Raw genomic sequence first — 111757 nt, 5'->3', positions numbered from 1 at the left:
CCTCCGCCGCCGACAGGCCCAGGATCACTGCCAACGCCATCGCTGCCGCGATCCACCGCATCTTCATGAGCCGCACTCCCGATCGAATCCGCCGGGAACGTGGACGTGGCCGCCGCGCCGGTCAAGCGACCGAGAAGCGGCGGAACCGCGCTGCTCGCGACCAAAGTTTCACGGCCCACCCCTTGCAACCCTGCGACAAAACGGCGTCAATGCCGGCGCTGCAAAAACAACAGCCGGCAAAGCCGGCGAAATTTCCCCGGGGGGAATATGACGGACGACAAAACCCGCGCGACAGTCGAGGCCGACGAAACCGTCGTCGTCTCCAACGAGGCGCTGCTCAAGGCGGAAGCCTATATCGAGGCGGACGAAGGCGCGACCAACCGGCTGCTCGGCTGGGCCGGGACGATATCGACCGGCATCGCCGTGGTGATGAGCCTGTTCCACCTCTATGCCGCCTATGCGATCGTACCGACCCAGGAACTGCGCTACGTCCACGTCGCCTTCACGCTGGTGCTGAGCTTCCTGCTATTTCCGCTGGCGACGCGATTCCGCAACCGGGTGCGCTGGTGGGACATCGTGCCCGGCATCGTGGCCGTCGGCACCATCGCCTATGCGCTGTGGGGCGGCGACGATTTCACCGATCGCGCCACCATGCCGGACCATCTCGACGTGCTGGTGGGCATCACCTTCATCGTGCTGCTGCTGGAAGCCACCCGCCGCACCACCGGACTGATCATGCCGGTGGTGTCGCTGTTCTTCATCGCGTACGCGATGCTCGGGCCGCATCTGCCGGCGCCATGGACGCATCGCGGCTACGACCTGCCACGGCTGGTCGGCCATCTGTTCATCACGCTGGAGGGCATCTTCGGCGTTGCGGTCGACGTCTCGGCGACGCTGATCATTCTGTTCACGATCTACGGCTCGCTGCTGGCGCAATCCGGAGCCGGCAAGTTCTTCATCGACTTCTCGCTGGCCATGATGGGCGGCAAGCCGAATGCCGCCGGCCGCACCGTGGTGCTGTCGTCGTTCCTGCTCGGCGGCCCCTCCGGCTCCGGCGTCGCCACCACGGTGATGATCGGCACCGTGGCCTATCCGATGCTGGCGAAAGCCGGCTTCGAGAAGAACGCCGCTGGCGGACTGCTCGCCGCGGGCGGGCTTGGCGCCATCCTGTCGCCGCCTGTGCTGGGCGCCGCGGCCTTCCTGATCGCGGAATTTCTCAAGATCAGCTATCTCGACGTGATCTGGATGGCTACCATTCCGACCTGCCTGTACTATTTGTCGCTGCTCTTGATGGTCGAGATCGACGCCAAGCGCTTCGGCTCGCACGACGTGCACTTCAAGCCGGAGATGAGCATCTGGCAGATGACGAAGCGCTACGGCTTCCATTTCATCTCGCTGATCGCCGTCGTGATCTTCATGGTGATCGGCTATTCGCCGTCGCTGTCGGTGTTCTACGCCACCGCCGTGACCTTCGCGCTCAGCTTCCTGCGCAAGGAAACCGCGCTGGTGCCGCGGAAGCTGGTGCGGGCGCTGGGCGACGGCTCAATCGGCGCGCTGAACGCCGCCACCACCTGCGCCTGCGCCGGCATCGTGGTCGGCGTCGTCACGCTGACCGGGCTGGGACTAAAATTCTCCTCGATCGTGATCGCCTATGCCGGCGGCAGCCTGCTCTTGACCGCGATCTACACCGCGCTGATCGTCTGGGTGATCGGCCTCGCGGTGCCGGTCACCGCCTCCTACATCATCTGCGCGGTGATCGCCGCACCCGCGCTGATCAAGCTCGGCGTTCCCGACTATGCCGCGCACATGTTCATCTTCTACTATGCGGTGCTTTCCGAAGTGTCGCCACCGACGGCGCTGTCGCCGTTCGCGGCTGCGGCTATCACCGGCGGCAGCCCCTACAAGACCACGCTGCAATCCTGGAAATATACGTTGCCGGCGTTCCTGGTGCCGTTCGTGTTCGTGCTCGACCCGCAGGGTGTCGGCCTGCTGCTGGCGATCCCGAAGGGCGGCTCGTGGGTGGATATTATCGAGATCACCTTCAAGACGACGCTGGGCCTGGTGGCGCTGGCCGCCGTTGCGCAAAACTGGGCACTGCGACAAACCACCCCGCTCGAACGCGGCCTGCTTCTGCTATCCGGTCTGTTGCTGGTTTTCCCGAGCCTGATCGAGGCGATCCTCGAATCAATCACCGGGCGTGACATCAGCTACACGTTCGTTCCGGGCCTGCTGATCGGCCTGGGCGTGCTGATGTGGCAGTACAAGACCGCGCCACGGCCGATACCGGCCTAGCTGGCCGGATGCCGATCCGGTCGGCGCGTGACGAGAGAACGATCGGACGCCGCAGATAAGCGGCGCCGGACACTGGGAGTACGCATCGTGAAGTGGACCACCTTCGGCATGGCCTTGCTCGGCATCGCTTGCGCGGCCGGCGGCGCCATGGCGCAAGACAAGACCCCGGAAAAAACCATCGCGATTGCGACCGGCGGCACCGGCGGCATCTTCTATCCGCTCGGCGGCGGCCTCGCCAACATGCTGTCGAAGAAACTGGATCACACCCAGGCCACAGCGGAAGTGACCGGCGGCAGCGTCGACAACATCAAGCTGCTGGAGAGCGGCCAGGCCGATCTCGGTTTCATGACCGGCGACGTCGCGGCCGACGCGGTGAAGGGCGAGGCCAAGTTCAAGAAGCCGGTGCCGCTGCGCACCATCGTCGCGATCTATTCCAGCCCGGTGCATGTCGTCACCATCGCCGGCACCGGCATCGAGAAATTCAGCGACCTCAAGGGCAAGCGCATCTCCAGCGGTGCGCCGGGCAGTGCCACGGAGTCGCAGACCTTTCGGCTGCTGGAAGCCGCCGGCCTCGACAAGGACCGCGACGTCAAGCGCGAGCGACTGTCCGTCGCCGAATCCGGCAGCGCGCTGAAGGACCGCAAGATCGATGCCTTCTTCTGGGGCGGCGGCGTGCCGACCGCCGCGGTCACCGACCTCGCCGCAACGCCCGGCGTCACCATCAAGCTGATCGATATCGATCACTTGCTCGAACCGATCGTAAAGAAATACGGCCAGATCTTCGCGCCGAGCGTCATCAAGGCCGGCAGCTATCCCGGCCAAACCACGGACAGCAAGGGCTTCGCCGCCTGGAACCAGGTGATGGCGACCGACAAGATGTCCGACGAGAGCGCCTATGCCATCACCAGGGCGATCTTCGAGAACAAGGCCGAACTCGTGGGCGTTCACAAGGAGGCCCAGAACATCAACCTGGCCACCCAGACCACGGCGGAGTCGCCGGCGCCCTACCATCCCGGCACGTTGAAATATCTGAAGGAGGCCGGGGCCCGCCCCTAGGCCCGATCCCATTTCCGCTATCCCATTTCATCCGACCACAGGAGACGAGACCGATGCTCAAGAAACTGCACCAGAAGACCGCGATCGCGCTGACGGTCGCCGCCGGCCTGCTCATTGCCGGCGGCGCCACTGCCCAGCAGAAGACCATGGCGATCGGCACCGGCGGCACCGGCGGCGTGTATTACCCGCTCGGCGGCGCGATCGCCAACGTGCTGTCGAAGGCACTGCCCAACACCCAGGCGACCGCCGAAGTCACCGGCGGCTCGGTCGATAACCTCAAGCTGATCGCGTCCGGCCAGAGCGAACTCGGCTTCAGCATGGCGGACGCCGCCCTCGACGCCTTCAACGGCCAGGACAAGTTCAAGGCCAAGGTGCCGCTGCAAACGCTGCTGGTGGTATATCCGAATCGCATGCATGTGGTGACGGTGGAAGGCGCCGGCATCGAGAAGATGTCCGACCTCAAGGGCAAGCGCGTCTCGACGGGATCGCCGGGCAGCGCCACCGAGGTGATGGCGTTTCGTGTGCTGGAGGCGGCCGGCCTCGACAAGGACAAGGACATGAAGCGCGAGCGGCTCGGCGTCGCCGAATCCGTCAACGCCATCAAGGACCGCAAGATCGACGCCTTCATGTGGGTCGGCGGCGTGCCGACCGCGGCGGTGACCGACCTCGCCGCCACGCCCGGCATGAAGATCAAGCTGATCGATCACAGCGATCTCGTCGAGAAAATGAACGCCAAATACGGCAAGCTGTATTCGCCGTCCAACATCGCAAAGAGCATCTATCCCGGCATGGACAAGGACAATGCCAACACCGAAGTCTGGAACATCATCGTCACCGGCGACAAGATGAGCAACGACGACGCCTACAACATCGTCAAGACGCTGGTCGAGAAGAAGGCCGACCTCGTCGCCGTTCACAAAGAGGCCGAGAGCTTCTCATTGACCAACCAGATCCAGGAACGCTCCCCGATCCCGTTCCACCCGGGCGCGCTGAAATACTTCAAGGAAAAGGGCATCGGCGGCTGATGCGAAGCCTTTAGCTGCGACCTCAACATTCGCAGCGTCCTTCTCGCGCTCCACGAGTCGTCCCGCGAACGCGCCGACCCATACGCCGCGGCCTCTCGGTTGAAACCGGGAAGCCGCGGCGTTTCTGTTTTAACGGACGGAGGCTGTGGGTCCGTGCTTTCGCGGGGACGACACAGAGGTTGTTGCGACGCCCAAGTCGAATGATGGCGCGGCGACCGATCAAGCCGCCTTGGCGTTCCGCTGTCTCGCAACGGCAAAATCATAATTCGATTGCAGGTTCATCCAGAATTCTCCGGGCATGCCAAGACGCTTCTCGAACAAGGCGGCCGTGTCTGCCGTCATAGCGCGCTTGCCGTTGATGATGCCGGTAATGCGGTTTGGAGGAACTCCCAGATCCCGCGCGAGGGCGCGTGCCGACATTTCATTGGGAAGCATGAATTCATGAAGCAGCATCTCGCCCGGGGTGCTCGGCAGGCGGTGCATTTGGATTTTTTCCCGTGCGATGCTCATGCTCTCTCCTAGTGATAGTCGGTAATTTCGACATCGTAGGCGTCGCCATTCTGCCCGACGAGGAACCCCCGGCCTCAAGCGTAGTTGGATCGCCGGCACCGACGTGCCGGAAGGATAGCCGGTGCGTACCGAAGCTGACACGATCAAGCGCCCTCTCGATGCGCTGAATTTCTTTCTGGCCGATGTGCGGGGCGGGCTTGGGCCCTATCTGGCGATCTATCTTCTCACCGAGCAGAAATGGGACGAGGCCTCGATCGGCGTGGTGATGTCGGTGGCGGCGGTGGCCGGCATCGTGGCTCAGACGCCGGCCGGAGCCTTTATCGACAGGACCACCGCGAAACGCGCCGCGCTCATCCTTGCCGCCGTCGCCGTCACGCTCGGCTCGATCGTGCTGCCGCTGTATCCCGGCTTCCTGTTCGTCGCCACCGCGCAGGCGCTGACCGGTGTCGCCGCCGCGGTGTACGTGCCGGCACTGTCCGCAATCACGCTGCGGCGTTTCTGGTGCTGGCCGGGATCGCCGGCCTGGGGCTTGTACTTTTCCTTACCATGATGCCAGAGACCAGGACTTTTTAGCCGTTTGGCCACTGGTGCCGGGCGGCAATCCGGGCGACAACCCGCCAGCTTTCGGTCGAATGACCGCTACCCGCGCTGCCTGGCGCCGTCAGTGGAGAATATCATGTCCATTTCCCCGTCCCGCCGCTCGCTGATCCTCGGTGGCGCCGCCGCGCTCGGCCTGCCGCTGCTGTCGCGACACGCCCGCGCCGCCGATGCCTGGCCGACGCGGCCGGTGAAATTCATCGTGCCGTTCGCGGCCGGCGGCACCACCGATATCCTGGCGCGCGTCGTCGCCGCCAAGATTTCCGAGGAATTCGGCCAGCAGTTCATCGTCGAGAACAAGCCCGGCGCCGGCGGCAACATCGCCGCCGACTTCGTCGCCAAGGCGGAGCCCGATGGCTACACCTTCCTGGTCGGCACGCCTGGTACCCATGCGATCAACAAGTTCGTGTTCAAGGCGATGGCCTATGATCCGATCAAGGACCTGGCGCCGGTGATCATCATCGCCAAGGTTCCCAACCTGTTCTCGGTGACCAACTCGCTGCCGGTGAAGAACGTCGCTGAATTCATCGCGCTGGCGAAATCGAAGCCCGGCGAGTTCTTTTATGGCACCCCCGGCCTCGGCTCGACTGCCCATGTCTCCACCGAACTGTTCAAGTCGATGACCGGCGTCAACATCGTGCATGTTCCCTACAAGGGCAGCGCGCCCGCGCTGACCGACCTGATCGCAGGCCGTGTTCACCTGATGATCGACAACCTGCCGGCGGCGCAGCCTTTCGCGGAGTCGAATTCGATTCGCGCCATCGCGGTATCGACCGCGACGCGTTGGCCGCTGATGCCGGAGATCCCGACCATCGCCGAGGCCGGCGTCCCCGGTTACGAGGCGGCGTCATGGTTCACCGTCGCGGCGCCGGCGAAGACCTCGAAGGACATGATCACCAAGCTGAACGCCAGCATCGAAAAGTTCATCAAATCCGAGGACGGCACCGCACGCTTGCGCAAACTCGGCGCCGAGCCCGCAGGCGGTTCGCCGGAAGCGATGCAGGCCTTCGTGGTCTCGGAAATCGAGAAGTGGGGCAAGGTCGCGCAGTTCGCCGGCATCAAGCCGGAGTAGTCTGATCGCTATGGCAGCTTCACATGTCGTCCCCGCCTAGCACGCCGAAGGCGTGCGCGGAGCGGGGACCCATAGCCTCGGTCATTGAGGTTGGATCACCGTAGCCACCACGACCGCGTTCAAGCTATGTCTACAGCGTGTATGGGTCCCCGCGTTCGCGGCGACGACACGGAGTGTTGCGGCAGGCCACCTCACTCGAATTTCATATCCACGCACTTGCTGATATCGGAGCCCAGGCCTGAGGCGATGGTGATGCAGCCGCGCAGTTTCTGCGTGGTGATGTCGCTGGCCCAGATGGCGTAGCCGCCGGTTCCGAAGAAGGAGTTGGTGTTCGGCGGCTCGGTCTCAGTAGCGTCAAATGTGTAGTTGCCGTCGGTGTCGAAGATGCGAGGCTTCTTGACACAATTGCCGTCGCTTTGGGTATTGATGATCTCCTTGGTATCGCGGGTCATCGACAGGCTGACCGAGCAGCGGAAATATTCCGACGTCCTGGCATTGAACAAATAGGCGTAGGAGCGGCAAGTCGAGGTCGACAGCTTCCCGGCGGAGAGGCCGCGGCCGCACGTTATGCGCTGGTTGTTACTGAGCTTGAAATCATCGGCCACCGCGGCGCCCTGCGCCAGCGCCAGCGCCAGAAAACCGAGAACGGCCGCACCTTTGACGATCACTTGCATCGAACTGTCCCCATCGCCGGCCTCATGGGAGACCGACAAACCCGACGCAAAGATAGCCGGACCGCGACGATCGGCAACCCGCAACTTGCGACCGGCCTGTCGCATGCACCGTGCAACTTGACCACCGCGGACCGTTCGTGATTTGTTCAAGCTACCCGCGATACATGGAGATGGCAGCATGGCCAGAGTGATTTCGATGATCTGCGCAGCAGGGCTGACGGTGCTGGCCATGCCAGCCTTTGCCCAGTCGCCGCCGCCGACGCCATGGGTGCTGACGCCGGACATGGGCTATGGCTACGACGCCAACGGCAAAACCTTCGCTTACAAGATGGGCACCAGCAACGCCAAATTCCTGCTGAAGGGCGCACGGAAGGTGCCGAAGAACACGCTGTTCTTCATCGGCGAGAACGGCCAGCTCTACATGCGCAGCGGCTCGTTCCTGGAAGACGACGGCCGCTTCAAGTTCGGCCCTGGCTGAGCATGACGGCCGCATGACAGCGATCGCCCCTCCCGCCGACACCGCAGAGGTGATACAGAGCGCCTGATCTTTTCCAGCAAGCTGAAAGCGCTCATGGCCCTTCCCGTCTCCCCGCTCGCCCCGACCATTGTTCCCGAGATGCCTGCCATTGCCGGCGTGCGCCTGGCCACGGCCGCGGCCGGGATTCGCTACAAAGGCCGCACCGATGTGCTGCTGGCGGTGATGGACAAGGGCACCACGGCCGCCGGCGTATTCACGACGTCGAAATGTCCGTCGGCCCCCGTGGAATGGTGCCGCGCTAAATTGAAGGGCGGTTCTGCCCGAGCTCTGGTCGTCAATTCCGGCAACGCCAACGCGTTCACCGGCAAGAACGGCCGGGCCGCGACCAAACTGACCGGCGACATCGCGGCCAAAGCTGTCGGCTGCAAGGCGGACGATGTGTTCCTGGCCTCGACTGGTGTAATCGGCGAGCCGCTCGACGCCAGCAAGTTCGACGGCGTGCTGGCGACGCTGGCGGACAGCGCCACGCCGGATGGCTGGATGGACGCCGCGCGTGCGATCATGACCACCGACACCTTCCCGAAAGTCGCCACCGCCACGGTCAAGCTCGGCAAGGCCAAGGTGACCATCAACGGCATGGCCAAGGGCTCAGGCATGATCGCGCCGGACATGGCAACCATGCTGGCCTTCGTGTTCACCGATGCGCCGATTTCGGCTTCCGCGTTGCAGGCGCTGCTGAAGGCCGGCGTCACCGATACGTTCAATGCTGTCACCGTCGATGGCGACACCTCGACTTCCGATTCTCTGATGATGTTCGCGACGGGTGCCGCCGCGGCAAACGGCGCGCCGAAGATCACCAAGGCCGCAGACCCGCAGTTGAAGCCGTTCGTCAAGGCGCTGCAGGGGCTGCTCGCCGATCTCGCCGAGCAGGTCGCGCGCGATGGCGAAGGCGCGCGCAAGCTGATCGAGGTGATCGTCGAGGGCGCGACCTCCAAGGCCTCGGCGCGCAAGATCGCCCAGTCGATCGCCAATTCGCCGCTGGTGAAGACCGCGGTGGCCGGCGAGGACGCCAATTGGGGCCGCGTGGTGATGGCGGTCGGCAAGGCCGGCCAGCCCGCCGACCGGGACAAGCTATCGATCTCGTTCAACGGCATCCGCGTGGCGAAATCGGGCGCGCGCGATCCGGCCTATGACGAGAAGGAAGTGTCGGCGACGATGAAGAAGCCGACCATCCAGATCAAGGTTGCGCTGGGCTTGGGCACCGGCCGCGACCGCATGCTGACCTGCGATCTCACCAAGGAATACATCGCGATCAATGGCGACTACCGGTCGTGAAACTCGTTCTGGTCGTCGCCTGCGCCTTGGTCGATGCCGACGGCCGCGTGCTGATCGCGCAGCGGCCGGAAGGCAAGGCGCTGGCCGGGCTGTGGGAATTTCCCGGCGGCAAGCTCGAACCCAATGAGCGGCCGGAGGCGGCGCTGATCCGCGAGTTGCACGAGGAGATCGGCATCAATGTGCAGGAAGCCTGCCTGGCGCCGCTGACCTTCGCCAGCCACGCCTATGATGACTTCCACCTGTTGATGCCGCTGTACATCTGCCGGCGCTGGGAAGGCCTCGCGGTGGCGCGCGAGGGCCAGCAACTGGCCTGGGTGCGCGCCAACAAATTGCGCGACTACCCGATGCCCGCCGCGGACATCCCGCTGATCCCGCATCTGATCGATCTGTTGTAGCGGTTTGTAGCCCGGATGAAATCGACACGCCGCATCGCGGCGTGTCGATGCAATCCGGGAGCGGCGTCGACGGGCCGGCCCCGGATTAGCATCCGGGCTACGGCTTCAAACCCCGCACGGCATCGGCGAGACTGGCCTTCGCCGAGCCCGGCTTGAGCGGCTGCTGCTGGCTTTCATGCGGGGCCCAGCCGGACAGCCAGATCACTTCGAAGGTCGCGCGGATGCGGCCGTCGGGATCGCTGAAATGTTCGGCGTAGAACTGGGCCATCCGTAGCAGCGTGGCGCGGCGCAGCGGGGTGCGGCGGCGCTCCATCAGAACATTGGTGGCGCCCATCCGCCGGAGATCCTGCATCAGCGCGAAGGCGCTGTCGTAGCGCACGACGATGCGCTCGACATCGGTGACCGGCAGCGCAAAGCCAGCGCGCTGCAGCAGCGCGCCGAGGTCGCGCAGGTCGGCGAAGGGTGCCACGCGCGGAGACAGGCCGCCGTCGAGTTCGGCTTCCGCCGCGGCAAAACTCTGTCGCAGTTCGGTCAGCGTATCGCCGCCGAGCATCGCCACCATCAGCAGGCCGTCCGGCTTCAGCGCGCGGCGAAGCTGCGCCATCACGCCGGGCAGGTCGTTGACGAAATGCAGTCCCAGCGCGGAGACGGCGAGATCGAGCGATTCCGGCGCAAGGCCAAGGCCGTCGCCCTCGGCATCGGGCACAGCGACATGCGCGAGTGTGCCGACGCGGTCGGCGATCGCGGCCCGCAGGCCGTCGCCCGGCGTGGCGACGTCGGCGCCGTTGGTGAAGGTGCGCAGCACGGCGTGGAGGCGCTCGTCCATCTCCTCCGCCGCGCGGTCGAGCAGGAAGGTGGCAGCTCCCAGCTTTCTGGCGCGGGCCTGGCGGGCGCGCAGCAGCGCGCGGTCGAACAGGATCGGGGCGGAGGGATTCGGAGCCATGCCAGTTGGTACGCCGAACTCCGGGGCGATGGCAACGCACTTGAGCGCGGCAAAAGCCGGCGCTAGCCTTTGCCGATGGACACCGGACCTGCCCCCTCCCATTCCCTCGCCGCGCCATTCCTCGGCGCGCTGCGGCTCGCCCATCTGGCCTGGACCCACGCCGCCCGCGCGGCCCTCGATATCGCGCTGCCGACGTTGTGCGTGGCGTGCCGCGAACCGGTCGCCGGCGAGGGCGTTTGCGCGGCGTGCTGGGCCAAGCTGTCGTTCATCGCGCCACCCTATTGCGCACGGCTGGGGATTCCGTTCGTCTACGATCCCGGACCGGGCATCCTGTCGATGCAGGCGATTGCCGATCCGCCGGCCTATCAGCGGGCGCGGGCCGCCGTGCGCTATGACGACGTCGCGCGCACGCTGGTGCACCAGCTGAAATACCATGACCGCACCGATCTCGCGCCGTCGATGGGGCGCTGGATGGCCCGCGCCGGTAAGGAACTGCTGGATGAGGCCGACCTCCTGGTGCCGGTGCCGCTGCACTGGCGGCGCGGCTTTTCACGCCGCTTCAACCAGTCCGGCGCGCTGGCCCGCACCATCAGCCGGCACAGCGGCGTGGCGGTATCGCGGGATGCGCTGCGCCGGGTGCGGCCGACCGAGCACCAAGTCGGGCTATCGCGCGCCGAGCGGGCCGCCAATGTGCAGGGCGCCTTCAAGGTCGCCCCCTCCAGCCGCGCCGAGATCCAGGGCCGCCGCGTCGTGCTGATCGACGACGTGCTGACCTCGGGGGCCACCGTGGACGCCTGCGCCCGTGCGCTGCTGCGCGCCAAAGCGGCGCAGGTCGATGTGCTGGTGTTCGCCCGGGTTGTGGACGCCCTGCGCTCCCCCATATAATCGGGGACTTCTCCCGAACTGGAGCGCCCAAGCATGGCCGCCGCGATCGAAATCTATACCCGTCCCGGCTGTGGCTATTGCAGCGCTGCGATCTCGTTGCTGCAGCGCAAGAAGGCGGCGTTTACGCATTTCGACACCGCGAACGACCCCACTCTCCGCCAGCAGATGTTCGATCGCACCGAGCCCGGCGCGACCTTCCCGCAGATCTTCATCGACGGTACGCATGTCGGCGGCTGCGACGACCTCTACGCGCTCGACCGCGAGGGCAAACTGGACGGCATGATCGCCGGCGAAAAGGCCACCTCATGAGCGAAAACCAGATTTTCACCGCCGCGATGGTGCAGATGCGCAGCGGCCTGCTCGCCGGGCCGAACCTGGAACAGGGCCGCCATCTTATCCGCGAGGCGGCGCTGGCCGGCGCGCATTACGTGCAGACGCCCGAAGTCAGCAACATGATGCAGGAAAACCGCAAATCGCTATTCGAGCATTTGCGCACCGAGGCAGACGACGAATCGCTGAAGGCCTATCGCGCGCTCGCCGCCGAGCTGAAGATCCATCTGCACATCGGATCGCTCGCCGTGCTGGCGACGCCGGACCGCGCCGCCAACCGCTCGTTCCTGATCGGGCCGGACGGCATGGTGCTGGCGAGCTACGACAAGATTCACATGTTCGACATCGACCTGCCGAACGGCGAGACCTATCGCGAAAGCGCCAATTACCAGCCCGGCGAGACCGCCGTGATCTCCGACCTGCCGTGGGGCCGCATCGGCCTGACGATCTGCTATGACCTGCGCTTTCCGGCGCTGTACCGCGCCTTGGCCGAGAGCGGCGCGTCGTTCCTCGCGGTGCCCTCAGCGTTTACCCAGAAGACCGGCGAGGCGCACTGGCACACGCTGCTGCGCGCCCGCGCCATCGAGAACGGCGCCTTCGTCTTTGCGGCCGCACAAGGCGGCGTGCATGAGAACAAGCGCGCCACCTATGGCCATTCGATGATCATCGACCCCTGGGGCAAGGTGATCGCCGAGGCCACAGGATCCGACCCGGGCTTCATCCTCGCCGAGATCGACCCGGCCAAGGTCACGGCCGCGCGCGCCAGCGTGCCGTCGCTGCAGCACGGCCGCCGGTTCAGCGTCGCCGATCCCAAGGCCGGCCCGGATTATCTGCACCTCGTTCGTGAAGCGACATGATCCGCTACACACTGCGCTGCGACCGCGGCCACGGCTTCGAGAGCTGGTTCCAGAGCTCGGGCGCCTATGACAGCCAGGTCAAGCGCAAGCTCGTGAGCTGCCCGAACTGCGGTTCCGTGAGGGTCGAGAAGGCGATCATGGCGCCGCAGATCGGCCGGAAGGGCAAGGCCCGCGACGCATCGGAAACCACTGAGCCTGCGGCGTCCAATGAAGGCAGCACCGCCTCGACTCCGCTGATGATGGCGCAAGAGTCTGAACTGCGCGCCAAGATAAAGGAACTGCGCGACCACGTGACTAAGAACGCCGACAATGTCGGCGAGAAATTCCCCGACGAGGCGCGCAAGATGCATTACGGCGATATCGAGCATCGCCCGATCTACGGCGAGGCGAGCCCCGACGAAGCACGATCTCTGATCGATGAAGGTATCGAGGTGTCACCGCTGCCGGTTCTCCCTGGCGATCGGAACTAAAAAGTGGGCGCTGACACCGCGTGGTCGTGGCAGTTCTGGGCGCTGCTGTCCGCAGTGTTCGCGGCGCTGACCGCGATCTTTGCCAAGATCGGCGTCTCCGACATCGACTCCGATCTCGCCACCTTCATCCGCACCATCGTGGTCCTGACCAGCCTTGCGGCGATCCTGTTCGCTACCGGAAAATTTACTGGAGCGGGCCCCATCTCGACCAGGACCTGGATTTTTCTGGTGCTGTCGGGCCTCGGCACCGGCGCGTCCTGGCTGTGCTACTTTCGCGCCCTGAAACTCGGGCCGGCCTCGCTGGTCGCACCGATCGACAAGCTCAGCGTCGTGTTCGTCGCGCTGTTCGCCATAACGTTTCTCGGTGAACGGCCATCGCTGAACGGCTGGCTCGGGATCGCGCTGATCGCGGCAGGCGCCGTGCTGATCGCCTTCAAGGCCTGATCATACCGCCACCAGCAGTGCCACGCCGACCACGATCAGCGCAATGCCTGACAATTCCCGCGCTGAGAGCGGCTGTTTGAACGAATAATACGCCACGGCTTGCGCAAACAGCACCTCGACCAGCGCAAGCGTGCGGACATTGGCGGCGGCGGTCAGCGCGAAGGCGAGGAACCAGAATTGCGAGGCCGCGGCCCCCATGAAGCCGGCCAGCAGCGACGGCTTCCACAGCCGCAAGATATCCTGCAGCACTTTTGGCGCACGCATGACCAGATAGATCGTCAGCACCAAGGTCTGCACGAACAGGCCCCACACCAGCGTATAGGACGCCGCCGTCACGAACGACACGTCGGGCACCGCGAGGATGGCACCGCGAAAGCCGACTGCCGAGAACGCAAACGCCGCGGCCGCGACCAGGCCGAGCACCGTCGGGCGCCAACTGCCGATGTCGCGCACGGCACCGGGCCGCAGCGCCGTGACTACCACGCCGACGGTCGCGATCAGGATCGCGACCACCTTCAGCGCCGTCAGGTGATCGCCAAGAAAGATAAAGCCGAAGATCGCGGTCTGGATCGCTTCGGTCTTCAGATACGCCGTCGTCACCACGAAGGAACGGTCGTTCATCGCCGCCAGCATCAGGCCGGTGGCAAGGATCTGGCTGAGCGCGCCGAGCAGCAGCCACGGCCAGAACGCCGGAGTCGGCCACGGAACCCGGTCGCCGGTGGCGACGATGACCACCCCGAAAAACACGATCGAGAACGGGAAGCCGAACAGGAAGCGGATATTGGTCGCGCCCCAGGTGCCGAGCGGACCGGTCAGCGAGCGCTGCATGGCATTGCGTGCCACCTGCCCTATGGCGGCGAGAATGGTGAAGGGAATCCAGAGCGCGGCCGTGCTGAACATGAAATGGATTTCTGATCGAGGGAACGCGCGGCACCGTGACGGCCAAGGCCGCCCGGGTCAACATCGCGGGCGGCATGGCGGCATGCCCCCCGCGGCGGCGTGCCGCGTTTCTGCGCGGCCTCTGCCCATGATTGTCGCTAGGCCAAGGCCGGCGCTTGGAGCTAGGCTACAGCCTCCATCGATCGGAGGCCGCCCGGATGTTGCGATCCCTGCTTGCTGTCGTTGCGCTGCTAGGAGTGTGGGTCTCGCCGGCCGCAGCCCAACAGGCCGGACGCGGAAGCGAGTGTCTGGCGATGGCCAGCGCGCCGCCACGCGCGATTCCCGTCAGCCTGCGGCGCACCGCCGCACGGGCCGAGGAAGTCTCGATCACCTATGCCGGTCACTCGACCTACTACATCGACACACCGGGTGGCGTGACCATCGCCACCGACTACAACGGCGTCTACCGGCTCGACCGGGTGCCCGACGCCGTGACCATGAACCGCGCCCACAGCACGCATTACACGCTGTATCCCGATCCGGCGATCAAGCACGTTCTGCACGGCTGGACCGACAGCGGCCAGCCAGCCCAGATCCACCAGCGCGTCGGCGACGTGCTGATCCGCAACGTCACCACCGACACAAGGCGCTATTACAGCGACGACGGCAATGCCGGCATGGTCAAGGACGGCAATTCGATCTTCATCTTCGAGGTCGCCGGCCTGTGCATCGGCCATCTCGGCCATTTGCACCACAAACTCGACGAGAGCCATTTCGCGCAGATCGGCCGGCTCGACATCGTGATGGTGCCGATCGACGGCAGCTACACGATGTCGCTCGACGGCATCTCCGAGATTACCAAACGGCTGCGCGCCTCGGTGGTGCTGCCGATGCACCGCTTCGCCACGCCGCTCAGCGATTTCATGAAGCGGATCGGCCGGGACTTTGCGATCGACCAGCGTAACGCGCGAACGCTGCGGATGTCGCTCGGCGCGCTACCCAACGCGCCGACGGTGATTATTCTGGACGGCGTCTAAAGCCGTTGATCTAGTGCCCCTTCGGCGGCGCTGCGAGGTTGATCGGCTTGATCGTCAACGCGATGGGAATTATCACCGCGCCGACGATGGCGAGCGAGAAGACCACGCCGATATAGGCCAGCAAGTCGATCTGGCGCTGGATGGTCCAGCCGATCCAGCCGATCGCGCGACTGGCGGCATCTGCCGGGCTTGAGCCGTGATTGATGAAGTACTGCGTCACATGGTCCAGCATATGCTGGTAGGGCGTGATGTTTGTTCCCATACCGCCTTCCCGGCCTGATCCCTAAGCTGCGGGCAGAGGATAAGTCCTTTCCCACAACCTTAGTAAATGTTTCGGGCGTCGAGCTCAAAGCCACAGAAATTCTGCAGCATTCCGAACAGCTCCTGACAGTCGAGCGATTTTTGCATGATGGCGGCCGCGCCGGCCCGACCACAGATTTCGCGGCGTAGACCCTGCTTGATCACTTCCCCCAGATGCCGCCCGCTGACCACGATCACCGGGACGTTGCAGGTGGCGGGTGTTGTGCGCAACCGGATCAGGAGATGCTGCGCATCGCCATTTGGCATGAAGTAGTCGGAAACAATGACCGTCGGATCCTCGCGGCAGGCCATGCGATACCCCTGCGTCGCATCGCTGGCGCAAACCGTCTCGACGCCGTATTTCTTGAGGCGGCTGGCCAGGAATGCCCTGACATCCTGATCGTCATCGATCAGCAGCACGCGCGGGCGCGTCCTGATCTTGGCAGCCGCGGGGTGCGACCCGCAATGCTGGATCTTCGACGCCAGAGCCGGGTAGATCTCCGCGAGCGCGCCTTCGAGTTCACGCCAGAACGTGGGACCCTTATGGGCATAGAACGCGCCAAAGCCTTCGCAGCGCTCGATTACCTCGAAGTCGCGACTTCCCGTCACCACCACCACATGGAGCGGTTTGCGAGTCGGGTCCAGCAGATGGGCGCATACCGAGAACCCGTCGACCTCCGGCATGCTGACGTCGACCAGGAGAATATCCGGCTTCGACCGGGACGCCTTGAGCATCGCCTGCATGCCATTGGTCGCGGTCTCGACGTCGAAACCCATCCGGGTACAGCGATCCGCCAGCGCCCTCACGACGGTCGGGTCATCATCGGCGATCAGCATTTTCGGCGCGGTACTGGGCAAATCGAGTTCGTCCAGCTCCACGGAGTTTCCAACCACGTCATCGCCTTCGGTGCTCAAAACCAATTGCGCCATAGTGCCCTCCTGTCGACCGCAGATTTTCGTTCGTGCCTTGTTTGGCAGTAGCGAGCGAACCGCAATCCCGTCATCTATGAAAACAAGGACTAACTAACGTCCCGCTAAGGAACGCTTCGGTAGCAATACCTAGATGGTTCTGCTTTCGGCATGCGCTAACTGCCCACGTAGCTCGGCTTGATGTTCGGTAATGTCCAGCAGGGCGTCGATGGCACGTACGATCGCATCGCCCGTGCCGGCCTGATCGGCGATGATCGCATCCTCGAGGGCGGCCGCTGCGTTGCTGATCGGTATATATCCGTAGATTCCGCTGGCGCCCGCCAGATTGTGCGCTAGATACCGCAGGCTTACCATCATATCGCTGGATGTATCCCCCGAGCGCAAATCGTCGCGCAGCTCCACCAAACGCCGGGCGTCACGATCGAGCCGCAGCAAGAACCCGTCCCGCAACTCCTTGAGCGGATCATCTGGTGGCGCGATGTAGTCACGCACCGTAACTGCCAAGGTCATTGGATCGAATGGCTTGGGCACCACGCCGATGGCACCAAGCGCCCGGAATTGATCGAGCTCGCGGGTCTGGGCGCGCGCCGTCATGAAGATCACCGGGATTCTGTTCGTCGCCGGATTTTCCCGCAGTCGCTCCAGCGTAGCGGGCCCGTCCATCGCCGGCATCATCACATCCATCAGGATGACGTCCGGCAGCCACTCCGTCGCCAACACCAGGGCCTCCGCCCCAGAGCCACAACTGCGAATAACGAAGTCAGGATCTATTCCAAGCGAGATTTCCACCACCTCGCGAATGTCGGGTTCGTCGTCGACATGGAGGATGCGAATCTGTGTCATACGGGCACCAGCGGAAAGCCTGCGGGCAGCAATGTGAGGCGATCGCTAACCGAGATCAGCAGATCCGACAGCGTCGTCCCCGGCATCTGAATCGCGACATCAACCTGATCGCCGCAAACCATTTCGCCGCTCAACGCCGAGAATAGAATGACGGGAATCCAATGGCCGAGGTCGTCGGTGAGCTCCGGCAGCAGATCGAGGCCGCTACTCCCGCGCAGTTCGGTATCGAGGATGGCGAGATCGATCCGGTCGGTGGCGATGATGTGCCGCGCACTTTCGATCGTGTCCGCCGATATTACATCGGCGATCGGGTGCAGCGTATGCATGACCATGGAAAGGATGTCATGATCGTCATCCAAGTGGAGGATGCGCGGCCGTTCACGGGTTTGCGGTGCAGTGAGGACCCGCAGCAACTGGATCAGCCGCGAAAAATCGATCGGCTTGCCTAACCAGTAGAGCACGTTGAGCCGGGACGACCTGACATCGCCGCGGCCGTGCTCGGTATCCTCCGACAGAACCAGGATAGGCGTGTTGCGATGGCTCGGAATCTCACGCATCCGGAGAATGAGATCAATGCCGTCGCCTCCGCGCAGACGCAGATCGACAAGCACCACCGCATACTTCGTCGCAGCGGAACGCGTCATCGCCATGTCCACCGTGTGGGCGAAATCCACGGCAAAGCCAGCGGCACCGAGACGCAATCGCACAGTGCGCGCCACCGCCCGGTCGTCGTCGCACAGCAGAATTCGCGGCGCCGCGGCGTCGTAGAGCAAATCGATTTCACCACCGGCGCTGTCGTCCCAGATCGGCAGGTCGACCCAGAACTCGGTGCCTCCGCCCGCGGCGTCAATGAATCCGACCTCGCCGCCGAGGCGCAACACGATCTGCTTGACGATGCTGAGACCGAGGCCGGTACCGCCCTTGTCCTTCGAAATAGTTCCGTCAGCCTGCGCAAATTTGCCAAAAATATGAGGGCTGAAGCTTTCCGGAACGCCGCTACCGTAATCGCGAACCGCGATCCGAACCATCGCAGCATAGCTGCGGACGCTGACAATGACATCGCCGGAGGACGGCGAGAATTTGGCGGCATTCGACAGCAGATTGGTGATGACCTGGCAAAGCCGGTCCGGATCGACGTTGAGTTCGCAATCGATCGAGGCCGGATCGAGTTGAATGCCTACTCCATATCCGAGCGCGAAGCCGCGATTATCCTCGATCGCCTGCTCAACGATGGATTTCGCCGATACCCTGACGCTGTTGAACACCACCCGGCCCGACTCGATTTTCTCGATATCGAGGATATCGTTAATCAGCCGCACCAGGCGCTGACTGTTCTTGTGGGCGATAGACAACAGTCGCGCGGCTGATTCCGGCAGCTTGCCAGACCATTGCCCTGCCAGCAGGCCAAGCGAACCGGCGATTGAGGTCAGCGGCGTGCGCAGTTCGTGGCTCACCGTCGAGACGAACTCCTCCTTCAGGCGCTCAATCTGCTTGCGCTGGCTGATATCGACGATCACGCCCAGCACCAGCAGATGCTCGCCAGCACGGATGGGATTCAGCCCGACTTCGACGGGGAACTCGGTACCATCTTTTCGCAGTCCGAACAGGTCGCGTCCCGCGCCCATTCTCCGCGTCTCCGGCTCGCCGGCGCCGGGCCGGTGCGTGAACGAGGCCCTGTGCAGCGCATGCTGCGCCTGCAACCGCCTCGGCACCAGTATATCCACGCGTTGCCCGATCAGCTCCTCGCGCTTGTAGCCAAACTGTTGTTCGATCTCGGAATTGGCCATGACAATCTCGCCATCGCTGTCCACCATGATCATGCCATTGGGGCAGGCCTCGACCGCCAGTCGGAACATCTCTTCGGCAAGGCTGCGCTCGCCGATGTAGCCCCGCAGACTATTCATCACAGAGCTTTCCGGCCAGGAGGGGCGGCAGTGCCGGGATTTCCAGCGGGGCGGCCCGGACGAGTTGCACGGTATTCCTGACGCTGAGCTTGCGCATAATTTTGGCACGGTGGGATTCGAACGTGCGCGGACTCATCTTAAGGGTGATGGCGCCCGCCTTGTTCGACGACCCACCGGCGATCAGCGCCAGCACCTCCCGCTCACGCGCGGTCAGACGTTTTCTTGGCAATACCGTGGCGTCAGTAGCGACACTTTCGCTTATGGTACGCTTTAACCAGTTGATGACGTCACAACCTCGCGCCACTGTCATTTCTAGGTCGTCAGCCCCCTCGAAGCGATCGCGGATCCGATCCATGATGGTGAAAACGCGAGTGATTTCGCGCAAGGCGCTCTCCAGCATCTCGTTCGCATGGGCTGGGATATCGCGAGGTTCACTCTCGAAGCTGCGCTTCAATTCCTGCACATATAGCATCAGCGCCGTGAGAGGCTCGGTGATCTCGTGAGAAATGGCAGCGCCAATTTCGTTGGCAGCAATGCGCCGCGCATCATCGGTTCTGGCGGAGGGTGCGCTCAGTTCTTGAGCGGTCTTCTCGCTGCCCAGTTGCAAATCTGGCTCCAATTCGATCTGGCACTCCGTCATGTCCGGTATTCCGCTTCAGGGGCAGGAGTCGGCTGAACCGGCGAATGTCCGGCAAGGCTCTCGCGGATAGCATGGCTCAACTGGTTGGGGCTGAAGGGCTTGAGGATTCCATATGTCGCGCCGCGTTGTATCGAGAGTTGAAGAAAGTCCATGCTTGGATTGCGGCTCGGGCGCAGCCGGAATCCGGTCATCGCGACGATCGGAATGCTAGGTAGCAATTGCCTGATCATCTGAATCGCATCGAGGCCACCCATGCCCGGGATGAAGATATCAACGATGGCGATATCGAAACTGGACTGCTTGAGAGCGTGAAGGCCCGCATGCGCGCGTGACGCTGTCACCACCTCGATTCCCTGCGTCGCCAGGATTGCCTGCAACGCAGCGCAGACACTTGCGTCGTCGTCCAGCAACAAAGCGCGCATTCCGACAGGGCGTTCGACCACATCACGGACGCATGGCGTCAACAGCTCACACGACCTTCTCATTTTTCAGTCCTTCGAGGCCCCGTTCGGGCGCATCATTCGAGGAAATTATCCATCAAGCAGATACGCTACTGACTGAGCGGCACCGCGCTCGTGGGCGCCGCAAAACCTACGCACTAAAGATGCTTCTTTGTTTTCTTGCTTGGATTACCGCGACTCTGGAAAGCTCCAGTGGACTCTCAAGGTACGAACAGTTTGTACGCTTGTCGCTACCCGCGAGTTAACCTGCAGGAGTGTAGAAATACGGGCGCGAAATGGTATCATCGGCCGCGAAGGCCGGCGTACGGATCTGCCGCGGATTCATGTACCTTTTGCGGGCGATCGGCCGATTCGCTCAGAACCTTCGGCTACCTCCGATGGTCGGCAGACCGAAATGGGCACGTTTCACCGTTCGGGCGGAAAGCCTTTGCGCGATGCGCTTGGCTCAAGGCTTGGCAGACGCACACGAAGACAGAAAAACTACCCACGCGACTCCCGTCTGATCCGCGCCTTCGGCGCAAACAAACCTGACGAATGATGCGCCGACTCAAATGCCTTCCGCGACCACCATGTAGTTGACGTCCATGTCGGGCGACAGGCCCCAGCGATCGGCGAGCGGATTGTAGGTCACGCCGCTCTGTTCGGTGATCGCCAGCTTGTTGCGCGCCAGGTACTGCGTGAGCTCCGCGGGGGTGACGAACTTGTCCCACTGGTGCGTGCCGCGCGGCAGCCAGCGCAGCACGTATTCGGCGGCGAGGATGCCGAGCGCAAAGCTCTTCCAGTTGCGGTTCAGGGTGGAGACCACCATCAGCCCGCCGGGCTTCAGCAGCAGCGCGCAACGATTCAGGAAGGCGCCGACATCGACGACATGCTCGACGACTTCCATCGCCAGCACGATGTCGAAGCGCTCAAGCGGATCCAGTTCCTCCACGGTGGTGCAGCGATAGTCGATAGAGAGCTGCGCGCGCTCGGCATGCAGTTTCGCGACCGCAATGTTGGTAGCGGAGGGATCGACCCCGATCACCTCGGCGCCGAGCCGGGCAAACGGTTCGCACAAAAGGCCGGCGCCGCAGCCGATATCCAGCATGCGCAGCCCGGCCAGGCTGTTCAGGCTTTTGACGTTACGCTCGAACTTGCGGCAGGCGGCATCGCGGATGTAGCTCAGCCGCAACGGGTTGATCTTGTGCAAGGGCGCCATCTTGCCCTTGGGGTCCCACCATTCGTCCGACAGCCTTGAAAACTTCGCGATTTCAGCGGCATCGACGGAGGAGGCGGAAGCGTCCTGGGGATTGGTTGTGGTGGTCATGGTCGGACCGTGTCCTATCGGGCGGTAATATTGCTGCGAAATGCGAGAGGTGACGCGATGGTCTCGATCTTCTGCTCGTCGTCGCCCATGTTTTCGATGATGACGTCGCCGTAGTTCAGAATACGTCCCATGATGCTCTGATCGACGCTGACGCTGGCGACCTTGTCGACGCTGATTTCGAAGGTCTTTCGGGTAATAAAGCCGGTCTTGTGCACGACCCGCAGATTGGTCACGTCGGTCTCGGTCGTCCAGCGCAGGAACCAGGCCCTCGCCGACCAGTATAATGCCGCAAGGGCCAGCACAGCGGCGCTGGCGAGGTAAAACAGGATCAGGTTTTCCTCCAGCGTGGTGCGCGACAGCACCAGCAGGGTGCAGGCGACGATCCAGGCCAGAATCGCTTTCCAATACACGACCCAGTGCAAATTGCTGGAATACAGCAGCTTTTCGCCGGGCTGCAGGATATCGTCGATATAGCGCCCCATGGCCGTCCTGAATGTCTGATCTCGGTACGTATCGCCGCTTTTGGGAACCGGGATGACTTGCCCCGGCCCGCGCCGCTCGGTATACGCGCCTTCTCGCTTGCGCGCACTCGTGCGCGGTATCTTTACCCACTGTCGCCAGGGAATGCACCACTCGTCATGGGCCGTCTCGTTATGAAATTCGGCGGTACGTCCGTCGCCAACATCGACCGCATCCGTAACGTCGCGCTGCACGTCAAACGCGAGGTCGACGCCGGCCATGACGTCGCCGTGGTGGTCTCCGCCATGTCCGGCAAGACCAACGAGCTGGTCGCCTGGGCGACCGACGCCTCGCCGCTGCACGACGCCCGCGAATACGACGCCATCGTCGCCTCCGGCGAGCAGGTGACCTCCGGCCTACTGGCGATCGCGCTGCAGGCGGTCGGCATCCAGGCGCGCTCCTGGCAGGGCTGGCAAATCCCGATCAAGACCTCGGACGCCCACGCCTCGGCGCGCATCCTGGAGATCGACGGCAGCGAGCTCATCTCGCGCTTCCAAGACCGCAAGGAAGTCGCCGTGATCGCCGGCTTCCAGGGCATCAACGCCGAGACCGGCCGCATCACCACGCTAGGCCGCGGCGGTTCCGACACCTCGGCGGTGGCAATCGCGGTGGCGATCAAGGCCGACCGCTGCGACATCTACACCGACGTCGACGGCGTCTACACCACCGATCCGCGCGTGGTGCCGAAGGCGCAGCGGCTCAACAAGGTGGCGTTCGAGGAAATGCTGGAACTGGCGTCGCAGGGCGCCAAGGTGCTGCAGGTCCGCTCCGTCGAGGTCGGCATGGTGCACAACATGCCGATATTCGTCCGTTCAAGTTTCGACAAACCCGAAGACATCGACCCGCACGGCACGCCGCCGGGCACGCTGATCTGCAGCGAGGAGGAAATCATGGAAAGCCACGTCGTCACAGGCATCGCGTTCTCGAAGGACGAGGCCCAGATTTCGGTCCGACAGATCGACGACAAGCCGGGAGTCGCCGCCTCGATCTTCGTGCCGCTGGCCGAGGCCAACATCAACGTCGACATGATCGTGCAGAACGTCTCCGAGGACGGCAAGACCACCGACCTCACCTTCACGGTGCCGGCCTCCGACTATGCCCGCGCCAAGGAGACCATCACCTCGGCCCAGGCCACAATCGGCTACAAGCGGCTCGACACCGCCACCGACGTTGCCAAGGTCTCGGTGATCGGTTCCGGCATGCGCAGCCACGCCGGCGTCGCCGCGGAGGCCTTTGCGGCGTTGTCCGAGCGCAAGATCAACATCCGGGCGATCACCACGTCCGAAATCAAGTTCTCGGTGCTGATCGACGCCGCCTACACCGAACTGGCGGTCCGCACGCTGCACACGCTGTACGGGCTGGACAAGGCGTAAAGACCGGCACGTCTCCAGAAGGTCGTTATGCCCGGCCTTGTGCCGGGCATCCGGGCCAAAAAGCCTAGCAAAACGTGACTTTTAGCGAACTTTCGCATGGGGCTACCACTGGGGGCGTGCCCTGTGATTCCACGTCAGGTGCTGCAAGAGGGCCCCGCAAGAGCGGGGCTTTCAAGCGCCTAGATGCCGGCCGCGCCGAGGGGAGTTGATCGGCCGCCGGCTCTCGGGAGTTATTTGTGGCGACCACCCGAGTGCGCCAATAAGTGCGAGCCGCGCCGGGGCAACAAAACCCGACCGCCCGCGCTCGCGGGTGAAAGGAGAATAACACCCACGAGGTGGAGCCCATGGCGCGAAGACCAACCCGCGCCCTGGGAAGCTATGCCGCCGACAGCTTCCTTTCGGCGCGGACAACCTCGACACCGAGTATCGCGCCAGGAGGAGCGTTCCGTCGGCGCGGAATGTCAGTGTTTTCCATCGATAGCGCTTCGCAGATGAGTTGCTCCTCCTCGCGCTCCTGTGCCAGCGCGCGAGCCTCGATGTCGAGCAGCGCCAGCTCGCGCTCTGCCAGAGACATATACAACCTGTCGGCCTCGGCGGGCTGACTGAGCCGCTCTTCGATGTCGAGGTGCAGCCTCGCCTTCATGGTGTCTGGATCGAGCCACGCTAGAAGGGCCACCGCATCGGCGGCGTAGCCCTCCAAGCGGAACTTGATCGACAGTGCTCCCGGGTCGAGCCTGACTTCCGGTCGTCCCTTCGCGCGCAACGCTTCCACGTAGGCATCCGCAGCCTCGAACAAGTCCGCGTCTGGCAGGCGCGCGTGCTGAACGCTTGCCTTTGAGGACCTGAAGTCGGCCACGTTGCGGCGTATGCGGTCGACTGCCTCGATGTAGGTTTCGCCGTCGTATCGCTCGTAGCTTCTTGGCGGCACGTCGCGGAGATCGTAACCGGAACCGAGCTGCATCAACCACGTGCTGATCGCTGTGGTGACGTGTGTCAGGTCGATTTGCCGAGACTGTAGTTGCCCAAGGCGAGCGCGCTGGCGGGCCAGCTCGGGCTCCATGTCGGACGCAGAAGCGGGGTTATTGCGGACCTGATCTTCCATTCCCTTGATGCGACGCTGCACGCTTACGGCGCTGGTCTGCGCTGTCTCGACCTCGTCCAGCATCGCAGCGAATTTGGCATTGGCTATTGGGGGTAGCGTTGTTCTGGTCATGTCTCTCTCCTTTGGTTGTTGGGATTAGATCTGACGCCACGCCTCAGACGTGCGTCGGTCGTAGTTGTCGTAGACATCCAGCGCGTCGGGAACGCTCGCTTGCGGGGGTACTGATGGATCACGCCAAGCGTCGGACAGTTTCGCATTGAACGCGTCGATGCGAGCGGAGCGCGCGTCCAGCTCGGCGTCAGACAACTGGTCCGACGACAGCGTTGCGCCGGCATTGTCCATCAACTGCGTCTTGGTTCGCATCGTGAAGCCGGGGCGTAACACCCCCGCATCGAAAGCCTTGGTCTCGTCGACCAAACGACCATCTGTAGTCCGGTGATAACTGTGAGCTGACATGGCGTGGTCCTTTCTTGCATCTTGCCGGCCACGGCAGCCTACCGCGCCGGACAAGCTAAAGCTAGGAATATAAGCCGTCTTTGGCCTCTGGGGGTAGCACCCGTCCGGGGTTGTGGGCTCTGAGCAGGTAGCGACTCAATCCGCTGGTCGGCCGGAACGAGGCACTCGGTGCTGTACGGGTTGCCCGCGCTATCGCGATGCTTTGCTTGGTCGCCGGCCGTGCCGACAGCGACAGCCGAGCAAGCTATAGCTGGCCTTAAAGGACAGCAAAAATGCCGATGTATTTCTTTGACCTAACTGACGACGCTAAGGACAACCATGCCAACGACATGGGCGTCGAGCTTGCTGCGGACGAAGTGCCGGACGAGGCTGTTGCCTTCCTCGCGACTGTCGCTCGCGATCGCTTGCCCGGCGGGTGCGACCGAGCGTTTCACGTCAGCGTCCGCGATGCAAGCGGTGGCGTTGTATTCGAAGCACAACTAACGCTGAAATCCGGCTGGTTGTAGTTCAGTCCGTTGTCGGCAAAGGCGGGTAGCTCGGACCATCGTTTTCGCCAAGTTCTTCGTTGTCCCAATTCTCGTCCAACTTTGTCGCAATGGCTTCGGCCCTTAGCTCCAGCAGCGATGGAGGCACCGGCAGACCGCGATCGCGCAGTTGCTGGGCCGCTTCCTCGGGCGTCATGATCTTGTCGGTAGTGTCCTTCACGTTCAATTGCATCGGCAACACGCGTTCGAGCAACCGCGTAAACAGAGCGCGTTCCTTAACGGCAAGCATTTTCAGATAGCCGACCATGCCGTCCTTGCCCCTGCCGTCTGCGCCGCAAAGCTCCGCCGCAGTGAGGATAGCTTCCTTGAGCATCAACGTCGTCTTGTTGCGCTTGCCGCGAGGGCGACCTGCGTTCGGCGGCTTCGGTGCACCCTTGATGAACTTCCCGTTTTTGCGCGGCGTTGTCGCGGTCGAGGCGAATGGGACGACTGTCGATTTCGATTTGGTCATGGCACGCTCCGATTTTTGGGTTGGCCACGAAGTGTAGTTGTCGGGATTCGCGCCGACAAAGATGTGACGTCGCGCTTGGCCAATAAATTGGCACCCCGCGTCGCGCGAATGCCCCGATTTGCCGTCATTTGCACGCTATTATACTGGTCGTCAGCGATCCTTTTTTGGGTCCAGCGTGCCGCGCGTGCCGGCCCTGCTGCGCCTGCTAAGCCTGCGGCGCGTGTATTGGGCATATAGGCTGCTAAACCTGCCACTACAGGATGGTGTGAGGCCGCAAGGCAGCACAGGTGTCCACTACCACTCCGTTGCAAACACACACACTCTATTCACCTGCTAGGGCAGCTATCGCCGCTGGTAGCAGGCGTAGCAGGTTTGCAGAGCCCTCGTGTAGGGCGCTCACACTTCGATGACCGAAGCAATGGGCTGCCAAGCCAATTATTTATTAGCCCCCGATTGCAACCCCAAGCGGCCCAGCGTACATTACTGGCAATGTCAACTAGCAGGGTCTACTGGCAGCGCGGATCACGCACGGCGCATCAGCTTTGCACCTTGGTCCTGTTCGGAACAACGTGAGCGACAGCTCGCGACATCTGTTCGTGCAGGAGGTTCAAGTGCCGCAGTCGAATCAGCAGTTATTGCCAGCCATCCCGCCCTCGCCGCTGCTCAGCGCTGAAGAGGTCGCGGTCATGCTTCGCTGTCACAAGGTCACTTTGTGGCGATGGCTGAAGACGATCCCGGATTTTCCCCAGCCAATTCGCAAAAGCCCAGGGCGCATAGCGTTCTACCAGCAAGAGGTCATCGACTATATCGCGTCGCGACCCCGCGTCTCGTGCTGAGCAGAAAATCTGCCCGACCGCGGTGTGCAGCCGCAGGTCGGGCCGTTGCTGACAAGAAGGGCACTACGAATGCCAACCCGCTGCAACCCCCACATAATAAGCTCACCGCTCTGCTCAAGCAATGATGCTGAGAGCGCGGAACTGCGCCTATCTACTAGCGACGCTGCGCAGCTCTATGCCGCAACGCAAAGATTTTATTGCTTCCCGCTCAGGACCGGTACACGTCGCGGACACTTGTCCAAGAAGAATAGGCACGTGCAGCTGAACTGGGGAGCGTCGAACGATCCGCGAGTTCTGAAATATTACTTTGAGGATCGCTTCAAGGACGCCGAGCTAGGAATTGCGACAGGCGAACTATCCGGCATTTTCGTCTTGGACGTCGACGTGCCCAAAGCCGGCAAGCCCGGTAAAGATGGTCCAACCTCTTTGGCCGTCTTGGTTAGTGAGTACGGGCCGCTGTCACTCACGTTGACAGCGCGGACACCGAGCGGTGGCTTGCACTATTTCTTCCAACATCCCGGCTTTTTAGTGAAGAATAGCGTCGGCATGCTTGGCGCGATAAACCGCCTATCGTCTGGACTCGACATACGCGGCGACGGCGGCATGGTCGTAGCAGCGCCAAGCAAAGGCCGAGTTTGGATCGACTATTCGTGCCCCATTGCACGAGCGCCAGACTATCTGCTTGACTGGTTGCGGAAACGTCCTAGCACATCGAGCCCTCGCATTGGTCGAGTGCCCCACAATTCGTCGATACCACCTCCAATCGTTATTGCAACGAACCCGGAGCTCCGCGAGGCTCTGCTCGGATGCCGGTCGAGGCGTCAGCTCGGAAGAAACAGATACCAACAAGCTCGGTATTCGAATAGCTCTCCTAGTCATTCCGCCCGACATGGTTTCGTACGATGCGTGGTGGAAGATCGGATGTGCCATATTTAATGAAATTGGAAACAACGGCTTTGGCCTGTTTGATAATTGGAGCGCTCGAGACAAAACCACTTGTCGTAGTGAGCGCGGCGGAGCTGATGAGCCAAGATACAGCCGAGACAAGTGTAGAGATAAGTGGGAGCAAATTGCATCGTCTCGTCCCACGTCGGGAAAACGAGCGATGGCCGGCACTATCTTCGACATTGCAGATCAATTTAGCGACGACCGAAGCTATCCTAGCTGGCGTATTACTTATGAGCGAGAAACATGAGCGTATCGAGATCAAAGTCACCCCCTAAAACTGACGAAGAGCTTTCCGTCTCTATCAATCAGGATCGGCGCGAACGACATGAAAGTAAGCCATCGTTCAGCAACCTGACTTGGTCCGTCTCCACCATTCAGCATAAAGTGTTTGACCCGCTTCGATGGATTGCGCCGGATATCCTTCCGGAGGGGCTAACGATGCTGGTTGGGAAGCCTAAGGCCGGTAAAAGTTTTATGGCGCTTGATCTGGCGGTGGCGGTATCGAGCGGCGGGCAGTTTCTTGGCAGAATATGTGAGCAAGGAGATGTACTTGGGCTTTTCCTGGAGGACAACGAGCGCCGGATTCAGCGGCGCTTGACAAGCATGATCGGCGCCCGGATGTCCGACTGGCCTCCGCGCCTAATATGCGCAACCGAATGGCCTAAGCTCGCAGAAGGTGGCCTCGACGAAATTCGCAAGTGGTGCCAGTCTGTCGAGAAACCGAGACTTGTTATTGTCGATATCTTGGAGATGGTCCGATCGCATGCAGGCAAGACGAGCACGCAATATACGTCTGACTATGAGGCTTTAAAGGAGCTTCAAAAGCTCGCTGGCGACATGAAAATCTCAATTCTTGTCCTTCACCATCAAAGGAAGGCGGCGGCCGATAACTTGTTAGACACAATCAGTGGGACCGGCGGCTTAGGCGGCGGCTCGGATGCAGTCATTATCCTAGGTGAAGATGGGGCCGGTCATTTCCTTTGGGGCAAGGGCAGAGAAATCGATAGCTTTCGGATTATTGTAAAGATGGAAAACTTCCGTTGGCGCGACCTCGGAGAGAAGCCTGAGAGCAAGGGGTCGGGTCAGCGCCTTCGCATCATCGCGCTCCTCGCATCGTCGGTTCGTCCTATGAAGGTGTCGGAAATCACCGCAGCGTTGCCGGACCAACAGGCCGTGAACATCAAGAATTTGCTGCCTGACATGTACAGGGACGGCGAAATCGCATCGCCAGCACGCGGCGTCTATGCCAGTTTACAATGGAAGCCAGAGCCACTAGGGACGAACCGGGCTATGCTCTGAGCGATCGTGTCAAAGGTCGAAATGCAAACAGTTTAGACCGTGGATGCACCACAACTCCGCGTTGGCAGATTGCGGCGAATGTCGCATTTCGCCGTCAAAGGCGGGACCCGACCCGTCTGACCGGGTCCCTAACAAAACCGGAACAGTCTGAGAAAGCCACTCGGTTATGCTACGATAATGTAGTTACGATTTTCGAGCTGTCTGCTCTTTTGCGGACACAACTCGCTGATCCATGTCAATTGTATAGTAGCAGCATTATTGCGACGTCGTTCCCTTCGCCAACTCTGCAGTAAGTAAACGGACTAGCATGGCACGTCGTACCGGGTCTCTCTCAATATCAGGATCGTTGAGGAGAAGGCGATAATTCCTGATATTTTCCGAGTTGATGAACCGTTCCATTGAACCTCCGACAGGGGTAATGGGCTGATGCAGCGCGCTACTTGGCACGAAGCTTTCGACAGTCCGATTGGCTTCCGCTCATAGCGGCAAGCTGAGCTACGAACTGATGCCGCTCGGTTACGTTCCGAACTGAGCATCCAACGGTGTTGCCTTTTTGCATCGGTTTAGCGACCCAGCAGGCCGCGCCGGGCCGTTTTGGCCACACGGGTACGGGCAAACCCGGCTAGGCTCTCTGGCGGGTCGCGCAGCCGCCTCCCTGCGACCGTTTTGCGGCCCCGTGGGATCAGCAAACCGCCTGGCGGCCGCTGCCGGCAATTAGGCCGGTGCCAAATGCCAGCTGCCGCCTAGCGCTCCCCAGCCCGTGCGCATTCCTTAACCTCCGCTCACACTGTCAATTTTCGGCTCCTGCTACGGACTATAAACCTACGTCGCGCCAAGACCGGCGCTGCACAGGAGTTGCCGCAGTGGAAAAATTTGGGGATGCCCAATGGGCTCGCGAACTCGCTAAGCTGTTTGCCGCTTATCAGCGCGCCTGCGATGCGCGAAACACTCGGTTGATGGCAAGGATCAAGCGGGCAATCGATTCCGCAAGGCGGAGAAAGCGCCTATAACTGTTGCTGGAGCAAAAATGCCCCCCCGGCCACGCACCAAAAAGGCCGCCCTTGGGGGCGGCCTTTCGTTTTGGGCATAAAGCAGAAGATGTGTCCTCGTTACCAGCCGCGACCGCCGCCGAAGCTGAAGCCGATGCTTGGGCCGTCGCCGCCATAGCCGCGGCGCTCGTAACCCCGGTCATAGTCGCGACCCATGTAACCCCGATCATAGCCGCCGCCATATCCGTAACCGCGCTGCACGTAGCGCGGGCCACGGGTGCGATAACAGCGGCCGTATTCGTCGCACACCAGCCGTACCTGTTCGGTGCTGATGCCAGTGTCGTTGCCCACGGAGGCGGGGCTGAGTGGCGCCGCAAACGCCGCCGTGGTCAGCAAACTGGTCGCCGCGGCGATCGATAAAATAAGCTTTTTCATTAGTCTCTCCATTAAAAAAGTAGTTGGTAACTGCTTAGCGCCAACCCCGATGCCGACCGCGGGTCCAGCCGTAATGGTGTCCGCGTCCGCGACCCCAGCCGTAGTGGTGGCCACGTCCGCCGCGGCCCATTCCGAAATGGCCACCATGTCCATGGCCGCCCCGCACTTGGATCACGTCGCTCGAGGCGATCGAAGAATGTGTTAGCTGGCCGACAGGCATCGCCGATGCAGGTAACATCAAACCCAGTCCAATTAACCCAGCGGCAGCGACTGCGATGATTGCCCGCTTCATGTGATCTCTCCAAACTGCGAAAGTGCGTATGACAAGCCATGGCCGGCTGCAATGTTCCGCTGCTTACTCTATTTTTTCTTGCGCCGCTTTTGTAGGGACAAACCGACGTTTTGGCTTGCCTTCACCTGATCGGCCTCGAAGGAATTTGTCGATCTCGCAGAGGCAATTTTGCAGGTCCTGGCAATGCAGGTCAGCAAGACCAATACGTTCGAGCTCGGGTCTGATGGACGCCTCGAACCGGCGGAAGGCTGTCTGCCAAGCCGACTCCGTCCATGGGGAGTCAACCGTGCGGCCCATGATGCGGTTCAGTCCGCGACGACTGCCAGGGCCGCTGATCACAAACGAAATCCAATCTGGTGCTAAGCGCAACGGCCCGACGTACTTCAAGTCGGCAATCACCTGCGCCGCCATGAATGCGCCAACGCCGTTGAAGTCCATTAGGCGAGCGCAATAGGACGCAAGCGAGATGCCGGGTCGCGGAGACATGTGCTCACGAGCTTGCCACAAGCGGTGTAGAATATTATCGGCGAGATAGTCGACCTTTGGCTTGCTGCTGCCGCCGTTGGGAATGACATAAGCCGGGCCAAATGCCTTTTCGCCGCGTTGCATCCGCGCCGTGAGCACCGTCTTGAAATGGTCGCGATCCCAAGTTTCTGGAAATCCGAGTTCGTGGAGTGTGGCCGGCCAATTGATGAACCGTGCAACAGCCATTGCAAACCAGAGATTTGGGTTGTCTGCATGTGGTGCGCGCCAGTTTGCGGCGATGTAACGCGTCACCGCGTCATCTTCCCGACGCACATTACAAAACCTAAAGCTATTGAGTATGGGATCTTTTGTCCAAGGTTGGACGTCTCCCGCTTCACGCCGCTTGCGAATGGCTTCACGCTCGGTAATCCAGTAGATGGCCGTTTCGATCTGCATTTTGGGCGCTCCTGCTTGAGGGAGCTATCCAATTATCAGACAAAATTCGTCAATGTGGCCTGCGCACACCAACTTTTAGAAGCTTTATTGGATTTGCTCGTCAGGCGCTCACAATGGTCCGCAGTGCCACCGCCCAGAGTGCGAAGCCCTTCCGCTTCTCGTCCAAGTACGAGTATTGGTCGTAGATCTGGTGCATGCCGGGCTGCGCATGGGCGATCATCAGCTCACGAACCCGGTCTGCGATGGGCAGCGCCGACAGGCCAGTGCGCATTGTGCGACGCAGGTCATGTATCACCCACGGGGTGCCTGCCTTGCCCATCGTGGCGGGCAGCATCTTGTCCAGGCGCTCCTTGGCCTTGCTAAAGCCGTTGACCGGCGTTGTGCCGAAGGTCGTCGACCAGACGTGATCACCGCCTGCGAAGCGAGGCAGCACCGCGAGCAGTGCCACGACGTCCTCGGCCAGCGGCACAACGTGCGCCGACTCCATTTTCATGCGTTCGGCAGGTATGGTCCATAGCTTCTTCGCGAGGTCGAACTCTGACCACCGAGCATCACCAACCTCGGACTTTCGCTGGCCGGTTAGCAGCAGCATCTTGAAGAGCGGGCCGTATGGGTACTCGGTGGCTTCTGCCGCAGACCACACAAGCCGAATTTCCTCGTCCGAGAGTACACGCCGCCTGATGGTCTTCTTTCCGATCAGGTCCTCGGCTCGCAGCAGCACTGCCGGGGAGTGCGAGAGACCGTAAATGCTGCGCCGGCCCACAGCCCAGCGGAAAAGTCGCTTGGCGTATCCCAGCAGGTTCCGCGCCTGGCCGGGCGTCTTGGCCGCCTTGGCCATGATAAGCGCCGCGATCTCGTCCTCGGTGATGCTGGTGATCGGCCGCTTGCCCCACGGCTTTACGAACTCACGCCGAACGTCGCTCTCGACCTCGAAGCCCTTACGCTGGCTCTTGAGCACAATGTTGAACCAGTCCTCTGCGACCATCCCGAAGTTGTTCTTCTTGTTTCGAGATTTCTCAGCGCGAGCGGCACGCTCCTGATCGCGCGGGTCATTGCCGAGTTCGATCTGCTCGATCCACTTTCGGGCCTTCTTCCGGGCCTCGATGAGCGACAGCTTGCTGGCGTTGCCGATGCGCCTTCGCGTGGGAATGCGCGAGCCAGGAAAGCGGGTGTAAACGACGAACGTCTTTGCACCCTTGTCGGTGACGCGCACTCCGAAAGCGTGGACGATCTTATCCCAATACTCGACCCGCTTGCCTGCGGGCGCGCTCTTGAGGTTCTGCACAAACTTGTCGGTCAGGGTCCGAGTGGCCATTGCGGGGGCTACCATCCAGGGCTACAGGAATACGGCTATAGCATGCAGTCCTGCGCAGCCTCTTGCAATCGCCCCGGTAGAATTATGAGCCATTCCAAATGGTTAAGGATCGCCTTTTGCAGCCCCGTGCAATGCTCTACAATCGGATGGCACCCTGCCTTGTGCCGGGCATCCACAGCCGCGCGGAACATCGTGAATGGCCGGACGAGCCCGGCCATGACGGGCTTGTCCATCTCCACAAGCTCTCCCTCATCCTGAGGAGCGGTCGTCTTCGACCGCGTCTCGAAGGATGGCGCCAAGCTCCCATGGTTCGAGACGCGCGCCAACGGGCGCGCTCCTCACCATGAGGACGGTGGGTGCGGGCGAATTCCAGTCGCTCTAGACACTCCCCAAACCATACCCGGCGTTTTGCTTGGCAAAGCAAGCTTTAATTCGCTATACGCCCCTTATCGGCGGCCATAGCGACCATGGGCGCCGTCTCAAGAACCCTGATCCGGTCGGGCTTTCACGCCGGTTGCGGTGTGATGGTGAAAATTCTATTGTTTTCTGAGGCTTAGTGCTGGCGCACGAAAATTCCTTCGACGCCGGCCCTGCGGGGAGAGGTTCGGCACATGCGGAGCACGTCGGGTGGCCCCCGCGTCCTGCTGAGACGGCTCCGCGAAACCATGGCGGAGCAGGTCTCCGCCCAGGAGCGGCTCGACAAGATCGTGGTGCTGATCGCTGCCAATATGGTGGCGGAGGTCTGCTCGACCTATGTGCTGCGCGTCGACAATACCCTGGAACTCTACGCCACCGAAGGCTTGAACCGCGACGCCGTGCATCGCACCGTGCTGACCGCCCATGAGGGCCTGGTCGGCCTGGTGTCGTCGGAAGCCACGCCGCTCAACCTGAACGACGCCCAGAGCCATCCGGCATTCTCGTTCCGCCCGGAAACCGGCGAAGAAATTTACCATTCCTTCCTCGGCGTGCCGATCCTGCGCGCCGGCAATACGCTCGGCGTGCTGGTGGTGCAGAACCGCGCCAAGCGCACCTATGTCGAGGAAGAAGTCGAGGCGCTGCAGACTACCGCGATGGTGCTGGCCGAGATGATCGCCTCGGGCGAGTTGTCGGCGCTGGCGCAGCCCGGCGAGGAGCCCGCCGCCCGACATTCGATCCACAAAACCGGCGCGATTCTCTCCGATGGCATCGCGCTCGGCCACGTCGTGCTGCACGAGCCGCGCGTCGTCATCACCAATTACATCGCCGAGGACCTGCCGAAGGAAATCAAGCGGCTCGACACGGCGCTGGCCAAGCTGCGCGCCGATCTCGACCGCATGCTGGAGCGCGGTGACGTCGCCGAGGGCGGCGAGCACCGCGACGTGCTGGAAGCCTACCGGATGTTCGCCAATGACCACGGCTGGTCGCACCGTCTGCACGAAGCCGTCGCCACCGGCCTCACCGCGGAAGCCGCGGTCGAGCGCGTGCAGTCCGACACCCGCGCGCGGATGCTGCGCTCCACCGATCCATATCTGCGCGACCGGCTGCATGATCTCGAAGACCTCGGCCACCGCCTGATGCGGCAGTTGGTCGGCCAGGATCACGCGCCGTCGCGCGACCAGATGCCCGACAACGCCATCCTGATCGCGCGTTCGATGGGACCGGCGGCGCTGCTGGATTATGACCGCAAAAAGCTGCGCGGCCTGGTTCTCGAAGAAGGCACCGCCAATTCGCACGTCTCGATCGTGGCGCGCGCCCTCGGCATTCCCGCGATCGGCGAAGTGGCCAACGCGCCGGGCATCGCCGACCCCGGCGACGCCATTATCGTCGACGGCACCTCGGGCTCGATCTATGTGCGGCCGTCGCAAGAGATCGAAGCCGCCTATGCCGAACGGGTGCGGTTTCGCGCCCGCCGCCAGGCGCAGTATTCCGCGCTGCGCGACCGGCCCTGCGTCACCCGCGACGGCCAGCCGGTCGATCTGATGATCAATGCCGGCCTGATCATCGACCTGCCGCACATCGAAGACACCGGATCGGCCGGCATCGGCCTGTTCCGCACCGAACTGCAATTCATGGTCGGCGAGAGTCTGCCGCGCTCCAGCGACCAGCTGGCGTTGTATCGCGCCGTGCTCGACGCTGCCGGCCCCAAGCCCGTGACCTTCCGCACGCTGGATATCGGCGGCGACAAGGCGCTGCCTTATATGGAGACCATCAGCGAGGAGAACCCGGCACTCGGCTGGCGCGCGATCCGGCTCGGGCTCGATCGCCCCGGACTGCTGCGCGGCCAGATCCGCGCACTGCTGCGCGCCGGCGGCGGCCGCGCGCTGCGCATCATGTTCCCGATGATTTCCGAAGTCGCGGAATTCGACCAGGCCAAGAGCATCATCGAGCGCGAACTGACCTATCTGCGCCAGCATGGCCATTCGCTGCCGGAGCGGATCGACGTCGGCACCATGGTCGAGGTGCCGGCGCTGCTCTACCAGATGGACGAATTGCTGGCGAAGGTCGACTTCGTCTCGGTCGGCTCCAACGACCTGTTCCAGTTCCTGTTCGCGGTCGATCGCGGCAATGCCAAAGTTTCAGAGCGCTTCGACACGCTGTCGGCGCCGATGCTGCGCGCGCTGCGCGAGATCGTGCAGAAGGCCAATGCGGCGAAGAAGCATGCGTCGCTGTGCGGCGAAATGGCATCGACGCCGATCGGCGCGCTGGCGCTGGTTGCATTGGGGTATCGCTCGCTGTCGCTGTCGGCCACGTCGCACGGCCCAGTCAAGGCGCTAATCCTCGAACTCGACGCCGCCCGGGCGGAGGCGATGATGAAGCCGCTGCTCGACGCGCCCTCCGGCAGCGTCTCGATCCGCCAGAAGCTGACGGAATTCGCCGAGGCCGAGGGACTGTCGTTGTAGCGAAGCTCCACTCGCTTGCCGCCGCGCTGCCCTTTCCGCGACTCCGAGACCTGCCCGAGACCTGCTCATGTCCATCCTGCCCGAAGCCAAACTCGACATTCTGCTGGCGCATCATGCCTCGCTCGAATCCCAGTTGCAGAGCCAGATGAGCGGCGAGAATTTCGTCAAGCTGACGCGCGAATTCGCCGAGCTCAACCCGCTGATCGAAGCCGTGAAGACCTATCGCGCCGCCACCCGGGAAGTCGCCGAACTCGACGCGATGATTGCAGATAGCACCACCGACGCCGAGATGCGCGAGATGGCGGAGGCCGAGCGCCCGACGCTGGAAGCGCGCGCGCAGGAATTGGCGCAGGAAATCCGCGTCGCGCTGTTGCCGAAGGACGCGATGGACGAGCGCAACGTGGTGCTGGAAATCCGTGCCGGCACCGGCGGCGACGAGGCGTCGTTGTTCGCCGGCGACCTGTTCCGCATGTATGAACGCTTCGCCGCGCTGCAGGGCTGGAAGGTCGAGGTGGTATCTGAATCCGAAGGCACGATGGGCGGCTACAAGGAAATCATCGTCGAGATCCAGGGCCGCGGCGCGTTCGCCAAGCTGAAATTCGAATCGGGCGTGCACCGCGTGCAGCGCGTGCCGGATACCGAGACCCAGGGCCGCATCCATACGTCGGCGGCGACCGTGGCGGTGCTGCCGGAAGTCGAGGAAGTCGATGTCACGATCCGCGACGAGGATTTGCGCATCGAGACGATGCGCGCGCAGGGCGCCGGCGGCCAGCACGTCAACAAGACCGAATCGGCGATCCGCATCACCCATATCCCGACCGGGCTGCAGGTGATGATGCAGGACAGCCGCTCGCAGCATAAGAACCGGGCGTCGGCGATGAACATTTTGCGCTCGCGCATCTACGATGCCGAGCAGCAGCGCATCGATTCGGTGCGCTCCGCCGAGCGCAAGGAAAAGGTCGGCTCCGGCGACCGCTCTGAACGGATACGGACCTATAATTTCCCGCAGGGCCGCGTCACCGACCACCGCATCAACCTGACGCTCTACAAGCTGCCGCAGGTGATCTCCGGCGAAGCGCTGCACGAACTGACCGAGGCACTGACGACCGAGCATCAGGCCGCGCAGCTCGCGGCACAGGGCAACGCGTGAGCAAGCGAGCGCCTCTCTTTCTTCCTTCCTTCTCCCCTTGTGGGAGAAGGTGGCGCGGACGAAGTCCGCGACGGATGAGGGGGATCGCTGGGCTCGGAGTTTGCGGCGCCCCCTCACCCGTCCGCGCTATCGCGCGGCCACCCTCTCCCACAAGGGGAGAGGGAAGAAAAGGCGGTGCGCGTGGCTGATTCACTCACCGGTCAAAGCGTCGAAAACGCCCGTCGTAAGCTCGCCGCGCAGTTGCGCGCGCATGATGTGGAGTCCGCAGACCTCGACGCTCGGCTGCTGGTCGGTGGCGTACTCAACCTCGATCTCACCGGCCTGATGATCGCTGCCAAGCGCATCCTCATTGAAGAAGAGGCCGCGCATCTTCAAGCCTTTGCCCTTCGCCGCATGTCCGGCGAACCGATTGCGCGCATCCTCGGCGTCAAGGAATTCTGGGGCCTGCCCCTGCAATTGTCCGCCGACACGCTGGTGCCGCGGCCCGATACCGAAACGATCGTCGAGGCCGCGCTCGAGGCGATCGACGCCGACCGGCGACGTGGTGCCCCGCTCCGCATCGCCGATCTCGGCACCGGCTCCGGGGCGATCCTTCTGGCGCTGCTGTCGGAGCTGCCGCAGGCGACTGGCATCGGCACCGATATCAATCTCGCAGCCCTGCTGACGGCGCGCCGCAATGCCGGCCTGCTCGGCTTCGCCGACCGCAGTTCGTTCGTCACCTGCGACTACGCCGCCGCCTTGCAGCCCGGCCTCGATTTGATCGTCTCCAACCCGCCCTATATCCGCTCCGCCGAAATCGACACCCTCGCCACCGAGGTGCGCGACCATGATCCACACCGCGCGCTGGACGGCGGCGCCGACGGGCTCGACGCCTATCGGATCATCGCGCCGCAGGCCGAGGCACTGCTGGCGCCGGACGGGTGGCTAGTGTTCGAGGTCGGACACAACCAAAGCAACGATGTGGAAAGCTTGCTGCAAGCGACCGGATTTCAGCTCAGCGGACCGGCGAAGGCCGATCTGGGAGGTATCCGGCGTGCCGTTTCGGCGCGAAAATCGCGCCAATCCCCCTAAAACGCCAAAAACTGCTTGGAATATCGCCGGGGAGAGACTACCTTCCGAACACAACATCGGCACAGGGTTGGCTATCCCCGCAATTCGTGGTGGACGCCAGAAATTCTCGCTAGAGAGCCCGTCCGGGTAATGGTTCCAACAGGCAGGTCTATTTGAGCGCGATGGCTGAGAAAGCTGCCCTGCTTGCGACCGCAAAGCGAACGAAAGCCTGAACTTGAACTTCAGAAATCACGCAGCAAAGCCTGACCTTGTTTCGGCAGATTGAACGAATGGATCCGGCCAGCGCGATCGGCGGGCGGTTGGAGAACGCGTGTTTGTTGAGCGCGAAGGGCGGCAATTTCGGTGCAGCGATGACCTGCAAGGCGATTCGGGCGCATGGCGCGGCCCGCGTCCGGCAAACCTGTTCAACAATTTTCTAATCACTTCACGTTCGACGACAATCCTGGATCGGTAATAAAGGCGAGACATGAGAAACGGTCAGAATAATAACAACAAGCGGATGCGGAATAACAACAACCGCAGCAGCAATAGCGGCGGCGGCAGCAACAATAGCAACAGCAACAACAATCGGCGCGGCCAGAACCCGATGACCCGGGTGTTCGAATCGAACGGCCCCGATATCAAGATCCGTGGCACCGCCTCGCATGTCGCCGAGAAATACGTCCAGCTGGCGCGCGACGCGCGTTCTTCCGGCGACCCGGTCGCCGCCGAGAACTACTATCAGCACGCCGAACACTATTTCCGCCTGATCGCCGCCGCCCAGGAGCAGTTCCGGCAGAACCAGCCGCAGCCGCGCACCGAGAACGAGATGGCCTCGGAAGACGGTGACGATGACGGCGAGACGTTCTCGAATTTCGGCGCCGAACCGGGCTTCGTGACGCCGCCGCCGCAGCCCTTCGTGCCGCGCGATCCGCAGCCGCCGCGCGAGCAGCAACCGTATCAGCCGCGCGAAAACCAGCAGTACCAGCCGCGCGAGCAGCGTGAGCCCCGCGATAACAACGCGCCGCGCGAAAACAACCATCGCGAACGGACCGAACGTCCGCAGCACCAGCCGCAACCGCAGCCGCAATTCCAGCCGCAGCCCCAGCCGGCGATGCCGGTCAGCGACAGCGTCGATCGGCTGCCGTCCTTCATCACCGGCCCGCAGCCGGTGGTGAACGGTCCGGTGCCGTTCGATGCCGCCGCCGGCGAACGCTTCCCGCCGCGCCGCCGTCGTCGTCCGCACGGCCCGCGCCCGGAAGGTGCCGCGCCCGTGCCGGTGACGCCGGGTGATGATTTCGGCAATACGTGATCCGTAGCCCGGATGAAGTCGTCGCGCGCATCAGCGCGCGGCGGCGCAATCCGGGAGCAGACAGGATAGGCCGGCCCCGGATTGTCATCCGGGCTACTTAGACTATCAGCGAAGACGCAATTAAAATGCCGACGCCAATTCCCTGGCGCCCGGCAGATTGCTGTTGGCGTCCATCCGGCTGTCGGTGATCGCCAGCAGCTTGGCCACCGTGTTGTGGCGGATCGCCACCGGATTTCGCTCATAGCCGCCGCGCTGGAAGAAATTCGCGGTCGGCACGCGCTCGCGCATCGCAATCGGCATCGTCACCATGTCCAGGCCGGTCGAGTCGCCGGTGAGATTCATCATCTCCAGCTCGGCGGCAGTCAGCGGCCTTGTATATCCCTTCGCCCGGGCGAAATGCACCGACGTCAACAGCTTGTGGGTCTGCAGCAACGGGCCGACATCGACATCCAGCACCAGCGCATGCACCGCCCAGCCCTGCGGCGTGCGCCCCAGCTTTTCATGCTCGCTCCAATTACCCGGAATGGAGCGCGAGAACGCCACCATCCGCTTCACCACCGCGATCTTCTGTTCCATTGCCTTGCGCTGCGGGCTCGGCAGGCTCGCCGCCCTGCCGGTCATTTTGCTGATGATATGGTGGCCCTGCTCCGCCAGCAGCACCAGCGTATTGGTGGTGAGCAACTGGTTGTAGCCGATCGCCGTCGAGATCGCGCGCGACCCCGGACGCGAGGCGCTGAGACCGGACTGCATCTCGTGATTGCCGTTGCCGCCGGTCTCGAACGCATAGACCCGTATCGCCTGCTCCCGGGTCAGCCCGGCTTCGATGGCCGCGCGGGCATAGGCACGCTTGAATTCGAGTTCGCTGGCCGGGCGCTGCGGCCGGAACTGGAATTGCTCGGCTGCAGCTTTCAGGAAATCGGCCACCACCGGCAGCGATTTGCGCGGCGCCCTGGGCTCTTCCGGCTCCGGCTGCGGATCGACCGGGCGCTTCGGTCCGTCATACAGCGGCGCCTGCTCCAGCACGTAATCATTTAGGCCGATCGCTTCGCCGCTGCGACGCTTGGCGTTGCGAATCTTGCGCTTCTCGGCGATCGCGCTCCAATAGGGCTCGGCTTCCGCATCGAAGGCCGCGCGGGCCTCCTGATATTCCTGCAGCTTCCGGCGGTAATCGGCGATTGCCTGCGGCGAGGCCTGCTGGGCCATCGCATTCACGACGCCGGGCGGCAGCGTGGAAACGTCGAAAGCCATGGCCTGCGGCGCGGTCAGCAGCAGGACAAGGGAAACCGAAGCAAGCCGTAAACAAAGCGAATGAAGCATGGGACCTGTCAGGCTGGCGCGCGGCGCGCATCGAATTCATGGGGCCGCACGGATTCTCCGTGCCGGCCCAATCCGGAAAAGTTGGTTCAAAGAGCTTGGCGCAGCATGGTGAAGAATGTGTTGCCAGTACGAGTTCCGGCACGGCCACGACACCGTGTCGCGGGCCGGGAGGCCACGGTCATTTCCAGGCGAATACTGGCTGCTCGAGGTCGGCAACGCGGGTGTCGCGGCCGGCGAGCAGCTCGCTGAACTGGTAGATCAGCGCCGCCGTCGGCGCGTGAATGAACTGGCCGGCATGGCGGTATCGGATGACGCGGCGCTCGCTCTCCGGGATCGTCACGAAATCGAACGCTTCCGTCCGCGCGATCTCGGACAGCGCGATGCGATGTACCGAGGCGACCTCGTGCGGATTGGGCAGGAGGCTGCGGCTGTCCTGTGCCCACGCCAGAACCGGCGTGATGAGGTAGCCCGACCGCGTCGGATAGTCGTCGAGCGTGCCGATGACATCGGCCGGCGTCAGCCGCAGGCCGAGTTCCTCATGCAGCTCTCGCAGGGCGGCGTCGATGACCGTCTCGCCGGGATCGCAGCGGCCACCCGGCAAGGCCCATTGGCCACCATGGGCGCGCAGCCCGGAGGCCCGCAAGGTCAGCAGCATCGCCGTATCGCGGCCATCACTGGCCTCGACCAGCACGATGGCGACGGCCGCTTGCTTCAGACCGGAAGGCGGCGCTTCCGCCGCGCGGACAAAGTCGGCACCGCGGACCGCAATCATCTGCCGCGTATGGGACGTGAATGGATGCGTCATGCGAATGGATTACACGAGCCCGGCGGCCGCCGCACTAGGCACCCTGCCCCGGCCTTTGTAGAACGGGCTCCCGTTCCGACGCTCCCCCAAGGACATTGCATGACCGAAGCCATAAATGCCGAGCTGCTGGAAGCCGGCTGGTCCATCATGGACGATGACGGCTTCATTCATCTGGTCGGGCCGGTATGGCACCGCATGGTCGGCACCGACCATGAGTTTGCGATCGTCGGTCGGGACAAGCACCGCAACCGCCGCGGCGTGGTACAGGGCGGTGTGCTGATGACGTTGGCGGATCGTAGTTGCGGGATGACGGCACGCGCCGTGTCCGGCGCCGATGCGCTGGCTACCGTACAGATGGACACGTTTTTCGTCGATGCCGCGCGGATCGGGGAGTTGATGATCTCGCGGCCGAAGGCGCTGCGCGCGACCCGCAGCCTGATCTTCATGAGCACCGAAGTTTGCGTCGGCGACCGTGTCGTCGCCACCGCGCATGGCGTGTTCAAGACTGTACGCGACCGTACCGATGCCGGGCATCCGGCACGAACAACGATACCACGGCACCACCCGGTCGATTAATCGGCCCCGGCTGGAACGATCGGTCGCTCAACGCCTTAGTCCGCGTACGTCACCGGAGATTTCTGCCGAAAGGCGCACGCCGATGGCTCGGATATCAAGCCAAGGCTATTTGAAAAATGACTTATGCGAAGCCACACGCCAAACCTGAAGGCGGAGTGCAATCACTCGACAATGACATCGTCGGAAACACGAGATCGCGGCCAGTGGTCCTGGTCGTCGAAGACGATACGCTGTTGCGGATGCACGCTGCCGAAATGATCGAAGAGGCCGGCTTCAAAGTTCTGGAAGCACCGAACGCCGACGAAGCGATCAAATTGCTGGAGACCCGTCTGGATATCGCCGTCATCTTTACCGATATCGACATGCCGGGTTCGATGAACGGACTGAAGCTGGCGCACGCCGTGGCCAACCGATGGCCGCCAATCCGGATCGTGGCAACGTCCGGCCATTTCCAGATGCGCGACGGCGATCTGCCGGCGGGCGGGGTGTTTATCGCCAAGCCCTATCTCTCCCATCAGATCATTTCCACACTTCGTGACCTGGCCAAGGCCGTCGCCTGACTGACGCGGGTTGACGCTCCATCGGCTCCCGTCCACGCTGCTTGCTCGACACCGTTCCAAAATTGAGCACGATGATGTGGGCCTTCTTCCAAAATCTTCTCGACACCTCCCTTTTTGCACCGCACGGCATCTGCCTGTTGTGGGAACCCGGCCTGATCTGGCTGCATGTCGGCTCCGATGTCTTGACCGCGCTGGCCTACTTCTCGATCCCCGTGGTGTTGACGATCTTCGTGATGCGGCGGCGCGACGTGGAGTTCGGCTGGATCTTCTGGGCTTTTGCGATCTTCATCATGGCCTGCGGCCTCACGCATGTGCTTTCGATCATCACGCTGTGGGTGCCGATCTACGGAATTCAGGGCATCGTCAAGGCGATCACCGCGGTCGCATCCGTGATCACGGCAGCAATCCTTTGGCCGCTGCTGCCGCGGCTGCTGGCGATTCCGTCGCCGGCGCAATTGCACGAAGCCCAACTGGCGCTGGTCGAGGAAGGCCGCTATCGCCGCGAGGCCGAGGACATGCTGCGTCAATCGCAGAAGATGGAAGCGATCGGCCACCTCACCGGCGGCGTCGCGCATGATTTCAACAACCTTCTGACCATCATCATCGGCAATCTCGAAATCGCCGAACGCACCGTCAACAACTGGACCGATGGCTCGCAAGCGCGCCTCAGGCGCGTGATCGCCAGCGCCGCGGGCGGCGCGCAGCGCGCGATCGTCCTGACGCAGCGCCTGCTGGCCTTCGCACGACGCCAGCCGCTCGATCCGAAGCCGATCAATGTCAACCAGTTGCTGCAGGGCATGTCGGACTTCTTCCAGCGCACGCTCAGCGAAAACATCGAGCTGGAAATCGTCGGCGGCGCCGGGCTGTGGCAGGTCGAGGTCGATCGCGGTCAGATGGAAGCCGGCATCCTCAACCTCGTCGTCAACGCGCGCGACGCCATGGCGGACCGCGGCAGCCTGACGATCGAGACCAGCAACGCCTTCATCGACGAAGCCTACGCGCAGCAGCATGCCGATCTGCCGGTCGGTCAATATGTCCAGATTGCCGTGAGCGATACCGGCCCCGGCATGCCGAAGGAGGTGCAGGAGCGCGCCTTCGATCCGTTCTTCACGACCAAGGAACCTGGCCTCGGCACCGGTCTCGGCCTCAGCCAAGTCTACGGCTTCGTCAAGCAGTCCGGCGGGCACGTCAAGATCTACAGCGAGGCAGGCCTCGGTACGACCATCAAGATCTATCTCCCGCGCAGCCGGAAAACGGCGGAAGCGGCGATCGAGACCGACAGCGTGGTGATCGGCGGAAGCGGCCATGAGACCATCATGGTGGTGGAAGACGATCCGGACGTGCGCGCCTACCTGGTCGAGACGCTGGAGGGGCTGGACTACCGCATCCGCTTCGCACCGAATGCCGATCAGGCGCTGTCCGACTTCGAACGCGACCCGTCGCCGATCGATTTGCTTCTCACGGACGTCGTGATGCCCGGCATGAACGGCCGCCAGTTCGCCGGAGAGATGCAAAAGCGCCAGCCGGGGTTGAGGGTGCTGTTCATGACCGGCTATTCCCGCAACGCCATCGTGCACAACGGGCGACTGGATGCCGGCGTGTCGCTGCTGCAAAAACCGATTCCGCAGGCGACGCTGGCGGCAAAGATCCGGGAGATGCTGGACAAGAAGTAGCGGCGCTCAGGTCACCTCTCACCAGCGGGGAGAGGTGGGATGAACTTGGCCGACGGCGATCAGCTCAAGAATAAGTCAACCGTCTAATGCGCTTCTGCGGCCAGCACGGCCTCGACGCGGATCTCTTCCGTCAACCTTGCCTTCAATGCCGAGAATTCCGGGCTGGTCTTGATCGTGTAGTGCCGCGGATGCGGCAGATCGACGGCGACATCGGCCTTGATGCGGCCGGGTCGCGCCGACATCACCACCACGCGGGAGGCGAGAAACACCGCCTCCTCGATATCGTGGGTGACGAAAATCACGGTCTTGCGCTCGCGCTCCCAGATGCCGAGCAACAGTTCCTGCATCAAGGCGCGGGTCTGGTTGTCGAGCGCGCCGAACGGCTCGTCGAGCAGCAGGATTTTCGGGCTGTTGGCGAGTGCGCGGGCGATCGCGGTACGCTGCTGCATGCCGCCGGAGAGCTGTTTCGGAAAATGATGCGCAAAGCTGGTGAGGCCGACCTTGTCGAGCCATTCGGCGGCGATCGCATTGCGTTCGCGCAACGAGACGCCGCGCTCGCGCAGCCCGAACGAGATGTTCTCCGACACCGTCAGCCAGGGGAACAGCGTGTAGGACTGGAACACCATGCCGCGGTCGGCGCCGGGGCCGGTAATGGCCTTGCCGTCGAGCAGGATGTGGCCGGTGGTCGGCGTGTCCAGCCCGGCCACCATGCGCAGCAACGTCGACTTGCCGCAGCCGGAGGGGCCGAGAATGGTGACGAAGTCGTTGTCGGCGACCGCGAGGTTGGCCGGCTCCAGCGCCCGCGTGGGCGTGCCGCCGCGCACCGCGGGGAAGATGCGCGAGACGTTCTCGATGACCAGCTTGCTCACAGGACGCTCCACGGGAACATCGCGCGGTTGGCGGCCTTGAAGGCGTAGTCCGAGATTAGCCCGATGATACCGATCACGATGATTCCGAAGATGATCTGCCCGGTCGCCAGCAGCGCCTGGCTGTCGATGATCATGTGACCGATGCCCGAGGACGAGCCGATCAGTTCGGCGACGATGACATAGGTCCAGGCCCAGCCGAGCACGAGGCGCAGGATCTCGGCGATGCCCGGCGCCGCCGAGGGAATCAGCACGCGCCGGAGCACGCCGACATCACGCGCGCCGAGCGTCAGCGAGGCCTCGACGAGGTCACGGCGCACGCTGCCTACGGTGACCGCGACCATCAGGATGATCTGGAATACCGAGCCGATGAAGATCACCAGCAGTTTCTGCAACTCGCCGATCCCGGCCCACAGGATCAGCAGCGGAATGAAGGCGGAGGCCGGCAAATAGCGGGCGAACGATACGAAGGGCTCGAGGAAGGCTTCGACCGGCTTGTAGGCGCCCATCAGGATGCCGAGCGGCACCGCGACCAGCGCCGCCAGCACGAAGCCGCCGATCACCCGCCAGATCGTCATGCCGATGTCGAACAGGAAGCCCTGTTTGGTCAGCAGCCACCAGCCGTCATTCAGCATGGTGAGAGGGTTGGCGAGGAAGGTTTTCGAGACGAAGCCGCCGAAGGTCGCATAGGACCACGCGGCGACGAACAGCACGAAGAACGAGATGCCGAGCACGACACGCGCGGAGGAGGAAACGGGGGCGAGAGGTTTCATGATTTATGATCTGCGGGTGAATTCGTCATTGCGAGGAGCCCTTGCGACGAAGCAATCCAGAAAGCAGCGAAGCGAAGCAACTGGATTGCTTCGCTTCGCTCGCAATGACGGCGATGGGGCCGGTGATTACTGGATGAACCGCGTGTCGACGATCTTGGTGAGATCCGGGATTTCCTTGATCACGCCTATCTCGAGCAGCAGTTCGGCGGCTTCCTTGGAGAAAGCCTGGAATTCGCCGGCGAAGAACTTCTTGTTCTGCTCCTGGTCCTGCCAGCGCAGGTACTGCGCAGAGGCGCCGAATTTTTCGCCGGACTGCTTCACGTCGGCGCCCATGATTTCATAAGACTTCGCCTGATCCGACTTGATCATGGCAACGGCCTCGAAATAGCTCTTGGTCAGCGCCTTCACCGCGGCCTCATTATCCGCGATGAATTTCGGCGTGCAGCCGAACGTGTCCATGATCATCGGGTAGTCCAGCGTGGTGGCGATGATCTTGCCGGCTTCAGGCTTCTCGCGCACCGCGGAGAGATAGGGCTCATAGGTCATCGCGGCATCGTTCTGCCCGGCGATGAAGGCCTGCGCGGCCGGGCCGGGCTCCATGTTGACGACGCTGACGTCCTTCACCGACATGCCGTTCTTCTTCAGAAACCAGGCCAGCGTGAAATATGGCGCGGTACCGGGCGCGGACGCGGCGACGGTCTTGCCTTTCAGGTCCTTGATCGAGCCGGTGGTGCCGCGTACGGCCATGCCGTCGGCGCCATAGGATTTGTCGAGCTGGAACAACTGCGTGGTGGCGACGCCGTTGGCATTCCAGACCACCCAGGTCTCGACCGTGGTCGCTGCGCATTGTACGTCGCCGGACGCGATGGCGAGGTGACGGCTGGCCTGCGGGACTTTCTTGATGGTGACGTCGAGGCCATTCCTGGCGAAAATGCCCGCCTCTTTGGCCAGCGTCAGCGGGGCGAAACCGGTCCAGCCGGAAATGGCGATGGTCACCTTGGTCTGCGCCATCGCCGGCGTGGCCACCAGAGCGGCGAGCATCGCCGCCGCGGAAATGCTAATCAACTTCATTATGCCGTCTCCCCAGCCGAATAATACTGTCATGATATTGCATGGCAGCATGGAGTTTCGCCAGAGTCAATTTCCAGGCTTTCGGTCGCAGCACCGGAAGCCGGGGCGGCCGTCGTGCGACCGTCGGGACGACCTGAAGCCGGGCGCGGGCGGAGGTCCACGCATGCGCAGCCTGGGTGGCGCCTGCTGCCCCTGCGCAGGAACGATTCATCTCATGCTACGTTCGAGCGTTGTTTGAGGATTTCACGGATTTCACATGACGGACGGCGACCTGCAGCGTTTCGTCGAGGCCCAGACGGACATATACGCCACCGCGCTCGGTGAATTGCGCGCCGGCCGCAAGCGTACTCACTGGATGTGGTTCGTGTTTCCGCAGATCGCCGGCCTCGGCCACAGTGCGATGGCGCGGCATTACGCGGTCGCATCGCGTGACGAAGCAAAGGCCTACGTCGCGCATGATGTTCTGGGCCCGCGGCTGCGCGAGTGCACGCAGGCCGTTCTCGCCGTGTCCGACAGCACCGCCAACGCCATCTTCGGCTCGCCGGACGATATCAAGTTTCGATCGTGCATGACGCCGTTCGATGCCGTCGCCGCGGACGGCATGTTCGACGAGGCGCTGGCGCGGTTCTATGGCGGCCAGCGCGACCCGGCGACGCTCGAGCGACTTTGAGCTTCACGGGAACCGGCGGGCTTCGGCGCCGTTGATCGGCGCAACATGGAGAACCGAGATGAACAAGAAGACGCTGGCCGAGGTCGCCGACAAGATGGCCGGGATCGACATCGCGATCCTGTCGACGCACACCGAGAATGGCGAAATTGCCAATCGGCCGATGAGCAATAACGGCGACGTCAGCTATGACGGCACGTCATATTACTTCACCTATGAGCAGGCACGCGCGGTGTCCGATATCACCGCCGACCCCAAAGTGGCGCTCGGATTTTCCGCACCAGGCGGATGGTTCAGCGGCTCCGGGCTCTACGTGGCCGTCGAGGGCAACGCCGAACTGATCCGTGACAGGGCCGCCTTCGAGAAGCACTGGACGCCCGATCTCGACAAGTGGTTCGAAAAGGGTATCGATACGCCCGGTATCGTGCTGATCAAGGTGAAGGCCCGGCGCATCACCTATTGGGAAGGCACCGAGGAAGGCGAAGTGACGCTGTAACAGCGTCTTTCGCATCATTCGCGGCCGAAGCCTTCGCCATCAGGCGTTGCTTCGGCCGCTGTCGTTTCCGCTGATGCCATACAGGAAGATCGAGATGCAGCGCCGGATATGATCCTGGCGTTTCGGTGGGCGTCTCCGCGCCACCGCCGCGTCGAGCTTGAGCACCATCGGACCGAAGATCATGTCGAGCAGGATATGGACCGCGCTGTTGGCGTCACGGAGTTCGATCCGCTCACGCTTGCACCGTGCCTTGAGCCATTTCGCGAGATCGGCGCGCGCCTTTTCGGCGCCGTAGCGGAACAGCAGTTCCTCGAGTTCCGGGTGCTGCTGCGATTCCACCATCACCAGCCTCAGCAAGGCGAGATTGTCGCGTTCCGACTGCGGATCGATGTCGATCCGGAAAATCTGCTGCAGGGCCTGATCGATCGGCAAGTCGTCGTAGTCGCCCGGCAGCGCCAGCATGCTGTAGCGATGCGCGTCCACCACCGCGGCGAAAAGCGCGGGCTTGCCGGGAAACAGCCGGTACAACGTCTGTTTTGAAATCTTGCAGCGTGCGGCAACGTCGTCCGTCGTGGTCCGGCCATAGCCCTTTTCAATGAACAATTGACGCGCACCGTCGGCGATCAACGACCGCTGCGTGTCGTCGGATACCAGCTTCGGCCGTCCGCGGTGACGGGGCACCGCAATCGCCGTGGGTGCTTTCGCATTCGTGTCCATTTCGTGACTCTAACAGCCTTGTGATACCGACAGCAATCAAACCTAGATTGACCCGGGCGCCTTCGGCCAATACTAGTACTGTACCGTACTGTAATCGCAAGGTCCTCCCGCGCATGGCCGCATATTTTCTGTTTATCCGCGGCCGATACGCCAAAGCCTGCATCGCCGGCCTCTCCTTGTTGCTGCTGGCCGGATGCGGCGATGGCGGCGACAAGGCCGCGAAGAACGCTGGCGCGCCGCCGCGCGCCGAGGTCAGCGTCGTCACGTTGCGCCCGCAATCGATCGCGATCACGTCGGAACTGCCGGGCCGCACCACGGCCTCGCTGGTCGCGGAGGTCCGCCCGCAGGTGAACGGCATCATCAAGGAGCGGCTGTTCAAGGAAGGCAGCGAGGTCAAGGCCGGCGACATGCTGTACCAGATCGATCCCGCCGCCTACCAGGCCGCGCTCGACAGCGCCGTGGCCGCCTTGCAGAAGGCCGAGGCCGCCGTGCCCAATGCCGAAGCCAAGCTCGAGCGCTATCGCACACTGATCAAGCAGAACGCCGTCAGCAAGCAGGACCTCGACGATTCCGTGGCCGCGCTGGCGCAGGTCAAGGCCGATGTGGCGTCCAACAATGCCAGCGTCGATACCGCGCGTCTCAATCTCGCTTATACCAGGATCGAGGCGCCGATCAGCGGCCGCATCGACCGATCGTCGCTGACGCCGGGTGCGCTGGTGACGGCCAGCCAGACCACCGCGCTGACAACCATCCGCACGCTCGATCCGATCTATGTCGATGTCACGGAATCCAGCACCAACCTGCTGAACTGGCGGCAGGCGGTCAGCGAAGGGCGCATCAAGTTCGACGGCGCCGATGTCAGCGTCAAGCTGAAGCTGGAAAACGGCACCACCTATAATCACACCGGCAAGATGGCCTTTGCCGAGTCGAATGTCAGCCAGACCACCGGCACCTTCGCGCTGCGCGCGGAATTTCCCAACCCCGATCGCATCCTGTTGCCGGGCACCTACGCCCGCGCCGTGATCGAGCAGGGCATCGCCGAGAACAGCTTTGCCATTCCGCAGCGGGCCATCACCCGCAACACCAAGGGCGAAGCCACCGGCATGTTCATCACCGCCGAAGGCAAGGTCGAACAACGCACACTCGCGGTCTCCAGCAATGTCGGCAACAACTGGCTGGCCACGTCCGGCGTCAAGGATGGCGACCGCATCATCGTCGAGGGCGCGCAGATGGTGAAGCCCGGCGCCGCCGTCACGGCCGTCGAGGTCACGATCGACAACAACACCGGCGAAGTGAAGGGCACCAAGCGGGGGAGCCTCGATACCGGCACCCGACTGGCGACGCGCGAGACCGCACCCGCCACGGGCGGGAACTGATCGATGTCGCGCTTCTTCATCGACCGCCCGATCTTTGCCTGGGTCATCGCCATCACGATCATGCTGGGCGGCCTGCTCGCGCTGACCGGGCTGTCGATCGCGCAATATCCGCAGATCGCGCCGACCACCGTCAAGATCAACGCCACCTATCCGGGCGCCAACGCGCAGACGGTAGAAAACTCGGTCACCAAGGTGATCGAGCAGGGCCTGACTGGCATCGACAACCTCGACTACATGACGTCGACCTCGACCTCGACCGGCTCCGCCACCATCACCATCACCTTCAAGAGCGGCGCCAATGCCGACATCGCGCAGATGCAGGTGCAGAACAAGCTGCAGCTGATCACCGCGCTGCTACCGCAGATCGTGCAGACTACGGGGCTTGCGGTCACCAAATCGGCCACCGGCTTCCTGATGGTGATCGGCTTCGTCTCCAGCGACGGCAAATTGTCGTCCAACGACCTCGCCGACTACGTCAACAGCACGCTCAACGACACCCTGAAGCGCGTCACCGGCGTCGGCGAGACGCAGCTGTTCGGTGCCGGCTATGCGATGCGTATCTGGATGGACCCGGACAAGCTCGCCAAATATGCCCTGATGCCGAGCGACGTTTCCGCCGCGATCCAGGCGCAGAACACGCAGGTTTCCGCCGGTCAGCTCGGCGGCGTGCCGGCTCGCCCCGGCCAGCAGCTCAATGCCAGCATCACCGTACGCAGCCGATTGCAGACCCCCGAGCAGTTCCGCAGCATCATCCTGAAGAGCGACACCAACGGATCCTTGGTGCGACTCAACGATGTCGCCACCGTCGAACTCGGCGCCGAGAGCTACACCACCAGCGCCACCTATAACGGCAAGAGCGCCGCCGGCCTCGCCATCACGCTGGCAACCGGCGCCAACGCGATCGCCACCGCCGAGGCCGTGCAGTCCACCATCAAGCGTCTGTCGACCACGTTCCCGCAGGGCGTCGAGGTGGTGTATCCCTACGACACCACGCCGTTCGTGCGGCTGTCGATCGAGGACGTCGTCAAGACGCTGATCGAGGCGATCGTTCTGGTCTTCATCGTGATGTATGCGTTCCTGCAGAACATCCGCGCCACCATCATCCCGACGCTAGCAGTGCCGGTCGTGCTGCTCGGCACCTTCGGCGTGCTGGCGATCTTCGGCTATTCCATCAACACGCTGACGATGTTCGCGATGGTGCTGGCGATCGGCCTCTTGGTCGACGACGCCATCGTCGTGGTCGAGAACGTCGAGCGCGTGATGGAAGAGGAAGACCTGTCGCCCAAGGAAGCGACTCGCAAATCGATGGACGAGATCACCGGCGCGCTGGTAGGCATCGCCACGGTGTTGTCCGCCGTGTTCATCCCGATGGCGTTCTTCGGCGGTGCGGTCGGCGTGATCTACCGGCAGTTCTCGGTGACCATCGTCTCGGCGATGGTGCTGTCGGTGATCGTCGCCATCATCCTGACGCCCGCACTGTGCGCCACGCTGCTGAAGAAGCCCGAGAAACACGCCGTGAAGAAAGGCTTCTTCGGCTGGTTCAACCGCACCTTCGCCCGCAGCTCACATGCCTACCGCAACGGCACCGCAGGCCTGATCTCGCGATCGAAGCGCTTTCTGATGCTGTTCGTGGCGATCACGGTCGCCACCGGCGTGATGTTCGCGCGGCTGCCGAGTTCGTTCCTGCCGCAGGAGGACCAGGGCATCCTGCTCACCACCGTACAGTTGCCGGTCGGTGCCACCCAGGACCGCACCTTGCGCGTCCTGAAGCAGGTGACGGACTTCTACACCCAGAACGAAAAGGACGCCGTGCAGGGCATCTTCGCCTCGGCCGGTTTCGGCTTCGGCGGCGCCGGGCAGAACATCGGCATCGCCTTCATCCAGCTCAAGCCGTTCGACGAGCGCAAGGGCGCGGCCTCGACGGCGCCGGCGATTGCCGGCCGCGCGATGGCGTTCTTTTCGAAGATCAAGGACGCCCGCGTCTTCGCGCTGGCGCCACCCGCAATCCAGGGCATGGGCAATTCCAACGGCTTCAGCTTCTATTTGCAGGACATCAACGGCGCCGGCCATGCCGCGCTGATCGAGACCCGCAACAAGTTGCTGGCCGCCGCGGGGCAGAGCAAGCAGATCGCCAATACCCGTCCGAACGGCCAGGAAGACGAGCCGCAATACTCGGTCGAGATCGACCAGGAGAAGGCCAGCGCGCTCGGCGTGTCGCTGGACGACGTCAACACCACGCTGTCGACTGCGTGGGGCTCGAGCTATGTCAACGACTTCATCGACCGCGGCCGCGTCAAGAAAGTCTATTTGCAGGGCGACAAGGACTTTCGCATGCAGCCGGACGACATCGGCCGCTGGTTCGTCCGCAATGCGTCGGGCGTGACGGTGCCGTTCTCCGCCTTCGCCTCCGGGCACTGGACCTTCGGCTCGCCGCGGCTCGAACGTTTCAACGGCTCCTCCGCCGTGGAAATCCAGGGCGAGTCGGCCGCGGGCATCAGCTCCGGCGCCGGCATGGACGAGATCGACCGCCTGATGACCGAACTGCCATCCGGCTACGGCCATGAATGGACCGGGCTGTCCGCGCAGGAGCGACTGTCCGGCAACCAGGCGGCGTCGCTGTATTCGATCTCGCTGGTCGTGGTGTTCCTGTGCCTCGCCGCGCTCTATGAGAGCTGGTCGATCCCACTGGCGGTGATGCTGTCGGTGCCGATCGGCATCTTCGGCGCCTTGCTCGGCGCGTTCCTGTTCGGTCAGACCAACGACGTCTACGTCAAGGTCGGCCTGCTGACCACGATCGGCCTAGCCGCGAAAAACGCGATTTTGATCATCGAATTCGCCATCGAACGCGAGGCCTCCGGCATGGGCGTGGTGGAGGCCACGCTGGATGCCGCGCGGCAGCGGCTGCGGCCGATCATCATGACCTCGTTCGCCTTCATCCTCGGCGTCACGCCGCTGGCGATCGCCTCCGGCGCCGGCTCCGGCGCGCAGAATTCGATCGGCATCGGCGTGATGGGCGGCATGATCGCCGCGACTCTGCTAGGCATCTTCTTCGTGCCGCTGCTGTTCGTCGCGGTCCGCCGCCTGTTCAAGCGCAAACAACCCGTGAAAACTGACGCAACCGCCGAGATCAAGCCGGCTTCACCCTCGGTGTCCCCATGAGCCATCCGTCCAACGCCTCCCGCCGCTCGCTGGCGACACGCCTCGGCGCCCTGCTGATGATCGGCACCACTCTGTCCGCCTGCGCCGTCGGCCCGGACTATTTCGGCGCGCCGATCGCGCTGCCGACGCAGTGGGGCAATGCCAAGCCAAGCGCCGTGACCCGACCGGTGTCGCTGGCGCATTGGTGGAACAGGCTCGGCGACCCCACGCTCAACAGGCTGATCGAGGAGGCCGTCGAAGGCAATCTCGACGTCGCCTCCGCCAAGGCGCGCATTCGCGAGGCCCGCGCGACGCGGCGGCAGGCGATCGGCGCGCTGTTGCCGCTGGTCGATGGCTTCGGCTCCAGCACCTATAACCAGACGGGCACCAGCACCGCCACGTCAGGCAGTACTGCCGGCGCCGGCGCAACACCGTTCACCTATAATCTGCATCAGGCCGGCTTCGATTCGAGCTGGGAGCTCGACCTGTTCGGCGGCAACAAACGCGCCGTGGAAGCCGCGACCTATGGCGTCGATGCCGCCGAGGACGATTTGCGCGCGACGCTGCTGACGCTGGTCGGCGACGTCGCCGCCTATTACGTCGAGATGCGCGGCTACCAGGCGCGGATCGCGCTGGCCCGCCGCACCGCCGCCTCGCAGCGCCAGACCGCGCTGCTGACGCAGCAGAAATTCGAGGCCGGTTCGTCCTCGGCCGTTGACGCCGCCAATGCCGCGGGCCTCGCCGCGACCACCGAATCCTACATCCCGACCTACGAAGTCAGCTATGCCGAAGCGGTGCACCGCATCGGCGTGCTGCTCGGCCGCGAACCGACCGCGCTGGCGCTGCCATTCAAGCGCGTCGCGAAAATTCCCGCGCCGCGGCTGCCTCTGCCGACGGGAATTCCCGCCGACGTGCTGATCCTGCGACCGGACGTGCGCAAGGCGGAACGGCTATATGCGCAATACACCGCCCGGGTCGGCCAGGCCGAGGCCGCGCTCTACCCCAGCGTCAGCCTGACCGGATCGGTATCGACCTCCGCGCTGAACATCGGCGACCTCGGCAAGGCGTCCACGATCGGCTGGTCGGTCGGACCGAGCCTCTCCGTGCCGATTTTCAACGGCGGCAAGCTGCGCGCCGCGGTGGATATCGCCGGCGCCCAGCGCGACCAGTATTACCTGGCATGGCGTTCATCGGTGCTGACCGCGCTGGAGGATGTCGAGAACGCGCTGGTCTCGATGGCGCAGGAGCGCATCAAGATCCAGCGCCTGAGCGAGGCGGCGCGGCGCTACGGCGAGGCGACGCGGCTGTCGCGCGCGCTCTATACGTCCGGCTCGACCAGCTTCCTCGAAGCGCTGACGGCGGAGCGTTCGTTCTACACCGCCGAAGACAGCCTGATCATCAGCCGGGTGGCGATCGCGACGTCATACATCGCACTGGCCAAGGCGCTCGGCGGCGGCTGGGACGGCGCGATCATCAGTTCGATCCCCGCGGTCGTCGACGTCAATACCGGGCCGCACATCGTCGCCGGCGAAAGCGCCGGCACGCTGCGCCAGCTCGCCGCGCCGTAGACGGTCAGCGCAGACCTGCTCACTTCATGCGCCGGCACAGCGCCGGGCCATAGGCCGCAGCAAAGCCGGTGAAGGCGGCTGCCCAGGCCACGCCGGCGATGGCCAGCAACGGTCCGGCATGATCGGGCTGCAGCACCGCGCAGACCCGCGACAAGGCAGCAACGATCACCGCCGCATAGATCAGATGGGTCGCCGGCGATGCCCGCAGGGTCTGGCCGGTGTGGCCCAGCGTGGCGCGCGTCATGACGGCGAGCGTCATGGTGCCGATGGCGCCGCCGGTCCAGGCATGAATGCCGGCGCTTGGGGCGACCAGATCCCACGCACTCAGCGCGGCGAGGACGAAGCCCAGCGGCACGAAGGCGTAAGCCAGATGCAGAATCAGCACCAGCCGGTCGGACGTCGTGCGGTATCCGGTCCAGCGCGCGAGGCGCGCGATGTGCAGGCCGCTACATATCAACAGGGCAACGCCCGTCACGGGCTCGAGCGGGCGGACGATCCATCCGATCAACACCAGCGCGCTGATGCCCAGCGTGATCATGTCGAACCGCCCGAACGGGATCGACAGCCGTCCCGCTCCGCGCTTCGCCAGCCAGTTGCGCGTGAAGCTCGGGATGATGCGCCCGCCGATCAGCGAGATCAACATCATCACCACGGCGATGCCCGCGCGGCTGGCGTAGTCGGCCAGCCCGCTGACATGCGCTTCCAGATGGAAGAAGATATTGCCGGCCGCGAGCAGGCTGACCACGGCCACGATATTGAGATTGCTCCATTTGCGACCGGCGATGATTTCGCGCGCCGCGGCTGCCGCCAACAGGACGAGAAACGCGCCATCGATGACGGCCGCGGCACCCCAGCCGATCGTGGCCGACACGCTGACCGCGATGCGCCCGGCGACCCACACCGCGAACAGCACCATCAGCGGCCGGCCCTGCAGCGGCAATCTTCCGGTCCAGTTCGGGATCGCCGTCAAGAGGAAGCCCGCGAGCACCGCGGCGATGTAGCCGAACAGCATCTCGTGAATGTGCCAGTCGCGCGGCGCGAAGGCCGTGCCCAGCCCGAGCGTGCCGTAGAAAACCGGCAGCCAGACCAGCATGGCGGCGCCCGCATAGAGCGAACCGAACAGGAAGAACGGCCGGAAACCGAACGAGAACAGCGCCGGTCCGCGATAATTCTTCAGCTTGGGGCTCGGCATGACAGCACCTTTCAGGCCGCGCCGACTTTCGCTGCGGCACTCGACCGCGCGAAGCTATCCGGTTTCGACTGCTTCTCTTTGCGCAGGGACAAAGATCTATCCGTTCCGGCGCGGCCTCGAATGTCGGATGCTCCGATAGACGGAACGGTTCGAGCACTGCCGCAATGCCACACGCTGGCGGCGCCAGATTTCGCGCTCAGAGCAAAAACGCCAAAGCATCTTCGCAGCGCTGCTCGATCTTGAAAGCGAGTTGCTCGTCGGCGCGGGTGCGGCCGAGATTGATCGCGGCGATCGGAAGGCCGCCCCTGGCCGCGGTCTGCGCGAAGCGATAGCCGGAATAGACCATCAGCGAGGAGCCGACGACCAGCATGGCGTCGGCCTTTGCGAGATGCGCCATCGCGGTCTCGACGCGCTCGCGCGGCACCGTCTCGCCGAAGAACACGACATCCGGCTTGAGGATGCCGCCGCATTGCGCGCAGGGCGGCACGTCGAAGGCGGCGAAATAATCGCTCTCCAGATCGGCGTCGCCATCGGGCGCCGCCTTGGCGTCGAGCAGGAGCCAGCCCGGATTGCGCAAGCCCATCTCGTGCTGAAACTCGTCTCGGGGGATGCGGCGCTCGCAGCCCATGCAGCGCACCTGGTCGAGCCGGCCGTGCAGGTCGATCACGCCGGTGTGGCCGGCGGCGTCATGCAGGCCGTCGACGTTCTGCGTCAGCAGCGCCTCGCATTTGCCGATCTGCTGCAGCCGCGCCAGCGCGCGGTGCGCGTCATTGGGCTGCGCGCTGCCGAAGCGGCGCCAGCCGAGCAGGCTACGCGCCCAGTAGCGCCGCCGTGTGGCGTCGCTGCCCATGAAGGCCTGGAACGTCATCGGCTGCGTGCGCTTCCAGTTGCCGTCGGCGTCGCGGTAATCCGGAATGCCGGAATTCGTGCTGCAACCGGCGCCGGTCAGGACGAACAGCCGCTGGTGCCGGTCGACGAATTCTTCGAGAACGCTTGAAATCATCCGCCTCAGTTATGCCGCGGCGGACGATTCGCAAGAGCGCTCACCACGCCGCCACGGCACCATCGGAGCGTGGATCGGTGGCGCCTTCCAGCACGCCGTTGGCATGCTGCACGATCGCGCCGGCATGGCCCATCGTGCTCGTATAGCTGCCGAGCACCTCGACCTCGTGGCCGGCGTCCTTCAACTGCCGGATCAGCGCGGGATCGAAGCGGTCTTCCAGCTTCAGCGTCACGCTCTCGTCGCCCCAGGTCTTGCCGAGCAGCCAGCGCGGCGCGCTGACCGCCTGCTGCAGCGGCGTGCCGAACATGCCGTAGCGCGAGAACACTGCGGCCTGGGTCTGCGGCTGGCCCTCGCCGCCCATATTGCCATAGACCATGCGCCGGCCATCGTCGAAGATCGCCATCGCCGGGTTCAGCGTGTGGAACGGCTTGCGGTTCGGCTTCAGCGCATTCCACCCGGACGCTTGCAGGCGGAACGAGGCGCCGCGGTTCTGCCAGCAGATGCCGGTTTCCGGCAGCACCACGCCAGAGCCGAACTCGAAATAGACCGACTGGATGAACGACACCGAGCGACCCTGGCCGTCGATGACGCCGAGCCAGATCGTATCGCCGGGTTTTCGCACATGCGGCCACGGCAGCGCCTTGGTGCGATCGATGCGGCTCGCCATCTCATCGAGCAAGGCCTCGTCGAGGAACGAGGCGGGATCGACGGTCATGTAATCGGGGTCGCCGACATGCTCGTCACGAACCAGGAACGCCTGCTTGGTCGCCTCGACTAGGCCGTGAATGTGGTCGAAACCTTCGGCCTGCGTCACGCCGAGCCGGTCGAACAGCGCTAGGATCATCAGCGACGACAGACCCTGCGTCGGCGGCGCCATGTTGAACAGCTCTGCCCCGTGCACCGCGACCGACAGCGGCGGGCGTTCGCTGGCCTGATGGCGCAGGAGGTCGTCGCCAGTGACCGGCGCGCCGACGCGGACGAGATCCGCGGCAATGCTGTCGGCAAGCTTGCCCTCATAAAAGGTCTCGAAGCCGTCGGCGGCGAGCCGCTTCAGCGTCGCGCCCAGCGCGGCGAGCTTGAGCACGTCGCCTTCCGCCGGCGCCTTGCCGCCCGGCATGAAGGCGGCGGCGAAGTTCGGCTGGTCCTGCAGCTCCGGCGCCTTCTCGGCGGTGAGCTCGGACTGGCTGCGCGTCACCACGATGCCGCTCTCGGCATAGTAGATCGCGCTCTCCAGCAATTGCTCGCGCGACAGCGGCGTCTGCCAGTGTTTCGACAGATCGAGCGCCTTCTGCCAGCCCGACACCGTGCCGGCGACGGTATTGGCGGCCAGTGGCCCGCGGAACGGAATCGTCTGGCAGCCGTGCTTGGCGTAATAGGCCAGATCCACCGCGGCGCCGGCGCGGCCGCAGGCGTCCACCGTGGTCGGCGGCTTACCCGGCTCGGCGATCAGCCAGAAGCCATCGCCGCCGATCCCGGTCATGTGCGGATAGACCACCGACAGGCACGCCGCGACCGCGATCGCGGCCTCGACCGCCGTGCCGCCGGCCTTCAGGATATCGAGCCCGGCCTGCGACGCCAGATGATGCGGCGACGTGACCATGCCCCGGCGGGCGCGCGGTGTTTCAAGCATCAGGGGCTCCAGGAGTGCAGAGGGCGCCAGCGGGCGGAATGAACACGTCTGTAAGCATGTTCGCGCCCTTTCTCAATCCGCAACCGGATCAGGTGCCGACGCGCAACGCCGCGCCCTGCTTGCGCAGATAGGCGATCACCGAGAGCGCCGTGATGCGGCCGGTCTTCGGGTTCTCCGACGGGATGTTCTCGATCGTCATCGAGAAACTGGCGGAGTCCGCATCCACCTCGACGCGGTGGACGTTGCGGGTCAGCGCGGGATCCGCCCAGATTTCCAGCCGGGTGCGGTCCGGGCCGATGCCCGCCAGCGACAGCGCGACGGCGACGTTCAGATTGGCGGGGAAGCCCTTGGCCGCCTCGCGGGCGCTGCCATCAAAAATCTTCAGCGGCTCGGTGATGCTCTCGATGTCGATGTTGTGCTCGACGATATAGGGCGCACCCGCCAGGCCCCGGACCGGTTTGCGCGTTACCATGCGTACCGAATGGATCTCGCCCTCGGCGGCGGCGGTGACGGCGTCGAGACCGATCAGCGCGCCGGTCGGCACCACGATCTGGCCGCCATGGGCCTTGGCAATCGCGATCAGATCGTCGTTCACCAACAAGGCACCGACGCTGAGGATGATCGCCGTCTTGCCGCTCCTCACGAACGGTTCGACGATTCCGCGCAGCAGGGCGGCCGGCGCGCATTCGATCACGATGTCGGCCGCGTCCGCCAGGCCATCGATCGGCAGGATCGGCGGCGGAGTGGATAGGCCCGCGAGAAACTCCCGATGCTTGTCGGGATGGCTGACGGCAACCGCCGACAGCACCAGCCCGTCCATGCCGCGGTCCAGCGCCGTCGCGACGGCGCGCCCGATCGCACCCAGCCCCACCACCGCCACCCGCTTGCTCACCTGAACCGTCGTCATTGCGTTCCCCTGTCTATTCTCTGGCCTACCGTCGTACGGCATCCGGCGGGAATTCGACAAGGCCTGTGCTTCGCTCACCCCAGGGGTAGCACCACGTGGCACAGCGACGGCTCTTCCGCGCTGGTCTTCACCTCGAAGCCCAGTTCGCGGCACATCGCCAGCATCACGGTATTGTCCTGCAGCACGTCGCCATAGATCCGCTTCAGACCTTCGGATTTCGCATAGTCGATCAGCAATTGCATCAGGGCCCATCCCAGTCCGCGGCCCTTCAGGTCGGAGCGCAGCAGAATGGCGTATTCGGCGCTCTCATAGACCGAGTCGGAATGCAGCCGCACCACGCCGACCATGTCGCCGGAGGCCGCATCGAAGGCGACGAAGGCCATCGCGCGCGAATAATCGAGCTGCGTCAGCCGGGCGATGAAGGCGTGGCTGAACTCTTTCAGCGGCGCCAGAAAACGAAGCCGGCGGTCCTCGCTGCTGACATGGGTCAGAAACGCCTGGATCCCGGGCTCGTCGTCCGGGCGGATCGGGCGGACAAAGACATGCCAGCCATCCCGGACCTTGAGATGCCGCTGCCATTGCGAGGGATAGGGCCGGACCGCGAGATGGCCGGCCTCCCTGCCGCCGAATTTCGGAACGACGGCACCGATCGCCACGCGGGCATCGATCGCGATCACGCCATGTTCGTCGGCCAGCAGCGGATTAATATCGAGCTCGCGGATCTGTGGAAGATCGACCGCCATCTGCGCCAGCTTGACCAGCGCCAGCGCCACCGCATCGGGCTGCACCGCTGGCACATCGCGATAGGCCGGCAGCAACCGCGACACCTGCGTGCGCGCGATCAACTGCCGCGCCAGCGGCAGATCGAGCGGCGGCAGCGCCAGCGCCTTGTCGTTGACGACTTCGACGGCCGTGCCGCCGCGGCCGAACACCACCACCCGGCCGAAGGTCGCGTCGTCGGCCAGGCCCAGGATCAGTTCGCGCGCATTCGGCCGCTTCAGCATCGCCTGCACCATCACGCCGGCAATATCGGCCTCGGGGCGCGCCAATCGGACGCGCGCCAGCATATCGACGGTTGCCACACGCACCGCCTCCACGCTTGAGAGGTTGAGCACCACGCCGCCGACATCGGATTTATGCGTGATGTCGCGCGACAGGATTTTCAGAACGACCGCATCGCCCTCGGCCAGAATTCCCGCGGCGTTATGCGCGGCCTGCGCGGCATCGGTGGCGACGAAGGTCGCGATCATCGGGATCCGGTAGGCATCGAACAGCCGCTTGATCTCGATCGGACCCAGCCATTGCCGCCCCTCGTCGACGGCGGCCACCACTATATTTCGGGCGACAGCAAGATCCGGCTCGAATGCTTGCGGCAACGCGGGCGGCACCTGGGCCAGCGTTTCGACCAGCTCACGATGCAGCACCAGATGCATGAATCCCTGCACCGCGTCGCCGCCCGTCGCGTAGTTGGGAATGCCGGCCGCGCTCAGCGTTTCGCGCGTCGCCGCGTCGGCGCCGACCCATGCCGCCAGTACCGGCTTGGCGGAATCACCGTGAGCCCGTTTATCGGCGGCGACGACCTGCAACACCGCGGACGCAATGGCGTCAGCCGACGCGATGGCCGCCTCGACGTAAATCACCAGCACGGCGTCGCTGTCCGGATCGGCCAGCAGGATATCGACCGCGGCGGAGTAGCGCGCCGCATCCGCGTCGCCAATGATATCGACGGGATTGTCGCCGGACCAGGTCGGCGGCAGTATGGCATCGAGCCTTTGGCGGGTCGCGGCCGATAGCGGCGCGGCGACGCCGCCCAGCTCGACCAGCCGATCGACCGCCAGCACGCCGATGCCGCCGCCATTGGTCAGGATTGCCAGCCGCTTGCCGGCTGGCGCCGCAATCCGGCCGACCGCCTCGGCGCAATCAAACATCTCGCGCAGATCCGGCACGCGGAGCAGGCCGGCGCGGCGGAAGGCCGCGTCATAGACCGCGTCCGAGCCGGCCAGCGCCCCGGTATGGGTCGCGGCCGCCTTCGCCCCCTGCGCCATGCGCCCGGCCTTGACGACGATCACCGGCTTGACCCGGGCGGCGGCGCGCGCGGCCGACATGAACTTGCGGGCGTCCGTGACGGCTTCGAGATAGAGCAGGATGGCGCGGGTCTTGGGGTCCAGCGCGAAGAAATCGAGCAGATCGGCGATATCGACGTCGAGCTGATCGCCGACCGAGACAAGGCCGGAAAAGCCAACCGCGCGCTGCGCGGCCCAGCCGACCATCGCCGCGACGATCGCGCCGGATTGCGAGATCAGCGCCAGCCCTCCGGCACGCGGCGTGCCGGTGACAAAGCTGGCGTTGAGGTGAACATCCGGCATCGCCAGGCCGACGCAGTTCGGGCCGATCAGCCGCAGGTGGTGACGACGCGCGGCGTCTTCGGCCTCGGCGGCCAGCGAGCCGGGGCCATGCCCCAGCCCGGACGAGATGATCACCACCCCGGCGCTGCCGATGCGTCCGGCTTCCTCGACCAGACCGGGAATCGCTCTTGCCGGCGCGGTGATGACCACCAGCTCGGGCACAAAGGAAAGTTCGGAGAGGCTGCCGACGGTGACACGTCCGTCAATCTCGTGGCGGCGGGCGTTGACGACACCGAACGGACCGGGAAAGCCTGCATCCAGAATGTTTCGCAACACCGCCTGCCCGACCGACCCCGGGCGCGCGCTGGCGCCGACGAGTGCAACGGACCGCGGCGCAAGCAAATTGGTCAAACGATAGATCGACATCCGCCCTCCGCAATTCGCTTTAGATGTAGTATCAACTCCATTTAAAGATTTGACGAAAATCAACTCCGAAATCCTGTCGGCGTGCGACGGTTTGTTTTCGGGCTCGTCTGAAGCAATCGGGGCACGCCGTGATCAAGGATATCGCCGTTCATCTCCCGGTCGATCGGCCCATGGAGCCCGTGCTCGATTGCGCGATGTCGCTGGCGGCCAGCTTTGCCGCGCATCTTCAGGGGATCGTCGCGACCTATCAGGTGATCAACCCGGCCATCGATGTCGGCCCTTCGGCCGCCCGGTTTGCGCTATCGACCGAGTACAATACCGATCCCCAGGCGGCCAATGACAGGCTGGCCCGATTTGAGAAGGCCGCACGGGCGGCGCGCATTCCGGCGACGACCGGCTGCATCTCGGATACGCCCCGCCTGGCCAATCAGGCGCTGGCCGCGGTGTCGCGGATGGCTTATCTCAGCGTTGTGACGCAGCCTGACGCGGAGCACCCGAGCCACGACCGCCATCTCGCGGAGACCTTGCTGCTGCAGTCCGGTCGCCCGATGTTGCTGGTGCCCTACATTCACCGCGGGCCTCTCCATCTGACCCGTGCCCTGGTGTGCTGGGACGGCGGCCGGGCTGCCGCGCGCGCTTTGCACGATGCCATGCCGCTGCTACGCAAGGCGCGGACCATCGACGCCATCTCGGTCCAATCCACCCACGCTTCCGCCTGCGACACCAGCATCGATCAACTGTCGGCCCATCTCGATCGCTATGGACTGGCCGTAACCGTCCATCATGCGACCGCGGAGCCAGGTCAGGTTCACAACACGATCCTGTCGCTCGCCGCCGATCTCGGCAGCCATTATCTGGTGATCGGCGGCTACGGTCATTCGCCGCTCGGCGAACTACTCCTTGGCGGCACGACGCGCGAGATGTTTCACTCGCTGACGATTCCCGCTTTGATGTCGCACTGAGACAGCAGGGACAGATCGCCGCGCCCGGCAGGCTTGCCCGGCCGCATCGATGATGCACCCCGTCAGTGCTGGCGCACATACTCTCCCGGCGCGGCGGGCAGCGGCGTGCCGTCCGGCAGCGCCGCGGGAAACGCCGGCGGCGCCGTCCTTTCCTCCGAATGCGCCGCCAGGAATGCGGCCCAGGCGGGCCACCAGGAGCCCTCGTGGACGGGGGCTTCACTGCTCCACTGGTCGGGCCCGATATAGGGGCCCTCTGCCGCCTTGCTCATGATCTGATAAGAGCGCCCCTGCTGGCCGGGCGGCGCGACGATGCCGGCATTGTGGCCACCGCCGGCGAGCACGAAGGTCACGTCGGCATCGGCGAGAAAATGGATCTTGTGCACCGACCGCCAGGGCGCGACATGGTCCCTCGACGTTCCGACCACGAACATCGGCGCGCGCAGGTCGGACAGGGCGACTGGCCGGCCATTGGCGACATAGCGCCCCTCGGCTAGGTCGTCATTGAGGAACAGCTTGCGCAAATATTCGGAATGCATGCGGGCCGGCATCCGCGTGGCATCCGCATTCCATGCCATCAGGTCGTTCGGCGCCGAGCGCTCTCCCATCAGATAGCCGCGCACGATCCGGGACCAGACCAGATCGTTCGATCGCAGCATCTGGAAGGCCCCGGCCATTTGCTGCGAGGCCAGCACGCCGCTGTGATTCATCACGTCTTCCAGGAAACTGATCTGGCTTTCGTTGATGAACAAAGTGAGCTCGCCGGCATCGGTGAAATCGGTCTGCGCGGCCAGCAGCGTCAGCGTTCGAAGATGGCTGCGCCGCTCCGGCGTCATCGCGGCGGCGGCAATCGCCAGCAGCGTTCCCCCGAGGCAATAGCCGGCGGCGTGCACCGCGCGGCCGGGAACGATCGACTGCACCGAAGACAATGCCGCCTCGACGCCGAGCATGCGATAGTCTTCGAGCGAGAGGTCGCGGTCGGCCCGGGTCGGGTTGCGCCACGAAATCATGAACACGGTGAAGCCCTGCTGCGTCAGATAGCGGACCAGGGAATTATGTGGCGACAGATCCAGGATGTAATATTTCATGATCCAGGCCGGGACGATCAGCACCGGCTCCGGACGGACCGTCTCGGTCGCGGGCTCATACTGGATCAGTTCGATCAGATGATTGCGGAACACGACCCGGCCCGGTGCGGTCGCCACGCTCTCGCCCACGACAAAACGACCGTCGTGATCGACGCTGCCATCCTGCCTGAGTCCCTGAATATCCTGCAGCCAATTGTTGTATCCGTCGATGACGTTTTTTCCGCCGGTCTGGAGCGTTTTCCGTACCACTTCGGGATTGGTGAGCGGGGAATTGCTCGGCGCCACGGTGTCCAGGATCTGGCGCAGCGTGAACGCCGTGATCGCGGCATGATCGCGGGCAACGCCGCGCACATTGGTGGCGGCCTGCCACCATTGTTCGGCCAGCAGGAATCCCTGCGCCACCATATTGTACGGCGCCATATTCCAGTCTGCGCCGGCAAACCGCCGATCCACGGAGGTCGGCGCGATCACCGACCACGGCCTGAAATGCGGCGACAGCTGGCTGACCTGCTCGGCCAGCCGTGCCGCGCCCGAGGCTGCAGCCGCGGCCAGTTGCATCTGCTTTCCGGGAGAAGTGGCCAGATGGATCAACCAGTCGGCAAAGGCCAGCGTCAGCGCCGATGGCGACAGACCGCCGGTCAGGGCCGCAGCCGCCGCATGCAATTCGCGATCCAGCATATCGCTGGCCGCTTCGAGACCGGCAGGGCTTGCGCAGGGTTGCACCGGCGTGGCCGGCTCCACAGCCGGGGCCTGGGACGACGGCGCAACAGCCGTCTCGTCGGGTACTGGCGATGGCAAGCGTCCGGGCATGGCATATTACCTGATTTCTGAGACTGATACTTAAAACTTGATAGTTACGTTTGTGCCGGGCTGTCGTGGTCCGCCTGGGCGGCGCGCAGCACGCTCGCCACCGCCACGAGCAACTCGGCCCGGCCCACCACGCCGACCAGCGTATCGCCACAGACGACGGGCAATTGCGCGATGCGGCGTGCGGCCATCATCGCCACGACCTCGCTGACCGGCGCTTCATCGCTGATGCACAGCGGATGCCGGCTCATCACCTCGCCCACTACCAGGGCGCTCATTCGCCGCCGGGAAGGCTCATGCTTGTCGCCGCCGAGGATCTTGCCAAACCAGTTGTCCCGCGGCAGATCGACATCCAGTTCGGTCCGCCGCAGGAAGTCGCCTTCGGAGATCATGCCCAGCAGATTACCCTCGGCATCGACAACGGGCAGCCCGCGCTGGTTGGTCTCGATCAGCAGGTCGGCCGCCTCCAGCAACGAGGCGTCCGGACGGATCGACGCAAACGAGCGTCGCATGATATCGGAGACATTCATGGCACCCTCGACAGGCTCGTCATCGCTGTCCCTCCGCGGTCAACACATCAACTGGCCCCCATTGATCGCCAGCGTCGAGCCCGTAATGAAGCCGGCGTCGTCGGCGGCGAGAAACACCGCCGCGCGCGCGATGTCGGCCGGCGCGCCGAGGCGGCCGACCGGGATCAGCGGCAGGATGCTCTTGGTCAGGATCTCCGGCGCGACGGCATCCAGCATCTCGGTATGGATGTAGCCGGGACAGATCGCATTCACGGTGACGCCGCTATGGGCCGATTCAAGCGCCAGCGAGCGCGTGAAACCGAGTTCGCCGGCCTTGGCCGCGGCGTAATTCGACTGGCCGAACTGACCCTTCTGACCATTGACCGAGGAGATGTTGATGATGCGGCCGAATTTGCGGGCCCGCATGCCCTCGACCACCGGACGGCACATATTGAACAGGCCGCCGAGATTGGTCGCGATGACCGGGTCCCATTGCGATTTGCTCATCTTGTGGAGCGCGGAATCGCGGATGATCCCGGCATTGTTGACGAGGATCTCGATCGGACCGAGCGCGGCCTGCACCTTCGAAATTCCCTCGGCGCAGGCGTCGAAATCGCTGACATCCCACCGGAAAACGGGAATTCCGGTCCTGGCGTGAAATGCCGCGGCGGCAGTCTCGTTGCCGGCATAATTCGCCGCGACCCGGTAGCCCGCGGCCAGCAGCGCTTCGGAAATCGCACCACCAATGCCGCGCGTACCGCCCGAGACCAACGCGATCCTCGCCATTCCGAAACCTCACGATCGGTCACGACACAAGCTGTACGGGCAGCTTAGGACCAGACCGCTCAATGACCATTGAGATGAATCAACAACTTTGGCAGCGACAGTCGGCTACGGTCATATTGGTCATCTTGTTACTTCGAAGCGCCGCCCGCCCATCTTGCTGGATGGCCTGTTTATTCAGTATGACGCGCTGATCGCACGATGCGCCAAGGGTCGGCAAGCGAACGTAACGCCCGTCCCTTCGAAGCGGAGCGTCTTGCCGGATGGCCACTTCGCGCTTGATCAATATCAAGGTTTCCCGAGGCACCCACGTCTAGGGTGTTGGCCACTGGCGTCGCGCTCCAGTTAAAACCTGCTTTCTGATATGTCGAACATCAGTCGATCTGACACTTCACATCGAAATGGAGGAATCGTCAAATGACCGATTCACAACTGCGACAGGATGTGATCGACGAGTTCGAGTTCGACCCGCGCTTCAATGGCGAGCATGTCGGCGTCGCGGTCGATAAGAACGTCGTCAGCCTGAGCGGCCATGTCAACAGCTACGCGGAAAAGCTTGCAGCCATCGCGGCCGCCCGGCGCGTCAAGGGCGTTCACGCTATCGCCGAGAATATAGAGGTACGATATACCTACCAGGCCAAGATCGCCGATGACCAGATTGCCAAGCGGGCTATCGACATTCCGGAGTGGGATGTCGTGGTGCCGCCAGGCGCCGTGGATGTGCTGGTCCAGGACGGCTGGGTGACCCTGAGCGGCACCGTCAACTGGTACTATGAAAAGACCGCGGCGGAAGACGACGTACGCAAGCTGTCCGGCGTGCGCGGCATCACTAACAAAATCACGATCAAGCCGCATATCGACGCGATCGACGTGAAAAAAAGATCGAGGCGGCGCTGAAGCGGCATGCTGAAGTGGAAGCCAGCGGAATTCGCGTCAGCGTGCAGAACGGCAGCAAGGTGGTGCTCGAAGGCAAGGTCGATAACTGGGACGAGCGTCGCGCCGTCGAGAATGCGGCGTGGTCGGCGCCCGGTGTTGCTGCCGTCGAGGACCGGCTGACGATCTCCTGAAACGTTTTGCCGCCGGACCGGCGCTGGCGGACGGTTTTTTCTCGCGCCGGCTGATACGCAGCAGGCCGTCCGCGTGGACGGCCTGCTGCGCTCGCGGTTGGAGCCTTCAGGTGAGATTCTGACGATGACCGATGCATCGCAACCCCGTCGTACCCTACTGGGCGCCGCTCATTTGCTGGAACGGACCGGGCTTGCGCTGACCGGCGGCCTGTCTGCGATGTTCGTCGCCATTCTCGAAGGGCGCGTTCACGTCGCCTTCGTCGAAACGGCCATCCCGTTTCTGGCCGTCCTCATCTATGGCTCGGCCGGCTTCTATACCGGAATCGATCTTCCCCGCGGCCCGCAGAAACCCGGGGCACGATCGGCGCATCTGCCGGCGACGACCAGGGTTCGGATTCAGCTGCTCAGTGCCGCCGGCACGTTTCTGGTCGCCATGACCTCGGGTATCTCGGCCGCTATTGTCGTTCTCGACCTTGCCGCAGGACCTGTCTCGGCCATCATGCTTGGCGTGTTCTGGTTTGCAGGGGCGACCATGCAGATCGCGGCCGGCATTACGGCCCGCCGACCTGCTACCGACAGCGCCGATCGCAAACAGCGGCCTAAGTTCTGACAAATGGACGCTTCGCTGGCATCCCGTGGCGGGGACGTCCGCCGGCGATCAGCTACTGGCAGAGATGCCGCCGCCCGTCATAGCCCAGATAAGTCCCGCTGATCGGATCAAACGATCGATAGCGCGAGAAGCAATATGCTTCCCAGCTCGGACCAGCGTAGCCGACCGGGCCATAATACGGCGGCGGATAGTAACTGCGACGATAGTACGTATACGGCCCGTCGTAATAATGCGGCACGCTGAGCAGGCCGCCAACGATGAGCCCGGTCGCGAGACCTGCCGCCAGTGCCGCCCCGCCGCGACCACCGCGGACCTGCACGATGTCGGCCGTGCTGGCCGAGGCCATCAAGCGCGCCGCCGGCGCCAGTGGAACCGCGGCCACCGGCTGCATCGAACCCATGATACCGAGAATTCCCGCCGCGACGAACGCACTTCGAATATAGGTATATCCGCGCATGATACAGTCCTCCATCCTGCTTGCATCGTAGAACGATTGTTCATCGATGCGTTTGATTGATATCAAGCGCGGCAATGCTGGCCATTCCCAGCGCAGGCACGGGTTCGTTTCTGCGCGATCACCGGCCGAGCGCATTGCGTCAGCGTTGCGGCAAAGATCGCACGCCGGCACGTCGCGATGTCAGACGGCTTCGGTCAGATACTTCTCGATATCGCCGATCGGATGCTTGGTGAGGTCCTTGTTGATCTCGGCAAGAATCAGGCCCTTGATGTCGGCATGGAATGCGTCCCGCAACTCGGCGAGGGTTCGCGGCGGCGCCACGACGACGAGCGCACGCGCTTTGCTCGACCGGATCAGTTGCTCCAGCGAGACGGCGACGCGCCGCGCAAAATGCTGCTCTTCGATATCATGCCAGTCCGGCTGCCCGACGGCGCTACGCTGCTCGCCCGGAGCGGCCTGGTGCACCCGGCCCGGCCGATCGGCCCCCTGCTCGTGAGTCGGCGGATTGTCATCGAGAAAAACCTTCTCGGTCTTCAGGTTCGGGAATTTTTCATCGCCATCGTTGCGCAGAAACAGCGCCTTGCGGCCGTCGCCGACGAACACGAACGCACCATGCGGAATTTTCAGTTTCATGAGTTTAAATCCTGACAGAACCCGCTAGCCGACCTTGGCCCAATCTTCGTCTTCCGGCGACCGGAAGGAAATGCCGGACATCGCATCGAACCACGACAGATGGTCATGGACGAGCCGGACGCCCGCGACGTTTTCGGCGGCCACGATGATCGCCTTCCGGTAATCCTCATCGGGAATGATGCCGCTGATATGCACGATGCCTTCCCGCACGATCACGCCGAGTTGCATCGGCGTCCAGTCGTTGTTCTGGATGGCCGCGATCACGCGATGGCGGATATGATCATCATCGGCGGTCGGATCCGGCACATCGCGCGCCAGGCTGGCGACCGTGCGGAGCAGGTCGGACCGGGTCAGGATGCCGACCAGCGTCTCGCCGCGCACGACCGGCAGGCGTTTGACATTGCGGCGCTCCATCAGACGCACCGCGTCCTCGAGCGGCACCTCCTCCGTGACGGTGCACAGATCCTCGGTCATGATCTCGCCGACCTTGCGGCCATGCGCGTGAACGAAGTCCTTGGCGGAGCTGCCGGGACCGAGCAGGAATTTGAGCCAGCGGCCGCGCTTGCGCTGCGTGCCGATTTCGCTGCGGCGGATGAAGTCGCCCTCGGAGACGATGCCCACCGGCTTGCCCGCTCTGTCGACCACGGGCAGCCCGCTGATGTGATGCTGCAGCATCAGCTTGGCGGCCTCGATCAGCGGCGTCTCCGCATCGACCGTAATGACATGGCGGGTCATGATCTGATGCGTTCGCATGGCATCCTCCGGGAGAGATGTTTCCCCAAGGGTTACGCCAAGCGTCTCGCGGCCGGATTGATACAGGTCAAGAAAGGAAGGTGACCGCGCGATCCGTCAACCGCACGCTGCAGGCGGCGCGCCATCGGCTGGTTTCGTCGGAAGAAATGCGGAATTTAAAATGGTGCCCGGGGGCGGATTCGAACCACCGACACTGCGATTTTCAGTCGCATGCTCTACCAACTGAGCTACCCGGGCAGGGTCCCGAACGCATCCGGGAGCGCCGGTTTATAGGCAGGCTGGCGGCCCATGTCCACCCGCCCGTGGGCGATTGCTGAAAAAGCCGATTTCGCCGTGAAATCAACGCTCAGGGCGGCGTCGCGAGAGCGCGCGGGCTAGTCGGCGTCCTCGTCGTCGGTGGGTTTGCCGGGAATCGAATAGGAATTCGACAGCCAGCGGTTCAGATCGACGTCGCGGCAGCGCTCCGAGCAGAACGGCTTGGAGGCCTCGACCGACGGCTTGTTGCAGATCGGGCACGGTCTGGCTTTGGCGGAGGACTCAGCTGGCATTGAGCCACCCGTCGCGAGCCGGAAAGCCTTCGCCGGACAGCAGCGACACCGTCTCGTAGAGCGGCAGGCCGACGATGTTGGTGTAGGAGCCGACCATCTTGACCACGAAGGAGCCGGCAATGCCCTGCACGGCGTAGCCGCCGGCCTTGCCGCGCCATTCGCCGCAATCGATATAGGCGCGGATGTCGTCCTCGGTCAGCCGCCGGAACCGCACGCGGGTCTCGATCAGCCGCTGCCGGAAGCCTTCCTTCGGGGTCACGATGCACACCGCGGTATAGACGCGGTGGTTGCGCCCCGACAGCAGCCGCAGGCATTGCGAGGCCTCGTCGGCCAGTTCCGCCTTGGGCAGGATGCGGCGGCCGACCGCGACCACGGTATCGGCGGCGAGAATGAACGAACCGCGCAGATCGTCGTCGAGCTGCACAGCCTTCAGCGCCGCCTCGGCCTTGGCGCGCGCCAGGCGATTGGCGCAGCCGCGCGGCAGCTCGCCGCGCTTCGGCGTCTCGTCGACATCGGCGGGGCGCAGCGCATCGGGCTCGATGCCGGCCTGGTTGAGCAGGCTGAGGCGGCGGGGCGAGCCGGAGGCGAGAACGAGTTTGGGACGGCCGGGCATTGATTGATTGATCCTGGAGGGCGCGCGGAACGTATCGGAAGGGGGATGGCGCGGCAACCTGGCGAAGGCGGTCATTCCGGGGCGCCTCACACTGTCATTCCGGGGCGCGAGCGCCGCGAGGCGGGCGCGAACCCGGAATCCCGACATGATGGGGACAGCGCTGGAGCCGCACGGGATTCCGGGTTCGCATGCGGCTGGCGCCGCCTGCGCCCCGGAATGACAGTTTTGGATCACAGCCATGTTTCCGCGATCCCGCGGCGCCGAGGCGCCCGGGTTGTGGGTATTTCCAGCCCCCTCTTTCCGAAAAGAGGGCGCGCGGAACGCCGGACGCCAGGTGCGTCCGCAGCCTCGTGTGCAAAGTGTAGAAAGCACACGAGCCTAGTCACCACGAAAGCACCGAATCGTCCGGCGTTCCGCACGCGATGGTCTGTCGGCTTGCTTCGCGCTCTCCCCGGCAACGGTCGTAACCTGCTCGCCGTCGTCTCCGCCGGTTCCCGACGCCGCCCGGATTTGGACGCGTCGGCAGCAGACCTGATTTCGGTCGGGACCACACGATTTGGGCCGCCGCGCAAGGCGATACGAATGGGGCGCATCTCCACCCCGGTCCGCACCGCACAGCGTCGTCGTCCACCGCGATGCCCGTCCTCACGCGGCTGTGGGCGTCAAAGCGGCCCTTGTGGGCGCCGCTCATCTGCCGGGCCGCGCCCTGGCCAAAGCACCGCGGCGCGACGCTGCCGCGTCCACCGCATCCCGCCCCGCGAACCGTGACGATCGCGAAACGCCCCTCTCGATGGGGCGGGACGAACATAGGCATATGGTCTTATAGGAAGATTGTCAATATCGCTTTGGTGAAATTTCTTGCGGCTGGTCGAACCGCGTAGGGCGGGTTAGGCGTCCTTGCGCCGTAACCCGCCGCCCGTCGGATCATCGAGAGGCGGCGGGTTACGCGCTGCGCGCTAACCCGCCCTTGTAATAGCAAATCGGGATATTGTCAGCTCGTTCCGAGAGGAATGCTCTGCCGCGGACGGCCATCCGCGGCAGAGCGGCTGGCGATCGGATCGTATCCGCCCTGAGTCGTCTGAGACTGCCCCGTAGCGGGATCGCGCCAGCTCCTTCATCGGACCCGGATGGTTGCCGGAACAAGTTGGTTCGCTTCACAAGGCAGGGGTCGACGAAGATGACGAACAATAACACGGAAACGGCCGGCATCGATACGGCCAAAGACAAGCTCGACATTGCGGTGCATGGCCGGGAGCAGCGATGGCAGGTGCCCAACGTAGCGGCGGGATGGCGGCAGTTGGCGGCCGATCTCGGTAAGGCAGGCGTCACCAAAGTCGGTATCGAGGCCACCGGTGGTTATGAACGTGGCGTGGTTACGCATTTGCGCACCAAAGGCTTCGTCGTGCTGGTGCTGCAGCCGATCCAGGTCAAGAACTTTGCCAGGCTGCATCTGCGGCGCGCCAAGAACGACGCCCTGGATGCCGTGCTGGTCGCCGCCTGCGCGGCGGTGCTCGATCCTCCATCTGTCGACGCGGATCCAAGGCTCACGGAGCTGGCAGATCACCTGACCTTCGTCGAACAGATCGAGGAAGACATGGTCCGCCTCAAGACTCGGCTCGAACATATCGACGAGCCACGACGGCGGCGTCTGGTCCTCAACGACATCGATCGGCTGAAGGCGCGCCGAGCCACCGAACTCCTACGAATCGCGGGCCAACTGCGCGACCATCCGGATCTGGCGCGGCGCCTCGATCTGGTGCTCAGCGTCCCCGGCATCGGCGAGCGGACTGCGCTGGCGCTGATCATCCGCATGCCTGAGCTCGGCCAAATCAGCCGGGAGAAGGCGGCAGCTCTTGCCGGCCTTGCGCCGTTCGACGATGACAGCGGCAAGCATAGGGGGCAGCGCCACATTGCAGGTGGTCGAAGCCGCCTGCGTCGCTCGCTGTTTGCTGCGGCGCTGCCGGCCTCGTTCCGCTGGAACAAGGCCCTGTGCGCGCTCTACGAGCGCCTGAAAGCCCGCGGCAAGGCCACAACGAGGCGCTCATCGCCTGCGCTCGCAAGCTCCTCATCTACGCCAACACCGTCGTCGAGCGCGGCACGCCATGGGTTGAAAAGCAGGCCGCGCTTTAATGGTTGCTACGATGGCCTCACCCGCTCGCCGCGCCGCCCTTCGAAAATCGCTTCCTGATCCGCAGCAGCAATCCGTCCATCACCTCGCGATAGGCCGCGAGTTTCTGTTCGCGGTTGCCTTCGGTGCCGGAGGGGTCGGCAGTCGGCCAGTATTCGACGTCGGCGGCGTTGGTGCGGGTCAGTTCGAGCGCCTTGTGGTGCGCTTCCGGCGACAGCGTGACGATCAGGTCGAAGTTCAGCCCCTCCCAGTCGTCGAGCTCCTCGAAGGTGGTGGGCTTGTGCTTGGAGACGTCGTGGCCGAGTTCGGCCATCACCGCGACCACGAAGGGATCGAGCTCGCCCTTCTTCACGCCGGCGGATTTGACGTAGATCGCCTTCGGAAACATGTGGTGCAACAGGCTTTCCGCCATCACCGAGCGGATGCTGTTCTGGCCACAGGCGAACAACACAGCCTGCGGCATGCGGGCGCGGGGCGGTTCTGCCACGCCTCAAGCCCGCTTGTTCTGGCGCATGATGGGGTCCGAAAACCGGGTGACGCGTTTCGGAATCATGCGCCGGCTCAACCCTTCCAGTGCAGCACGGAGATCAGCGTGAACAGCCGGCGCGCGGTCTCGAAATCGATCCGCACCTTGCCGTCGAGCCGCTCCATCAGCGTGTTCGAGCCCTCGTCGTGGATGCCGCGGCGGCCCATGTCGATCGCCTCGATCTTGTCCGGGGTAGCGGTGCGGATCGCCTGGTAGTAGCTGTCACAGATCATGAAGTAGTCCTTCACGATGCGGCGGAACGGCGTCAGCGACAACAGGTGCACGACGACCGGCGTGCCATCCTCGCGGCGGATGTCGAACATCAGCCGGTTGCCGGTGATGCCGATATGCAGCGTGAACGGGCCGGCATCGGCGCCCTGCGGCGCGAACAGGTTTTTCTCCACGAGATCGTAGATCGCGATCGCGCGCTCGTGCTCGATGTCCGGTCCGGAGCGGCCGATCGATTCCTCATCGAGCGTCACCGCGCTGATGCGGTTCTCGGTGTCGTCCGAGGGGGGTGAGGTGCTCATCGCAGGTTCAGGCGCAATCCAACGGAACGTGCGTGGGCATCGAGGCCTTCGGCCTTGCCCAGCGTCATCGCAGCCGGGCCCAGCGCTCGAAGCTGGTCCGGCCCGCACTTCAGGATCGACGTTCGCTTCATGAAGTCAAGCACGCCCAAGCCGGAAGAGAACCGCGCCGAGCGCGCGGTCGGCAGAACGTGGTTGGAACCGCCGACATAATCGCCGATCGCCTCGGGGGTGTGGGCGCCGAGGAAGATCGCGCCGGCGTTGCGAATGCCCAGCGACAGCGCCTCGGGGTCGGCCGTCATGATCTCCAGATGCTCGGCGGCGATGGTGTTGGCGAGCGCCACGGCCTGCTCCAGCCGCTCCACCTGGATGATGGCGCCATAATCGTCCCAGGATTTTCGCGCGATGGCCGCCCGGGGCAAGGTCGTGAGTTGGGCCTCGACAGCGCGCGCGACGTCGTCGGCGAGCCGGGCGTCGTCGGTGATCAGGATCGACTGCGCGTTCACGTCATGCTCGGCCTGCGCCAGCAGGTCGGCGGCGATCCAGTCGGGATTGCCGGTCGCATCCGCAATCACCAGCACCTCGGAGGGGCCGGCGATCATGTCGATGCCGACTTTCCCGAACACAAGGCGCTTGGCGGCGGCGACATAGGCATTGCCGGGGCCGACGATCTTGGCCACCGGCGCGATGGTCGCGGTGCCGTAGGCGAGCGCGGCCACGGCCTGCGCGCCGCCGACGCGGTAGATCTCGGTGACGCCGCCGAGATGCGCCGCCGCCAGCACCAGCGGGTTGAGCTTGCCGTCCGGCGACGGCACCACCATCACCACGCGGCCGACGCCCGCCACTTTGGCCGGCACGGCGTTCATCAGCACCGAGGACGGATAGGCCGCGGTGCCGCCGGGGACGTAGAGCCCGACCGCCTCGATGGCGCTCCAGCGCCAGCCCAGCTCGACGCCGAGCGCATCGGTGAAACGGTCGTCCTTCGGCAGCTGGCGCTTGTGAAACAGCTCGATGCGGTCGCGGGCGAATTTCAGGGCGTCGACGGTCTCCGTGTCGCAGGCGGCAACCGCAGCCTCGATTTCGGACGGCGTGATGCGCAAGGAAGCGGCGTCAAGCTTCAACCGGTCGAATTTTTCGGTAGCTTCTAGCAGCGCCGCATCGCCGCGCGCGGCGACGTCATCGACGATGGCGCGGGTGGCGGTCTCGATATCCGCCGCGACCTCGCGCTTGGCGTTGAGGAAGGCATTGAAGGCGGCCGCAAAATCGGAGCTCTGCGAGGAAAGGCGAATTGGCATGGTGGTATCCCGGGGGGCCCTGCCGGCCAGAGCCCCCTGCTCAATGGCGCGGCAGGTGGAGGTCGTCAACCCCGGTGAGGCCCGTAGCCCGGATACCAATCCGGGACCGGCCCATCCGCCACGACGGCCTTCGCCGGATTACTGATTTTCACCCTCCCCGCAAGGGGGATCGTTGGGTAATTACCGATCTGTGATTCAGTGCTGGGATGCATTGATCGGAGACGGACGATGGCGGAACGGGATCAACTGAGCCTTGTGGAAGCGCTGGTTTCGCACAAGGTCGGGCATAACCAGACGCCTGAACGGCTGATCCGGGACGTGAAGTGGTACCGTTTCGAGAAGCTGCTGGCGCGGCTCAAGCCGGAGGGCGCGGGCCGGCCGCCCTGCGATCCGCTGCTGATGCTAAAGGCGTAGCTGCTGCAGCAGTGGTGCGGGCTGTCAGATGCCGAACATCAGCGCGGCTTGCTGCTGGCGGCCCGAAGGTCCGTGCCTCGCAGAAGCGGCACACCAGGCTGATCAGCAAGATCAGGGCCGAGGTCGAAGGCGTGTTCGCGACGCTGAAGCGATGGCTGGGTTTCGTCCGCGTCCGCTACCGCGGTCTGCCCAAGAACATCGCCCACTTCAACATGGTCGCGCTTGCCTACAACATGCGCCGTTCGCTGAACCGGACAGCGCAGGGCCTCAGAGCCGTCAAAACGAGCGCAAAGACCCCATTGAGCCAATTACGCGACGATCCCCCTCAGGGGAAGGTAAGAAAGCGGCGCCTGTCGCAACTGCACTTCACCACATAAAAAAAGCCGGCGCGATTTTCATCGCGCCGGCTTTTGAATGTGTAACCCGAGCCTCAGTTCAGCTTGGCGCGGACTTCAGTGATGCCCTTAGCGATCAGGTCGTCGGCGACCGAACCTGTAACCGACTGCGACAGGATGGTGGTCGCGGCGGTCACGGCGGCGTCGGCGGCGGCGGCGCGAACGTCGGCCACGGCCTGGGCTTCGGCGAGAGCGATCTTGCTCTCGGCGGTCTTGGTACGACGGGCGACAAAATCTTCCATCTTGGTCTTGGCTTCCGCGGCGATGCGCTCGGCCTCTTCCTTGGCGGAGGTAATGATGTCGGCGGCTTCGCGTTCCGCCGAGGCGTGACGCGCCTTGTAGCTGGCGAGCAGGGAAGCCGCTTCGTCGCGCAGGCGACGGGCGTCGTTGAGTTCCTGCTTGATGCGCTCGCTACGGATGTCCAGCGCCTTCAGGATGGTGCGGTGAATGCCGAACCAGCCGAACACGCCCATCAGGATGACGAAAGCGACCGCAACCCAGAATTCTGCTTGCAAACCGAACATGGGTTATCCCTTCAACGAAGCGTCGAGAGCTGCGTTGACGACGGCCGGTGCCGGGCTGGTGCCCGTCAGCCGTTCGACGATCGCCGCGGCGGTGTCGGCAGCGATGCCGCGAACATTGCCCATCGCCATTGCGCGGGTGCTGGCAATGGTCTGCTCGGCGGCGGTGAGCCGCGTCGCCAGATTTGCTTCCAGCTCCGCCTTGGCGGCGTCCTGCTGCGCGTTCAGCTTTTCGCGAACCTCGGCCGCCATCGCCTGCGCCTTGGCGCGGGCAGTGGCGAGTTCGGTCTCATAGGCCTTCAGCGCCGCATCCGAATCGGCCTTCAGCTTCGCGGCTTCGTTCAGGTCGGTATCGATGACCTGCTGCCGGGACGCCAGAACGCCGCCGACGCGGGGCAGCGCCAGGCGGGACACGATCAGATAGAGCACACCGAACGCGATCGCGAACGACACCAGCTGCGAAGCGAAGGTGTTGCTCTCGAACGGCGGGAATGCGGCCTTGTGACCACCGTCCGCCGCGGTGTGCGCGGCGGTACCGTGCTCCACGGCTTTGGATTTGCCCTGACCTTCAGCCACAGCAGACTCCTTATCGATCGGAAGCGCGCCCCGAAGGGGGCGCGACCGGATCAGTTTTCAGCTTAGACGGCGAACAGCAGCAGCAGCGCGATCAGCAGCGAGAAGATGCCGAGCGCTTCGGTCACGGCGAAGCCGAAGATCAGGTTCGCGAACTGGCCCTGCGAAGCCGAGGGATTGCGCAGCGCGCCGGCGAGGAACTGGCTGAAGATCATGCCGACGCCGATGCCGGCGCCGCCCATGCCGAGACAAGCAATGCCAGCGCCGATGTACTTAGCTGCGATGGGATCCATGGTAAAACTCCTTTGGGATAGGGATTAAGAGAGGTGAGGGGTGATTTCGGCCGGGTCGCTTAGTGTCCCGGATGAAGGGCGTCGTTGAGATAGATGCAGGTCAGGATCGTGAACACGTAGGCCTGCAGGAAGGCGACCAGCAGTTCCAGCGCGGTCAGCGCCGTGGTCATCGCCAGCGGCAGCACCGCGCCGAACACGCCGATGGCGCCAAGCGCGCTCAGCGACGTCACGAAGCCCGCGAACACTTTCAGCGTGATGTGGCCGGCCAGCATGTTGGCGAACAGACGCACCGAATGCGACACCGGGCGCGACAGGAACGAGATCACCTCGATCACGGTCACCAGCGGCAGGATGTACATCGGGATGCCGGAGGGCACGAACAGCTTGAAGAACTTCCAGCCGTTCTTATAGAGGCCGTAGATCAGCACGGTCAGGAACACCATCAGCGCCAAAGCGACGGCGACGATCAGGTGGCTGGTGACGGTGAAGGTGTAGGGAACGATGCCGATCAGGTTCGCGGTCAGGATGAACATGAACAGCGAGAACACGAAGGGGAAGAACTTCATGCCCTCTTCGCCGATGCTGGAGCGCACCGTATTGGACACGAATTCGTAGGACAGTTCGGCGACCGACTGGAACCGGCTCGGGATCAGCGCGCGTCCGGCGCTGCCGCCGAGCATCAGCACGGACACGATCGCCACGGCGCCGAACATGTAGGCCGACGAATTGGTGAACGCAATTTCCTGGTTGCCGATATGGCCCAGGCTGAAGATCTTGTGGATCTCAAATTGATGGATCGGATCGGCCATCCACGTCGGTCTTTCATCTCTGCCGGAACGCCCGGCATGTGTGCCGGACAACCCGGCGGTCTCAAACGCTGCGCAAATGCGCGAATCTCATGACTTCGGAGCGACGCCGGCCGAACGCATCACGTTCATCACGCCGGCGACGAAGCCGAGCAGCATGAATACGATCAGCCCCCACGGTGAAGTCGACAGCAGACGATCGAAGCCCCAGCCCAGAATCGTGCCGACGACCACCCCCGCGACCAGTTCCGAAGAAAGCCGGAGACCCACTGCCATCGCCGAAGCTCTGGATTGCGCGTTCCCGCTTCCGGTTTCGGATTGGTCAGCCTGGAACTTGCGGTCGTCCCGAATCTTGGACAACTTCTGATCCAGGCTTCCGAGCCTTGCGGACAGCGCGGCTTCATCGTGCGCCGGAAGTCCACCTCCGCTCTTGCCATCGTTGTCCGGCGTGTCGTCGGTCATGCTTTCGACACCCGAAATAACGCTGCAAATGCTGGAAATATCGCCCCGCAACCCTTCAAAGCCGGGCGGACCATACTTACCGCGTGTTGCCAAGTCAAGATTAGCTGATCTCCTGTTAGCGCCTTGATTCGCTTGAAGTTATTGATGAAATTGATTTCCCGCCGCGCGGGATCGCCGCACCGCAACAGCGCATTCGGCTGCCTCTATCTTGCACGGCACGGACGGCTCTGGTCAGGTGTCGCGCGTTCCCGAACTTTGATCCGCCGGAGTCTGCATGCCGCAACCGATCGACTACTATTTCTCGCTGCCGTCGCCATGGGCCTATATCGGCCACAAGCTGTTCATGGATCTGGTGAAAACCCACGATCTCAAGGTCAATTACAAGCCGGTCTTCCTCGGCGAATTGTTCGCAGAAACCGGCGGGCTGCCGCTCGGCAAGCGCCATCCGGTGCGGCAGCGCTACCGGATGCTGGAATTGCAGCGCTGGCGCGACAAGCGCGGCCTCGACTTTCACCCGCAGCCTAAACACTGGCCGTTCGACGGGCGGCTGCCGGACGGCATGGTGATCGCGGCGATCGAGGCCGGCTTCGATCCCGATCCGCTGCTGCGCCGCGCCTTTGCCGCCATCTGGGAAGCGCAGCTCGACCTTGCCGATTCCAACGTGCTCATCAAGCTGGCGGACGAATCGGGTCTGCCGGGCCGGCAACTGGTCGAGCGCGCGGCGTCGGCGGACATCGGCGCGGCCTATGCCAAGAACCAGGAGGACGCGCTGGCCGCCGACGTATTCGGCTCGCCGGCCTATGTGCTGAACGGTGAGGTGTTCTGGGGCCAGGACCGCCTCGAATTGCTCGCGGACGCATTGCAATCGAAGCGCGCGCCCTACACATCAGCGGTCTAGACCCCTGGTTCGACCGCGGAGCATGACCATGAAAATGGCTGTCGCGTTGTTTACGTCTCTTGTCATCACTGGCAGCGTCTGCGCACAGACGCTGCCGGATACCGAGAATGGCCGCTACGCGCTGTCGCCGATGGCTGACGGCGTGGTGCGGCTCGATACCCGCACCGGCACGGTTTCGACCTGCACGGGCAAGGGCAGTGGCTGGGCCTGCACGATCGTTCCGGACGAGCGCGCGGCCTATGACGCCGAGATCGGCCGGCTGCTCACGGACAACGCCGCGCTGAAGGCCGAGCTGGCGCAGCGCGATCCATCCGTCACCGGCAAGATCGACGAAGCCCTGCCCAAGCAGGATTCGCTGCAGCCCAAATCGGACGGCGAGCGCAAGCTGGAAATCCCGCTGCCGAGCGACAAGGACATCGATCGCGCGATGAGCTTTCTCGAAAGCGCCTGGCGCAAGCTGATCGACATCGCCACCCGCCTGCATCGCGATTCCGGCGGAAAGATCTGATAGTTGGAAAGGCCGGTAGCGGCGCGCTGTCGTCCCGGCTCGGCGCTCGCTGGGCCGGCATGGCGTGGAGGGAACCAGCAGGATCATCTGGTATCATCAAACTATCAAGTTTCGTTCCCGGAATTTACTTCATCCCCCGCAGGAACGGCTCTTGTCGCTTCTCGTTCTTCACCCGGACCACGAACAACATCAGTGAGGAACTTCCATGAAGAAGGCCATTATCGCCACCACGCTTGCTCTCGCGCTGTCGACCACGTTTGCTGCGGCGCAGCCGAGCTCCGGCCAGGGCGGCGCGGCTACCAGCCCGACCAGCAATTCTTCCAACAGCATGAACAACGGCACCACGACCAACCAGATGGACAAGAACTCGGCTACCACCGGTTCGTCGATGACCAGGCCCGGAACCACGGGCACCGGCATGAGCGGTTCGTCCGCCACCACCAATCCGAATCAGGCGCCGGGCACCGGCGCAGGCACTGCCGGCACCAAGTAAGCCGGCTTCAACGAAAAGGCCCCGGAGCGATCCGGGGCCTTTTGCGTTGTGCATTACTTCTTGTCGTCGAGCCCGATCTCGTCGCCGACGCCGTGGACGCGGTCCCAATCGGACTGTCCGGTCTTGTCGGCATCCTTGATGATAGCCTGCCGCTGCTCGCGCTCGCTGTCCTTGCGTGGCTCTTGCCCTGAAATGTCCCTGGATGTTTTCGGCTGCATGTTACTCTCCCTTTCCAAAGGGAACGCGGCAGCCGTGGTATGGTTCATCCCAGGCTCGACTTGCAGGCTCCCGATCATGACGTCGCCGAAATCCATCTCCCGATCCGCGCCATCGTCCGTCACCACCACGACGGTCACCTCCTCGATGCTGACGGTGCAGACAAGCGGCCCCGGCTTCGTCGATCTGACGCGCGAGGTTGCCAAATTCGTCGCCGAGGCGGGTGGGCGCGAAGGCGCGCTGACGCTGTTCATCCGCCACACCTCGGCGTCGCTGACCGTCCAGGAGAATGCCGATCCCTCCGTGCTGGTCGATCTGATGACGGTGCTCGACCGGCTGGCGCCGCAGGATTTCGGCTGGACCCACGACAGCGAAGGCCCCGACGACATGCCGGCCCATGTCCGCACCCTGCTCACCGCCACCTCGCTGCACATTCCGGTGCTGGCCGGCCAGCTCGCGCTCGGCACCTGGCAGGCGATCTATCTGATCGAGCACCGCCGCCGCCCGCATGCGCGCGAAGTGGTGCTGCAATTCGTCGGGTCGGCGGGGTAGCAGAACGCGCTGCCCTCTTCCCTCTCCCCTTGTGGGGGAGGGTGGCCGCGCGCAGCGCGGACGGGTGAGGGGTGCCACAAGCTCTGAGCTCAGAAACCCCTCATCCGTCGCGGACTTCGTCCGCGCCACCTTCTCCCACAAGGAGAGAAGGAAGAAAGGAAGCAACAAAAAACCGGCCGCGGATCGCTCCGCGGCCGGCTTGTTGAGGACAGGATGCGAGATCAGGTGTGACTGATGTCGACGTCCTTGGTCTCCGGCAGGAAGAAGAAGCCGACGACCGCGGTGATGGTGGCGAAGATGATCGGATACCACAGGCCGGCATAGATATCGCCGGTCGAGGCCACGATCGCAAAGGAGGTCGCTGGCAGCAGGCCGCCGAACCAGCCGTTGCCGATGTGGTAAGGCAGCGACATCGAGGTGTAGCGGATGCGGGCCGGGAACAGTTCGACCAACAGGGCCGCGATCGGGCCGTACACCATGGTGACGAACATCACCAGGATGAACAGCAGGCCGATCACCGCCGCCACCTGCGGACGGAAGATATCGAACGGGGTCGACATCTTCACGATCTGCGCGTCACCCGCCTTCGGATAACCCGCTGCCTGCACCGCCGCGAGGACCGCCGGATTGGAGGCCTTGGCGTCGGTATAGGGCGTGTCCTTGCCGTTGACGACGACCTTGACGCCGGAGCCGGCCGGACCGGGGGCGGAGGAGTACTTGACCGACGACTGTGCCAGATAGGCGCGCGCCGTATCGCAAGGCTTGGTGAACACGCGGGTGCCGACCGGATTGAACAGATCGCCGCACTGCGCGGGATCCGAGACGACTTCCACCTTGACGGTCTCGATCGCCTTTTCCAGCGCCGGATTGGCGTTAGACGTGATCATCCGGAAGATCGGGAAGAAGCTCAGCGCCGCGATCAGACAACCCGCCAGGATGATCGGCTTGCGGCCGATCTTGTCCGACAAGGAGCCCCAGAAGATGAAGAAGCCGGTGCCGAGCAGCAGCGACCATGCGATCAGCAGGTTGGCGGTGTAGCCGTCGACCTTGAGGATCGATTGCATGAAGAACAGCGCGTAGAACTGGCCGGTGTACCAGACCACGCCCTGGCCCATGGTGCCGCCGATCAGGGCGATCAGCACGATCTTGGCGTTGCTCCAGTTGCCGAACGATTCGGTGAGCGGCGACTTCGAGCTCTTGCCCTCTTCCTTCATCTTCTTGAAGACCGGGGATTCGTTCAGCCGCAACCGGATCCAGACCGATACGCCGAGCAGAACCACCGAGACCAGGAACGGAATGCGCCAGCCCCAGGCCGCGAATTCCGGCTCGCCGAGGATCGTTCGGGTAAACAGGATCACCAGCAGCGACAGGAACAGGCCCAGCGTTGCCGTGGTCTGGATGAACGACGTGTAGTAGCCGCGCTTGCCGGGTGGCGAGTGTTCCGCGACGTAGGTTGCGGCACCGCCATATTCGCCGCCGAGTGCGAGGCCCTGCAGCAGGCGCAGCGAGATCAGGATGATCGGCGCGGCAATGCCGATGGTCGCGGCATTGGGCAGCAGGCCGACGATGAAGGTCGAAATGCCCATCAACAGGATGGTGACGAGGAAGGTGTATTTGCGGCCGACGATGTCGCCGACGCGACCGAACACGATGGCGCCGAACGGACGGACGATGAAGCCCGCGGCAAAGGCCAGCAGCGCGAAGATGTCGCGCGTCGCCTGGTTGAACATCGGCTGGTTGGTGGCCGGATCGATCACGCCGAAGAACTGCGCGCCGATGATGCCGGCGAGCGAGCCGAACAGGTAGAAATCATACCATTCGAACACAGTGCCGAGCGAAGATGCGAAGATGACGAAGCGTTCGTCCTTCGTCATTCCGGCCGCCTTGGGCGATGTAGCTGCAATTGTAGACATGTTTGAATCGCTCCCCGAATTCGTTGCGGATGTCTCACTCGCTGCGCCGAACTGATGCCGGCTAGATGCAGGGAGCCCAATTCCAAGTTACATTGCAGCGAAAGTGGACCCAATACGACTTTAGACCCTGTGCAAGGGGAGTGCGCGGACTCGTCGCAGATGGACGGGTCTCATGCCTCGGATTGTTGCGCTGCAGCATGGGCGACAGCCGCCAAGTTGCGGCGTGGCAGCAATGCGCGCTTGCCAGATGCGAGACGGCAGACGACACTTGCCGGCAGAACGCATTATGGTGGAAATGGCAGTCGCTGCCACCGGATTGCCGAACCTTTTGCATGGATCTTGATGTCGGTCACAGCCACCACACGCCTCATCATTGCGGACGATCACCCGCTGTTTCGCGGTGCGCTGCGACAAGCCGTCGCGGGCGTTCTGCCGGAGGCCCGGATCGACGAAACCGGTACGTTCGAGGATCTGACCAAGCTGCTGGAACAGGATTCAGAGGTCGATCTGATTCTGCTCGACCTGTCGATGCCCGGCATTTCCGGGTTCTCGGGGCTGATCTATCTGCGGGCGCAATATCCGGCCGCCCCCGTGGTGATCGTGTCGGCCAGCGACGATGTCGGCACCATCCGGCAGTCGCTGGATTTCGGCGCTTCCGGCTTCATTCCGAAGCGGTTCGGCGTCGATACGCTGCGCGACGCCATCCTCAAGGTGATGGAGGGCGATGTCTGGGTTCCGCCGGATATCGATATGGCGGCGGCGGCCGATCCGGAAATGACCAAGCTTCGCGACCGCCTGGTGACGCTGACGCCGCAGCAGGTACGGGTGCTGATGATGCTGTCGGAGGGGCTGCTCAACAAGCAGATCGCCTATGAGCTCAGCGTGTCGGAAGCGACCATCAAGGCGCATGTGTCTGCCATCCTGCAGAAGCTCGGCGTCGAAAGCCGTACCCAGGCGGTGATCGCCGCCGCCAGGATCGCCGGCGGCCAATGGCGCCAGAGCGAACCGACGTCGTAACTCCGCTTGTCACTCCGCCGCCGTCATCTGCCGGGTGCGCCATTGCCCGAGCAGGGCGCGCAGCGAGGCCGGCTTGACCGGCTTGTTGAGCACCGCGATTTCCGACTGCCGGGCGGCTTCGCGGACGTGCGGGCTGCGGTCGGCGGTGATCAGGATCGCCGGAATGGCGGACCCGAAGCGGCTGCGGATTTCGCGGATCGCGGCGATGCCATTGCCGCGGTCGAGATGATAGTCGACCAGGAGGCCGGTCAACTGCCGGCCCGATGCTTCGATCTCCGCAATCGCCGCCATCGCAGCTTCCGGGTCGGCGACGGCGATCACGGTGGCATCCCAAGCCCTGAGCAGCGTCCGCATGCCATCGAGAATTGCAGGATCGTTCTCGATGCAGACGATCAGCGTGCCGGACATCGGTGATTTCGACAGCGGCGTCGCGCTGGTGACGGCGGTGGTGTGGTCGATCGCCGTGGCGATCGGCGCCGTCACCGAGAAGAACGAGCCGCCGCCGCGGTTGGCGTCCAGCGCGATGCCGTGATTGAGCACCGAGGCCAGACGTTGCACGATCGACAGGCCGAGGCCCAGCCCGCGTGCGATCCGCGCGCCCTGCTCGAGCCGGTGGAACTCTTTGAATATCTCGCCGCGCTTGAGGATCGGAATGCCGACGCCGGTGTCATAAATGCCGATCTGCAGCGATTGGCCGCGCCGCCGGCAGCCGACCAGCACCCTTCCATGCGGCGTGTATTTGATGGCGTTGGAGATCAGGTTCTGCAACAGCCGGCGCAGCATCAAGCGGTCGGATTTCACCGGCAGCGAGCACGGCACGAATTGCAGCGCGACGCCGCGGGCGCGCGCGATCGGCGCATATTCGATCTCCAGCGAGCGCATCAGGTCGCCGATCCGGAAGCTGGAGATCGACGGGTTCATCGCGCCCGCATCGAGCCGCGAGATGTCGAGGAGCGCGCCCAGGATTTCCTCGATCGCCTCCAGCGAGTCGTCGATGTTCTCGACCAGGCGCGCGTCCTCTCCGCCGCTCTGCCGCTCGACCAGGCTGGTGACATAGAGTCTGGCCGCGTTCAGCGGCTGCAGGATGTCGTGGCTGGCCGCGGCAAGGAATCGGGTTTTGGAGATGTTGGCGTCTTCGGCCGTGCTCTTGGCCAGCGCCAGCTCGGTATTCAGCCGTGTCAGTTCCTCGGTGCGGTCGCGGACGCGCTTTTCCAGCGTCGCATTGGCGCGCTCCAGCGCCTCGGCGGCCTCGAAGCTCGGCGTCACGTCGGAGAAGGTCAGCACCAGCCCGCCGTCCGGCATCCGGTTGGTGCGGACCTCGATGACGATCTGGCGGTCCGGCAGCCGCTCCAGATAGGGCTCGCCCTCGGTCGTATAGGCCAACAACCGCGCCTGCGTCAGCGCCTCGCTGTGGTTGCCCGCCGAGGCGCCCTGCAGGCCGATGAACTCGATGATTTCGCGCAGCGGGATCCCGATCTGCACGATCGGCGGCGGCAGCCCGAGGATGTCGCCAAAATGCCGGTTGGAGACGATCAGCTGCAGGTCGGGATTGAACACCGCGATGCCCTGGCGGACATGGTTCAGCGCGGTCTGCAGGATCTCGCGGTTGAAATGCAAGGCGGCATGCGAATCGTCGAGCAGTTTCAGCGCGGCTTTCGCGGACACGGTGCGCTTGCGCAGCAAGAGCGACATCACCATGCGCGAGGAGGCCGCGCCGATCGACGAGGCGATCAGATGCTCGGCGTGCTGCAGCAGTTCGAAATCGGCTGGCGCCGCCGGGTCGAGATCGACGCGGCGGCGGGTGGCGAAGGCCTCGAAGGATTCGCGGGCGCGCTCCGGCCCGAGATATTGCGTCACCGTGCCCTGGATGTCCTGCACCGTGACGGTGCTGCGCCAGCGCCGGAACGTCGGCGTGATCGGCGCCAGCGTCGGCGGCACGAACAACTCGCTCTGCAGCCGCTCGATCGACGACGGCGCCCGCATCAGCGACAGCACGATATAAGTGAGGATGTTGAGCGACAGGCTCCACAGCGTGCCATGCATCAACGGCGGCAGGTCGGCGCCAAACAGGCCCTGCGGTCGCAGCGCCTCGATGCCGAGCGGGCCATGCTGCAAAAGCATGAGACCGGCCGTACTGCCTTCAAGGAAGCTCGGAATGAAGAGCGTATAGGCCCAGACGATGAAGCCGATCACCATGCCGCCGATCGCGCCCCGCGCGGTGGCGCGGCGCCAGATCAGCCCGCCGAAGAAGGCCGGCGCGAACTGGGCGATCGCGGCAAAGGACAACAGGCCGATGGCCGCGAGCTGGGTGTTGCCGAGCGCCCGGAAATAGAAATAGGCCATCGCCATGATGGCAAATATCGAGAACCGCCGCACCTTGAGCAACAGGTTGCCATAGTCGGTCGGCACGCCGGCCGGGCGCGGGCCGCGCCGCAGCACCATGGGTAGCACGATGTCGTTCGACACCATGATCGCCAGCGCGACGCATTCGACGATCACCATGGCGGTGGCCGCCGATAGCCCGCCGATGAAGACGAGGACGCTGAGAAGACTGGCGCCGGCTTCGATCGGCAGCGCCAGCACATACATGTCGCTATCGACGGCGCCGAACGGGAAGGTGACAAGGCCGGCCAGCGCGATCGGTATCACGAACAGGTTGATCGCGATCAGATAGGTCGGAAACAGCCAGCGCGCCCGGCCGACCTCGTCGTCGCTGGAATTCTCCACCACGCTGACATGAAACTGCCGCGGTAGCAGCATGATGGCGCAGAACGACAGCAGTACCATGGTGAGGAAATTGCCGATCGAGGGCGTGTAGCTGATGGCGCGCAACGCCTCCGGCGTCTTTATCGCGCGCTCGATCAGTTCGGACGGCCCGAACATCCAGAACGTCACGAACAGGCCGGCGGCGATGAACGCCACCAGCTTGACGATCGATTCGGTGGCGACCGCCAGCATCAACCCGTGCTGGTGTTCGGTGGCGTTGGTCTGCCTGGTGCCGAACAGCACGGCGAAGGCGGCCATCGCAAGGGTGACGACCAGCGCCATGTCGCCGACCACCGGCACGCCGGCGATCGTCTTGTCGTCGCCTAGGATGGTTTCCAGCGACGATGCCACCGCCTTCAATTGCAGCGCGATGTAGGGCACCGAGCCGATGATCGCGATCACGGCGACGGTGGCCGCCACCGCCTGGCTCTTGCCGTAGCGTGCGGCGATGAAATCGGCGATCGAGGTGATGTTCTGCGATTTCGCCAGATGGATCACCCGGCGTAGGATCGGCGTGCAGAACGCAATCATCAGGATCGGGCCGAGATAGATCGCGAGGAATTCCACGCCGGTGCGACTGGCGAAGCCGACCGACCCGAAGAAGGTCCAGGAGGTGCAATAGATCGCCAGCGACAGCGGATAGATCAGCGCGCCCATCCGCGCACGCCGGAACAGCGCAATGCGGTCGCCATAGCTGGCGACGCAGAACAGAAAACCGATGTAGCCAAGGGCGACGAGAATCACGCCCCAGTCATGCAGCATCGCGCGCGCTCCCCGTGGAGCGTTGGCGCTCCGCGAGGGAAACTAGCGCGTCGGCAAGGCGCAAGCGATAGGGATTAGCGGGAGTGGCCAAGCGCGGCGGCCTCCTTCACCTCTCCCCATCGGGGAGAGGTCGGAGCCTTGCGACAGCAAGACTCCGGGTGAGGGGCACAGAACTATCGAGGGCGCCGCGTCTCCTCACCCGCCCGGCTTCGCCGGTCGACCACTCCCCGGCGGGGAGAGGTGTTCGAGCGTCGATGTGGGCAACAAAGTTTCAAGCGAGCTTGCTCTGCCGCCAGCCCCCCGACCGCGAGCTTCAGCTCGCGTTGCTCCCGGACCGCCACCATCCCCGGCGAGCCATCGATCACCGCATCATCGTCAGAGCCAGCGCGGCGCGAAGAATACCGCCAGGGCGACGGCGAGCCAGACGCCGAGGCCGGCCAGCAGCGCGATCCGGTAGTCGAAACGCTCGATGCCGAAATAGCATACCGCCAGGAACGCCAGATAGGCCGGGATGGTCTTGGCGCCGGCGAGGCAAGCCTCGCGGAAGCCGGCATTGTCATGCTTGGCGCCCACCACTAGCAGCGCGATCAGCCCGAAGGTCGGAAACAGCGGCAGGATGCCGGGCAGCGTATTGCCGCGCTTCGACAGCCAGACGATCGCGGCGGTCATCAGGCCCCCGACGATACCTTTCCAGACGATATCCATCGGCGGATTGTCCTGACGGCAGAGCCTATTCGGCCGCCAGCGCCCTGGCATTGAGCTTCAGCCCGAGCTGCTCCCAGACCACCACCATCGCCTCGGCAAGCCGGTCGATCAGCGCGTCGTCATGATATGGCGACGGCGTGATGCGCAGCCGTTCGGCGCCCTTGGCGACGGTGGGATAGTTGATCGGCTGGATGTAGATGCCGTGGTCTGCCAGCAAGAGGTCGCAGGCCTTCTTGCAGTGCTCGGGATCGCCGACGAAGACCGGCACGATGTGGGTGTCGCTCGGCATCACCGGCAGGCCGGCGGCGGTCAGGATCGCCTTGACGCGCGCGGCGCGGTCCTGGTGGCGCTCGCGCTCCCAGATCGAGGTCTTGAGATGGCGTATCGCGGCGGTCGCGGCCGAACAGATCGCCGGCGGCAGCGCGGTGGTGAAAATGAAGCCCGGCGCGTAGGAGCGCACGGCGTCGATGATGTCACGGTTCGCCGCGATATAGCCGCCGAGGCAGCCATAGGCCTTGGCGAGCGTGCCTTCGAGCACGTCGATGCGATGCATCACGCCCTCGCGCTCGGCGATGCCGCCGCCGCGCGGGCCATACATGCCGACGGCATGAACTTCATCGACATAGGTCATGGCACCATAGCGCTCGGCGAGGTCGCAGATCGCGGCCAAGGGGCCTACATCGCCGTCCATCGAATACAGGCTCTCGCAGGCGATCAGCTTCGGCCGGTCGGGTCCGGCGGCGATCAGCAGTTCTTCCAGATGGGCGACGTCGTTGTGGCGCCACACCACGCGCTCGCAGCCGGACTGTTTGATACCCTCGATCATCGAATTGTGGTTGAGCGCATCCGACAGGATCAGGCAGTTCGGCATCAATTTGGCGATCGTCGAAATGCCGGCCTGGTTCGAGACATAGCCCGAGGTGAACAGCAACGCCGCGTCCTTGCCGTGCAAGTCGGCGAGTTCGGCCTCCAGCTGCACCAGCGGGTGATGATTGCCGGCAATGTTGCGGGTGCCGCCGGCGCCGGTGCCGACCCGCGTCGCGGTCTCGACCATCGCGCCGACCACCTTGGGATGCTGGCCCATGCCGAGATAATCGTTGGAGCACCACATCACGACGTTTTTGGCGCCGGTCGGCGTGTGCCAAACCGCATGCGGAAAGCGCCCGGCAATGCGCTCGAGATCGGCGAAAACGCGGTAGCGCCGCTCGTCATGCAGTACGGCGAGAGCGTCGGTGAAGAACTTGCTGTAATCCATAGCAAAATACCCGAAATGGAAGCCGGAAGGTTACATCCCCACAGCCGTTTTAGAAGGCTTCCAGCCCGAATGCGAGCCGAAACGGCCGTTTTCACGTCCGATTGAAGCTGCAAGGGTTGCGCGCGGAGCAGGGCTTATCCTTGCTCTGGATCAATCCCGCGATGGTTTATTTACCGATCCGGGCCATTACGGCCTCAGCGGCTGCTGAACCGCAGCACCTGGTCGACTCCAAGTTCCGATGTCAGCCGCTTCTGCGCCAGCATGTAATTGACATGGGCGATCAGTTCGCCGGCGGCAAAGCCGGTCTGATGCGCGTCGAGCTTGTGTTTGGAAAACACCACCGGCACCAGTTCGGCCGAGGTTCTGGCGCTAGCCGCACACGCCGCGACGATCATCTGGCAGCGCTCCTCGTGGTGGTCGGCAAGCTGCCGGGTGCGGATCTTGAGCCCGTAGAACGGCACGCCGTGACCGGGCAGCACCAGCACGTCGTCCGGCAGCACTTCGCCGAGGCGGTTGAGGGAGTGCAGATAGGAGCCGAGCGCGTTTTCGTCGGGCTCGTGCGCCCAGACGCTGACATTCGGGGAAATCTTGCTGAGCACCTGATCGGCCGACAGAAACAGGCCGTCCTCGGCGCAATACAGCATCACCTGATCCGGCGAATGGCCGGCGCCGGTGATCACGCGGAAGCGGCGCTGGCCGATCGTGATGTCATCGCCGTCCGACAGCCGGACATAGGCGGCCGGCAGCGGCACGGTCTTCTTCAGATAATCCTGGCCGCGGCCAAGCAACTGCTCGGTGATCGCCTCGTCCATGCCGTGGCGGCGGAAGAAGTTGCGCGAGTTCACCACCCGCTCGTCGGTGCGGCGGTTCTGGTGATAGACGCCCTGCAGATATTCGACCTGCGACATGTAGAACGGGCAATGGAATCGCTGCACCATCCAGCCGGCCTGGCCGACATGGTCGGGATGTGCGTGGGTGACGATCACCCGGCTGATGGTCTTGCCGCGCAAGACGCCCTCGAACAGCGTCGTCCATGCCGCAATCGTCGCCTCGTTGCCGATTCCGGTATCGACCATCGCATAGCCGTCACCGTCGGCGATCAAATAGATGTTCACATGGTTGAGGCGGAACGGCAGGTCGAGCCGTACCCACAAAATGCCGGGCGCGACCTCGACGACTTGGTCGGCGCCGGGATGACTCTCCCACGGGTAACGCAGGCCGTCGGCGGATGCTTTAGTGGTGTGGGTTTTCGAATGCATGGCGATTGCAATCTGTCTCAGGCTGGATTGGCTGTCGCGGACGTTTTCACATGGTCGAGCGCGGAGGTGATGCCGAGGCGGCCCAGCAGCGCCGAATCGCGGTCGATCTGCGGATTCTTCGTCGTCAGCAGCACGTCGCCGATGAAGATCGAGTTGGCGCCGGCGAGGAAGCACAAAGCCTGCAATTCATCGGTCATGTATTGCCGGCCGGCGGACAGCCGCACCACGGATCGCGGCATCATGATTCGGGCGGTGGCGATCATCCGCACCAGCGCGATCGGGTCGGGACGCTCGGCCATGTCGTTGACCGGCACGCCACGGACCTCCTGCCACATGTTGATCGGCACGCTTTCCGGGTGATGCGGCAGGTTGGCCAGCAGCACCAGCATGCCCAGCCGGTCCTCGACCTGCTCGCCCATCCCGACGATACCGCCGCAGCAGACCTTCAAGCCGGCGTGGCGCGCATGCGCCAGCGTCTCGATGCGGTCTTCCATGGTCCGGGTCGAGATGATCTTGCCGTAGAATTCGCGCGAGGTATCGACGTTGTGGTTGTAGAAATCGAGGCCGGAATCCTGCAGGCGCTGCGCCTGGTCCGGCGTCAGCATGCCCAGAGTGGCGCAGGTCTCGAGGCCGAGACCCTTGACGGCGCTGACCATCTCGCAGACCCGGTCGAGATCCCGGTCCTTCGGGTTGCGCCACGCCGCCGCCATGCAGAAGCGGCTGGCGCCGGCCTCCTTGGCGCGCTGCGCGGTGGCGACCACCGATTCGCAATCCATCAGCTTCGTGGCCGTGACGTCGGTGTCGTATTTCGCGCTCTGCGAGCAGTAGCCGCAATCCTCGGCGCAGCCGCCGGTCTTGATGCTGAGCAGGCTCGCGGTCTCGACGTGATTCGGATCGAAATGGGCGCGGTGAACGCTCTGCGCCTGAAACATCAGGTCGGCGAAAGGCAGGTCGTACAATTCCTGCGCCTGGTCGCGCTGCCAGTCATGGCGCGGCAGATTTGCCGAATCGGCATGCCCGAGCGGGGCGGCAAATATCTGGTTCATAGTGCGATCCCTCGGACGCTCGTTGACGCCGCACGTTGATTTTCGACCCCAGCAGTCCACGATTTCGGCGGGAGTGGCAAGGCCGCCTTGCGCGCGCCGCCCTGCGCGTTGCGCGGTTGAAGGCCGACAAACAGAAAGGCCGGCGCAAAGCGCCGGCCTTTCCGAGATCAATGAAGCTTCGCGAGAAGCTTCGATCAGATCAATACTTGGCGGGAACCATGCCGCTGCCGAAGTTACCGAGGTTGAAGTGGTAGTTCAGGCCAGCCTTGACGGTGTGCTGTTCGCTGGTCGCCGAGCCATAGGCGGCGAGCGGAGCGGAGGCAAAGGTGGTCTTGCCGAAGTTGTAGTACTGATATTCGATGTTGCCCGACCAATTCTGGGTGAACATGTATTCCAGACCACCACCGACGGTGTAGCCATCGGTGTTGCCGTTGACGCCGACGGCGGGCAGACCGGTAACCGAACGGCTGCGGTCAGTGAAGGCGTAACCGCCCTTGGCGTACAGCATGGCCGGACCCCAGGTGTAGCCGAGACGGCCGGTCACCGAGCCGAGGCCATTGAGGCTGGTGTTGTAGGTGTAGGCCGGAGCCAGCGGGAACGTCACGGTAGCGCCGCTGTTGCTGGTCCAGTCGTACTGGGCTTCGACACCGATCACCCAGTTCGGAGCGAACTGATAGTTGTAGCCGCCCTGGACGCCGCCCATGAACTTGCCATTGCTGCTGCTGTTGTTGACAGCGCCGGTGAAGCCATTGCCGCCGCCGAATGCGCCGCCGATGTTGCCGCCGACGTAGAAGCCGGTCCAGTTGTAGATCGGGGCTGCGACGTAGGCCGGTGCCTTGGTGTAGCTGCGGGGAGCCATGTCAGCAGCGATTGCCGGAACGGCAGCGCCGAGAGCGATGAGGGCCACAGTACCGAGCAGGAAGTTCTTCATTGGGGTAGTCTCCAGAAAACTGTTTTGAATGAGCCGTGGTGGCTCTGTCCATGGCCGTGATTTAGACGGCTTCTGACTAAAATACTGTCACCCATTCGCCACAGGCCAAGACATCCGAACTATCTGCAAAGCCGCGATTTTTCGTGCTTAATACAGGCTTAATGAAACCTTAATACCGCCTTAATTTTCAGTGGTTTCGCGGACCGTGGTACCTTTTTTGTGCGCAAAAGGAAGCGACTTTATCTTCGCTAAATCTCAGGTGGTGTGAAAAAATCTTGCGATGGCGGTTTGGTGCGCGCTCCCGCAAGGTTCCGCATGATACATTCTCGGTTGGCAAGGGCCTGGAAGTCGCACCACTAGTTGAATCGGTGGATGGCATTCTGGCCGGATGGTTTGATGGTCCAGATGCCGGCTGCAAATAGCCGCCGCGTCTTGCATCGCGACGCCGGAAACAAAACATCGATGGATCGTTGTCGACAGCGGGCGCCCCCTCGGCGCTCTCCGCAGATGGAATCGCGTCGTATGCAGGTCGAGCGGGTTTTAAGGGAATATGGCCAGTTTCTTCGGCCGATGAGCGAAGCGCCACGGAGTGGACAGCGTATTCTGGGCCATGTCGGTCAGGGCCATCTGGTGTCGTGCTATTGGGAGACCTCTCCGGCACGGTTGATCGGACCCAATTGGGTCGAGGAGAAAGACAGTCAATCCGGCTATCTCGACCGTTATTTCGACGGCTGGATCGATCCGCGCCAGTTCCGGCTGCTCGATGCCACCGCGATCAATCGCCTGCTGGTGGCCTATATCGACGACGCCCGCGCGGCGGACAATCTCGAGGCCATCAAGGTGCTGGAGCAAGGGTAGCGGCTTTAGATTGCGATGCTTGCAACGACGCTCTGGCACCTCTCCCCGTTGGGGAGAGGTGCGGATAGGCCGTTGCCGGGTTGCTTTCCTTGTCGCCAATTGAGCGCGCCTCAATCCCGCATCTTGACCACGGCCTCGCCCTGCTCGATGCGGCCGATGATGCGGGCGTAGGGATAGCCGTCCTCCACGATCATTCGCAGGATCGCCTCTGCCTTGTCCGCGGCACAGGCGATCAGCAATCCGCCGGAGGTCTGTGGGTCCGTATAAAGATGGCGCCGCCACTCCGGGAAACCGGCAGCGAGCTCGATGCCATCGCCATAGCTGGCCCAGTTCCTGATCGAGGCGCCCGTCACGAATGCCTGCTGCGCCAGTTCGGCCGCCTCGGGCAGCAACGGGACGCGCGCGGCCTCCAGCACCACGGTCGCGCCCGAGCCGCGCGCCATCTCCATCGCGTGACCGAACAGGCCGAAGCCGGTGACGTCGGTCATCGCATGCACCGCTTCATGCTTTGCCAGCCGCGTGCCGACCTTGTTGAGCAGCGTCATCGAGCGGATCATGTCGGCATAGCCGCTGTCCGACAACGCGTTCTTCTTGAAAGCTGCGGCGTAGATGCCGACCCCGAGCGGTTTGGTGAGAATGAGAGCGTCGCCGGGCCGCGCGTCCTTGTTACGGCGAATGTCGGACGGCCTGCAGGTGCCGATCACCGCGAGGCCGTAGATCGGCTCCGGCGAATCGATCGAGTGACCGCCGGCCACGGGAATCCCCGCCGCCGTGCAAACGGCCTGACCGCCTTGCAGGATCAATGCGGCCATCTCGGCCGGCATCTTGTCGATCGGAATGCCGAGAATCGCCAGCGCCATGATCGGCGTGCCGCCCATCGCATAGATGTCGGAGATGGCATTGGTGGCGGCGATCCGTCCGAATTCGAAGGGATCATCGACCATCGGCATGAAGAAGTCGGTGGTGGCGATCACGCAGGTGTTGTCGTCGAGCTGCCAGACCGCGGCGTCGTCGCCGGTCTCGGTGCCGACCAGCAGTCGCTCGAACGGTTGCACCCCGGGCTTGCCTAGCAATTGCTGCAGCACAGACGGCGCCAGCTTGCAGCCGCAGCCACCACCATGCGCAAGACTCGTGAGGCGAAGGTTCTGGATGTTCATAAGATCGGCTCCGCGGCAACGCGCGGGCCGCTGTGGGTTACTCGGGGGTCTTGTTGGCCGGGAATTGCGCCGACGGGCCCTTGAGGTCCGCGCCGGTGGCCATCGCCGGCTGATCCTTGGCGGCTTCGGTATCCCTGGCGCTCGCGCCGGGGCCGCTGACGGTCGCAGAATCCTGGGTCTGGCCGCGGGTGGCGCCGGTCCAGCCGGTGGCGCCCATTTCCGCGGGCGAGGTGCCGCTGCTGTTGTTCGGCTGCTTCGCCGTGGTCGGTTGCTCCACCGTGGTGGCGGGCGGGGTGTTGTTCTGGGCCAGCGTTCCGGTTGCAACAACCATCAACATGGCAGCAGCAATTGGCATGAGAGCAAGGTTTTTCATCACCGCCTCCTGTTGGCAAGGGAACGAAAAACGGCCCGGACGGCGAAAAGGTTCCGAAGCGATTTGGACTCACAGCCTCCCGCGATAAAGCAGATCGCGTCATGCGCTCAGTTCCTTCGCGGTGATGGTGTAGTTGAACGTGTCCGGATCGAGGCAATCGAGCCGCAGGCTGGCGGTGGTTGAAGGATGGCTTGTGGCCATCGAAGTGCGCCAGTTCGTTGGCCATGGAGGTCGGCTGTGTCGCCGACACGAGGCATGTCGCCAGGGCCATGGCGCCCAGCGATCGCTTCGCATCTCCAAACTGTCCGCCCCGAACCTCGGGAGCCCTTCGCCGGATCACCCGGGGATATGAAGATCGCGATGGGACGACGTCAATTCAAATCGTCGCGGCTGCGATCAGCTAACCGTCATCGATTGTGCTGCGTCGCAGCGCAGATGCGGACTTGTAGTACCACAACGAAAGTTTTTGTTGCGTCGCGTCAAACAATTCACGCAGCCACCAAGACTGCGGAGTTGACTTGCATGATGACGCAATCCTATTTTGGAGAAGTTAGACGGATTCTACGTTGCAGTGGAATCGACCCCTGAAACCGCATGTCTTGAACCGCATGCGGTCTGGAGTCTGGCCTCGGAGGGGACACCGATGAACATGGAACTGTCGCGGCGCCATTTCCTGAAAGGGGCCGGTGCCGGACTAGCGGTCACCACCCTGGGGGCGTTCGGCTTCGGTGATATCGAAGCCGCCTATGCGGCGTCGATCCGCCCCTACAAGCTGGCCAGCCTGACCGAGACCCGCAATACCTGCACCTATTGTTCGGTCGCCTGCGGCATCATCATCTATGCCAAGGGGGATGTGAAAAAGGGTGAGCACGCCGACATCATCCACATCGAGGGCGATACCGATCACCCGACCAATCGCGGCACGCTGTGCCCGAAGGGCGCGGCGCTGCTCGACATCGTGCACGCCAAGACCCGCACGCTTTATCCGCAGGTCCGCAAGCCCGGCTCCGACAAGTTCGAACGGGTATCGTGGGATTACGCGCTGGATCGCATCGCGCGCTTCATGAAGGACGACCGCGACAAGAACATCGTCGCGCGCAACAATGATGGCGTCACCGTCAACCGCTGGACCACCACCGGCATGCTCGCGGCTTCCGCGACAACCAATGAGACCGCGTGGACGACCTACAAGGTCGCCCGCAGCGCCGGGATGGTCGTCTTTGACAATCAAGCGCGTGTCTGACACGGCCCTACGGTAGCCAGTCTGGCTCCAACATTCGGCCGCGGCGCAATGACCAATTCGTGGACCGATATCCGGAATACGGACCTCGTCGTGATCATGGGCGGCAATGCCGCCGAAGCACATCCGTGCGGCTTCAAATGGGTCACCGAGGCCAAGCAGAGCCGCGGCGCCAAGCTGATCGTCGTCGATCCGCGCTTCACGCGTTCGGCATCGGTCGCGGATTATTATGCGCCGATCCGCCAGGGCAGCGACATCGCCTTCCTGCTCGGCGTCATCAATTACTGCATGCTGAACGACAAGGTGCAGTGGGAATACACCAAGGCCTTCACCAACGCGTCCTATCTGATCAAGGACGGCTTCGACTATCAGGACGGCCTGTTCACGGGCTATGACGAGACCAAGCGTGATTATGACCGCTCGAGCTGGGATTACCAGATCGGGCCGGACGGCTACGTCATGACCGACCCGACGCTGCAGCATCCGCGCTGCGTCTGGAACCTGCTGAAGAAGCACGTTTCGATCTATACGCCGGAACTGGTGAGCCGGATCTGCGGCACGCCGATCGATAAATATGTCAAGATCTGCGAGATGATCGGCGAGTGTTCGTCGCCGACCAAAACCATGACGTCGATGTATGCGCTCGGCTGGACCCAGCATTCCAAGGGCTCGCAGAACATCCGCGGCATGGCGATGCTGCAGCTCATTCTGGGCAATATCGGCGTGCGCGGCGGCGGCATGAATGCCTTGCGCGGCCACTCCAACATCCAGGGGCTGACCGACATCGGGCTGATGTCCAACATGCTGCCGGGCTATCTGACGCTGCCGATCGAGCGCGAGCCGACCTTCGACAGCTACATGTCGACGCGCGGCTTCAAGCCGTTGCTGCCGAACCAGATGAGCTACTGGCAGAACTACAAGAAGTTCTTCGTCAGCTTCCAGAAGGCGATGTGGGGCGAGGCGGCGACGCCGGCCAACAACTTCGCCTATGACTGGCTGCCGAAGATGGACGTGCCGACCTACGACATCCTGCGCGCCTTCGAACTGATGAACGAAGGCAAGATGAACGGCTACATCTGCCAGGGCTTCAACCCGCTGATGGCGTTCCCGAACCGAAAGAAGATCACGGATTCGCTGTCGAAGCTCAAGATGCTCGTGATCATGGATCCGCTGCAGACCGAGACCTCGCGGTTCTGGCAGAACCACGGCGAGCACAACGACGTCGATACGGCGAAGATCCAGACCGAGGTGATCGAGCTGCCGACCACCTGTTTCGCCGAGGACGAGGGCTCGCTGACCAATTCCGGCCGCTGGCTGCAATGGCACTGGCCGGCCGGCTCGCCGCCCGGCGAAGCGAAGACCGACAACTGGATCATGGCGCAGATCTTCCTGCGCATGCGCGAATTGTATCGCAAGGAGGGCGGCGCGGTTCCGGAGCCGATCCTCAATCTCGACTGGCGCTACAAGGATCCGGGCGAGCCGACCGCGGACGAACTGGCGCGCGAGCTCAACGGCTCGGTGCTCGAGGACGTCATGGATCCCGTTGACCCGACCAAGGTGGTGCTGGCCAAGGGCAAGCAGGTGGTGTCCTTCGCGGCGTTGCGCGATGACGGCAAGACGGCGTGTGCATGCTGGATCTATTCCGGCTGCTACAACGAGGCCGGCAACAACATGGCGCGTCGCGACACCAGCGATCCCGACAACACCGGCGCCTATCTGAAATGGGCGTGGTCGTGGCCGGTCAACCGCCGCATCCTGTACAACCGCGCCTCCGCCGATCTCAACGGCAAGCCGTGGGATCCCAGCCGCAAGCTGCTGGAATGGAACGGCACGGCCTGGACCGGCTATGACGTGCCGGATATCGCGCCGAACGCGAAGCCGCAGGACGTCGGCCCCTTCATCATGAACCCGGAAGGCTCGGCACGGCTGTTCACGCGCGGCATGATGCGCGACGGGCCGTTCCCGGCGCATTACGAGCCGTTCGAATCCCCGGTCGTCAATGTCGTCGCGCCGAAGATTCGCGGCAATCCGGCCGCCCGCGTGTTCAAGAACGACATGGAGCAGTTCGGCACCGTCGCCGAATTCCCCTATGCGGCGACGTCGTACCGGCTGACCGAGCATTTCCATTATTGGACCAAGCACGCCGCGATCAACGCCTCGCTGCAGCCGGAGTTCTTCGTCGAGATCAGCGAGGAATTGGCCAAGGAGAAAAGCGTCACGCATGGCGGCTGGGTGCGCGTCTGGTCGAAGCGCGGCTCGATCAAGGCCAAGGCGGTGGTCACCAGGCGCATCCGTCCGCTGATCTGCGACGGCAAGGCGGTGCATGTCGTCGGCATCCCGATCCATTGGGGTTTCATGGGCGAAACCAAGAAGGGCTGGGGCCCGAACTCGCTGACCCCGTTCGTCGGCGACGCCAATATCGAGACGCCGGAGTTCAAGGCGTTCCTGGTCAATCTCGAAGCCATCGCTGGCCCCGTCGCTTAAGGAGGAGGATGCCGTGTTTCCACCGATCCCGAATCCTTCCCTGCAGGCGCAGCCGAAATTCGGCGAGCAGGACCTGGTGCGCCGCTCGGCCTCGAGCGTGGCCGCGCCCGCGCGTCAGCTCGAGCCGATCGCCAAGCTGATCGACGTCTCGAAATGTATCGGCTGCAAGGCGTGCCAGTCGGCCTGCCTGGAATGGAACGATCTGCGCGAGGAGGTCGGCGTCAATCAGGGCGTGTTCGACAATCCGCTCGACCTGACGGCGCAGAGCCTCACGGTGATGCGCTTCACCGAATGGATCAATCCGGAGTCCGACAATCTTGAATGGCTGATCCGCAAGGATGGCTGCATGCATTGCGAAGATCCGGGCTGCCTGAAGGCCTGCCCGGCGCCCGGCGCCATCGTGCAATACTCCAACGGCATCGTCGATTTCGATCACGACAAGTGCATCGGCTGCGGCTATTGCATCAAGGGCTGTCCGTTCAACATCCCGCGCATCTCCAAGGTCGATAACAAGGCCTACAAATGCACGTTGTGCTCGGACCGGGTCGCCGTCGGCCAGGGCCCGGCCTGCGCCAAGGCGTGCCCGACCCAAGCGATCGTGTTCGGCACCAAGGACGACATGAAGAAGTGGGCGGACGTCCGCATCACCGACCTCAAGTCGCGCGGTTACAAGAATGCCGGCCTTTATGATCCGCCGGGCGTCGGCGGGACGCATGTGATGTATGTGCTGCACCACGCCGACAAGCCGCAGATCTACGCCAATCTGCCCAACAATCCGAAGATCAGCCCGATCGTCGAAGCGTGGAAGGGCGTCACCAAATATGTCGGCATGGCGACGATCGGCGCCTTCGCGGCGGTCAGCTTCATGCACCATCTGGTCTCGGGTGCCAATCGCGTCCAGCCCGAGGATGAACAGAACGCCAAGAAGCTGGCCGGGGGTGATCGATGACGGCCTATGACGTCAATAGCGGTGATCAGGTCCACGCCGGCGACCCGGTCATCGTGGACCGTTACACCAGGAGCGCGCGGATCAACCACTGGATCACCGCGACCTGCCTCGTACTGCTGGCGCTGTCCGGTTTCGCGCTGTTCACCCCCGGCCTGTATTTTCTGACCGCCCTGTTCGGCGGCGGGCAGTGGACCCGCGCCGTCCACCCGTGGCTCGGCGTCGTGCTGTTCTTCTCCTTTGCCGGGCTGTTCCTGCGGTTCTGGCGCGCCAATCTGTGGCGCAGCGAGGACGGCACCTGGCTGGCACGGATTCGCGACGTGCTCGCCGGTCACGAAGATCGCCTGCCCGAGATCGGCAAGTACAATGCCGGCCAGAAGGGCGTGTTCTGGGGAATGTCGCTGCTGATCCTGGTGCTGATCTCAAGCGGTTTCGTGATCTGGGATCAATATTTCGCGTCCTACACCACGGTCGATCAGAAGCGCGTCGCCGTGCTGCTCCATGCGCTCGGTGCGGTGGCGATGATCTGCGTCTGGATCGTGCACGTCTATGCCGCGATCTGGGTACGTGGCACCATCAGCGCCATGACCCGCGGCCAGGTCACCGGCGGCTGGGCCTGGCGCCATCACCGCAAATGGCTGCGCGAACTGGTGAGTGGCAAGACCGACCGCGCCGGTTGATCGTCCTTGTGATCATCCTTGCTTGTCGCCGCTGCTTCGATAATTGTCCGTGTAATGCTCTGCACGTGGCCCGGGGGGTTCGTGAGGTCTTTTGATGAGTAAAATCGATTCGCTGCAGCCCGATCCGACCGTGATCGGCGAGGTGGCCGAGCCGCCTTTCGTGCGGCTTCCCGATCCGGCGACGCTTTTCAAGATCCGCGCCGAACGGTTTCAGGCGCTGGCCGCGCAGCATCCACTGGCGCCCTATTTGCAATTCCTGTCCGGCCTGTCGTCGTGCCAGCATGCGCTGCAGGAAGCGCTGCCCGCCATCGAGCTGCCCTCTGACGCCGAACGTCAGCGCGCCCATACGCATGCGATGCCGCCGCTCGGCGCCGCTCGGCAGGACGGCGATCCCGCCTTTGCCGCCACGTTGCAGCGGTTGCTGGAGCTTGCCTCACACCTCGACATGCCGGCCGCGGCGCATGCGGCTCTGGCGGCGGTCTGCGCCGCAGACGCCGCTGCCATCGCGGAAATGGCGCGCGCCGTTCTCGCCCATGAAATCCCGGTCGAACAGGTCGCCAGCCACGTCTTCGTCGCCGCAGCACTACAGGTGCATTATGCGCGGCTGGCGGCGGGGCTGGACGCCAAACAATTGGTGCCGGTCGGGGACGGCGTCTGCCCGGCCTGCGGCGGCGCGCCGGTGGCATCATTGGTGGTCGGCTGGCCGGGCGCGCATGGCGCGCGGTTCTGCGTCTGCTCGGGATGCGCGACGCAGTGGAATTACGTGCGTATCAAATGCACGCTGTGCAGCTCGAACGAGGGCATCTCTTATAAAGAGGTGGAAGGTGGCGACGGCACGCTGTGGGGCGAGACCTGCGCCTCCTGCCACGGCTATGTGAAAATCCTGCATCAGCACAAGAACCCGGGCCTCGATCCGGTCGCCGATGACGTCGCCAGTCTCGCGCTCGATCTGCTGCTGCGCGAGACCGGCTATCGGCGGGGCAGCGTCAATCCGCTCCTGCTCGGCTATTGAGGGCGCGATGGCGAAGACCGCGAGCCTGCTGCGCAAACTGCCCTCGGTCGATGTCGTGCTGCGGACGGCGGCGGCCCCCGTCGCGATCGAACGTTTCGGTCGTCCGGCCGTGCTCGGCGCCATCCGGCGCATCCTGTCGGACAGCCGCAGCGGCGGCGCCGATCCCGGCCAGCCCGAGGAGGTGATCGCCGAGGCGATCGTTCAGCTCGGCGCGCGCGACAGGCCCAGCCTCCGCCCGGTGTTCAATCTCACCGGCACCGTGCTGCACACCAATCTCGGCCGCGCGCTGCTGGCCGAACCGGCAATTGCTGCCGCCACCGCGGCGATGCGCTCGGCCGTGGCGCTGGAATTCGATCTCGGCGACGGCCGCCGCGGCGAGCGCGACGATCATCTGCGCGAACTGTTGTGCGAACTGACCGGCGCCGAGGACGCCACCACCGTCAACAACAATGCAGCCGCAGTGCTGCTGGTGCTGAACACGCTGGCGCTGCGCCGCGAGGCGATCGTCTCGCGCGGCGAACTGACCGAGATCGGCGGCGCGTTCCGGCTGCCCGAGATCATGTCGCGCGCCGGCACGAAACTGGTCGAGGTCGGCACCACCAACCGCACCCATGCGAAGGACTACATAGGCGCGATCGGGCCGAAGACCGGCATGCTGTTCAAGGTGCACACCTCGAACTACCGGATCGAGGGCTTCACCAAGGAGGTCGCCGCCCGCGACCTCGCGCTCATTGCCGCCGAACACAAGATCCCGCTGCTGCACGATCTGGGCTCTGGCACGCTGGTCGATCTAATGCCGTTCGGCCTCGCGCACGAGCCGACCGTGGCCGAAGCGATCGCCGACGGCGCAGACCTCGTCACCTTCTCCGGTGACAAGCTGCTCGGCGGCCCGCAGGCCGGCTTCATCGTCGGCCGCCGCGATCTGATCGCCGCCATCAATCGCAATCCGATGAAGCGCGCGCTGCGCCTCGACAAGATGCGTATCGCTGCGTTGGAGGCGACGCTGCGGCTGTACCGCAATCCCGACCGGCTGGCGCAGGAGCTGCCGACATTTCGCCTGCTGTCGCAGCCCATCGAAGACATCGAGGCCCGCGCGCGTCGCATGGCGCCGGTGCTGCAGGCCGCACTCGGCGACGCCTTCGCCGTCCAGATGGTAGCTTGCGCCAGCCAGGTCGGCTCCGGCGCGCTGCCCATGGTGGCGCTGCCGAGCGCCGGGCTGGCGATCCGGCCCATCGCCGCGCGCGGCGCGGGCGGCCTGCTGAAGCGGCTGTCGTCCGCCTTGCGCAGGCTGGATCGGCCGGTCGTCGGCCGTGTCGAGGATCAGGCCCTGGTCCTCGACCTGCGCTGTCTCGATGACGAGGCCGGCTTTGCGATGACGCTTGCCTCGCTCGATCTGTCGGAGGCGTCCGATGCCGCCTGAACCGGCGAGGCTCGATGCGGGCTCGGTGCCGGACCAGATGGAGTCCGCGCGCCAGGCCTTCGTGGCTGGCGACTATGCCAGCGCGCTGGAGATCTGGGGGCCGCTGGCGCATGCCGGGATCAGCGGCGCGCAGGCCTATGTCGGCGCCTGCTTTGCGGAGGGCTGGGGCGTCGAGCCGGATTATCCGCTGGCGGCGAAATGGCTGACGCTGGCGGCCGACGCCGGCGATCCCGAGGGCCAGCGCAATCTGGCGGCTTTGTATTTCCGCGGCGACGGCGTGGCGGAAGATTTCCGGCGCGCCGCGAAACTCTACCGCGCCGCCGCCTTGGCCGGCGACGGGCCGGCGCAGGACATGCTGAGCTGGATGCTGCTGGAAGGCGAGGTCATGGTGCATGACTATGCCGAGGCGCGGAAATGGGCGGAGGCCGCAGCCGCTCAGGGCGTGGCGTCGTCGATGACCCGGCTCGGCATGCTCTATCACAACGCGCTCGGCGTCGAACGCGATCCGGCATTGTCAGTGCAGTGGTGGCAGCGCGGCGCCGAGCGCGGCGATGCCGATGGCCAGGCGATGCTCGGCGCCGCCTGCTATCTCGGCGCCGGCATTGCGCGCGACTATTTGCAGGCATTGGTCTGGCTGCTGCGCGCCCGCGCCGGCAAGAGTTCGCTGGCGGCAAAATTTCTGGAGCCCACGCGCGCCGCTCTGACGCCGGCGGAAATCGCGGAGGCCGAGCAGCGCGCGCGCGAGCCGCTGCCCGAGCCCGCGCCATGATCATCGGCACCGCCGGCCATATCGATCACGGCAAGACCTCGCTGGTGCGCGCGCTGACCGGCGTCGAGACGGACCGGCTGAAGGAAGAGAAGGCGCGCGGCATCTCGATCGATCTCGGCTTCGCCTATCTGCCGGATGCCGACGGTTCGGTGCTCGGCTTCGTCGACGTGCCCGGCCATGAACGCTTCATCCACAACATGCTGGCGGGGGCCACCGGCATCGATTTCGTGATGCTGGTGGTCGCCGCCGATGACGGCATCAAGCCGCAGACCCGCGAACACCTCGCCATCATCGACCTGCTCGGCATCGAGCGCGGCGTTGTCGCGCTGACCAAGACCGATCTGATCGACATCGCGCGGCAGCAGCAGGTCGCAAAGGAAATCGCCGAAATACTGCAATCGACGAGGCTGGCCGGGGCGCGCATCGTTCCCGTCTCCATTGCGACCGGCGAAGGCGTTGCCGCATTGCGCACGGAGCTGCTGGAGATCGCGCGCCAGTTCGGCGCGCATGCCGCCAACGGCCGTTTCCGGCTGGCGGTGGACCGGTCGTTCACGCTGACCGGGGCCGGCACCGTGGTGACCGGCACGGTGCTATCGGGCGCGGTCGCGGTCGATGACCGCGTCACGATATCGCCGTCGGGCCTTGTGGCACGGGTGCGCTCGATCCACGCGCAGAACCGGCCGAGCCCGCGCGGCACGGCCGGCCAGCGTTGCGCGCTCAATCTCGCCGGCGACGGCATTTCGAAGGACGCCATTGCGCGCGGCGACGTCGTGCTCGATCCCGTGCTGCATGCGCCGAGCAACCGCATCGATGCCGAACTGCGCTGGCTGGCGTCGGAGCCAAAACCCGTCGTCCAGTGGATGCCGGTCCGGCTGTTTCATGCCGCGGCAGAAACAGGCGCCCGAATCGTGCTGCTGGAGGATCGCCCGATCGCGCCCGGACAAAGCGGCCTCGTGCAACTGGTACTGGAGCAGCCGATCGCCGCGGCTTCCGGGGATCGCTTCGTGCTGCGCGACACCACCGGCCAGCGCACCATCGGCGGCGGCCGCCTGCTCGATCTGCGCGCGCCGTCCCGCAAGCGCGGCACGCCGATGCGGCTCGCGCAATTGCAGGCGCAGGCGCAGGCGGTTCCGGCCGCCGCGCTGGCCACGCTGTTGGAGATCGCGCCGCATCATGTCGATCTGCCGGCATTTGCGCGCGACCGCGCGCTGTCCGACGCGCAGACGCAGGATCTCGTCGCGCAATTGTCGCTCGTCACGCTGGAGACGCCGCAGGGCAGCTTCGCGATGGCGGCGCGGCATCATCTCGCGCTGAAGCAATCCCTGCTCGGCAAGTTGCAGGCCTTTCACGCCGACAATCCCGATCTGCCGGGCATTGGCCTCGAGCGGCTGCGGCTGCAGCTCGAGCCAAGGCTGCCGGCGCCGGCGCTGCTGGCGGTGCTGCACGCTCTGGTGCGCGGCCGGGAGATCGCGCTGGACGGCGCCTGGGTGCGCCTCGCCGGCCATGAGGTGCGCCTGACCGATGACGACGAGCTTCTATGGGCCAGGCGCGCGCCGCTGCTGTCGGGCGCCGAGCGCTTTCGTCCGCCGCGGGTGCGCGATATCGCCAATCTGCTGGTCGTGAAGGAACAAGCCATTCGCCGCCTGCTGAAACTGCTCGGGCGGATGGGGCGGGTCGACGAAGTCGCGCACGACCATTTCTTTCTGCGCGGCACGGTGGCAGAAATGGTGGGCATCGTCGTCCGCCTCGGCGACAGCGAGGCGCACGCCGAATTCACCGCCTCGCAGTTTCGCGACCAGATGGACAATGGCCGCAAGGTCGCGATCCAGATCCTGGAGTTTTTCGATCGGCATGGCGTGACGATCCGGCGCGGCGATCTGCGCCGCGTCAATCGCCATCGGCTCGATCTGTTTCGCCCTTCGCAGGACGCGCCGCGTCCTGCCGCCGTTTCAGGAGGAGAATCGTCCCCGGTGGGGCGTCCGGACTTCAAATCCGGGAGGGGCCGCGAGACGGTCTCTGGTGGGTTCGACTCCCTCTCTCTTCCGCCAAGATGAGGCTTGCCCGATGAATGCCGAAGTCGCGTATCTCGAAGCCCTGCGCGCCGATGCGCAGCGCTGCACCGCCGCCGAGGACGAGTTTCGCAGCAGCATCGCCGCGCGGCTCAAAGAGCTCGAGCAGGCGCGCGCGTTTTCGTATCGCCGCTTCAATCTGATCAATGAGGTCTCCGGCGCCGTCGCCAGCGCGGAGAGCGAGGAGATCACAGTCGCCGTCGCGACCGCCTTGCTGCGCGCCAGGCTCGGCTGGGTCAGCGATTCGGACGCGCGTGTCGCGGTGACCTCCGGCTTCGCGCCGGTGGCGCAGGCGATGTTTGCGAGCCTCGCGCCGGTCGAAAGCGAGGACGAACTGAGGCCCGACGTGATTGCGGCGCTGGCGCGTTTTGAGGCCTGGTATCTCGAAACTCACCCCGCCCCGTTCTGGATGTTGTTCGAGAACGTCATGCCGGAGACGCCCGTTGTCGATTTCTAGCATGACCACCCACGACACCGATTTCGATCGCTGGATCGCCGAGGCCTTCGCCGAGCACGGCTCGTTCACGGCCTTCGCCGTTCTGGTCGAGATCGCGGGTCCCGCCGTCAGCCCGCTGCGCTCGACCTGGTTCAACGTGATCGGCGACGAGATCGACTGGGGGGAAATTACGCGGCTGTTCGCCGGCGCCGGCGTGGAGTGGGATGGCGCCGCCTTCTTCCCGCAGCCCTCTGCCGACGGGCCGCTCGGCACGCCCACCGCGCGCGCGCGGCTGCGGCTTCTCGAGGAGCGCCTCGACGACGACCGGCTGGTGCTCAACGAAGGCCACTTCTTCGATAAATGGGGCCGGCTCATGAAGATCGAGGAAGTCGATCCGAACTGACGAGCGGCGCGCAATCATCGCTGTGTGGACGTGACGCACCTTTGTCGGAAAATGGCTGCGATGGCGATATCGGCGGCATCCGGGATTGATCCGCATCAACGGTCCTCCGCGGCCGGTGCCGCATAGTCCAGCCGGTTTACCCGCAGGCAGGATCCCGATGACGCTGCCGGACCGCGACTGGCTGCAACGCTTCCCCGCCCTCGCCGGCGTGCCCGCTGGCGAGCGCGCGGCGTTGCTGGACAAGTCTGTGGCGATGAAGCTGCCGGCCGGCGCCTTCGTATTCGCGCCGGATCAGCCCTGCGCGCATTTCATCCTGGTCGCCGAAGGCCGCGTGCGGGTCTATCAGCTCGACGCCGACGGCAACGAGATCGTATTGTATCGGCTGGGGCCGGGCAGCATCTGCGTCCTGACCACGCTGGCGCTGCTCGCCGATCAGAACTACAGCGCCTTCGCCGTCACCGAGACGCCGGTCCAGGCGATCGGCCTGCCGGCCGCCACCTTCCACCAGCTGATGGGCCAGTCGGCGCAATTTCGCAGCTTCGTGTTCCAGTCGCAGGCGGCCCGGCTCGGCGATCTGATGCAGGTGATCCAGAACGTCGCCTTCGCCTCGATCGATTCCCGGCTCGCCGCGCGGCTCCTGGCGCTGTCCGCCGACGGCCACGACCTTTCGATCACCCATCAGCGGCTCGCGGCCGAGATCGGCACCGCGCGCGAAGTCGTCAGCCGTCATCTCAAGGCCTTCGAGAAGCGCGGCTGGGTCAGCCTCGGCCGCGGCCGGGTCGAACTGCGCAAGGCTGCGCCGCTGCGCGCCGCCGCCGCCCATCCCGGGCGGTGACTTGATCACAGACGGTGGCCGATCGGCTTCGTAGACCAGCCATTGCAGAGATTGCCCCGAACCATGAGGAAACGCAGATGACCATCAATGTTGGACTGATCGACCGCGCGTTGCGCGCCATCGTAGGCCTCGCCCTGATCGGCTGGGCGCTTACCGGCGGGCCGGTCTGGGCCTGGATCGGCGTCGTCCCGCTGTTCACCGCCGCCATCGGTTTCTGCCCGGCCTATACGCTGCTGGGCATCCGGACCTGCCCGGTCAAGCAGGGCTGAGACGCCTGCCAGCGAAGCCGACCCCCGCGCTGGCGGCGCCTGCCGCCCGGCCTGGGGCCGCGCGCGCTGGCACGGCCATGATCGTCGAACGACCGCGCACCGCGCTCATCTTTTCAGGATTATTCCCATGTACAAGAACTGGCCCGCGATGACCGCCGATCTGTCGGTGGCGCTGAAGGAAGTCCGCGGCGGCGCGCCGGATGTGATGAAGGGATTTTCGGCGCTGGCGCAGGCCGCGCTGAAGGCCAATGCGCTCGATACCAGGACCAAGGAGCTGATCGCGCTGGCGATTTCGGTCGCCACCCGCTGCGACGGCTGCATCGGCTTTCACGCCGAGGCCGCGGTGCGCAGCGGCGCCAGCCGCGACGAGGTGATGGAGACGATGGGCATGGCGATCTACATGGGCGCCGGCCCCAGCGTGATGTACGCCGCCCAGGCCATCGAGGCGTTCGATCAGTTCGCCGCGAAGAAGTAGCGCCGCGATCCCTCGATCGCGACGGAACGGCATCAGGCGGGAAGTCGGCTGTTCTTCAATGAAGAAAATGGTGCTGCCACACAGGGTCGAACTGTGGACCTCTCCATTACCAATGGAGTGCTCTACCACTGAGCTACGGCAGCGTGCTTGGGACGGGAATCAACCCCGCAGGGCCCGTCAAGCGGGGCGATCCTTGCCACATGGTTCGGACGGGCGCAAGCGCATCGGGCGCGGTCGGTCGATCAATCTGCATAAATCTGGCGCGAGGTCCGTTTTGCGGGCCGATCCGGCCGGTTGATGAAGCCCGGGCCCGCGCGGTTGCGTCGAGGCCGCGGGGGCTTATGTTGGGCGATAACGGTATTTGCACGCTCCCGACGGGGCCGGGCCGGCCGTTGGAGCCTGAATGACAGACCAACCGGACGAGGGCCGTAACGCGCAGGAACTGGCCCGGCGCAACCGGCTGGCGAAGGCGCTGCGGGACAATCTGAAACGGCGCAAGTCGCAATCGCGCGGCCGAGCCGAGCCGGCCGATGCGCCGGAACCCGATCCGGCGCCGGCCGATCGTTCAAGACACCCCGAACCCGATGCGTAATCCTGGGCGAGGTCCCTGCCAGATGGTGAGTTGAGAGATGTCGTCAGATCCTGCCGTCCCCGATCAGCCCTTGCCCAAGCCTCGCCCGGTGCAGCGCCACGACCAGACCTTCCCCGAACTGACGCCGGCCGAAATCGAGCGGATGCGCCGGTTCGGCGAGATCCGGCATTTCCGGGACGGCGAGCAATTGTTCGAGACCGGCAAGCCCGGCCCCGGCATGTTCGTGGTGCTGGCCGGCCATGTCGCCATCACCCAGCGCGACGGCTTCGGCCGGGTCACGCCGGTGGCCGATCAGGGCATGGGCCAGTTCCTGGCCGAGATCGGCCAGTTGTCCGGCCGGGCCGCTTTGGTCGATGGCCATGCCGAGGGCGCGGTGGAGACGCTGCTGATCCCGCCGGAACGGCTGCGCGCGCTGCTGGTGGCCGAGGCCGACCTCGGCGAGCGCATCATGCGCGCGCTGATCCTGCGAAGGGTGAATCTGATCCAGGGCGGCGTCGGCGGCCCGGTGCTGATTGGCGATCCCGACAGCGCCGGCGTGGTCCGGCTGCAGGGTTTTCTCACCCGCAACGGCTATCCGTACCATCTGCTCGATCCTGCCGTCGACAGCGACGCCGCCGATTTCGTCGCCCGCATTGCGCCCTCATTGGACGATCTGCCGCTGGTGGTGGCCCCCGACGGCACCGTGCTGCGCAATCCCTCCGCCTCCGAACTGGCGCGCGAGATGGGCATGATCGGCCAGGTCGAAAAGGGCAAATTATACGACGTCGCCATCGTCGGCAGCGGCCCGGCCGGGCTGTCCACCGCGGTCTATGCGGCCTCCGAAGGCCTGTCGGTGGCGGTGTGCGATGCCCGCGCCTTCGGCGGCCAGGCCGGCGCCAGCGCCCGGATCGAGAATTATCTGGGGTTTCCGACCGGCATTTCCGGCCTGGCGCTGACCGCCCGCGCCTTCAACCAGGCGCAGAAATTCGGCGCCGAGATCATGATCCCGGTCACCGTGCAGTCGCTGGACTGCACGCGCACCGACGGCGCCTTCACGCTGGCGCTGGAGGGCGGCGACACGCTGCATGCCAAATCCATCGTGGTGGCGTCCGGCGCGCGCTATCGCCGCCCGGATATCGCGCGGCTGGCCGAATATGAGGGCCGCGGCGTGTGGTACTGGGCCTCGCCGATCGAGGCGCGATTGTGCAAGGCGCAGGAGGTCATCCTGGTCGGTGGCGGCAATTCGGCCGGCCAGGCCGCGGTGTTCCTCGCCTCGCAGGCCCGCCGGATCCGGATGGTGATCCGCGGCGACGGGCTCGGCGCCAGCATGTCGCGCTATCTGATCGAGCGCATCGAGGCGACGCCGAATATCGAGCTGCTGTTCAACACCGAAGTGGCAAGCCTGGATGGCGATGCGACGCTGGAGCGCGTCGTGCTGAAGGACCGTTTGTCCGGGGAGCACACGTCGCTTGAGATCCGCAACCTGTTCCTGTTCGTCGGCGCCGAGCCGGCCACCGCCTGGCTCGACGATTGCGGCATGTTGCTCGACCGCGCCGGCTTCGTCGTCACCGGCGCGCCGGTCGCCGGACGCAGCGTGCCGGCGCTGGAGACCTCGGTGCGCGGCGTATTCGCGGTCGGCGACGTGCGCGCCGGTTCCGTCAAGCGCGTCGGCGGAGCGATCGGGGAGGGCGCGCAGGTGGTGGCGGCGCTGCACGGATTTCTGGGCGACACCGCCAGCCCCGGCGCCTAGGATCTCGCCTGCGACCAAAAATCAGGGAGGAATGCGATGGCCCAACTCTTGGTACTCTACAAGACGCCGACCGACTCCGCTGCCTTCGATGCGTACTACGCAAAAACCCATATCGCACTGGCGAAGAAGATTCCCGGTGTCAGGAAATATGAGATCAGCCAGGGCAGCATTGCCGGTCCGTCGCCGACCGGCGTCTATCTGGTCGCGACGCTCACCTTCGACAGTCTCGCGGCGATCCAGTCCGGCCTCGCCAGCGCCGAAGGACAGGCCGCCGCAGGCGA

114 protein-coding genes, 3 tRNA genes and 3 pseudogenes (2 of these 120 cut by a window edge) are annotated in these 111757 nt (G+C 64.1%); 61 read left to right on the top strand and 59 right to left on the bottom strand.

The window, feature by feature from the left end; genetic code table 11:
* Positions 1-67, bottom strand: partial view of a TAXI family TRAP transporter solute-binding subunit gene (locus FNL56_RS04030; protein WP_143571700.1) — the start only. 878 nt of this gene lie to the left of the window's left edge; 67 of the gene's 945 nt are visible here — the first part of the coding sequence; it begins with the start codon at positions 65-67; its stop codon lies off the left edge, out of view.
* A 200-nt stretch (positions 68-267) separates the two neighbouring features.
* Between FNL56_RS04030 and FNL56_RS04025 the strand changes: the two genes are divergently transcribed.
* From FNL56_RS04025 to FNL56_RS04015, 3 genes are all read left to right on the top strand, one after another.
* A complete protein-coding gene (locus FNL56_RS04025; protein ID WP_143571699.1) occupies positions 268-2292 on the top strand; it encodes a TRAP transporter permease in 2025 nt (674 codons plus the stop codon).
* Between the two features lie 87 nt (positions 2293-2379).
* Positions 2380-3348 (top strand): TAXI family TRAP transporter solute-binding subunit, encoded by a 969-nt coding sequence (locus FNL56_RS04020; RefSeq protein ID WP_210245461.1) that lies wholly within the window; start codon positions 2380-2382, stop codon positions 3346-3348.
* A gap of 53 nt (positions 3349-3401) precedes the next feature.
* Positions 3402-4373 (top strand): TAXI family TRAP transporter solute-binding subunit, encoded by a 972-nt coding sequence (locus tag FNL56_RS04015; RefSeq protein ID WP_143571698.1) that lies wholly within the window; start codon positions 3402-3404, stop codon positions 4371-4373.
* Positions 4374-4592: 219 nt separating this feature from the next.
* Here FNL56_RS04015 and FNL56_RS04010 read toward each other — a convergent pair whose 3' ends face one another.
* Complete coding sequence (locus tag FNL56_RS04010) at positions 4593-4883, bottom strand: HigA family addiction module antitoxin (protein ID WP_246660850.1); 291 nt, start codon at positions 4881-4883, stop codon at positions 4593-4595.
* Between the two features lie 121 nt (positions 4884-5004).
* On the opposite strand from FNL56_RS04010, the pseudogene FNL56_RS04005 reads away from it, so the two are divergent.
* Both FNL56_RS04005 and FNL56_RS04000 read left to right on the top strand, forming a co-directional pair.
* Positions 5005-5373 (top strand): annotated as a pseudogene (locus tag FNL56_RS04005) (MFS transporter); the annotation flags it as partial.
* A gap of 186 nt (positions 5374-5559) precedes the next feature.
* Positions 5560-6552 (top strand): Bug family tripartite tricarboxylate transporter substrate binding protein, encoded by a 993-nt coding sequence (locus tag FNL56_RS04000; RefSeq protein WP_143571696.1) that lies wholly within the window; start codon positions 5560-5562, stop codon positions 6550-6552.
* A gap of 191 nt (positions 6553-6743) precedes the next feature.
* On the opposite strand, the gene FNL56_RS03995 is transcribed toward FNL56_RS04000, so the two are convergent.
* Positions 6744-7226 carry a hypothetical protein gene (locus FNL56_RS03995; protein WP_143571695.1) on the bottom strand — a complete coding sequence of 161 codons (483 nt, stop codon included), beginning with the start codon at positions 7224-7226 and terminating at the stop codon, positions 6744-6746.
* A gap of 229 nt (positions 7227-7455) precedes the next feature.
* Between FNL56_RS03995 and FNL56_RS03990 the strand changes: the two genes are divergently transcribed.
* The 3 genes from FNL56_RS03990 (at position 7456) to FNL56_RS03980 (ending at position 9434) form a co-directional block, all read left to right on the top strand.
* Entirely contained in the window at positions 7456-7704 is a 249-nt protein-coding gene (locus tag FNL56_RS03990) for a hypothetical protein (RefSeq protein WP_246660966.1), read from the top strand.
* 93 nt (positions 7705-7797) lie between these two features.
* Entirely contained in the window at positions 7798-9039 is a 1242-nt protein-coding gene (gene argJ, locus FNL56_RS03985; protein WP_143571693.1) for a bifunctional glutamate N-acetyltransferase/amino-acid acetyltransferase ArgJ, read from the top strand.
* Complete coding sequence (locus tag FNL56_RS03980; protein ID WP_246660849.1) at positions 9036-9434, top strand: (deoxy)nucleoside triphosphate pyrophosphohydrolase; 399 nt, start codon at positions 9036-9038, stop codon at positions 9432-9434. Before argJ ends, FNL56_RS03980 begins: the two co-directional genes overlap by 4 nt.
* A 97-nt stretch (positions 9435-9531) precedes the next feature.
* On the opposite strand, the gene FNL56_RS03975 is transcribed toward FNL56_RS03980, so the two are convergent.
* Positions 9532-10377 (bottom strand): methyltransferase domain-containing protein, encoded by an 846-nt coding sequence (locus FNL56_RS03975; protein WP_143571691.1) that lies wholly within the window; start codon positions 10375-10377, stop codon positions 9532-9534.
* Between the two features lie 75 nt (positions 10378-10452).
* Here FNL56_RS03975 and FNL56_RS03970 point away from each other — a divergent pair, with 75 nt between their 5' ends.
* Genes FNL56_RS03970 through FNL56_RS03950 form a run of 5 tightly spaced genes read left to right on the top strand, consistent with a single transcriptional unit; the run spans position 10453 to position 13363 of the window.
* Entirely contained in the window at positions 10453-11262 is an 810-nt protein-coding gene (locus FNL56_RS03970) for a ComF family protein (protein ID WP_143571690.1), read from the top strand.
* A 33-nt stretch (positions 11263-11295) separates the two neighbouring features.
* Positions 11296-11571, top strand: a complete 276-nt coding sequence (grxC, locus tag FNL56_RS03965; protein WP_143571689.1) for a glutaredoxin 3 — start codon at positions 11296-11298, stop codon at positions 11569-11571.
* Positions 11568-12449, top strand: coding sequence for a carbon-nitrogen hydrolase family protein (locus FNL56_RS03960; protein WP_143571688.1), 882 nt, complete (start codon positions 11568-11570; stop codon positions 12447-12449). Before grxC ends, FNL56_RS03960 begins: the two co-directional genes overlap by 4 nt.
* Positions 12446-12919: a DUF1178 family protein gene (locus tag FNL56_RS03955; RefSeq protein WP_143581788.1), complete on the top strand. Its 474-nt coding sequence runs from the start codon at positions 12446-12448 to the stop codon at positions 12917-12919. The genes FNL56_RS03960 and FNL56_RS03955 overlap by 4 nt, the downstream gene beginning before the upstream one ends.
* A gap of 3 nt (positions 12920-12922) precedes the next feature.
* On the top strand, positions 12923-13363 hold the full coding sequence (locus FNL56_RS03950) for an EamA family transporter (protein ID WP_143571686.1): 441 nt from the start codon (positions 12923-12925) through the stop codon (positions 13361-13363).
* On the opposite strand, the gene FNL56_RS03945 is transcribed toward FNL56_RS03950, so the two are convergent.
* On the bottom strand, positions 13364-14263 hold the full coding sequence (locus tag FNL56_RS03945) for an EamA family transporter (protein WP_143571685.1): 900 nt from the start codon (positions 14261-14263) through the stop codon (positions 13364-13366). It abuts the gene before it with no gap.
* A gap of 197 nt (positions 14264-14460) precedes the next feature.
* On the opposite strand from FNL56_RS03945, the gene FNL56_RS03940 reads away from it, so the two are divergent.
* On the top strand, positions 14461-15279 hold the full coding sequence (locus FNL56_RS03940; protein ID WP_143581787.1) for an MBL fold metallo-hydrolase: 819 nt from the start codon (positions 14461-14463) through the stop codon (positions 15277-15279).
* Between the two features lie 10 nt (positions 15280-15289).
* On the opposite strand, the gene FNL56_RS03935 is transcribed toward FNL56_RS03940, so the two are convergent.
* The 8 genes from FNL56_RS03935 to FNL56_RS03900 all read right to left on the bottom strand — a co-directional run bounded on the left by FNL56_RS03935 (position 15290) and on the right by FNL56_RS03900 (position 22145).
* The gene (locus FNL56_RS03935; protein ID WP_143571683.1) at positions 15290-15541 is read right to left on the bottom strand and encodes a hypothetical protein; all 252 of its coding nucleotides are present in this window, start codon (positions 15539-15541) and stop codon (positions 15290-15292) included.
* Positions 15542-15600: 59 nt separating this feature from the next.
* Complete coding sequence (locus tag FNL56_RS03930; RefSeq protein ID WP_143577514.1) at positions 15601-16509, bottom strand: response regulator; 909 nt, start codon at positions 16507-16509, stop codon at positions 15601-15603.
* A 129-nt stretch (positions 16510-16638) separates the two neighbouring features.
* Positions 16639-17352 carry a response regulator gene (locus FNL56_RS03925; RefSeq protein ID WP_143571681.1) on the bottom strand — a complete coding sequence of 238 codons (714 nt, stop codon included), beginning with the start codon at positions 17350-17352 and terminating at the stop codon, positions 16639-16641.
* Positions 17349-19256, bottom strand: coding sequence for a PAS domain S-box protein (locus FNL56_RS03920; protein WP_246660965.1), 1908 nt, complete (start codon positions 19254-19256; stop codon positions 17349-17351). The genes FNL56_RS03925 and FNL56_RS03920 overlap by 4 nt, the downstream gene beginning before the upstream one ends.
* On the bottom strand, positions 19249-19896 hold the full coding sequence (locus tag FNL56_RS03915; RefSeq protein ID WP_143571679.1) for a LuxR C-terminal-related transcriptional regulator: 648 nt from the start codon (positions 19894-19896) through the stop codon (positions 19249-19251). Before FNL56_RS03915 ends, FNL56_RS03920 begins: the two co-directional genes overlap by 8 nt.
* Positions 19893-20309: a response regulator gene (locus tag FNL56_RS03910; protein ID WP_168202851.1), complete on the bottom strand. Its 417-nt coding sequence runs from the start codon at positions 20307-20309 to the stop codon at positions 19893-19895. The genes FNL56_RS03915 and FNL56_RS03910 overlap by 4 nt, the downstream gene beginning before the upstream one ends.
* Before the next feature lie 595 nt (positions 20310-20904).
* The gene (gene ubiG / locus FNL56_RS03905) at positions 20905-21663 is read right to left on the bottom strand and encodes a bifunctional 2-polyprenyl-6-hydroxyphenol methylase/3-demethylubiquinol 3-O-methyltransferase UbiG (protein ID WP_143571677.1); all 759 of its coding nucleotides are present in this window, start codon (positions 21661-21663) and stop codon (positions 20905-20907) included.
* Between the two features lie 14 nt (positions 21664-21677).
* Positions 21678-22145, bottom strand: a complete 468-nt coding sequence (locus FNL56_RS03900; protein ID WP_143571676.1) for a PH domain-containing protein — start codon at positions 22143-22145, stop codon at positions 21678-21680.
* A gap of 156 nt (positions 22146-22301) precedes the next feature.
* On the opposite strand from FNL56_RS03900, the gene FNL56_RS03895 reads away from it, so the two are divergent.
* The gene (locus FNL56_RS03895; RefSeq protein WP_143571675.1) at positions 22302-23555 is read left to right on the top strand and encodes an aspartate kinase; all 1254 of its coding nucleotides are present in this window, start codon (positions 22302-22304) and stop codon (positions 23553-23555) included.
* Positions 23556-23931: 376 nt separating this feature from the next.
* Here the strand turns inward: FNL56_RS03895 and FNL56_RS03890 are convergent, their stop codons facing one another.
* Both FNL56_RS03890 and FNL56_RS03885 read right to left on the bottom strand, forming a co-directional pair.
* Positions 23932-24768 (bottom strand): hypothetical protein, encoded by an 837-nt coding sequence (locus FNL56_RS03890; protein WP_143577512.1) that lies wholly within the window; start codon positions 24766-24768, stop codon positions 23932-23934.
* A gap of 24 nt (positions 24769-24792) precedes the next feature.
* A complete protein-coding gene (locus FNL56_RS03885; RefSeq protein WP_143581786.1) occupies positions 24793-25074 on the bottom strand; it encodes a hypothetical protein in 282 nt (93 codons plus the stop codon).
* A gap of 311 nt (positions 25075-25385) precedes the next feature.
* Between FNL56_RS03885 and FNL56_RS03880 the strand changes: the two genes are divergently transcribed.
* A complete protein-coding gene (locus tag FNL56_RS03880) occupies positions 25386-25619 on the top strand; it encodes a DUF6894 family protein (protein ID WP_143577510.1) in 234 nt (77 codons plus the stop codon).
* A 1-nt stretch (position 25620) separates the two neighbouring features.
* Here the strand turns inward: FNL56_RS03880 and FNL56_RS27925 are convergent, their stop codons facing one another.
* Positions 25621-25971, bottom strand: coding sequence for a hypothetical protein (locus FNL56_RS27925; protein ID WP_210245460.1), 351 nt, complete (start codon positions 25969-25971; stop codon positions 25621-25623).
* Here FNL56_RS27925 and FNL56_RS27565 point away from each other — a divergent pair.
* The 5 genes from FNL56_RS27565 to FNL56_RS03855 all read left to right on the top strand — a co-directional run bounded on the left by FNL56_RS27565 (position 25964) and on the right by FNL56_RS03855 (position 29192).
* Complete coding sequence (locus FNL56_RS27565) at positions 25964-26146, top strand: hypothetical protein (RefSeq protein ID WP_168204622.1); 183 nt, start codon at positions 25964-25966, stop codon at positions 26144-26146. The two genes, FNL56_RS27925 and FNL56_RS27565, sit on opposite strands and share 8 nt — an antisense overlap.
* A 532-nt stretch (positions 26147-26678) precedes the next feature.
* Positions 26679-26945, top strand: a complete 267-nt coding sequence (locus tag FNL56_RS03870; RefSeq protein ID WP_143577509.1) for a helix-turn-helix transcriptional regulator — start codon at positions 26679-26681, stop codon at positions 26943-26945.
* A gap of 69 nt (positions 26946-27014) precedes the next feature.
* Complete coding sequence (locus FNL56_RS28710) at positions 27015-27881, top strand: bifunctional DNA primase/polymerase (protein WP_143581785.1); 867 nt, start codon at positions 27015-27017, stop codon at positions 27879-27881.
* Positions 27802-28140 (top strand): PriCT-2 domain-containing protein, encoded by a 339-nt coding sequence (locus FNL56_RS28705; RefSeq protein ID WP_368039346.1) that lies wholly within the window; start codon positions 27802-27804, stop codon positions 28138-28140. Before FNL56_RS28710 ends, FNL56_RS28705 begins: the two co-directional genes overlap by 80 nt.
* Positions 28137-29192 (top strand): AAA family ATPase, encoded by a 1056-nt coding sequence (locus FNL56_RS03855; RefSeq protein ID WP_143581783.1) that lies wholly within the window; start codon positions 28137-28139, stop codon positions 29190-29192. The genes FNL56_RS28705 and FNL56_RS03855 overlap by 4 nt, the downstream gene beginning before the upstream one ends.
* A gap of 1109 nt (positions 29193-30301) precedes the next feature.
* Here FNL56_RS03855 and FNL56_RS03850 read toward each other — a convergent pair.
* The 3 genes from FNL56_RS03850 to FNL56_RS03840 form a co-directional block, all read right to left on the bottom strand.
* Positions 30302-30616, bottom strand: coding sequence for a DUF4148 domain-containing protein (locus FNL56_RS03850; RefSeq protein ID WP_210245459.1), 315 nt, complete (start codon positions 30614-30616; stop codon positions 30302-30304).
* Between the two features lie 355 nt (positions 30617-30971).
* Complete coding sequence (locus FNL56_RS03845; protein WP_143577505.1) at positions 30972-31829, bottom strand: nucleotide kinase domain-containing protein; 858 nt, start codon at positions 31827-31829, stop codon at positions 30972-30974.
* 100 nt (positions 31830-31929) lie between these two features.
* Positions 31930-33144, bottom strand: a complete 1215-nt coding sequence (locus FNL56_RS03840; RefSeq protein ID WP_168202850.1) for a tyrosine-type recombinase/integrase — start codon at positions 33142-33144, stop codon at positions 31930-31932.
* 611 nt (positions 33145-33755) lie between these two features.
* Between FNL56_RS03840 and ptsP the strand changes: the two genes are divergently transcribed.
* The 3 genes from ptsP (at position 33756) to prmC (ending at position 38244) form a co-directional block, all read left to right on the top strand.
* Positions 33756-36023: a phosphoenolpyruvate--protein phosphotransferase gene (ptsP, locus tag FNL56_RS03835; RefSeq protein WP_143571674.1), complete on the top strand. Its 2268-nt coding sequence runs from the start codon at positions 33756-33758 to the stop codon at positions 36021-36023.
* A gap of 67 nt (positions 36024-36090) precedes the next feature.
* Positions 36091-37173, top strand: coding sequence for a peptide chain release factor 1 (gene prfA, locus FNL56_RS03830; protein ID WP_143571673.1), 1083 nt, complete (start codon positions 36091-36093; stop codon positions 37171-37173).
* Positions 37174-37353: 180 nt separating this feature from the next.
* Positions 37354-38244 carry a peptide chain release factor N(5)-glutamine methyltransferase gene (prmC, locus tag FNL56_RS03825; RefSeq protein ID WP_143571672.1) on the top strand — a complete coding sequence of 297 codons (891 nt, stop codon included), beginning with the start codon at positions 37354-37356 and terminating at the stop codon, positions 38242-38244.
* Positions 38245-38392: 148 nt separating this feature from the next.
* On the opposite strand, the gene FNL56_RS03820 is transcribed toward prmC, so the two are convergent.
* Complete coding sequence (locus FNL56_RS03820) at positions 38393-38605, bottom strand: hypothetical protein (RefSeq protein ID WP_143578782.1); 213 nt, start codon at positions 38603-38605, stop codon at positions 38393-38395.
* 105 nt (positions 38606-38710) lie between these two features.
* On the opposite strand from FNL56_RS03820, the gene FNL56_RS03815 reads away from it, so the two are divergent.
* Positions 38711-39535: a DUF4167 domain-containing protein gene (locus tag FNL56_RS03815; RefSeq protein WP_143577502.1), complete on the top strand. Its 825-nt coding sequence runs from the start codon at positions 38711-38713 to the stop codon at positions 39533-39535.
* 120 nt (positions 39536-39655) lie between these two features.
* Here FNL56_RS03815 and FNL56_RS03810 read toward each other — a convergent pair whose 3' ends face one another.
* Complete coding sequence (locus FNL56_RS03810) at positions 39656-40783, bottom strand: hypothetical protein (protein ID WP_441351290.1); 1128 nt, start codon at positions 40781-40783, stop codon at positions 39656-39658.
* A gap of 247 nt (positions 40784-41030) precedes the next feature.
* Positions 41031-41657: an NUDIX hydrolase gene (locus tag FNL56_RS03805; protein WP_143571668.1), complete on the bottom strand. Its 627-nt coding sequence runs from the start codon at positions 41655-41657 to the stop codon at positions 41031-41033.
* A 99-nt stretch (positions 41658-41756) separates the two neighbouring features.
* Here FNL56_RS03805 and FNL56_RS03800 point away from each other — a divergent pair, with 99 nt between their 5' ends.
* From FNL56_RS03800 to FNL56_RS03790, 3 genes are all read left to right on the top strand, one after another.
* Positions 41757-42233 carry a PaaI family thioesterase gene (locus tag FNL56_RS03800; protein ID WP_143577500.1) on the top strand — a complete coding sequence of 159 codons (477 nt, stop codon included), beginning with the start codon at positions 41757-41759 and terminating at the stop codon, positions 42231-42233.
* A gap of 116 nt (positions 42234-42349) precedes the next feature.
* Complete coding sequence (locus FNL56_RS03795; protein WP_143577499.1) at positions 42350-42793, top strand: response regulator; 444 nt, start codon at positions 42350-42352, stop codon at positions 42791-42793.
* A 71-nt stretch (positions 42794-42864) separates the two neighbouring features.
* Positions 42865-44466 carry a response regulator gene (locus FNL56_RS03790; protein ID WP_368039330.1) on the top strand — a complete coding sequence of 534 codons (1602 nt, stop codon included), beginning with the start codon at positions 42865-42867 and terminating at the stop codon, positions 44464-44466.
* An 83-nt stretch (positions 44467-44549) separates the two neighbouring features.
* On the opposite strand, the gene FNL56_RS03785 is transcribed toward FNL56_RS03790, so the two are convergent.
* The 3 genes from FNL56_RS03785 to FNL56_RS03775 form a co-directional block, all read right to left on the bottom strand.
* The gene (locus tag FNL56_RS03785) at positions 44550-45335 is read right to left on the bottom strand and encodes an ABC transporter ATP-binding protein (protein WP_143571665.1); all 786 of its coding nucleotides are present in this window, start codon (positions 45333-45335) and stop codon (positions 44550-44552) included.
* A complete protein-coding gene (locus tag FNL56_RS03780; RefSeq protein ID WP_143571664.1) occupies positions 45332-46105 on the bottom strand; it encodes an ABC transporter permease in 774 nt (257 codons plus the stop codon). Before FNL56_RS03780 ends, FNL56_RS03785 begins: the two co-directional genes overlap by 4 nt.
* Before the next feature lie 126 nt (positions 46106-46231).
* Complete coding sequence (locus FNL56_RS03775; RefSeq protein ID WP_143571663.1) at positions 46232-47176, bottom strand: ABC transporter substrate-binding protein; 945 nt, start codon at positions 47174-47176, stop codon at positions 46232-46234.
* 256 nt (positions 47177-47432) lie between these two features.
* Between FNL56_RS03775 and FNL56_RS03770 the strand changes: the two genes are divergently transcribed.
* Both FNL56_RS03770 and FNL56_RS03765 read left to right on the top strand, forming a co-directional pair.
* Positions 47433-47846, top strand: a complete 414-nt coding sequence (locus FNL56_RS03770; protein WP_143581782.1) for a DUF1810 domain-containing protein — start codon at positions 47433-47435, stop codon at positions 47844-47846.
* Between the two features lie 58 nt (positions 47847-47904).
* Positions 47905-48339: a pyridoxamine 5'-phosphate oxidase family protein gene (locus FNL56_RS03765; protein ID WP_143571661.1), complete on the top strand. Its 435-nt coding sequence runs from the start codon at positions 47905-47907 to the stop codon at positions 48337-48339.
* A gap of 39 nt (positions 48340-48378) precedes the next feature.
* On the opposite strand, the gene FNL56_RS03760 is transcribed toward FNL56_RS03765, so the two are convergent.
* A complete protein-coding gene (locus FNL56_RS03760) occupies positions 48379-49056 on the bottom strand; it encodes a TetR/AcrR family transcriptional regulator (RefSeq protein ID WP_143571660.1) in 678 nt (225 codons plus the stop codon).
* A gap of 113 nt (positions 49057-49169) precedes the next feature.
* Between FNL56_RS03760 and FNL56_RS03755 the strand changes: the two genes are divergently transcribed.
* The 3 genes from FNL56_RS03755 to FNL56_RS03745 are packed head-to-tail and all read left to right on the top strand — an operon-like array spanning position 49170 to position 55138.
* Entirely contained in the window at positions 49170-50432 is a 1263-nt protein-coding gene (locus FNL56_RS03755; RefSeq protein WP_143581781.1) for an efflux RND transporter periplasmic adaptor subunit, read from the top strand.
* A gap of 3 nt (positions 50433-50435) precedes the next feature.
* The gene (locus tag FNL56_RS03750; RefSeq protein WP_143578781.1) at positions 50436-53591 is read left to right on the top strand and encodes an efflux RND transporter permease subunit; all 3156 of its coding nucleotides are present in this window, start codon (positions 50436-50438) and stop codon (positions 53589-53591) included.
* Positions 53588-55138 carry an efflux transporter outer membrane subunit gene (locus tag FNL56_RS03745; RefSeq protein WP_246661619.1) on the top strand — a complete coding sequence of 517 codons (1551 nt, stop codon included), beginning with the start codon at positions 53588-53590 and terminating at the stop codon, positions 55136-55138. The genes FNL56_RS03750 and FNL56_RS03745 overlap by 4 nt, the downstream gene beginning before the upstream one ends.
* Positions 55139-55157: 19 nt before the next feature.
* Here FNL56_RS03745 and FNL56_RS03740 read toward each other — a convergent pair whose 3' ends face one another.
* The 5 genes from FNL56_RS03740 to FNL56_RS03720 form a co-directional block, all read right to left on the bottom strand.
* Positions 55158-56330, bottom strand: coding sequence for an NnrS family protein (locus FNL56_RS03740; protein WP_143571657.1), 1173 nt, complete (start codon positions 56328-56330; stop codon positions 55158-55160).
* A 196-nt stretch (positions 56331-56526) separates the two neighbouring features.
* Positions 56527-57333, bottom strand: coding sequence for an NAD-dependent protein deacetylase (locus FNL56_RS03735; RefSeq protein ID WP_143577497.1), 807 nt, complete (start codon positions 57331-57333; stop codon positions 56527-56529).
* 40 nt (positions 57334-57373) lie between these two features.
* Positions 57374-58963 (bottom strand): gamma-glutamyltransferase family protein, encoded by a 1590-nt coding sequence (locus tag FNL56_RS03730; protein ID WP_143571655.1) that lies wholly within the window; start codon positions 58961-58963, stop codon positions 57374-57376.
* Positions 58964-59051: 88 nt separating this feature from the next.
* Positions 59052-59870 carry an aspartate dehydrogenase gene (locus FNL56_RS03725; protein ID WP_143571654.1) on the bottom strand — a complete coding sequence of 273 codons (819 nt, stop codon included), beginning with the start codon at positions 59868-59870 and terminating at the stop codon, positions 59052-59054.
* A 74-nt stretch (positions 59871-59944) separates the two neighbouring features.
* Positions 59945-62641 (bottom strand): bifunctional acetate--CoA ligase family protein/GNAT family N-acetyltransferase, encoded by a 2697-nt coding sequence (locus FNL56_RS03720; protein ID WP_143577495.1) that lies wholly within the window; start codon positions 62639-62641, stop codon positions 59945-59947.
* A 128-nt stretch (positions 62642-62769) separates the two neighbouring features.
* Here FNL56_RS03720 and FNL56_RS03715 point away from each other — a divergent pair, with 128 nt between their 5' ends.
* A complete protein-coding gene (locus FNL56_RS03715) occupies positions 62770-63603 on the top strand; it encodes a universal stress protein (protein WP_143571652.1) in 834 nt (277 codons plus the stop codon).
* 62 nt (positions 63604-63665) lie between these two features.
* On the opposite strand, the gene FNL56_RS03710 is transcribed toward FNL56_RS03715, so the two are convergent.
* From FNL56_RS03710 to phbB, 3 genes are read right to left on the bottom strand one after another with little or no spacing between them, the layout of a single operon-like run.
* Positions 63666-65498: a PHA/PHB synthase family protein gene (locus tag FNL56_RS03710; RefSeq protein ID WP_143571651.1), complete on the bottom strand. Its 1833-nt coding sequence runs from the start codon at positions 65496-65498 to the stop codon at positions 63666-63668.
* A gap of 44 nt (positions 65499-65542) precedes the next feature.
* The gene (locus FNL56_RS03705; RefSeq protein WP_143571650.1) at positions 65543-66025 is read right to left on the bottom strand and encodes a CBS domain-containing protein; all 483 of its coding nucleotides are present in this window, start codon (positions 66023-66025) and stop codon (positions 65543-65545) included.
* 39 nt (positions 66026-66064) lie between these two features.
* Positions 66065-66790, bottom strand: coding sequence for an acetoacetyl-CoA reductase (gene phbB, locus FNL56_RS03700; RefSeq protein WP_143571649.1), 726 nt, complete (start codon positions 66788-66790; stop codon positions 66065-66067).
* 414 nt (positions 66791-67204) lie between these two features.
* Here phbB and FNL56_RS03695 point away from each other — a divergent pair.
* Positions 67205-67854, top strand: a pseudogene (locus tag FNL56_RS03695) (BON domain-containing protein).
* A 73-nt stretch (positions 67855-67927) separates the two neighbouring features.
* On the top strand, positions 67928-68464 hold the full coding sequence (locus tag FNL56_RS03690) for a hypothetical protein (RefSeq protein WP_143571647.1): 537 nt from the start codon (positions 67928-67930) through the stop codon (positions 68462-68464).
* 52 nt (positions 68465-68516) lie between these two features.
* Here FNL56_RS03690 and FNL56_RS03685 read toward each other — a convergent pair whose 3' ends face one another.
* The 6 genes from FNL56_RS03685 to FNL56_RS03660 all read right to left on the bottom strand — a co-directional run bounded on the left by FNL56_RS03685 (position 68517) and on the right by FNL56_RS03660 (position 71468).
* Positions 68517-68921, bottom strand: a complete 405-nt coding sequence (locus tag FNL56_RS03685) for a BA14K family protein (protein WP_246661618.1) — start codon at positions 68919-68921, stop codon at positions 68517-68519.
* A gap of 180 nt (positions 68922-69101) precedes the next feature.
* Entirely contained in the window at positions 69102-69554 is a 453-nt protein-coding gene (locus FNL56_RS03680; RefSeq protein WP_143581780.1) for a baeRF12 domain-containing protein, read from the bottom strand.
* Between the two features lie 24 nt (positions 69555-69578).
* Positions 69579-70307 carry a CBS domain-containing protein gene (locus FNL56_RS03675; protein WP_143571645.1) on the bottom strand — a complete coding sequence of 243 codons (729 nt, stop codon included), beginning with the start codon at positions 70305-70307 and terminating at the stop codon, positions 69579-69581.
* A 161-nt stretch (positions 70308-70468) separates the two neighbouring features.
* Positions 70469-70544 (bottom strand) — tRNA-Phe (locus FNL56_RS03670).
* A gap of 137 nt (positions 70545-70681) precedes the next feature.
* On the bottom strand, positions 70682-70855 hold the full coding sequence (gene yacG, locus FNL56_RS03665; RefSeq protein WP_143571644.1) for a DNA gyrase inhibitor YacG: 174 nt from the start codon (positions 70853-70855) through the stop codon (positions 70682-70684).
* Positions 70845-71468: a Maf-like protein gene (locus FNL56_RS03660; protein WP_143571643.1), complete on the bottom strand. Its 624-nt coding sequence runs from the start codon at positions 71466-71468 to the stop codon at positions 70845-70847. The genes yacG and FNL56_RS03660 overlap by 11 nt, the downstream gene beginning before the upstream one ends.
* A gap of 1177 nt (positions 71469-72645) precedes the next feature.
* Here FNL56_RS03660 and FNL56_RS03655 point away from each other — a divergent pair.
* Positions 72646-73656, top strand: coding sequence for an IS110 family transposase (locus FNL56_RS03655; RefSeq protein WP_246661617.1), 1011 nt, complete (start codon positions 72646-72648; stop codon positions 73654-73656).
* Here the strand turns inward: FNL56_RS03655 and FNL56_RS03650 are convergent.
* From FNL56_RS03650 to hisD, 3 genes are all read right to left on the bottom strand, one after another.
* Positions 73616-74083, bottom strand: coding sequence for an arsenate-mycothiol transferase ArsC (locus tag FNL56_RS03650; RefSeq protein WP_143571642.1), 468 nt, complete (start codon positions 74081-74083; stop codon positions 73616-73618). The genes FNL56_RS03655 and FNL56_RS03650 overlap by 41 nt on opposite strands.
* A 74-nt stretch (positions 74084-74157) precedes the next feature.
* Positions 74158-74652, bottom strand: a complete 495-nt coding sequence (locus FNL56_RS03645) for a UPF0262 family protein (protein ID WP_143571641.1) — start codon at positions 74650-74652, stop codon at positions 74158-74160.
* Positions 74649-75944: a histidinol dehydrogenase gene (hisD, locus tag FNL56_RS03640; protein ID WP_143571640.1), complete on the bottom strand. Its 1296-nt coding sequence runs from the start codon at positions 75942-75944 to the stop codon at positions 74649-74651. Before hisD ends, FNL56_RS03645 begins: the two co-directional genes overlap by 4 nt.
* A 228-nt stretch (positions 75945-76172) precedes the next feature.
* On the opposite strand from hisD, the gene FNL56_RS27560 reads away from it, so the two are divergent.
* On the top strand, positions 76173-76358 hold the full coding sequence (locus FNL56_RS27560) for a hypothetical protein (RefSeq protein ID WP_168202849.1): 186 nt from the start codon (positions 76173-76175) through the stop codon (positions 76356-76358).
* An 11-nt stretch (positions 76359-76369) separates the two neighbouring features.
* Positions 76370-76735, top strand: coding sequence for a transposase (locus FNL56_RS28580; RefSeq protein WP_168202848.1), 366 nt, complete (start codon positions 76370-76372; stop codon positions 76733-76735).
* A gap of 53 nt (positions 76736-76788) precedes the next feature.
* On the opposite strand, the gene FNL56_RS03630 is transcribed toward FNL56_RS28580, so the two are convergent.
* From FNL56_RS03630 to FNL56_RS03610, 5 genes are all read right to left on the bottom strand, one after another.
* Positions 76789-77277, bottom strand: coding sequence for a F0F1 ATP synthase subunit B family protein (locus tag FNL56_RS03630; RefSeq protein ID WP_143571638.1), 489 nt, complete (start codon positions 77275-77277; stop codon positions 76789-76791).
* 3 nt (positions 77278-77280) lie between these two features.
* Entirely contained in the window at positions 77281-77850 is a 570-nt protein-coding gene (locus FNL56_RS03625; RefSeq protein ID WP_143571637.1) for a F0F1 ATP synthase subunit B family protein, read from the bottom strand.
* Positions 77851-77912: 62 nt separating this feature from the next.
* Positions 77913-78140 (bottom strand): F0F1 ATP synthase subunit C, encoded by a 228-nt coding sequence (locus FNL56_RS03620; protein WP_143571636.1) that lies wholly within the window; start codon positions 78138-78140, stop codon positions 77913-77915.
* Positions 78141-78199: 59 nt separating this feature from the next.
* Complete coding sequence (locus tag FNL56_RS03615) at positions 78200-78949, bottom strand: F0F1 ATP synthase subunit A (protein WP_143571635.1); 750 nt, start codon at positions 78947-78949, stop codon at positions 78200-78202.
* Positions 78950-79036: 87 nt separating this feature from the next.
* Complete coding sequence (locus FNL56_RS03610; protein WP_143571634.1) at positions 79037-79408, bottom strand: AtpZ/AtpI family protein; 372 nt, start codon at positions 79406-79408, stop codon at positions 79037-79039.
* Between the two features lie 274 nt (positions 79409-79682).
* On the opposite strand from FNL56_RS03610, the gene FNL56_RS03605 reads away from it, so the two are divergent.
* The 3 genes from FNL56_RS03605 to FNL56_RS03595 all read left to right on the top strand — a co-directional run bounded on the left by FNL56_RS03605 (position 79683) and on the right by FNL56_RS03595 (position 81307).
* A complete protein-coding gene (locus FNL56_RS03605; RefSeq protein WP_143581779.1) occupies positions 79683-80306 on the top strand; it encodes a 2-hydroxychromene-2-carboxylate isomerase in 624 nt (207 codons plus the stop codon).
* 28 nt (positions 80307-80334) lie between these two features.
* On the top strand, positions 80335-80814 hold the full coding sequence (locus tag FNL56_RS03600; protein WP_441351266.1) for a hypothetical protein: 480 nt from the start codon (positions 80335-80337) through the stop codon (positions 80812-80814).
* 205 nt (positions 80815-81019) lie between these two features.
* A complete protein-coding gene (locus FNL56_RS03595; RefSeq protein ID WP_143571631.1) occupies positions 81020-81307 on the top strand; it encodes a hypothetical protein in 288 nt (95 codons plus the stop codon).
* 53 nt (positions 81308-81360) lie between these two features.
* Here the strand turns inward: FNL56_RS03595 and FNL56_RS03590 are convergent, their stop codons facing one another.
* A complete protein-coding gene (locus tag FNL56_RS03590) occupies positions 81361-81525 on the bottom strand; it encodes a hypothetical protein (protein WP_246660846.1) in 165 nt (54 codons plus the stop codon).
* A gap of 76 nt (positions 81526-81601) precedes the next feature.
* On the opposite strand from FNL56_RS03590, the gene FNL56_RS03585 reads away from it, so the two are divergent.
* Positions 81602-82075, top strand: a complete 474-nt coding sequence (locus FNL56_RS03585; protein WP_143571630.1) for a secondary thiamine-phosphate synthase enzyme YjbQ — start codon at positions 81602-81604, stop codon at positions 82073-82075.
* A 221-nt stretch (positions 82076-82296) separates the two neighbouring features.
* On the opposite strand, the gene FNL56_RS03580 is transcribed toward FNL56_RS03585, so the two are convergent.
* Positions 82297-83988, bottom strand: a complete 1692-nt coding sequence (locus FNL56_RS03580; protein ID WP_143571629.1) for an MFS transporter — start codon at positions 83986-83988, stop codon at positions 82297-82299.
* A 342-nt stretch (positions 83989-84330) separates the two neighbouring features.
* On the opposite strand from FNL56_RS03580, the gene FNL56_RS03575 reads away from it, so the two are divergent.
* Complete coding sequence (locus tag FNL56_RS03575; RefSeq protein ID WP_143571628.1) at positions 84331-85005, top strand: response regulator; 675 nt, start codon at positions 84331-84333, stop codon at positions 85003-85005.
* 9 nt (positions 85006-85014) lie between these two features.
* Here the strand turns inward: FNL56_RS03575 and FNL56_RS03570 are convergent, their stop codons facing one another.
* The 6 genes from FNL56_RS03570 to FNL56_RS03545 all read right to left on the bottom strand — a co-directional run bounded on the left by FNL56_RS03570 (position 85015) and on the right by FNL56_RS03545 (position 93729).
* Complete coding sequence (locus FNL56_RS03570) at positions 85015-88533, bottom strand: PAS domain-containing hybrid sensor histidine kinase/response regulator (protein ID WP_143571627.1); 3519 nt, start codon at positions 88531-88533, stop codon at positions 85015-85017.
* Positions 88534-88908: 375 nt separating this feature from the next.
* Positions 88909-89238, bottom strand: a complete 330-nt coding sequence (locus FNL56_RS03565; RefSeq protein ID WP_143571626.1) for a GlpM family protein — start codon at positions 89236-89238, stop codon at positions 88909-88911.
* Between the two features lie 25 nt (positions 89239-89263).
* Positions 89264-90493, bottom strand: a complete 1230-nt coding sequence (gene hemA, locus FNL56_RS03560) for a 5-aminolevulinate synthase (protein WP_143581778.1) — start codon at positions 90491-90493, stop codon at positions 89264-89266.
* A gap of 194 nt (positions 90494-90687) precedes the next feature.
* On the bottom strand, positions 90688-91752 hold the full coding sequence (locus FNL56_RS03555; RefSeq protein ID WP_143571624.1) for an MBL fold metallo-hydrolase: 1065 nt from the start codon (positions 91750-91752) through the stop codon (positions 90688-90690).
* A 17-nt stretch (positions 91753-91769) separates the two neighbouring features.
* Entirely contained in the window at positions 91770-92798 is a 1029-nt protein-coding gene (gene bioB, locus FNL56_RS03550; RefSeq protein ID WP_143571623.1) for a biotin synthase BioB, read from the bottom strand.
* Positions 92799-92997: 199 nt separating this feature from the next.
* Entirely contained in the window at positions 92998-93729 is a 732-nt protein-coding gene (locus tag FNL56_RS03545) for an outer membrane protein (protein ID WP_143571622.1), read from the bottom strand.
* Positions 93730-94236: 507 nt separating this feature from the next.
* Here FNL56_RS03545 and FNL56_RS03540 point away from each other — a divergent pair.
* Complete coding sequence (locus tag FNL56_RS03540; RefSeq protein ID WP_143581777.1) at positions 94237-94587, top strand: hypothetical protein; 351 nt, start codon at positions 94237-94239, stop codon at positions 94585-94587.
* 110 nt (positions 94588-94697) lie between these two features.
* Here FNL56_RS03540 and selD read toward each other — a convergent pair whose 3' ends face one another.
* Both selD and FNL56_RS03530 read right to left on the bottom strand, forming a co-directional pair.
* Complete coding sequence (selD, locus tag FNL56_RS03535) at positions 94698-95744, bottom strand: selenide, water dikinase SelD (RefSeq protein ID WP_143571620.1); 1047 nt, start codon at positions 95742-95744, stop codon at positions 94698-94700.
* A gap of 37 nt (positions 95745-95781) precedes the next feature.
* A complete protein-coding gene (locus FNL56_RS03530; RefSeq protein WP_143571619.1) occupies positions 95782-96117 on the bottom strand; it encodes a hypothetical protein in 336 nt (111 codons plus the stop codon).
* A 643-nt stretch (positions 96118-96760) separates the two neighbouring features.
* On the opposite strand from FNL56_RS03530, the gene fdnG reads away from it, so the two are divergent.
* The 13 genes and pseudogenes from fdnG to FNL56_RS03470 all read left to right on the top strand — a co-directional run bounded on the left by fdnG (position 96761) and on the right by FNL56_RS03470 (position 109155).
* Positions 96761-99841 carry a formate dehydrogenase-N subunit alpha gene (gene fdnG, locus FNL56_RS03525; RefSeq protein ID WP_143571618.1) on the top strand — a complete coding sequence of 1027 codons (3081 nt, stop codon included), beginning with the start codon at positions 96761-96763 and terminating at the stop codon, positions 99839-99841.
* A gap of 13 nt (positions 99842-99854) precedes the next feature.
* Positions 99855-100790 (top strand): formate dehydrogenase subunit beta, encoded by a 936-nt coding sequence (gene fdxH, locus FNL56_RS03520; protein ID WP_143581776.1) that lies wholly within the window; start codon positions 99855-99857, stop codon positions 100788-100790.
* Entirely contained in the window at positions 100787-101467 is a 681-nt protein-coding gene (locus FNL56_RS03515; protein ID WP_143571616.1) for a formate dehydrogenase subunit gamma, read from the top strand. The genes fdxH and FNL56_RS03515 overlap by 4 nt, the downstream gene beginning before the upstream one ends.
* A 94-nt stretch (positions 101468-101561) precedes the next feature.
* Positions 101562-102479 carry a formate dehydrogenase accessory protein FdhE gene (gene fdhE, locus FNL56_RS03510; protein ID WP_143571615.1) on the top strand — a complete coding sequence of 306 codons (918 nt, stop codon included), beginning with the start codon at positions 101562-101564 and terminating at the stop codon, positions 102477-102479.
* A 7-nt stretch (positions 102480-102486) separates the two neighbouring features.
* Positions 102487-103899: an L-seryl-tRNA(Sec) selenium transferase gene (selA, locus tag FNL56_RS03505; protein WP_143581775.1), complete on the top strand. Its 1413-nt coding sequence runs from the start codon at positions 102487-102489 to the stop codon at positions 103897-103899.
* On the top strand, positions 103889-104668 hold the full coding sequence (locus FNL56_RS03500; protein ID WP_143571613.1) for a tetratricopeptide repeat protein: 780 nt from the start codon (positions 103889-103891) through the stop codon (positions 104666-104668). Before selA ends, FNL56_RS03500 begins: the two co-directional genes overlap by 11 nt.
* Positions 104665-106497, top strand: a pseudogene (gene selB / locus FNL56_RS03495) (selenocysteine-specific translation elongation factor); the annotation flags it as partial. The gene FNL56_RS03500 and the pseudogene selB, both read left to right, overlap by 4 nt.
* A gap of 123 nt (positions 106498-106620) precedes the next feature.
* Positions 106621-106716 (top strand) — tRNA-Sec (locus tag FNL56_RS27555).
* Between the two features lie 16 nt (positions 106717-106732).
* Entirely contained in the window at positions 106733-107194 is a 462-nt protein-coding gene (locus FNL56_RS03490; protein ID WP_143581773.1) for a hypothetical protein, read from the top strand.
* 1 nt (position 107195) lies between these two features.
* Positions 107196-107576, top strand: coding sequence for a hypothetical protein (locus tag FNL56_RS03485; RefSeq protein WP_143582521.1), 381 nt, complete (start codon positions 107196-107198; stop codon positions 107574-107576).
* 157 nt (positions 107577-107733) lie between these two features.
* Entirely contained in the window at positions 107734-108411 is a 678-nt protein-coding gene (locus FNL56_RS03480; protein ID WP_143571609.1) for a Crp/Fnr family transcriptional regulator, read from the top strand.
* 77 nt (positions 108412-108488) lie between these two features.
* Positions 108489-108680: a YgaP family membrane protein gene (locus FNL56_RS03475; protein WP_143571608.1), complete on the top strand. Its 192-nt coding sequence runs from the start codon at positions 108489-108491 to the stop codon at positions 108678-108680.
* A 127-nt stretch (positions 108681-108807) separates the two neighbouring features.
* The gene (locus FNL56_RS03470) at positions 108808-109155 is read left to right on the top strand and encodes a carboxymuconolactone decarboxylase family protein (RefSeq protein ID WP_143571607.1); all 348 of its coding nucleotides are present in this window, start codon (positions 108808-108810) and stop codon (positions 109153-109155) included.
* Between the two features lie 68 nt (positions 109156-109223).
* On the opposite strand, the gene FNL56_RS03465 is transcribed toward FNL56_RS03470, so the two are convergent.
* A tRNA-Thr gene (locus FNL56_RS03465) sits at positions 109224-109298 on the bottom strand.
* A gap of 260 nt (positions 109299-109558) precedes the next feature.
* Between FNL56_RS03465 and FNL56_RS03460 the strand changes: the two genes are divergently transcribed.
* The 3 genes in view from FNL56_RS03460 to FNL56_RS03450 are tightly spaced (at most 37 nt apart) and all read left to right on the top strand, a layout consistent with a single transcriptional unit that may run on beyond the window.
* Positions 109559-109747, top strand: coding sequence for a hypothetical protein (locus FNL56_RS03460; protein WP_143571606.1), 189 nt, complete (start codon positions 109559-109561; stop codon positions 109745-109747).
* A 37-nt stretch (positions 109748-109784) separates the two neighbouring features.
* Positions 109785-111476 carry an FAD-dependent oxidoreductase gene (locus FNL56_RS03455; protein ID WP_143571605.1) on the top strand — a complete coding sequence of 564 codons (1692 nt, stop codon included), beginning with the start codon at positions 109785-109787 and terminating at the stop codon, positions 111474-111476.
* Positions 111477-111512: 36 nt separating this feature from the next.
* Positions 111513-111757, top strand: the 5' portion of a protein-coding gene (locus FNL56_RS03450) for an EthD family reductase (RefSeq protein WP_143571604.1). The gene runs 61 nt beyond the window's last position; the window shows 245 of its 306 coding nt (coding positions 1-245); its start codon is at positions 111513-111515; its stop codon lies off the right edge, out of view.

It is taken from the genome of Tardiphaga sp. vice304 (genome assembly GCF_007018905.1).
Taxonomy (GTDB): Bacteria; Pseudomonadota; Alphaproteobacteria; order Rhizobiales; family Xanthobacteraceae; genus Tardiphaga.
The sequence above is the reverse complement of the archived record's forward strand: the minus strand, read 5'-3'. Positions and strand labels throughout refer to the sequence as shown.

Bases quoted from the DNA above. Each gene is read 5' to 3' on its own strand.
- FNL56_RS04025 (WP_143571699.1), top strand. From the start codon at position 268: ATGACGGACGACAAAACCCGCGCGACAGTCGAGGCCGACGAAACCGTC.
- FNL56_RS04015 (WP_143571698.1), top strand. From the start codon at position 3,402: ATGCTCAAGAAACTGCACCAGAAGACCGCGATCGCGCTGACGGTCGCC.
- FNL56_RS04010 (WP_246660850.1), bottom strand. From the start codon at position 4,883: ATGAGCATCGCACGGGAAAAAATCCAAATGCACCGCCTGCCGAGCACC.
- FNL56_RS04000 (WP_143571696.1), top strand. From the start codon at position 5,560: ATGTCCATTTCCCCGTCCCGCCGCTCGCTGATCCTCGGTGGCGCCGCC.
- FNL56_RS03995 (WP_143571695.1), bottom strand. From the start codon at position 7,226: ATGCAAGTGATCGTCAAAGGTGCGGCCGTTCTCGGTTTTCTGGCGCTG.
- FNL56_RS03990 (WP_246660966.1), top strand. From the start codon at position 7,456: ATGCCAGCCTTTGCCCAGTCGCCGCCGCCGACGCCATGGGTGCTGACG.
- argJ (WP_143571693.1), top strand. From the start codon at position 7,798: ATGGCCCTTCCCGTCTCCCCGCTCGCCCCGACCATTGTTCCCGAGATG.
- FNL56_RS03975 (WP_143571691.1), bottom strand. From the start codon at position 10,377: ATGGCTCCGAATCCCTCCGCCCCGATCCTGTTCGACCGCGCGCTGCTG.
- FNL56_RS03970 (WP_143571690.1), top strand. From the start codon at position 10,453: ATGGACACCGGACCTGCCCCCTCCCATTCCCTCGCCGCGCCATTCCTC.
- grxC (WP_143571689.1), top strand. From the start codon at position 11,296: ATGGCCGCCGCGATCGAAATCTATACCCGTCCCGGCTGTGGCTATTGC.
- FNL56_RS03960 (WP_143571688.1), top strand. From the start codon at position 11,568: ATGAGCGAAAACCAGATTTTCACCGCCGCGATGGTGCAGATGCGCAGC.
- FNL56_RS03955 (WP_143581788.1), top strand. From the start codon at position 12,446: ATGATCCGCTACACACTGCGCTGCGACCGCGGCCACGGCTTCGAGAGC.
- FNL56_RS03945 (WP_143571685.1), bottom strand. From the start codon at position 14,263: ATGTTCAGCACGGCCGCGCTCTGGATTCCCTTCACCATTCTCGCCGCC.
- FNL56_RS03940 (WP_143581787.1), top strand. From the start codon at position 14,461: ATGTTGCGATCCCTGCTTGCTGTCGTTGCGCTGCTAGGAGTGTGGGTC.
- FNL56_RS03935 (WP_143571683.1), bottom strand. From the start codon at position 15,541: ATGGGAACAAACATCACGCCCTACCAGCATATGCTGGACCATGTGACG.
- FNL56_RS03930 (WP_143577514.1), bottom strand. From the start codon at position 16,509: ATGGCGCAATTGGTTTTGAGCACCGAAGGCGATGACGTGGTTGGAAAC.
- FNL56_RS03925 (WP_143571681.1), bottom strand. From the start codon at position 17,352: ATGACACAGATTCGCATCCTCCATGTCGACGACGAACCCGACATTCGC.
- FNL56_RS03920 (WP_246660965.1), bottom strand. From the start codon at position 19,256: ATGAATAGTCTGCGGGGCTACATCGGCGAGCGCAGCCTTGCCGAAGAG.
- FNL56_RS03915 (WP_143571679.1), bottom strand. From the start codon at position 19,896: ATGACGGAGTGCCAGATCGAATTGGAGCCAGATTTGCAACTGGGCAGC.
- ubiG (WP_143571677.1), bottom strand. From the start codon at position 21,663: ATGACCACCACAACCAATCCCCAGGACGCTTCCGCCTCCTCCGTCGAT.
- FNL56_RS03900 (WP_143571676.1), bottom strand. From the start codon at position 22,145: ATGGGGCGCTATATCGACGATATCCTGCAGCCCGGCGAAAAGCTGCTG.
- FNL56_RS03895 (WP_143571675.1), top strand. From the start codon at position 22,302: ATGGGCCGTCTCGTTATGAAATTCGGCGGTACGTCCGTCGCCAACATC.
- FNL56_RS03890 (WP_143577512.1), bottom strand. From the start codon at position 24,768: ATGACCAGAACAACGCTACCCCCAATAGCCAATGCCAAATTCGCTGCG.
- FNL56_RS03880 (WP_143577510.1), top strand. From the start codon at position 25,386: ATGCCGATGTATTTCTTTGACCTAACTGACGACGCTAAGGACAACCAT.
- FNL56_RS27925 (WP_210245460.1), bottom strand. From the start codon at position 25,971: ATGCTCAAGGAAGCTATCCTCACTGCGGCGGAGCTTTGCGGCGCAGAC.
- FNL56_RS28710 (WP_143581785.1), top strand. From the start codon at position 27,015: ATGCCAACCCGCTGCAACCCCCACATAATAAGCTCACCGCTCTGCTCA.
- FNL56_RS03855 (WP_143581783.1), top strand. From the start codon at position 28,137: ATGAGCGTATCGAGATCAAAGTCACCCCCTAAAACTGACGAAGAGCTT.
- FNL56_RS03850 (WP_210245459.1), bottom strand. From the start codon at position 30,616: ATGAAAAAGCTTATTTTATCGATCGCCGCGGCGACCAGTTTGCTGACC.
- FNL56_RS03845 (WP_143577505.1), bottom strand. From the start codon at position 31,829: ATGCAGATCGAAACGGCCATCTACTGGATTACCGAGCGTGAAGCCATT.
- FNL56_RS03840 (WP_168202850.1), bottom strand. From the start codon at position 33,144: ATGGCCACTCGGACCCTGACCGACAAGTTTGTGCAGAACCTCAAGAGC.
- ptsP (WP_143571674.1), top strand. From the start codon at position 33,756: ATGCGGAGCACGTCGGGTGGCCCCCGCGTCCTGCTGAGACGGCTCCGC.
- prfA (WP_143571673.1), top strand. From the start codon at position 36,091: ATGTCCATCCTGCCCGAAGCCAAACTCGACATTCTGCTGGCGCATCAT.
- FNL56_RS03815 (WP_143577502.1), top strand. From the start codon at position 38,711: ATGAGAAACGGTCAGAATAATAACAACAAGCGGATGCGGAATAACAAC.
- FNL56_RS03810 (WP_441351290.1), bottom strand. From the start codon at position 40,783: ATGGCTTTCGACGTTTCCACGCTGCCGCCCGGCGTCGTGAATGCGATG.
- FNL56_RS03805 (WP_143571668.1), bottom strand. From the start codon at position 41,657: ATGACGCATCCATTCACGTCCCATACGCGGCAGATGATTGCGGTCCGC.
- FNL56_RS03800 (WP_143577500.1), top strand. From the start codon at position 41,757: ATGACCGAAGCCATAAATGCCGAGCTGCTGGAAGCCGGCTGGTCCATC.
- FNL56_RS03795 (WP_143577499.1), top strand. From the start codon at position 42,350: ATGACTTATGCGAAGCCACACGCCAAACCTGAAGGCGGAGTGCAATCA.
- FNL56_RS03790 (WP_368039330.1), top strand. From the start codon at position 42,865: ATGATGTGGGCCTTCTTCCAAAATCTTCTCGACACCTCCCTTTTTGCA.
- FNL56_RS03780 (WP_143571664.1), bottom strand. From the start codon at position 46,105: ATGAAACCTCTCGCCCCCGTTTCCTCCTCCGCGCGTGTCGTGCTCGGC.
- FNL56_RS03775 (WP_143571663.1), bottom strand. From the start codon at position 47,176: ATGAAGTTGATTAGCATTTCCGCGGCGGCGATGCTCGCCGCTCTGGTG.
- FNL56_RS03770 (WP_143581782.1), top strand. From the start codon at position 47,433: ATGACGGACGGCGACCTGCAGCGTTTCGTCGAGGCCCAGACGGACATA.
- FNL56_RS03765 (WP_143571661.1), top strand. From the start codon at position 47,905: ATGAACAAGAAGACGCTGGCCGAGGTCGCCGACAAGATGGCCGGGATC.
- FNL56_RS03760 (WP_143571660.1), bottom strand. From the start codon at position 49,056: ATGGACACGAATGCGAAAGCACCCACGGCGATTGCGGTGCCCCGTCAC.
- FNL56_RS03755 (WP_143581781.1), top strand. From the start codon at position 49,170: ATGGCCGCATATTTTCTGTTTATCCGCGGCCGATACGCCAAAGCCTGC.
- FNL56_RS03750 (WP_143578781.1), top strand. From the start codon at position 50,436: ATGTCGCGCTTCTTCATCGACCGCCCGATCTTTGCCTGGGTCATCGCC.
- FNL56_RS03745 (WP_246661619.1), top strand. From the start codon at position 53,588: ATGAGCCATCCGTCCAACGCCTCCCGCCGCTCGCTGGCGACACGCCTC.
- FNL56_RS03740 (WP_143571657.1), bottom strand. From the start codon at position 56,330: ATGCCGAGCCCCAAGCTGAAGAATTATCGCGGACCGGCGCTGTTCTCG.
- FNL56_RS03735 (WP_143577497.1), bottom strand. From the start codon at position 57,333: ATGATTTCAAGCGTTCTCGAAGAATTCGTCGACCGGCACCAGCGGCTG.
- FNL56_RS03730 (WP_143571655.1), bottom strand. From the start codon at position 58,963: ATGCTTGAAACACCGCGCGCCCGCCGGGGCATGGTCACGTCGCCGCAT.
- FNL56_RS03725 (WP_143571654.1), bottom strand. From the start codon at position 59,870: ATGACGACGGTTCAGGTGAGCAAGCGGGTGGCGGTGGTGGGGCTGGGT.
- FNL56_RS03720 (WP_143577495.1), bottom strand. From the start codon at position 62,641: ATGTCGATCTATCGTTTGACCAATTTGCTTGCGCCGCGGTCCGTTGCA.
- FNL56_RS03710 (WP_143571651.1), bottom strand. From the start codon at position 65,498: ATGCCCGGACGCTTGCCATCGCCAGTACCCGACGAGACGGCTGTTGCG.
- FNL56_RS03705 (WP_143571650.1), bottom strand. From the start codon at position 66,025: ATGAATGTCTCCGATATCATGCGACGCTCGTTTGCGTCGATCCGTCCG.
- phbB (WP_143571649.1), bottom strand. From the start codon at position 66,790: ATGGCGAGGATCGCGTTGGTCTCGGGCGGTACGCGCGGCATTGGTGGT.
- FNL56_RS03685 (WP_246661618.1), bottom strand. From the start codon at position 68,921: ATGCGCGGATATACCTATATTCGAAGTGCGTTCGTCGCGGCGGGAATT.
- FNL56_RS03680 (WP_143581780.1), bottom strand. From the start codon at position 69,554: ATGAAACTGAAAATTCCGCATGGTGCGTTCGTGTTCGTCGGCGACGGC.
- FNL56_RS03675 (WP_143571645.1), bottom strand. From the start codon at position 70,307: ATGCGAACGCATCAGATCATGACCCGCCATGTCATTACGGTCGATGCG.
- yacG (WP_143571644.1), bottom strand. From the start codon at position 70,855: ATGCCAGCTGAGTCCTCCGCCAAAGCCAGACCGTGCCCGATCTGCAAC.
- FNL56_RS03660 (WP_143571643.1), bottom strand. From the start codon at position 71,468: ATGCCCGGCCGTCCCAAACTCGTTCTCGCCTCCGGCTCGCCCCGCCGC.
- FNL56_RS03655 (WP_246661617.1), top strand. From the start codon at position 72,646: ATGACGAACAATAACACGGAAACGGCCGGCATCGATACGGCCAAAGAC.
- FNL56_RS03645 (WP_143571641.1), bottom strand. From the start codon at position 74,652: ATGAGCACCTCACCCCCCTCGGACGACACCGAGAACCGCATCAGCGCG.
- hisD (WP_143571640.1), bottom strand. From the start codon at position 75,944: ATGCCAATTCGCCTTTCCTCGCAGAGCTCCGATTTTGCGGCCGCCTTC.
- FNL56_RS27560 (WP_168202849.1), top strand. From the start codon at position 76,173: ATGGCGGAACGGGATCAACTGAGCCTTGTGGAAGCGCTGGTTTCGCAC.
- FNL56_RS03630 (WP_143571638.1), bottom strand. From the start codon at position 77,277: ATGTTCGGTTTGCAAGCAGAATTCTGGGTTGCGGTCGCTTTCGTCATC.
- FNL56_RS03620 (WP_143571636.1), bottom strand. From the start codon at position 78,140: ATGGATCCCATCGCAGCTAAGTACATCGGCGCTGGCATTGCTTGTCTC.
- FNL56_RS03615 (WP_143571635.1), bottom strand. From the start codon at position 78,949: ATGGCCGATCCGATCCATCAATTTGAGATCCACAAGATCTTCAGCCTG.
- FNL56_RS03610 (WP_143571634.1), bottom strand. From the start codon at position 79,408: ATGACCGACGACACGCCGGACAACGATGGCAAGAGCGGAGGTGGACTT.
- FNL56_RS03605 (WP_143581779.1), top strand. From the start codon at position 79,683: ATGCCGCAACCGATCGACTACTATTTCTCGCTGCCGTCGCCATGGGCC.
- FNL56_RS03600 (WP_441351266.1), top strand. From the start codon at position 80,335: ATGAAAATGGCTGTCGCGTTGTTTACGTCTCTTGTCATCACTGGCAGC.
- FNL56_RS03595 (WP_143571631.1), top strand. From the start codon at position 81,020: ATGAAGAAGGCCATTATCGCCACCACGCTTGCTCTCGCGCTGTCGACC.
- FNL56_RS03590 (WP_246660846.1), bottom strand. From the start codon at position 81,525: ATGCAGCCGAAAACATCCAGGGACATTTCAGGGCAAGAGCCACGCAAG.
- FNL56_RS03585 (WP_143571630.1), top strand. From the start codon at position 81,602: ATGACGTCGCCGAAATCCATCTCCCGATCCGCGCCATCGTCCGTCACC.
- FNL56_RS03580 (WP_143571629.1), bottom strand. From the start codon at position 83,988: ATGTCTACAATTGCAGCTACATCGCCCAAGGCGGCCGGAATGACGAAG.
- FNL56_RS03575 (WP_143571628.1), top strand. From the start codon at position 84,331: ATGTCGGTCACAGCCACCACACGCCTCATCATTGCGGACGATCACCCG.
- FNL56_RS03570 (WP_143571627.1), bottom strand. From the start codon at position 88,533: ATGCTGCATGACTGGGGCGTGATTCTCGTCGCCCTTGGCTACATCGGT.
- FNL56_RS03565 (WP_143571626.1), bottom strand. From the start codon at position 89,238: ATGGATATCGTCTGGAAAGGTATCGTCGGGGGCCTGATGACCGCCGCG.
- hemA (WP_143581778.1), bottom strand. From the start codon at position 90,493: ATGGATTACAGCAAGTTCTTCACCGACGCTCTCGCCGTACTGCATGAC.
- FNL56_RS03555 (WP_143571624.1), bottom strand. From the start codon at position 91,752: ATGCATTCGAAAACCCACACCACTAAAGCATCCGCCGACGGCCTGCGT.
- bioB (WP_143571623.1), bottom strand. From the start codon at position 92,798: ATGAACCAGATATTTGCCGCCCCGCTCGGGCATGCCGATTCGGCAAAT.
- FNL56_RS03545 (WP_143571622.1), bottom strand. From the start codon at position 93,729: ATGAAGAACTTCCTGCTCGGTACTGTGGCCCTCATCGCTCTCGGCGCT.
- FNL56_RS03540 (WP_143581777.1), top strand. From the start codon at position 94,237: ATGGAATCGCGTCGTATGCAGGTCGAGCGGGTTTTAAGGGAATATGGC.
- selD (WP_143571620.1), bottom strand. From the start codon at position 95,744: ATGAACATCCAGAACCTTCGCCTCACGAGTCTTGCGCATGGTGGTGGC.
- FNL56_RS03530 (WP_143571619.1), bottom strand. From the start codon at position 96,117: ATGAAAAACCTTGCTCTCATGCCAATTGCTGCTGCCATGTTGATGGTT.
- FNL56_RS03515 (WP_143571616.1), top strand. From the start codon at position 100,787: ATGACGGCCTATGACGTCAATAGCGGTGATCAGGTCCACGCCGGCGAC.
- fdhE (WP_143571615.1), top strand. From the start codon at position 101,562: ATGAGTAAAATCGATTCGCTGCAGCCCGATCCGACCGTGATCGGCGAG.
- selA (WP_143581775.1), top strand. From the start codon at position 102,487: ATGGCGAAGACCGCGAGCCTGCTGCGCAAACTGCCCTCGGTCGATGTC.
- FNL56_RS03500 (WP_143571613.1), top strand. From the start codon at position 103,889: ATGCCGCCTGAACCGGCGAGGCTCGATGCGGGCTCGGTGCCGGACCAG.
- FNL56_RS03490 (WP_143581773.1), top strand. From the start codon at position 106,733: ATGAATGCCGAAGTCGCGTATCTCGAAGCCCTGCGCGCCGATGCGCAG.
- FNL56_RS03485 (WP_143582521.1), top strand. From the start codon at position 107,196: ATGACCACCCACGACACCGATTTCGATCGCTGGATCGCCGAGGCCTTC.
- FNL56_RS03480 (WP_143571609.1), top strand. From the start codon at position 107,734: ATGACGCTGCCGGACCGCGACTGGCTGCAACGCTTCCCCGCCCTCGCC.
- FNL56_RS03475 (WP_143571608.1), top strand. From the start codon at position 108,489: ATGACCATCAATGTTGGACTGATCGACCGCGCGTTGCGCGCCATCGTA.
- FNL56_RS03470 (WP_143571607.1), top strand. From the start codon at position 108,808: ATGTACAAGAACTGGCCCGCGATGACCGCCGATCTGTCGGTGGCGCTG.
- FNL56_RS03460 (WP_143571606.1), top strand. From the start codon at position 109,559: ATGACAGACCAACCGGACGAGGGCCGTAACGCGCAGGAACTGGCCCGG.
- FNL56_RS03455 (WP_143571605.1), top strand. From the start codon at position 109,785: ATGTCGTCAGATCCTGCCGTCCCCGATCAGCCCTTGCCCAAGCCTCGC.